This window comes from Propionivibrio limicola (assembly GCF_009469695.1).
GTDB classification, from domain to species: domain Bacteria; phylum Pseudomonadota; class Gammaproteobacteria; order Burkholderiales; family Rhodocyclaceae; genus Propionivibrio; species Propionivibrio limicola.
This window is the reverse complement of record NZ_SSSR01000006.1, coordinates 1-115343: the sequence shown is the minus strand read 5'-3', so window position 1 is coordinate 115343 and position 115343 is coordinate 1. Positions and strand designations below refer to the sequence as shown.

Here is a 115343-nt window from a genome sequence, read left to right as displayed (position 1 = left end):
TCACCTACAGCATTTCCGGCGGTGCCGACGCGGCGAAGTTTGCCATCAACGCAACCACCGGAGCCCTGTCTTTCATCTCCGCGCCAGACTACGAAACGCCCGCCGATGCTGATGCCAACAACAGCTACACTGTTCAAGTCACGGCATCCGACGGCAACGGTGGCACCGGCGTGCAAACGATCACGGTCAACGTCACCGATGTATCCGAAGGAGGAGGGGGTTCCTCGACGCCCAATCCGGCCCCCGTCACCGGCACCGTCGATGGCGTGAGCGTTTCTCAGCAGACCGTAACCACCCCTGGCACAGGGACGGTTCAACAGGTGGTCACGGTCCCAACTATCACTGAAACCCGCACGGAAGATCTGAGTACGCCGCATGATGAGCTGGCGGACATTCCGATCGGCCCGACTGGCACGGCGGACGCCCTTGAGGCCGCTCTTCCGGTCGGTGCCGGACTGCAAGCCACGATCGCCAGCTCGCCGCTGGCCCCCACCCAAGTACAAACCGAACTGGCGGCCAGCCTCGCGCAGTACGAGGCCAGCGAACAGGCGGCGCTCACCCAGCTCGGCGATTTTCTTGATGCCCTGCCTGAAGACACCACCGTCATCACCGGCACATTGGCCCCGACCTACAGCGGCGACAGCAGCATACCGCCGACCATCGTCATCACGGGAGATGCGGGCGCGTCCGGCCATGCCAACGCGCTCGTCATCGACGTATCTCAACTTCCGGCAGGCACCATCCTGCAACTGGACGATATCGACTTTGCCATCATCGTCGGCAGCGCCACGCTCCGTGGGGGCGAAGGGCAGAATTATGTCGTGGGGGGCGAGGGAACGCAGAACATCCTGCTCGGCGCCGACGACGATATTCTCTACGGCGGCGCGGGCGATGACATCATCGGCAGTGCAAGCGGCGATGATTATCTGGATGGCGGTGACGGCAATGACTTCGTCTATGGCGGCATCGGCAACGATACGGTCATCGGCGGCACGGAGGACGATATCCTGCTCGGCGGGCGCAGCGACGAGGGGGAATGGCAGTTCTTCCTCAAGGACGGTCAGATTGTGGCGCAGCACACTACCGTTCAGGTCAATGCGCAAGCCTGGGAAACTGTTGCGCCCGATGCACTGAACACCACCCTCGCCGACTTGGGCTTTGCCAACGCCAGCGCGGATCGGCTTGAGAACCTGGTCTTGCTGTATGACGCCGCTTTTGGCCGTGCGCCCGATCTGGCGGGGCTCAGCTATTGGGCCACAGGCGAGCTAAGCATTGATGAGATCGCCCATGCTTTCATGGGTTCGGCGGAATGGCAGCAAACGATCGGCACACTCGATGACCGCAGCTATGTCGAGCAACTTTACCTGAATGTGCTTGACCGTGCGGGCGAAGATGCCGGGGTCGATTACTGGCTGGCCCAACTTGATGGCAGCGCCAACACTGCCCTGACGCGCGAGGATCTCTTCAAAGCCTTCGCTTCGAGTGAAGAGCATCGGTCGGCCGTACAAACGGGCAATGGCTTCGTCCTCGGCACGCAAATCAACGCCAGCGAACAGAACTGGATCATCAACAGCGGCGATGACATCCTCGACGGAGGAGCGGGCGACGACCTCATCTACGGCGGCGATGGCATTGACACCATCCGCTATGACGGGAACGTGTCCGACTATCAGTTCCGGCTGGGCAGCGATGGTCTCATCCGGGTGGTCGATACGGCCAGCGGCGATATCGATGTCATTTCCGGTGTCGAATACGGCGCGTTTGCCGATGGCACGGTAGATATCACTTTCACGCAAGCCGACACGGCAGTACTGGAAGACGTGGCGCTGCTCTACCACGTCGTATTGGGCAGGGCTGCAGACACGGAGGGGTTAGCCTACTGGACAGGCGGCAATCTCGATTTGACCGGGATGGCTTCCAGCTTTGTGGCATCCGCCGAATTTGCCGCGACGTATGGCACGCAAAACGATGCCGATTTTGTCACGATGCTGTACCAAAACGTGCTGGAACGCGCACCGGATGCGGCGGGCCAAACCTATTGGGAGGATTACCTGACAACCCACTCGCACGCTGAACTGGTGGCCTGCTGGGTAGAAGCGCCGGAGGTGATCAGCCTCTACTTCGGCAATGCAAACGATGGGTTGTGGTTGGCGTAGGTTCCAGCAGCCTGTCGGAATTGACCACGCCCGACAGGCTGCCAGCAGACTTAGACGGTCTCCCCGGCTTGCCCGGTCTTTGCTTGATCGAAGACCGTTTTTTCGATAAGCAGTACTTTTTCCGCAATGAGTCCGGCGACGCCTTTGGTTTCCACATTCAAACGCAGCAAAGGCTCGGTGTTGGAGCCGCGCAGATTGAAGCGCCAGTCACCGAATTCCATCGACAGGCCATCGATGCGTTCAACGCCAAGCAGAGCGTCCGGCCCCGCGCCTTCGCGAAAGGCGGCCTCTACACCGGCGATGGCGCTGGCCACGTTGGCTACCCGGTAGTTGATTTCACCGCTGCAGGGATACGCCGCCATCCGTTCGGCGACCAGGCGCGACAAGGGTTGCTGTGACACGGAAAGTAGCTCCGCCACCAGCAACCACGGAATCATGCCGCTGTCGCAATAGGCGAAATCGCGGAAGTAGTGGTGGGCGCTCATTTCGCCGCCGTAAATGGCGTCTTCCTGACGCATGCGCTCCTTGATGAAGGCATGGCCGGTTTTGCTCTGGATCGGCCGCCCGCCCGCCCTGGTCACCACATCGACGGTGTTCCAGGTCAGGCGCGGGTCGTGGATGATCTTGGCGCCGGGCTGCTTTTTCAGGAAGGCTTCGGCGAGCAGGCCGACGATGTAATAGCCTTCGATGAATTCGCCGTTTTCGTCGAACAGGAAGCAACGGTCGAAATCGCCGTCCCAGGCGATTCCCATGTCGGCGCCGTGCTGTTTGACCGCATCGGCGGTGTCGGCGCGACATTCGGGCAACAAGGGATTGGGGATGCCGTTCGGAAAGGTGCCATCCGGCTCGTTGTGCACCTTGATGAATTCCACCGGCACCTGCGCTGCCTTGAAACGCGCTTCCAGCGCGTCGACGACGTGGCCCGCCGCGCCGTTGCCGGCATTGACGACCAGTTTGAGCGGCCGTATCGCCTGCGCATCGATGTAGCCGAGCAGGTGATCGATATAGGCCTCCAGAATGTTTTGCCGCTTGAGCGTGCCGCGCCGGGCGACCGGCGAAAAGGCATTTTGCTCGGCCAGACGCTTGATCTCGTTCAGGCCGGAATCGCCGCTGATCGGCTGCGCGCCGCGCTTGACGAGTTTCATGCCGTTGTAGTCGAGCGGATTATGGCTGGCAGTGACTTCGATGCCGCCATCGACGTCGAGGTGGAAGGCGGCAAAGTAGATTTCCTCGGTGCCGGCCAGGCCGATATCGATGACGTCCGCTCCGGCGTCCATCAAGCCATTCGCCAAGGCGAGCTTGAGCGGCTCGGACGTCAGGCGGACATCGCCGCCGACAGCGACACACGTGGGTTTGAGGAATTCGCCATAGGCGCGGCCGATGCGGTAGGCAATATCTTCGTTGAGCTCCTCGCCCAACTTGCCGCGAATGTCATAGGCCTTGAAACAGGTCAGCGTTTTGGTCATGGATGGTCTTTAACAACAGGAAGCTCTTGGCTATGCCAAAGGCGGGCACTTGAAATGCGCCCGCCCACTCTCTCCGGCCCTTATTTTGTCCGCCCGTACTGATCGTCGAAACGCACGATGTCGTCCTCTCCCAGATAGGAACCCGACTGCACTTCGATCAATTCGAGAGGCACCTTGCCCGGATTTTCCAGGCGATGGGTCTCGCCCAGGGGAATGTAGGTCGATTGGTTCTCGGCGAGCAGGATTTCCTTGCTGCCGTTGGTGACCTTGGCCGTCCCCTTGACCACGATCCAGTGTTCAGCCCGGTGATAGTGCATCTGCAGACTGAGCGTGGCGCCCGGATTGACGATGATGCGCTTGACCTGGAAACGGTCGCCGGCGTCGATGCCTTCATAACTCCCCCACGGCCGGAACACCCGCCGATGGAACATCGTTTCGCCCCGGCCGTCCCGGTTCAGGCGTTCGACGATCTTCTTGACGTCTTGCGCATGGTCCTTGGTGGTGACGAGCGTCGCATCAGCGGTTTCGACAATGACGAGGTTTTCCACGCCAATCGCGGCCACCATGTGGCTTTCGGCCCGGATATAGCAGTTGCGGACATTTTCGGTCAGCACATCGCCGACCAGATTGTTGCCGGATTCGTCGCGTTCCACGACTTCGGCAAGCGCCGACCACGAACCGATATCGTTCCAGCCAAGATCGACCGCCTCGATCACCGCCGCGCGCGCGGTGTGCTCCATGACCGCGTAATCAATCGATTCCGAAGGACAGGCGGCAAATGAAGCTTCTTCCAGCCGCAAGAAATCGAGATCCTCTTTCGCATTCTCTACCGCCAGACGGGCTTGTTCGAGCATGGTCGGCTGCACCTTGCCCAGTTCCTCAAGATAAACCGAGGCTTTGAACAGGAACATGCCGCTGTTCCAGTAGTAGCTTCCGTCCGCCAGAAAATCGGCGGCCTTGGCCGCGTTCGGCTTTTCCACGAACGCGTCAACAACGTAGCTGCCCTGCTCCAGCGCTACCCCGCGGCGAATGTAGCCGTAGCCGGTATGCGCCGATGTCGGCTTGATGCCGAAGGTGACCAGGTAGTCTTTTTCCGCGACGCGCGCCGCACGCTCGACGAGCGCACGGAAGTACGTTTCGTTCAGGATGACATGATCCGACGGCAGGATCAGCAACAGCGCCTCCGGATCGGTCTTTGCCGCAATCAGCGCCGCAACCGCGACCGCTGGCGCCGTATTGCGCCCCACCGGTTCAAGCACGATGTTCGACGGCTTGAGCTTCAAGGCCCGCATCTGTTCGGCGACCAGGAAACGTTGCTCGGCATTGCTGATGACGATCGGCGCCGCCAGATCTTCCACGCCGTTCACTCGTTTGGCCGTCTGCTGCAGCAACGAATACTCGCCGGTCAGGGCAAGAAACTGTTTTGGATAAGCCGCGCGGGAAAGCGGCCACATGCGGGTACCACTGCCACCCGAAAGAATTACTGGAATCAGCATGTTCTTTGTTTCAAATGATGAATGTCTATCTTGAATGGCGGCAGAGCACCATGCTTGTGTAAGTCCGGAACGCAGCCATCAGGCAAAACAGGCATCTGCATTGAATCTGGCTGGGAAGGGGGAAGGACTCTACCGCGAACCGCCATTTATATCAAGGAAACATAAAGATCAGAAAACCATAACGGCATGATTTTAATTAACTTTTACTTGCACATGGGCGCATAGAAGATCCCCTTGCGCATCCTTTGCCGAAAGCTGGGGTACGCCATCCAGCGGCCAATCGATGCCGATCAGCGGATCATTCCAGACGATGCAACGCTCGTACTCCGGCGCATAGTAATCGGTCGTCTTGTAGAGAAACTCGGCCATTTCGCTCAGCACCAGAAAGCCATGCGCGAAGCCCGGCGGCACCCAGAGCTGGCGCCTGTTGTCCGCCGACAACACCTCGCCCACCCACTTGCCGAATGTCGGCGACCCCTTGCGGATGTCGACGGCCACGTCGAACACTTCGCCCACAATCGCACGGACAAGCTTCCCCTGCGCTTTGGGAGGAAGCTGGTAGTGCAGGCCGCGCAGGACGTTTTTCGCGCTGCGGGAATGGTTGTCCTGCACGAATTCGACAGCGAGGCCGGTCGCCTCCTGGAATACCTTCTGGTTGTAGCTCTCGTAGAAGAAGCCGCGTTCGTCGCCGAACACTTTGGGCTCGATGAGCAGGACGTCGGGGATGGCCAGTGGGGTGACTTTCATGCGAAAACCTTGTCCTTGAGCAAGCCGAGAAGATATTGGCCGTAGCCGGATTTGACGAGAAGCTGCGCCATTTTTTCCAGATGCGCGTCGTCGACCCAGCCGTTGCGCCAGGCGATTTCCTCGGGGCAGGCGACCTTGAGTCCTTGCCGCTTCTCGATGGTGTTGATGAACTGGCTCGCTTCGAGCATCGATTCATGCGTCCCGGTGTCGAGCCAAGCGTAGCCGCGCCCCATGGTTTGCACGCTGAGCCGGCCTTGCTCGAGGTAAAGCCGGTTCAGGTCGGTGATTTCCAGTTCGCCGCGCGCCGACGGTTTGATGGTTTTCGCCAGTTCGACGACCTGCCGGTCGTAGAAATAGAGGCCGGTTACGGCGTAGCGCGACTTTGGCACCTGCGGCTTTTCTTCGAGGCTGATGGCCCGCCAGTGGTCGTCGAATTCGACGACGCCGTAACGCTCCGGATCATTGACGGCGTAGGCAAAGACGGTCGCTCCGTCTTCCTTGAGATGGGCCTCCTGCACCAGCTGCGCAAAATCGTGGCCGTAGAAAATGTTGTCGCCGAGCACCAGGGCACTGGGCGAATCGCCGATGAATTGCTCGCCGATCAGGAACGCCTGCGCGAGGCCGTCCGGCGATGGCTGCACGGCGTAGCTGAGGTTGATGCCCCACTGGCTGCCGTCGCCGAGCAGCTGCTCGAAGCGCGGTGTGTCCTGCGGCGTCGAGATGATCAGGATGTCGCGAATCCCGGCCAGCATCAGCGTGCTCAGCGGGTAGTAGATCATCGGCTTGTCGAAAATCGGCAGCAGTTGCTTCGAAACGACCTGTGTCGCCGGATAAAGCCGGGTGCCGGAGCCGCCGGCGAGGATGATGCCTTTGCGTTGATTGATTGACATGACGAACCTCAAAGTTCCCTGACACGATAATAGCTGGCGAAGCGCGGTACGCCGTAGTGCGTCAGCTCACGATAGCGATAGGTAACGAGCGCGCCGAGCGGCGGCGGGTCGCGGCGTTCGGCGTCGGAGAGGCCGGTACCGAGCGTGAATTCGACGCCTTCGGGCGTGCGCACGCGCAGGCCGCCGAGCAGGCCCCGGTATTTTCCCTTGCCCGGCAGGTGGGCGATGACGGTCGCTTCGGCGTCCTGCCACAGTTTCAGCTTGAGCAGGGCATCGTGGCGACCGGTGAGGTAGGGCGCGTCGGCGCGATGCAGCATCAGGCCTTCGCCGCCCGCTTGCACGATTTCGGCCAGCTTGTTTTCCAGCGCTTTGCGACTGGCGACTTCGAACTGGTCGACAACTTGCAGCCACGGTACGTCGGCCTCAACGACGAGTTGGCGCATCGCCTGCGCCCGTTCGCGGAAGGTGCCGGACGCGTGCGGAAGTTCGAACAGCATGTAGCGCACCTGCCGCCATTCGGCGTCGTCGGGCACTTGCCGGCGCACGGTGGCGGAGAGGCGGTCGAACTGGCCGCGCCCGATCCACAGCTCGCCGTCGAGCGGCCGCGGCGGGAATTTTTCGACGAACCACGCGGGCGCGGCGATGGGGTTGCCGTTGCGCGTGCGCAAGGATTGGCCGTCCCAGAAGGCGCGCACGCCGTCGAGTTTTTCGCTGACGAGGTAAAGAGAGACGTCGGTGATGGCTTGGGCGGTTTCGGCCAGGAGCAAGGGCGGGGGTTCGGCAGCGAGCGCGGGGAAGGCGGGTAGGGCGAGGAAGGCGAGGGTCAGGGCGGTGAGCACATGATCGCGCAGAGAATCTGCGCTCCTACGGGGGGCGGTGGTTTTTTGGGGGGGGGCGGATTCGTCGGGTGATTGGCTATCGCGCAGAGGATTTGCGCTCCTACGGCGGACGCCAAGGTTTTGTAGGAGCCCGGCTTTGCCGGGCGATTGCCGCCTGTCCGTATTCATCGGTCAAAAATTTCCGCCAGCATGCGCTCGACGCCTTGCCGCCAGTCGGGCAGGCGCAAGCCGAAGGCCGACTGGAGTTTTTGCGTGTCGAGGCGCGAATTGAGCGGCCGCTTCGCCGGTGTCGGGTACGCCGTGGTCGGGATGGCTTCGATGGCCGGCGGGCTGACTTTGATCGGTTGCCCGCATTGGCGTGCGTAGTCGATCACGAAGCGGGCGTAGGCATGCCAGCTCGTTTCGCCCCCCGCCACCAGGTGATAAACGCCGGCCAGTTCCGGTTTCACCTGGGCGATACGGATGGCATGGGCCGTCACGTCGGCGAGCAATTCGGCGCCGGTCGGCGCGCCGATCTGGTCGTCGATGACCTTGAGCTGATCGCGTTCGGCGGCCAGGCGCAGCATGGTCTTGGCGAAGTTGGCACCGCGCGCGGCATAAACCCAGCTGGTGCGGAAGATGAGGTGTTTCTCGCAACGCGCCACGGCCTGCTCGCCTTCGAGCTTGGTGCGGCCATAGACGCTGAGCGGGCCGGTCGCATCGTTCTCGCGCCAGGGCGTTTCGCCGCTGCCGTCGAACACGTAGTCGGTCGAATAATGGACGAGCCAGGCACCGAGTTTCTGCGCTTCATCGGCCAGCACGCCGGGCGCCAGCGCGTTGATGGTGCGCGCCAGCTCCGGCTCCGATTCGGCCTTGTCGACGGCCGTGTAGGCGGCGGCATTGACGATCACGTCCGGCACGACGCGGCGTACGGTTTCCGCCAGTTCGTCCAGCCGGGAAAGATCGCCGCACAAGCCGCCCGAGCAAGCCCGGTCCAGCGCGATGACTTCGCCGAGCGGCGCCAGGCTGCGCTGCAATTCCCAGCCGACCTGGCCGTTCTTGCCGAGCAACAGGATTTTCAACGCGCTCTCCCAGCGTAGTTCTTGTCCAGCCATTCGCGGTAAGCGCCGGACTGAACGTTCGCCACCCAGTCCTGATGATCAAGGTACCACTGCACCGTCTTGCGGATGCCGGTCTCGAACGTTTCGGCCGGTTTCCAGCCGAGTTCGCGTTCGATCTTGCTGGCGTCGATGGCGTAGCGGCGGTCATGACCGGGCCGGTCGGTGACGTAGGTGATTTGCTCCCGGTAAGTGCCGCCGGACGCACGCGGCCGCAGCTCGTCGAGCAGGTCGCAGACGGCATGCACGATGGCGAGATTCGGCTTTTCGTTCCAGCCGCCGACGTTGTACGTTTCGCCCACCTGGCCGGCCTGAAGGACGCACCGAATGGCCGAACAGTGGTCGGTCACGTAAAGCCAGTCGCGGATTTGCTGGCCGTCGCCATAGATCGGCAGCGGTTTGCCGGCCAGCGCGTTCACGATCATCAGCGGAATCAGTTTTTCCGGGAAATGATAGGGGCCGTAGTTGTTGGAACAGTTGGTGGTCAGCACCGGCAGACCGTAGGTGTGGTGGTAGGCGCGCACGAGGTGGTCGGAGGCAGCCTTCGACGCCGAATACGGGCTGTTCGGCTCGTAGCGGTTGGTTTCCTTGAAGGCTGGATCGTCCGCCTTGAGCGAGCCATACACTTCGTCGGTCGATACGTGCAGGAAACGGAACGTTGCTTTCTCGGCTTCATTCAGCGAGGTGAAATGGCCACGCACGCTTTCGAGCAGGTTGAAGGTGCCGACGATGTTGGTCTGGATGAACTCGCCGGGGCCGTGGATCGAGCGGTCGACGTGGCTCTCGGCGGCGAAGTTGATGACGGCACGCGGCCGGTGCTTTTGCAGCAGCGTGTCGATCAGCGCCTTGTCGCCGATGTCGCCCTGCACGAAGGCGTAGCGCGGATCGCCTTGCAGCTCGGCAAGGTTTTCCAGATTGCCGGCGTAGGTCAGCTTGTCGAGATTCAGCACCGGTTCGTCATTCACACGCAACCAATCGAGTACGAAATTGCTGCCGATAAAGCCGGCGCCACCTGTCACTAAAATCATTTTCTCTCCTTTTTCCGTTGATCGCGACCACATCGTTCCGGCATGCCGGCTTCTTTTATAATGAGGCCTTCCTGTCAGCGCCCAATTCTACCTGCCGATGCGCCTCCTGTTGGTCAAAACCTCGTCGCTGGGCGACGTCATCCACAACCTGCCGGTCGTCAGCGATCTGCGCTCGGTTTTCCCCGATGCCCGCATCGACTGGTGTGTCGAGGAGTCGTTCGCCGACATTCCGCGTCTGCATCCGGCCGTCGGCGACATCATCCCGGTCGCCATCCGCCGCTGGCGCAAGGCGCTGTTCAAGCGCTCGACCTGGCAGGAAATCGGCGCGCTGAAAAGGCGCCTCGGCGAAACAAAGTACGACGCGATTCTCGACACGCAAGGACTGATCAAGAGCGCGCTGCTCACCGGCTGCGCCTCCGGCCGCCGCTACGGCTACGCCGCCGAAGTGGCGCGCGAGCCGCTGGCGGCGCAATTCTATGACAGGACGTTCGTCATCCCGTCCAACGCCCATGCCGTCGAACGCAACCGCTGGCTGAGCGCGGCGGCGTTCGACTACCCGGTCGATCTGCCGCTCGATTACGGCATTCAGGCGCCGGCGGTCGATCTGCCGTGGCTGACCGGCGACAAACACGCCGTCCTGCTCACCGCGACCAGCCGCGACGACAAGCTGTGGGACGAAGCGCACTGGATCACCGTCGCCCGCGCCCTCATCGAACGCGGATTGACGCCGGTGCTGCCATCCGGCAACGCGCGCGAGCGCGAACGCGTCGAGCGCATCGTCGCTGCGGCGCCCGGCGCCCTCGCGGCGCCGCCGATGCGCCTCCATGAACTGGCGGGGCTGATCGGCCGCGCCGCGCTGGCCATCGGCGTCGATACGGGACTCGTGCATCTGGCCACCGCTCTGAACGTGCCGACCATCGCCCTCTACATCACGACCGACCCGGCACTGACCGGCGTGCATGGCGTCCGCGCCCTCCACAACCTCGGCGGCCCCGGGCACGCACCGACGCCGGCCGACGTTCTGGCCCTCGCTGAACGGGAACTCAGAGAACGTCATGCCTGAAAGACTTTCACCACCAAGACACCAAGGGCACGAAGTTTCACCAAGAACATCAATGCTCTTGCTTGGTGCCTCTTGGTGTTCTTGGTGTCTTGGTGGTTCGTTTTTTTAACCGGCTTTCCATCCAATGGCACGCATCTTCTACAGCACCCTCTTCTATCTGGCGCAACCGCTCGTCTGGCTGCGCCTGCTGTGGCGGGCGCGCAAGCAGCCGGAATATCTGCAGCATCTTGGCGAACGTTATGGCTTCTACGCGCAATCGGCGCCCGAGCGACTGCTCTGGCTGCACGCCGTGTCGGTCGGCGAGACGCGCGCGGCGGAGCCGCTGATCAAGGCGCTGCTCGACGCCTTTCCCGATCATTCGCTGCTGCTCACGCACATGACGCCGACCGGCCGCGCCACTGGCGGCGAGTTGATCGCCAAATACGGTCCGCGCCTCATGCAGGCTTACCTGCCCTACGACTTGCCGGATGCCTGCGGACGCTTTCTGCGCCACTTCCGCCCCCGCCTCGGCCTGCTCATGGAAACCGAAATCTGGCCGAACCTGATTGCGACGGCCCGCACGCACGGCACCCCCGTCGCCCTCATCAACGCCCGGCTTTCGGCGCGTTCGCAGCGCGGCTACCAGCGCTTTGCCGCACTCATCCGGCCGGCACTCGCGCAACTCTCGGGCATTGCCGCGCAAACGACGGCCGACGCCGAACGACTGACGGCCATCGGCGCCCGCCACGTTCGCGTGAGCGGCAACCTGAAGTTCGACGTCAGGCCGGCCCCGGACAAGCTGGAACTGGGGCACGGCTGGCGGCAGGCACTCGGCGATCGCCCCGTCTGGCTCGCGGCCAGCACGCGCGAGGGCGAGGAAGAGCTGATTCTCGACGCATTCGCCAGACTCAACCGGCCGGACATTCTGCTCCTGCTCGTGCCGCGTCATCCGCAACGCTTCAACGAAGTTGCCGCACTGGTAGAAGCGAAAAAGCTGCCGCTCTGCCGCCGCAGCGCCGGCGCACTGCCCGACGCCACGACGCGCGTCTGGCTCGGCGACAGCATGGGCGAAATGCCGGCTTATTTCTCGGTGGCGGATATCGCGCTGATCGGCGGCACCCTGCTGCCGTTCGGCGGACAGAATCTGATCGAGGCAGCGGCCTGCGGCTGCCCGGTGCTGGCCGGGCCGCACACCTTCAATTTCGCGCAGGCGACGGAAGATTCGATTGCCATCGGCGCCGCCAAACGCATCGCCGATGCCGACGACGCGGCACGGGAAGCCGCTCGTCTACTCGATCAACGGACGGAATTGGCGGCGATGCGCGACGCGGCGGCCGCATTCAGCCGCGCACATCGCGGCGCCACCGACAAGACGGTCGCGCTCGTCAGGGAATTGCTGGCGGCTCGAACTGCGGATTGATCTGCTCGAGGTCGGCTTCGCTGAGCGTGCCGACGGCGGCTTTCAGCTTGAGCTGCGCGAGCAGCGTATCGAAACGCGCTTTCGCCAGGTCGCGCTTCGTCACATAGACCTGTTGCTCGGCGTTCAGCACGTCGATGTTGATGCGCACGCCGACTTCGTAGCCGAGCTTGTTCGATTCGAGCGCGCTCGTGCTCGACACCAGCGCCGCATCGAGCGCCCGCACCTGCGCCAGGCCATTGACCACGCCGAGATACGACTGGCGCGCATTGAGCGCCGCCGTGCGGCGGGCGCTTTCGAGCGATGATTCGGCGGCCGTGCGGTTGGCCACCGCCTCGCGCGTCTTCGAATTTACGTAGCCGCCCTGAAAGATCGGGATCGTGACCTGCAAGCCGATGTTCTTGGCATCCGTCTCGATCGGCGTGTTGCTGGAAAAGGCGTTGTTGTTGCCATAGTTGGCGACCGCGTCGAGCGTCGGGTAATGACCAGCCCGCGCCTTGTCCACTTCCTTGGCTGCGATTTCGGCCGCCGCCTGCTGCACCTGCACGGTAAAGCTGTCCTTCTCGGCGGCATCGACCCAGGCGTCCATGCTCGCCGGCTGCGGCGGATTGAGCCGCGCGTCGGCGCGCAGCCGGTTCAGCTCGCCAGCTTCCTTGCCGACGATGACCCGCAACGCATAGCGCTTCACTTCCAGATCGTTCTCGCCGGCCAGTTCCTGCGCGCTCGCCAGGTCGTAGCGCGACTGCGCTTCATGGGTGTCGGTAATCGTCGCCGTACCGACCTCGAAATTCTTCTTCGCCTGTTCGAGTTGCTGGGCGATGGCCTGCTTGTTGGCGCGCACCGCCCTCAGGTTTTCCTGCGCGTAGAGCACGTCGAAATAGGCTTGCGCGACACGCAAAATCAGGTCTTGAGAGGCCTGCGCAAAGTTGGCCTCGGCCTGCGCCACCTGCAGTTTGGCTTGCCCGTACTGGACGACGTTCTGCCAGCGGAACAGCGGCTGCGTCAGGTTGACGTTCCAGGCGTTGGAGTTGAAATCGCGCGAATAGCTGCGCACATTGGCCGGGCTGTAGGTGTTCTCGTTCCAGACCGTGTTGGCTGTCGCCCCGAGGGTCGGCAGCAGGCCGGACAGCCCTTGCGGCAGCTTCTCGCGCCCGGCCTCGGCGGTGGCACGCGCCGCGGCGTACTGGGCATCATGTGTCAACGCATCGCGATAGACCTGCAGAAGATCGGCCGCAAAAACCGGCACCGCCGCGAACAGCGCCCCCAGCATCAGGGACAAACGTGGTGCTGGGAGATTGATGCGCATGATGCCTTCCTCGTGAAATAAATGTCGGGTGGTCGGGACACCCGAAGCAATCAGAAAACGAACTTGTCGCGCTGCCTGGCGTTGATCAGCGGCGCGACGGACGTTTCCAGCACGTTCACCGTGGTGAACGCGTCTTCGTCGGTGCGCGTGATCAGCTGCATGTGCATGGCCGGCGCCTCGCCGACCACGGCGACCAGCCGGCCGCCGACTTTGAGGCTGCGCAGAATCGTCTCGGGCACGAAGGGCAGCGAGGCGGAAATCACGATCACGTCGTACGGCGCATAGAGGCTCCAGCCTTGCGCGGCGTCACCGAGATCGACGCTGACATTGGCCACACCGGCCCGCGCCAGGTTCTGACGCGCCATGTCGACCAGCGCCGGTTCGATATCGACGGTATAAACGAACTCGGCCTTCGCGGCGAGCAGCGCCGCCATGTAGCCGCCGCCGGCGCCGATTTCGAGCACCGTGTCGGTGTTCTTGACCGCCACTTCCTGCAGCATGCGCGCTTCGACGCGCGGCTCCAGCATGGTCTGGCTGGGATCGCCCTTGGCCAGCAGCGGAAGCTCGACGTCGGTAAACGCCAGATCCTTGTACTCGGTCGGCACGAAGTCCTCGCGCTTGACGACCGACAGCAGCTTCAACACCTCAGGGTCGAGCACCTCCCACGGGCGAATCTGCTGCTGAATCATGTTGAAGCGTGCTTTTTCAATATCCATCGTCACCGCTGACGTCGCTGACATAACCATCCCCATGACCGGTTGATTGGACAAAGCCAATCGTTGCAAAAATGACAGCTTGCAATTATACCCCTTGGCGCTCCGAGTCAGGCACGCCGATCCCCGGTGTTTCCTCGCCCGCGGCCAGTCCGCGCACGAGCAGCTCGAAATGGGTCTGCAGGTAATTCTCGGGGACAAATTCCGGCCCGCAGAAACGCAAGGACGACTGCCAGATCACCAGCATCAACAGCGGGGCGATGATCACGTCGATGGCCGTCTCGACGTCGAGCGACCGGAACTCGCCGCGCTCGATGCCGCGCGCCAGGACCCGGCGCACCAGGCTGCGACCGCGCACGATCACGTTGTCGTGATAATACTGGGCAACCTCCGGGAAATTATGCGCCTCGGCGACGATCAGCTTCGGCACGCCGGCCAGCCGGGTGGCCCCAACCTGCTCCCACCAGCCGAACAGCAGGCGGCGCAACAGATCGACCGATGAGCCGGAGAAATCGGCCAGCATCTCTTCCGCCGCCGCCAGCACCGGCACGATGCCCTCCTCGACCACGGCCCGGAACAGCGCTTCCTTGTTCTCGAAATAGAGGTAGAGCGTGCCCTTGGAAACGCCGGCCTGCGCCGCCACGTCTTCGAGCCGCGTCGCGGCGTAGCCCTTCTCGACGAAATGCTCAAGCGCCGCGGCCGTCAATTCGGCCGGACGCGCCTCCTTGCGGCGACGGCGCGCTGGGCGTTCGCCTGTTGAAGAATATGAAGAGTCCGTCGGAACCATGGACAAAGACCTACCTCGCAATTACTGACCAAAAAGTCACTAACTATAGAACTCCAGCGCCGGAGCGGTCAATTTAAACCTTTCGCCAGCATTGTTCATGGCTTTCCATTGAGGAAGATTCTTTTATAATTGATTCGGATACGCGGTGCTCCGCAGCGGCAAAAGAATAACCGACACATACCGCCGCCACCTGGCGAATGCTCCACACCGCGCCCGATTAACCATGGCTGGAAATCGATCCAGCCTCTGAAAAACGGCAAACCCGTTGAAAAACGGCGACGCAAAGTTTCCGGCCTAACGCCCCCAGGGTTATGGCAGCGGGACTGCCAGAAAAAGAGGTTGAGGGTGAACAACACCGCTATTCGCAAGACAGATACGCGCTTGCCAACTCCGCTTGGTCGAGAAACGCTCCGCGACCGTGGGATATCTCGCTCGCATGCAGGCGAAGCAGCATGAGCGACATGCACAATGTCCCGGCCACCTTGCTGCTCGTCGACGACGAACCCGGCATCTTGTCGTCGCTGAACCGGCTCCTGCGGCCGGCCGGCTATACGATCTTCACCGCGCGCAATGGCCGCGAGGCGCTGGCGATTCTCGAACAGAATCCGGTCGACCTCGTCCTTTCCGATATGCGCATGCCGGAAATGGATGGCGCCAAATTCCTCGAACAGGTCCGCACCAACTGGCCGGGCACCGTACGCTTGCTGCTCACAGGCTATGCCGATATCGCGTCGACGATCGACGCCATCAATCGCGGCGAAATCTATCGTTACATCGCCAAACCCTGGGATGACAACGACCTCAAGCTGATCGTGCGCGACGCGCTCGAGTCCTCCCGCCTGCGCCGCGAAAATGCCCGGCTGCTCGCGCTGACCCAGGCGCAAAACGACGAATTGCGCGACTTCAACAGCCAACTGGAGGAAAAAGTCCGACAGCGGACAGCCGAAATCGAGCAGATCAACAGCTTCCTCAATCTGGCCAATGAACGGCTCAAGCAAAATTTCCTGCTCTCGATCAAGGTATTTTCCGGATTACTGGAACTGCGCGGCAGCCACATCGCGGGACACTCGCGACGCATCGCCGAACAGGCCCGCCAGCTGGCCCAGCACATGCAGCTTGACCCGAAAACGGCGCAGGACGTTTTCTGCGCCGGCCTCCTACACGACATCGGCAAGATCGGTTTCCCGGACGGCATGCTCCAGAAACCGCCCTCGCGCCTCACCGGTGAGGAGTACGCGCATTACCGCCGGCATACGGTCACCGGCGAAATGGCGTTGATGCCGCTCGAAGAACTGAAGGAGGTCGGGCACATCGTGCGCTCGCATCACGAGCGCTTCGACGGCCAGGGCTTCCCCGATACGCTTGAGGGCGAGGCCATTCCGCTCGGGGCGCGGATTCTGGCCGTCATCAACGACTACGACGGCCTGCTGCACGGCGCCCTGGCCGACAAGCGGATTCCCCCCGAGCAAGCCCGGACGATGCTGCTCAACGCGCGCGGCAAGCGCTACGACCCGGCCATCGTCGATGCCTTCATCGACATGTTGAGCGTAGAAGTCAAGGAAGTCGTTCCAGAGAAAATCATCCCCTACCTCGACCTGCAGATCGGCATGGTGCTCGCGCGCGATCTGGAAAACCGCGAGGGCATGCTGCTGCTGGCCGCCGGCCGGGCGCTCGACGTGAACCTGATCCGTCACATTCAGACTTACATGCGGCGCGAGCAACACCCGCCCGCCGTTTATATCCGCACCGACAAACAGACGGCAACGAACACCGAAAGCCGCACGGCCACACCGTCGGACGACGAACAGAAAGGAAGCTCGCCATGTCCCGCCTAATGATTGTCGATGACGACCCGCTGATCCTGAACGCGCTGCGCCGCCTCTTTTCGCGCACGCCATGCACGATTTCGGGCGACGAACGCACCGTTCACGTCGACACCTTCGACACGCCCGAGGCGGCCTTGAACAAGGCGAAACACGTGGCCTACGACCTCGTACTCTCCGATTACCGGATGCCGACGATGAACGGCGTCGATTTCCTGAAGGCGATCCGCGACATCCAGCCGGAGGCGGCACGCCTCATCCTGTCCGGCTATGCCGACCTCAACGGCCTGATCGGCGCGATCAACGAGGCCGGCATCGTCCGCTTCATCTCCAAGCCGTGGAACGATTACGAGCTGATCTCGAGCATCGGCCAGGTACTCACCCTGCGTGAGTTGAGCCTGGAAAACCTGCGCCTGGCCGATCTCGCCCGACTCGCGCAAGGCCAGGTCACGCCCGAGGAAATCGAACGCAAGCGGCTGGAAGCCGAGGAACCCGGCATCACCCGCGTCATCTGGGGCACGGACGGCTCGGTGCTGCTCGACGAATCGCTGCTCGACGACGAAACGAATACGTCGTGCGGCCGCACGCCAACGGACACCCGCGCTTCATGACTGCGACGAAAAAAGCCCCGCCGGATCAGAACACACCACCCGAGGCTGACGATGATCCCGGCGCCCTGCCCTGCCCGGAGGCATACCGGAATCTCGAGAATATTTCGTTGCACGAGCACTACCAGCAACGCATCGCCGATCTGCTCAACCACGACCAGCAAACCGGCCTGCCGAACCGCACGGCTTTCCTGCAGGCGCTCAACAACACGCTGCAACAAAGGCAGACGAACAATCTGGAGATTTCGGTGCTGCATGTGAGCATCGACAACTTCATTGCCCTGCACAACACCGTCGGCTCACCGCGTACCAATGAGCTGGTCACGCTCGTCGCCACACGCATCCACGAGGCCTTGCGCCATAGCGACCGGCTGGCGCGGGTGGGCGAGAACCGGTTCGCCATCCTGCTCGATACGACGACCACGGAGGCCGACAATCCGGCGCGCGAGGTCGCCGAACGCATCCTGAACAGCATCCGCCGGCCGGTCGATGAACCGGAACGGCCGGTGCGGCTGACCGCCTCGATCGGCATCGGATCGCAACCCGCCCAGTCGGGTGACGCGGAGCAATTCCTCACTCTGGCCGTGCTGGCGACCGAGGAGGCCAAGGCGCGGGGCGGCAACCAGATCGTCTGCCTCGACGCGTCCGCCGCCCAGCAACTCAACACGCGGCATGCCTTGCTCGCCGAGCTGGAGATCGCCATCAAGCGCGGCGATTTGCGGGCCCATTACCAACCGCAGGTCTGCCTGCTCACCGGCCAGATGTGCGGCACGGAAGCGCTGGTCCGCTGGCAACACCCCGAACGCGGCCTGATCCCGCCGGGCGAATTCATCCCCCTGGCCGAAAACAATCATCTGATCATCGACATCGGCGAATGGATGCTCGAGGAAGTCTGCCGCCAGATGCGGGAATGGCGGCAAGCCGGACTGCCACCGCTCAAGACCTCGATCAACCTCGGCGCCCGACACTTCCTGATGCCCCACCTGACCGAAAAGATCGGCCGCACCCTGGAACGGTACGAAATCCCGCCGCACCAGCTCGAAATCGAAATCACCGAGGGCGCCATGATGCAGGATGTGCTGGCGGCCATCCAATGCACGTCCAGGCTCAAGCAACTCGGCGTGCGCCTCGCGCTTGACGACTTCGGCACCGGCTATTCCTCGCTCGCCTATCTCTCGCGCTTCCCGATCGACACGGTCAAGATCGATCAGTCCTTCGTGCGCGACATCACGACCAATCCGGCCAACGCGGCCATCGCCGAGGCGATCATCGCCATGTCGCACAAGCTCGGCAAGACGGTGCTCGCCGAGGGGGTAGAGAGCGAAGAGCAGATGCGCTTCCTGCAGCGCGAGGAATGCGACACGGTGCAGGGCTACTGGCTGGGACGGCCACTGCCGGCCGACAGCATTCCGCCACTTCTGCAAGGCGGCACCGCGCTGCCGCCGGACGGGCAGCACGCCCTCCACGGCCGCCTGGCCGTCCTCTTCGTCGATGACGAGCCGCACATCCTGTCATCGTTGCGCCGCACCTTGCGCCGGGAAGGCTACGCCATCCTGACCGCGACGACGGCCACCGAGGCCATGTCGCTGCTGGCCCGACACCGGGTGCATGTCGTCATTTCCGATCAGCGCATGCCGGAAATGAGCGGCACCGAATTCCTCGCCCGCGTGAAAAGTCTCTATCCCGAGACGGTGCGCATGATCCTTTCCGGCTATGCCGATGTCTCGGCCGTGACCGACGCCATCAACAAGGGCGCCGCCTATCGGTTCCTGCTCAAGCCTTGGGAAGATCACGTACTGAAAGAAGAACTCAAACTCGCCTTGCGCTACTGGCGCGAACAATTTGGACGGGGAAAATCCAATGACTGAGACGCCAACTCCGCAGCAGGCCGCGACGATGGCAAGCCACACGCAGCTCCCCATCGATGCCCGTGTGCTGCTCGTCGACGACGACCCGATTCTGTGCATGCAGATCAAGCGGCTGGCGGAGCGCTTCGTCGGCGAAATCCGCATCGCCACCGACGGTCTGGAAGGACTCGCCGTCTGGCGCGACTGGCAACCCGACGTCGTCGTCGCCGACATCTTCATGCCGGGCATGAACGGCCTCGAGATGAGCGCCGCCATCAAGGCCGAGGATTCCAACGCGCAGATCATCGTCATCACCTCGAGCCAGGAAGCGGAAAGCCTGCGCCAGGCGCTCGTCCTCGGCGTCGAGCGTTACATCAACAAGCCGATCGACATCCATCTGCTCGTCGACGCCATCGCCAAGTGCCTGCGCGACCGCCAGCACATCGAGGAACTGCGCCTGTCCCGGCAGGTCGCCGCCTTGAGTCACGCACTGCAAGAACAGCTCTTGGAGAAGACACGCACGGAGGAAGCCTTGCGGCAGGAGAAGGCCGAACACCTCAAACTCATTAACCGGCTTGAGGAAGCCCACAACCAGCTGCTGCAATCGGAAAAAATGGCGTCGATCGGCCAACTCGCGGCCGGCATCGCGCACGATATCAACAACCCGGTCGGCTTCGTCAATTCCAACCTCGGCGCTCTGCAGGACTATGTACGCGGCCTCCTGCGCCTGACGGCGACCTACGAGCGGCACGAACGCGAACTTTCTCCAGCCGGCCAGGCGGAGCTCAGGCAAGTCCGCGAGGACATCGATCTCGACTTCCTGCGCGCCGACATCGGCAATCTGCTCGACGAATCGCTCGGCGGCCTGCAGCGCGTCAAACGCATCGTGCAGGATCTCAAGGATTTCTCGCACGTCGGCGACACCGAAATGCAGTGGGCCGACATCACCTGCGGGCTGGAAAGCACGCTCAACGTCGTCTGGAACGAACTCAAGTACAAGGCCGAAGTCATCAAGGATTACGCCGCGCTGCCGGCGATCGAATGCATCCCCTCGCAACTCAACCAGGTCTTCATGAACCTGCTCGTCAACGCGGCGCAAGCGATTCCCGAGCGCGGCACGATCACCATTCGCACCCGTGCCAATGACGAACAGATCAGCATCGAAATCGCCGATACCGGCGCCGGTATCCCGCCCGACATCATGAACCGGATTTTCGACCCCTTCTTCACCACCAAGCCGGTCGGCACCGGCACCGGCCTCGGCCTCTCGATCACGCACGGCATCGTCCGCAAGCACAACGGCCGCATCACCGTCGACAGCGCACCGGGCCAAGGCAGCCGTTTCCGCATCGAGCTGCCGGTGCGCCAGCCGGTCGGGGCGAGCACGACACGAGAAACGACGAGATAAAATTACGCCGGCCGTCGCCCACGTGCCAGATGCTGCATGACGAGCGGGTGCTGAAGGAAGGCCAGCCAATTGGCATCCAGCGTGGTCAGCAAACCGGAAGCCCGTGCAACGTTGCCTTGCGCCCCGGCCTGCTCGATTTCGAGGGCCACGGCATACAACCCGGAGGCGCAAAGGTTGGAGGCCGCCCCCTTGATGAAATGCGCGGCCTGCCGGACCGGCGCCCCTTGGCCCGACGTCAGCGCCTGCTTGAGCTGGTCGATATTGGCCGGCATATTGGCGATGAACATGTCGAGGATGGATTCGACGAGCTCGCCGTCGCCCATCATCAATTCCCGGAAGGCCTCGTAACGGAAAATCTGCTCGAGACTGGCCGCATCCGCCTCTCGTCCCTCCTGCGCCTCCGCCTCGGCGGGTGGCAGCGCCGCGGCCGTCGCGGCCGTCGCTTCGACGCAAAGCCAGCGCTCAAGACAAGCCGCCAACGCGTCGACCACGATCGGCTTCGTCAGATAGTCGTCCATGCCGGCATCGAGGCATTTCTCGCGGTCGCCATTGAGCGCGTTGGCCGTCATGGCGATGATCGGCACCTTGACGCCCCGCTCGCGCAGGCGCTGCGTCGCCTCGTAGCCATCGAGTTTTGGCATCTGGCAGTCCATCAGGATCAGGTCGAACGGCGTGCTGGCCGCCGCTTCGACCGCCTCCAGCGCTTCCAGACCATCGCGTGCCTTGGCCAGATTGGCGTAACCGAGCTTGGCGAGGATGCCGCGAATGACGAGCATGTTGACCGAGTTGTCCTCGACGATGAGCAGGCGCGAATTCTTCTTTTCGGCCAGCAAGGCGGCGCTCCGCCCCTCCGCCCCCTCGTTCTCTCCGGCCGACGCTTTTTCGCCGCCGGCGGCGCCCCGGTTCAATTTCTCCAGGCAGGCCATCAGCGCTGACGCGGTCACCGGCTTGTGCAACAAATCGTCGAACCCACCGAACCCCGCGGCGGCAAACTCGCCCGCCGTGCCGCGAAATCCGGCCGGAACGCAGACGATGCACGGGAGAGCCACGTCGCCTGTTCCTTGCCCCCCCGCTTCGACACTCTGCAAGCGCCGGGCGAGGCTCACGCCATCCATGTGCGGCATATCGCGGTCGACAAAGAGGGCGCGGTAGCCACGCCCCTGCTCGTACCCGGCCGCGCGCGCGGCAGCGAAAGCGGCCAGCGCGGCATCCCCCGAAGTCGCCGCATCCACCTCCATGCCCAGCGCCCGCAAGCGGGCGTCGAGTCCAGCGCAGGCCACGGCGTTGTCATCGACCACCAGCATGCGCGCCCCTTGGAGCGCCGGCAGACCGGCGTTCGCCTCGCTTTTGCCAAGGGCCGCATCGAGCGGCAGGCGCACGCGAAAAGTCGTGCCGCGCCCTTCCTCGCTGTCGACGGCGATGTCGCCGCCCATCAGGTCGACGAGCTGGCGCGTGATCGCCAGACCAAGACCGGTGCCGCCGTACTTGCGCGTCGTCGACGAATCGGCCTGCTCGAAGGGAGCGAAGACCTTGTCGAGATTTTCGCGCGCGATGCCGATGCCGGTGTCGCTGACTTCGAACTGCACCAGCCTTCGCCCGTCCGGCCCGGCCAAGCTGCCCGCGCTGGCAACGCGCAACGAGACCGTCCCCGCCGGCGTGAATTTGAGCGCGTTGCCGATCAGGTTGGTGAGAATCTGCTTGATCCGGCCGGGGTCGCCGCGCAGGCGCACCGGCACGTCGGGGTCGAGGCAGCAGGCGAATTCGAGCCCCTTCTCGTCGGCGCGCAGCCCATTGAGGCCGGCCATGTCGTCGACCAGCCCCGGCAGGCTGAAGTCGATTTTTTCGAGCACCAGCTTGTGCGCCTCGATCTTCGAGAAGTCGAGGATGTCGTTGATGATCGCCAGCAGCGATTCGGAACTGGAACGGATGACCTCCAGGTAGCGCTTCTGTTCGGCGTTGAGCGGCGTGTCGGCGAGCAGCGCGGTCATGCCCATGACGCCGTTCATCGGCGTGCGGATTTCGTGCGACATCATGGCCAGGAAGGAAGCCTTGGCGCGGTTGGCCGCCTCGGCCCGTTCGCGCGCGGCGATCAGGTCCTTCTCGGCCAGAATGCGCTCGGTCATGTCGTTGAAGCCGAACACGCGGCCGATGATCCGCTCGTCGAGATACTGCGGCAGCGACTTGCACTGGAAGACACGGCCATCGGCCAGATGCAGCAGGTCTTCCGTCTCCTTGCTCTCGACGATTTCGCGCAGCCGCTGCTGAAACAGTTCCGATTCGGCGATCAGGCCGGAGACGTGCGCCAGGATCGCGTCGTCGTCGCGTTTCAGCAGCAGGTCCTCGGGCACCGCCCACATTGAGCTGAACAGCCGGTTCATGCTGGCGATATGACCCTGCCAGTCGATCACCAGAATGCCGTTGCCGGTCGATTCGAGCGTCGCCCGCAACTGCGAGGTGGTATGCGCCAGATCGCCTTCGATGCTGGAGGCTTCCTCGACCTCGCGCGCCTGCACCATCAGCCAGCGCGGTGGCGATCCGGTCGCGTCTTCGTCCTCGAGCACGCGCACCGATTTGATCGCCGCCCGCATGTTGCCGTCGGAACACAGGTACAAGCCCTCCTGCGCCTCGATGTTCGACGGCTGGCCGCTGCGCACTTCTTCCCAGTAGAAGACGTCCTGCAGCGCGCATTCGACGTCGAGAATCGACTTGCCGAGCAGCTCCGCCTCGGCGTAGCCAAGCAGCTGCAGGGCCACCCGATTGGCGAAAACGATGTTCAGCGTATCCGCCTCGACGAGCAGGATCATCTGCTCGGCGTGGTCGATCAGCCGTCGCTCGATGCCGGCGATCATGGCTGCCCCGCTTCCTTGCTCGGCGCACTCGCATCGAAGTAGTAGCTGACCTGCTTGCGCGGATTCAGGTAGGCGTAGATTTCACGCGGCAACTGCGCCGGCCGGAGCGCCTTGACGATATTGACGTCCACTTCGTTGCCCATGTCGACGAGGATCGCCTCCTCCTTGGGAATTTCCGCATCGTAGGCCACCACCATCGGCTTCATCGGCTTGGCGGTATTGACCGTCGCCACCATGCCGATGACGCCGTTCGACAACTGGACGATCGTTCCCGGCGGATAGACGCCGAGACAGCGCACCAGCACCTGCAGCAGCTTCGGGTCGAACCTGGTGCGCAGGCGGGCGAACATCATCGACAACGCTTCGTGCGGCGTCAGCGCCTTGGCCAGATCGACCGGGTTGCACAGGTTGTCGTAATAGTTGGCGATGGCGACGATGCGTGCCAGCAGGTTGATGGCTTCGCCCTTGAGCTTTTGCGGATAGCCGCTGCCGTCGAACATTTCGTGGTGCTGCAGGATGATCGCCTGCGTCGCCGGCGCAAAACCGAGCCGCTTGCCGAGTTCGACGCCGTACTGGCAATGCATCTCATAGAGTTTCTGCTCGGCCGTCGTCCACGGCTCGTGCTTCATCAGGATCTTGTCCGGGATTTCGGTCCGCCCGACATCATGGAACAGCGCGCCCATGCCGAGCAGCTGGACGACCTCCGTTGGCAACTTGATGTCGCGCGCCACCATCAGCGAGAGCATGGTGACGTTCAGCGAGTGGAAATACATTTCCTCGCCGCCGATCTTGTCGCCCATCACGTGAATGGCCAGTTCGGGCGCCGACAGGATCGAATCGGCAATCTGGCCGATCAGCGCCGTCGCCTGCGCAACCGTTTCCTCGGGCCGCGCCAGCAGGTTCTTCTCGACGTTGTGGATCGTCCGTGCCGTATCGACGAAGGCGTGCTCGATACGCTCGGCCGCCGCGCGCTGCTGCTTGATCTTCTCGATCAGCGCCCGCTTGGCGGCGAGCGCCGGGTGCTCCTTGAGCACCGGCACTTCTTCGGGCGCACTTTCCGGCACCGCCTCCGGCACGACCGACGGCGCAAGCGGCAACGGCTGCAGATCGCTGCGCGCCGGGTCGTAGCGGATTTTCTTCACGCCCAGGCTGCGGATGATGCGGATCTGCTCCTCGTCCTTGATCTTGAAGTTGTTGAAGGCGAACGGATGCTCGAACCACTTCAGGTCAAGATGGACGTACAAGCCGACCCGTAGCTGGTCGGCCGTCACACAGACGCTATCGGATTCCGCCATGCCCTCACTCTCCCGTCGCGGATTGTTTTTATGGGCAGCATCGTAGTTTCTTTTTGACGCCGCGGCCACTGCGGGGGGAAACAAAACCGAGATAAACCTTCATCACCAAGTCACCAAGGGCACCAAGTTTCACCAAGAAAAACCTTGCAAGAGGTTTGCCTTTCTTGGTGCACCTTTGTGTTCTTGGTGACTTGGTGGTTCGCCTTTAGCGGCAAAGGCTAGTGCTGCAAAATCTTGGCCAAGAACTGGTGCGCACGCTCGGAGCGGGGGCTATCGAAGAAGGCTTCCTTGCTGTCGTCCTCGACGATGCGGCCGTGATCCATGAACACGACGCGGTGCGCGACACGCTTGGCAAAGCCCATTTCGTGCGTCACGCACATCATGGTCATGCCTTCCTGCGCCAGTTCGGTCATCACGTCGAGTACCTCGTTGATCATCTCCGGATCGAGCGCCGAGGTCGGCTCGTCGAACAGCATGCAGATCGGATCCATGGCCAGCGCCCGGGCGATGGCCACGCGCTGCTGCTGGCCGCCGGAAAGCTGGCCCGGGAATTTGTGCGCGTGCGCCTTGAGGCCGACGCGGTCGAGCAATTGCAGCCCCTTGACCTCGGCTTCGGCGAGATCGCGGCCGAGCACCTTGGTTTGGGCGATGCTCAGGTTCTTGGCGATCGACATGTGCGGGAACAGCTCGAAATTCTGGAAGACCATGCCGACGTGCGAACGCAGCTTGGAAAGATTGGTTTTCGGGTCGCCGACGGCCACGCCATTGACCGTAATCCCGCCGCTCTGGAACGGCTCCAGCCCATTGACGCACTTGATCAGTGTCGATTTGCCGGACCCGGACGGCCCGCAGACGACAACCACTTCGCCCTTGTTGACGTGCGTCGTGCAGTCGGTCAGCACCTGAAAGGCGCCGTAATGCTTATTGACGTTATTGATTGAAATCATTGGAAATCTCCTGAGGACACATCAGGCCGTTTTCAGTCTTTTCTGATAGAAACGCACCAGCTGCGAGGCGGAAAAACAGAGGACGAAATAGACGGCACCGGCAAAAAGCAGCATCTCGACGAGGCGCCCGTCACGGTCGCCGACCTTGGAGGCGGTGCCGAAGAAATCGGCGAGCGCCGAGACGTAAACCAGCGAGGTGTCCTGAAACAGGATGATCCCCTGCGTGAGCAGCAGCGGCACCATGTTGCGGAACGCCTGCGGCAGCACGACGAGGCGCATCGATTGCCAATAGTTCATGCCGAGCGCACTGGCGGCGGCCATCTGGCCTTTCGACACCGACTGGATGCCGGCACGGATGATTTCCGAGTAGTACGCCGCCTCGAACAGCGCAAAGCCGGCAATCGCCGAACCGAGGCGCATGTCGGTGCCGCGCGGCACGCCGAGCAGTTGTTCGAGCAGATGCGGCACGATCAGGAAGAACCACAGCAGCACCATGACCAGCGGGATGGCGCGGAAGGTATTCACGTAGCCGGCGGCAAACCACGAAAGCGGCTTGATCGAGGAGAGCCGCATCATCGCCAGCAGCGTGCCCCAGACGATGCCGATCACTACCGCCGCGACCATGATCTCCAGCGAAACGAGCATCCCCTTGGCGAGGAAGGGCAAGGCACCGGGAATCGAAGACCAGTCAAATTCGTACATGTCATTTGCCTCCGATGAAGCCGGGCACGCGCACACGCGCTTCCACCCGGCGCATGAGCACCATCACCGTAACGTTGATTACTACGTAGGCCAGCGTCACGGCGATGAAGGATTCGTAAGGCTGCGCCGTGTAATCGACGAGCTGCCGCCCCTGCGCCGCCAGTTCGAGCAGACCGATCGTCGAACAGACGGCGGAGTTCTTGAAGATGTTGAGGAATTCCGAGGTGAGCGGCGGCACGACGAGGCGGAAGGCCATCGGCAGCAGCACGTAGCGGTAGGTTTGCGGCAGCGTGAAGCCGATCGCCAGACCGGCGTTCTTCTGACCGCGCGGCAGCGACTCGATGCCGGAGCGCACCTGCTCGGCGACACGGGCGCTGGTGAACAGGCCAAGGCAGAGCATCGACGAGAGGAATTGCTGCACGAACGGATTGCTCTGCTTGAAGGCGTTGCCAAGCTCGGTCGGCAACAGCTCGGGCAGAACGAAATACCAGAGGAAAAGCTGCACGAGCAGCGGGATGTTGCGGAACACTTCAACGTAAGCGGCGGCAATTCCGGACAGCAGCTTGTTCGGCACCGTGCGCAGCACGCCGACCAGCGCGCCGAGCAACAGCGCGATGAGCCACGCCGTCAGAGATAATCCGATGGTCGTCTTGAAACCATAGACCATCCAGTCGAAATACGTGCCGCTACCGGTCGCCGACGGCTGCAGAAAAACTTCCCAGTTCCAGTTGTAGGCCATGTCCTGCTCCACACCACCGGATCTTGCACAACAAGGCTCAGTGGCTTTTCAGATCGGATAAAACGCTTTCGACGCAGAGCGCGCAGAGGTACAGAGGACGCAGAGAGAAGAGGTTTTACCTTCTCAAGCTTTTACGGTTTTCTCTGCGAACTCTGTGCTCTCTGTGCCCTCTGCGTTGAAGGCGGTTCGGTTTTGTATCAGTCAAACGCCTTGTCGTTCGGCGACTTGAACAGGGCGCGCATTTCGTCGGAGAGCGGCATGTTGAGGTTGAGCCCCTTCGGCGGAATCGGGTTCATGAACCACTTGTTGTAGATCTTCTCCGCCTCGCCGGAGGTCATCAGGCCGGCAATCGCCTTGTCGACAACCTTCTTGAAGCCCGCGTCGTCCTTGCGCAGCATGCAGCCGTAAGCTTCCATCGACTGCGCCTTGCCGACCACGCTCCAGTCGGCCGGGCGCTTGGCCTTGGCCGTTTCGCCGTAAAGCAGCGCGTCGTCCATCATGAACGCCACGGCGCGACCGGTTTCGAGCGTCAGGAACGATTCGCCGTGATCCTTGGCCGAAATCACGCTCATGCCCATCTTCTTGTCTTCGTTCATCTTGCGCAGCAGGCGCTCGGACGTCGTGCCGGCCGTCGTTACCACGTTCTTGCCGGCGAGATCGGGGAAGTCATTGATGCCGGAATTCTTCTTCGCCATCAGCTTGGTGCCGATGACGAAGATGGTGTTGGAGAAGCCGACCTGCTTCTGGCGCTCGGTGTTGTTGGTCGTCGAACCGCATTCGATGTCGACGCTGCCGTTCTGGATCAGCGGAATGCGATTGGCGGAGGTCACCGGCATCATTTTCACGTCGAGCTTGGACAGATTCAGCTCGGCTTTCACCGCATCGACCACCTTGAGCATGATTTCCTGCGAGTAGCCGATGACCTGCTGCTTGTCGTCGTAATACGAGAACGGAATCGAGGATTCCCGGTGGCCGAGGGTGATGGCGCCGATTTCCTTGATCTTCTTGAGCGTTGCCGATTCCTGGGCAAAGGCCGGGGCGGAAAGGAGCGTCGAAGCAACCAACGCTGCCAAAGCAATACGGTTCGAATGCATGATCATCATCTCCTTGATGGCTGTCGAAATTCGGAAAAGGAACGGCACCCGATCAGGCGCACCGTTGCACAATCAAGCATTTAGCAGGACATGTGCCAGCACCTCGACACACGACTAACCGTATGATTTTCCGTATGTTTTTTCACCAGCTGCACGAAACAATGGCGCGCCGTCGCTTCATGCTGGTGCATCAACGGCCGCTCCGCACGACGAAGCAGCGCATGGCGACCTGCTAGAGTGAAGTTGGCGATTTTGCTCACCAGCGACGATGGGAAAGGAAACGCCATGACGATCTCCGCCGAGCAGACCATCCTGCGCATCGAGATGCTGGCCCGCCGCGATCCCGGCGGGCGCGGCCTCGCTGCGGCGGCGACGACGCGCGACCTGCTGGCGGCGGCGCGCGAACTGGCCGCCGGCAACCGGGTGATCCTCGTTACCGGCTTCTACATCATCGCCAGCGGCGGCGAAAACGACGGCGTTTCCGGCACGCTGGCCGTGGCCGACGCGCTGCGCCGGCTCGGCAAGGAGGTGGTGCTCGTCACCGACGAGCACAGCCTGCCGCTGCTGCACGCCGGCATGGCCGTGTTCGGCACGGCGTTCCGGATCGTCGCGCTGAGCCGCAATCAGAAGGACGCCGACCGCGCGATCGACGCCCTGCTCACCTCTTTCCGGCCCACCCATGTCGTCGCCATCGAGCGCCCGGGCAGCGCCGTCGACGGTCACCGCTACTCGATGCGCGGCGAACGGCTCGACGCTTTCGTCCCCGCCGCCGACCGCTTGTTGGTTCCGCCCACTCCGCGCGACTTCACGACCATCGCCATCGGCGACGGCGGCAACGAACTGGGGTTGGGCAGTCTGCGCGAAGCGCTGATGGACAAGGTCACGCATGGCGAACTGATCTTTTGCGCGACGCCCGCCGATTATGTGATTCCGGCCGGGATTTCGAACTGGGGCGCCTTCGCCCTCACCGCCGCGCTGGCGCTGTCGAGCGGCCAACTGCTGCTCCGCCCTCCCGCACACGAACGCGCCGTACTCGAAGCCTTGAGCGCCGCCGGCGCCATCGACGGCTGCACGAAAGAGCACACTTTTTCCGTCGACGGCCTTGCCTGGCCGGACTACGCGGAGACGCTGAGCGCCATCTACGAGGAAACCCGGCGCGCCCTCACCTTGCAACGCCGCAGTGGCACCTAAGCGCGATACAGGCCGCGCAGGAGAGCAATCTCCTCGGCGTAGCCGGGCAGTTCGTTCGGCGTTTCGAGCAGGAACGGCAGGTGGCGCAGGGCCGGGTGGTTGATGATGCGGGTAATCGCTTCCAGCCCGAGATGGCCGTGACCGATGCGCGCGTGGCGATCCTTGCCGGCGCCGCACGGATTCATGCTGTCGTTGAGATGGATGGCGCGCAGGCGGTCGAGGCCGACCACCCGGTCGAACTGTTCGAGCACACCGTCGAGATCGTTGACGAGGTCGTAACCGGCATCATGCACGTGGCAGGTGTCGAGGCAGACGCCCATCTTTTCCTGCAACACGACGCCATCGAGGATGCGGCGAACTTCCTCGAACGTGCGCCCGACTTCGCTGCCCTTGCCGGCCATCGTTTCGAGCAAGACGGTTGTGGTCAGTTCCGGCGTCAGCACCGTGTTCAGCTGTTCGACGATCATCCCGATGCCGGCCTCTACCCCCTGCCCGACATGGCTGCCGGGGTGAAAGTTGTAGAGGTTGCCCGGCAGCCGTTCCATGCGCGCCAGATCGTCCTGCATCGTTTCCAGCGCGAAATTGCGCGTCTTCGCGTCGGCCGAACACGGGTTGAGCGTGTAAGGGGCGTGCGCCAGCAACTTGCCGAAGCCGTTCGTTCGAGCCAGCGCAAGGAATTCCTCAAGGTCGGCCGGATCGATGTCCTTCGCCTTGCCGCCGCGCGGATTGCGCGTGAAGAACTGGAAGGTGTTGGCGCCGATCGACAGCGCGTCGCGGCCCATGCCCATGAAGCCTCTGGACGTTGAAAGATGGCAGCCGATGTGCAGCATCAGGCTACCCCCGCGCTGTGCGCCTGCCTGTCTGCCCAATAGCTGCTGCGCACCATTGGGGCACAGGCGGCGCCGGTGAAGCCCATCTTTTTCGCTTCGTCTTCATACATCTTGAACGTGTCGGGATGGACGTAGCGCGTCACCGGCAGATGGTGGACAGAGGGAGCGAGGTATTGGCCGATGGTGAGCATTTCGACGCCGTGAGCGCGCAGGTCGCGCATCACTTCGAGAATCTCGTCGTCGGTCTCGCCGAGGCCGACCATCAGCCCGGACTTGGTCGGAATCTGCGGGTAGCGCGCCTTGAACTGCTTGAGGAATTCCAGCGAGTGTATGTAGTCAGCGCCCGGGCGGGCCTCCTTGTACAGGCGCGGCACGGTTTCGAGGTTGTGGTTGAGCACGTCCGGCAGCGCGCGGCCGAGCACGTCGATGGCCACCTCCATGCGCCCGCGGAAGTCGGGCACCAGCGTTTCGATGGTCGTTGCCGGGGATTGATCGCGCACGGCGGCGATGACGTCGGCGAAGTGGCCGGCGCCGCCGTCGCGCAGGTCGTCGCGGTCGACGCTGGTGATGACGACGTAGCGTAGTTTCAGGTTGGCGACGCTGTCGGCCAGATGGGCGGGTTCGTCGGCATCGGGCGGCAGCGGTTTGCCGTGGCCGACGTCGCAGAACGGGCAGCGGCGCGTGCAGATGTCGCCGAGGATCATGAAGGTGGCGGTGCCGCGCCCGAAGCATTCGCCGATGTTTGGGCAGGCGGCTTCTTCGCAGACGGTGTGCAGTTTCTGCGCGCGCAGCATTTTCTTGATCTCGCCGAAGCGGCCGGCGTCGTTGCCGGCCTTGACGCGAATCCACGCCGGCTTCTTCAACGGCGCATCGAGCGGAACGATCTTGATCGGGATGCGCGCCGTCTTCAGCTCGCCCCTCTCCTTGACGCCGGGGATTTTGGAGGTCGGTTTGTGCGTCGGTTCGGTCATGGGCGTTCCAGTTGCTTTAGTTGTATTGCGAGGTGGCGGATCAGTTCGTCGGCGGCTTGCGCCGGGGCCAGGGCGACGCCTAGGTCGCGCGTCTGCGTGACCGGCATGCCCGCGTAACCGCAGGGGTTGATCGCCGAAAACGGCGCAAGTTCCATAGCGACGTTGAGGGAAAGGCCGTGGTAACTACAACCGCGCCGGATGCGCAGGCCGAGCGCGGCGATCTTGGCCGGGTAATGCACGTTGCCGCCCTGCCGAACGTAGACGCCCGGCGCGTCGTCCAGCCGCAGGGCCGTGACGCCGTGCGCCGCCAAGAGATCGATGATCGCCTGCTCCATGCGGCTGACCAGTTCGCGCACCTTGAGGCCGCGCCGGTTGAGGTCGAGCAGCAGGTAAATGACGACCTGGCCGGGGCCGTGGTAAGTGATCTGCCCGCCGCGGTCGATCTTAACCAGCGGGATGCCGTTGTCTGCCAGCAGATGCTCCGGCTTGCCGGCCTGACCGAGCGTATAGACGGGCGGGTGTTCACAGACCCAGAGTTCGTCGGGCGTGCTATCGGTGCGGGCGGCGGTGAAATCGATCATCGCCCGCCAGGTCGGCTCGTAGTCGACGCGGCCAAGGTTTCTGACAATCAGTGCCGGATAACGCGTGCTCGCCTCTGCGTCCCGCATGCAGCCAACCATCAGACCGAAAAAAGCGAACCACCAAGACACAAAGGGCACCAAGGAATCACCAAGAAAATGCTTCGTTTCTCTTGGTGCAACTTCGTGTTCTTGGTGACTTGGTGGTGAAAATTCATCTGCGCAACCGAACCGTCAAAGAACTACTTTGACCATCGGGTGCCCGCTCAGTTCGATGTAGAGGGCGTCGAGTTGCAGCTTGGAGGTGGCGTTGACCGTGCAGGTAAGGCTGATGTACTTGCCGGTGCTGGAGGCGCGCATTTCCATCGTCGCGCCGTCGAAATCGGGTGCATGGCGCAGGATGACTTCGAGCACGGTCTGCGCCAGCGCGTCGTGGGATTCCCCCATAATCTTGAGCGGAAAGACACAGGGGAATTCGAGCAGGGTTTCTTTTTCAGACATGGCGGATCATCCACATTTCATGAGCAGGCTGTAACAGGCGAACATCTGGCGCGCCATCGGGCCGGGCTGGCCGTCGCCGACCGGTTCGCCGTCAAGGTGCGTGACCGAAAGCACGCCCTTGCTCGACGAGGTGACCCAGACTTCATCGGCGCTGCGCAGTTCGGCTTCGCTGACTGGACGGATTTCATGCGGCACGCCGTACTGCGCGGCCAGTTCAATGACCACATCGTAGGTGATGCCGGCCAGCACGTAACGCCCCTGCGGCGGCGCCAGCACGACGCCGTTCTTGACGACAAACACGCTCGACGCGGTGCCTTCGGTGACGAAGCCGTCGCGCAGCAGGATCGTTTCGGCGCATCCGGCCTCCGTCGCCTGCTGGCGCAGCAGGATGTTCGGCAAGAGCGTGATGGCCTTGAGGTCGCAGCGCCCCCAGCGGATATCGTCGGCCGTGATGGCGGCAATTCCCGTCTGACGCAGCTTGGGCGACGGGCTGGCGAGCGGCGTGGCGAAGGCGAAGACGGTCGGCTTCACCTCCTGCGGGAAGGCCGGATCGCGCTTCACGTCGGCGCCGCGCGTGATCTGGATGTACAGCGACTGGTCGGGAAATTCCGCCTCGCGGATCAGGTGGCCGAGGATGCCGCGCCATTCTTCCGGCGTGCAGGGATTGGGCAGGCGCAGCCCGTCGAGCGTCGCCTGCAGGCGGCGCATGTGCTCCTCGTAACGGAACGGGCGGCGGGCATAGACGGGGATCACCTCGTAGCCGCCGTCGCCAAACAGAAAGCCGCGATCAAGCGGCGAAATGCGGGCTTCGGACAGCGGCAGGTAATCGCCGTTGAGGTAGCAGAGTGTCGAATTCATTGGAAAAGCTGACAGTAACGCCATCCCCACAAAGGCCGGGATGGCGGCATCAGGCAAAAATCAGTTGAACCACAGGCGGATGGTGTCGATCAGGCGAGTGAAGAAGCCGCCCAGCGGCACTTCTTCAAGTGCGATCACCGGAAAGTCGCCGTAGGGCTTGCCGTCGAAGGTCACCTTCAGCGTGCCGAGCGTCTGACCGGCCTTGATCGGCGCGATCAAGCGCGGCTGGGCGACAAACTCGCTCTTCAGGCGGTCGTTGAAGCCCTTCGGTACGGCGGCGACGAAATCGTGGGTGAAACCGGCCTTGACCGTGGACAACTCGCCTTTCCAGACACGCAGGTTGGCAACCGGCTGGTCCTTGGCGTAGAGCTTCACCGCGTCGTAGAACTGGTAGCCGTAGTTGAGCAGCTTCAGCGATTCCTGCGCACGCACGGCGTCGGAGGCGGTGCCGAGCACGACCGACAACAGGCGACGGCCGTTGCGATTGGCCGAGGAGATCAGGCAGTAGCCGGCCGCGTCGGTGTGGCCGGTCTTGACGCCGTCGACGGTCGGATCGATGAACAGCAGGCGGTTGCGGTTCGGCTGCGTGATGTTGTTGTAGCGGAACTCCTTGAGCGAGTAGTACCTGGCGTACTCGGCCGGAAAGTCGCGGATCAGCGCGTCGGCCAGCGTGGCGAGATCGCGCGCCGTCGTGTAGTGCTGCGGGTCGGGCATGCCGGTCGCGTTGCGGAAGCTGGTCGACTTCATGCCGAGGCGCTGCGCCTCGCGGTTCATCATCTGCGCGAAATTGTCCTCGCTGCCGGCGATGACTTCGGCCAGTGCGACGCAGGCGTCGTTGCCGGACTGCACGATCATGCCCTTGATCAGGTCATCCACCACGACCTGCGTGTTGACCTGGATGAACATGCGCGAGCCGCCGGTTTTCCAGGCGCGCTCGGAAACCGGGATCGCCTGATCGATCTTGATCGTCCCCTGCTTGAGCGCGGCGAACGTCAGGTAGGCGGTCATCAGCTTGGTCAGCGACGCCGGTTCGAGACGGTCGTTTTCGGCCTGTGCGGCGAGCGTCTGGCCGGAACCGGATTCGATCAGCAGCCAGGATTTGGCGGCCAGCGTCGGCGGAGTGGGCATTTGCTGGGCCAGCGCCAGCAGCGGGAAAACGAGAAGCGCGAGGAAAAACGAGCGAAGCGTACGCATGGGGAACCGTGTTTCTGGATGAGGGAAGGAAGGTCAAGATTATAACAAGCAGCCGGAACGGCCCTCCTGGAAAGCATTGGATGATTTTGTAACCGGATTTTTCGGATCAAACCCATGCCACGCAAGCCGCCTATTACCAAAGCCGCCATGAGTCCAATTTCGAAACTTTGGATGAAACCCATCGGCCACCGGATAAGTTTGATTTGATATCAACAAAAGTTAGCAATATTATATATTTTCGATAACTTCGATAAGAAAGACATGGATATGGACCCAGTACGGAACCCTTATGCTCCCGGGGCTGGCTCCCCGCCTCCCGAACTCGCTGGTCGCGATGCGTTCCGCCGGATAGTCCATATCGCACTTCAAAGAATACGCATAGGCAACCCGGCGAAGAGCGTTCTCATGGTCGGTTTGCGAGGCGTCGGCAAGACCGTCCTGCTCGAGCAAATCCGGATCGACACAGAAGCTGACGGGATGCAAACCATTCGCATGGAAGCCCCGGAGGGAAGATCACTGCCGGCGCTTTTAGCCCCCCAACTGAGAGTGGCACTACTCAGATTGAGCCGCATTGAGGCAGCAAAAGACTTCGCCCGGAAAGGGCTTAGCGCTCTGGCCGGTTTTGCCAAAGCTTTGCGCGTTTCCTATCAGGATATCGAAGTCGGGATAGATTACGAGCCGGAACCTGGGCTGGCAGACAATGGAGATCTCGAAACTGATTTGGCCATGCTCCTCGAACAGGTTGGACTTGCCGCAAAAGGAGCAGGAACCGCCGTCGTAATGTTTATCGACGAACTCCAGTACATCAAAGAGGCTGAGTTTGCCGCCTTGATTTCCGCACTACACCGTTGTTCTCAGCGGCGACTTCCGATCATCCTTGTCGGCGCGGGCTTGCCCCAATTACGAGAGCGGGCCGGTAGCGCAAAATCGTATGCAGAGCGACTGTTTGACTATCCCGAGGTTGGCCCATTGAGCGATATCGATGCCCGAAGGGCATTGGAGTCACCAGCTGAGCACTTGGGAGTGAGGTTTGAGGACAAAGCTGTTTTGGCAATCGTCAGCCATACACGGGGCTATCCTTACTTCCTGCAGGAATGGGGAAAGCATGCCTGGGATGTGGCAGACACGAGCCCCATCACATTCGCCGACGTTGAAACAGCAAGCCAATTAGCGATCGCAGCCCTCGACGAGAGTTTCTTCAGGGTTCGCTTTGACCGCATGACGCCGCTGGAGCGCCGATACCTGCGTGCAATGGCTGAACTTGGGCCTGGCCCTCATCGCTCCGGTGATATTGCCGCCATTTTGGGGCGGGAGGTTTCGGCGCTTGCCCCGACCCGTGGCAAGTTAATCAGCAAGGGAATGATATGGAGCCCATCGCATGGAGATACGGCATTCACTGTTCCCCTCTTCGATGAGTTCATGAAGAGAATCATGCCAGGAAGCGCTTGGCGAACAGAGTAACGCCGCCCCATCTACGAACAGAACGAGGAGCGGATAACGGGTGACGATTCTCCTCGCCACCCGTTGAACGAGTAGATCGTCAGAGCGCCGCGATCTTGGCGCGCATCGCCTCGGTGCCGGCCACGATCTTGTCGAGGATGGCGTCGAGCGCCCAGAACCGTTCGCGCACGTCGAAGGTGATCGTGCGGCTCTTGATCGAGGCGAAGGTGCCGAGGCGCTGGTGGTACATCTTGGCCAGCACCGGGTAGCCGAAGGCTTCGGCGAGCGCGGCCAGCACCAGAAAGTTCGCCACCTCGTCGGCCAGTGCCGGGTGCTGCGCGCCCGAGGTGTAGAGCCACTTGTAGAGATCGGGGTGGAAGTTGGTGAACACGCCGTTGAAGCCGCGCGAGCCGGCCTGCATCGCATCCCAGGCAATCGCCGCGTTGGCGTTGAGGATGGCGAACGGAGTACCGGCGGTCATGGCGACGCGCCGTTTGACCGTTTCGAGGTCGCAGGAAACGTCCTTCAACAGCACGAAGCGACCGCTGTCGATGCAGAAGCGCAGTTCGTCGTCGCTCAGCAGGCGACGGTAGGGCGCCGGACATTCGTAGAGGCCGAGCGGCAGATCTTGCGGCAGGCGGTCGAGCAGCCACTGCAGGTTGCCGCGGAACGTTTCCGTGCCGCGGTTTTTCGGGTCGAGGTGATTGGTGACCAGCACGACGCCGTCGGCGCCGCTGTCGGCGGCTACCGTCAGTTCCTCAAGCTGGCTGTATGGATCGTCGCTGATGTGGCCGGAAACGACGACCGGCACGCGGCCGGCCGCCTGTTTGACGACGAATTGGCCGAGCGCGGCGCGTTCCGCGATCGACAGGAACTGCATCTCGCTCGACTGGCAGACGGCGAAAAGGGCGTCCGAACCATTCGCGATGTACCACTCGATCAGCCGCTCCAGCCCGGCATAGTCGATCGCGCCCGCTTCCGTGAACGGGGTGATCATCACCGGGACGATGCCTTCGATTTTCTTTTGAATCATTTCCGACTTCTCCTCAAGAGGGTGACACACGCGATTGCGCAACTTGCGCGACGGGCTAAATCGATGCAGCTCGGGCGATTCTAGGAGGAATACGCGCCGGCTTCAACCCATCGCGAATCGCCGCCACAGACGCCGCTTGCACGACGTTCTGGATACCCATAACGGGTCGCTGAAACCGGTAGACACCGGCGTATCGTCTGGTATAAGTTGTCACCTGCTGAGCACGTTTTAGTCATCGCTCCGGTGATTCTTCCGGCATTTGCTCCAACGTTTGTTTTTTCTGCAAGGTGCGGCATGAGCAAGGTATTGGTGATCGGCAGCATCAATATGGATCTGGTCGTTGAAACCAGCCAATTTCCGGCCCCGGGCGAGACCATCCTGGGCCGACAGTTCCGCACTTTTCCCGGCGGCAAGGGGGCCAATCAGGCCGTCGCCGCGAGCCGCCTCGGCGCGCAGGTCACCCTGATCGGCTGTGTCGGCAACGACGCCTTCGGCCGGGAACTCGTCGCGCACCTGGGGCGCGAAGGCATCGACACCCGCCATGTCCGCATCGATGAACGCGCCTCGACCGGCGTCGCCGCGATCACGGTCTGTCAGGCCGAAAATTCGATTGTCGTTGCACCGGGCGCCAACCATGCGCTCGCGCCCGATGATCTCCATGCGGCGCACGCGGCATTCGCCGCCGCCGATGTGGTGCTCTGTCAGCTGGAAATTCCGCTCGCCACGGTGGAAGCCGCCGCGGCGCTGGCAGCCGATCACGGCACGCCGTTCCTGCTCAATCCGGCACCGGCCGTTCCATTATCGGAGAGCCTGCTCGACCGCGTGACGCTGCTGACGCCGAACGAGCACGAACTCGGCATCGTGCTTGGCAAGCCCGACGACGACTGGATCGGACTGCTGCGCCGTCATCCGCAGCGCATCCTGATGACCCGCGGCGCCGAAGGTGCCTGGTTCGCCGATTCCAGCGGCCAAGTGCGCCATCAGGCGGCGTTTGCCGTCGAGGCCATCGATACGACGGGCGCCGGCGACACCTTCAACGGTGCGCTGGCGGCCTTCTGGGGAATGGATCTGCCGGATCTCGCCCGGCACGCCTGCGCCGCCGGCGCCTTGTCGGTGACGAAAGCGGGCGCACAGAGCGGCATGCCGACCAAAGCAGAACTGGAAGAGTTTCTGAACAAAAAGAACCGCAGCTGAACATTTAGAACAAGGCGGACAGCCACCAACACCATTACATTCGCTGTCGCCACAGGGGAACACCGCTTCTGGCTTGGTTCAAGGGGTCGCCGAGTCAGGCGGAAAGAGGAATCGCTGGAACTTCACGCTAGAGATTCCACATCGGGGGGCGCACCTTGGCCTTCGTTTTTCTGCAACGCATGGTAAGGAGAAGCACATGAGTCAAAAAACATTCAAGCATGTCCTGCAAAGTGCCGGCCTCAAGACACTGGCCGTTGTCGCCGCGCTGGGCCTCGGCTTTGGCGCGCCGCAAACCATGGCGCAGACCAAGCAGGTGATCCGCATTTCCACCGCCGCCGTGCCGGACGACTGGCACGCCAAGATGTGGACCGTGTTCAAGGACACGCTGGAAAAATCGGCGCCGGGCGAGTTCGATGTGCAGATCCACCTGAATGCCGCGCTGTTCAAGCAAGGCACCGAACCGGCCGCGATGGCGCGCGGCAACCTGGAAATGGCGCCGATCTCGGCGCAGGATATTTCCAAGATCGTGCCGGAATTCTCGATCTTCACCGCCGGCTACATCATTCGCGATCCGGATCACCAGCAGAAGGTATTCAACGGCCCGATCGGTGCGGAAGTCTTCAAGCCGGTGATCCAGAAAATGGAAGTGACGCCGCTCGCCACCGCCTACCTCGGCACCCGCCAGGTCATGCTGCGCGAAGACAAAAATGTGAAGACGCCGGCTGACCTCAAGGGCGTCAAACTGCGCATGCCGGCCAGCAAGGAATGGCTGTTCCTCGGCGAAGCGCTCGGTGCAACGCCGACGCCCTTGGCCTTCGGCGAAGTCTATCTGGCGCTCAAGACCGGCACCATCGACGGGCAGGACAATCCGCTGCCAAGCACGCGTGCGGCGAAGTTCTACGAGGTCAGCAAGACCGTGGTGATGACCGACCACCTCGTCGATGCGATCTTCCTGTCGATGGCCAGCAAGACGTTCAATGCCATGACCCCGGCCCAGCAGCAGAAGGTGAAGGCCGCCGCGCAGGCCGCTGCCAAGTACAACAACGAAAACCGCATCAAGGACGAGGCGGCGATCGTCGACGAGTTCAAGGCCAAGGGCATGAAGATCGTCAAGCCGGATGTCGACGCTTTCCGCAAGGCGGTTCAGGACAAATACCTGAATTCCGACTACGCCAAGATCTGGCCGAAGGGCTTGCTTGAGCGCATCAATGCCGTGAAATAAGTGTTTTTGGGGTTTCTCCGTCCAGGAGAAACCCCTCCGACGTACCTGCCGGGAAGCTGGCATGGTTTTCCGGAAGTCTGCAGGGGGATTTATGTTCAAGCAATTAAAAAGAATTGCCGAATTCATCGGCACAGCCAGTTATGGCATCCTGTTTCTGACCTTCATCTTTCAGGTGATCCTGCGCTTCGTCTTCAACAAGCCGCTGACCTGGAGCGATGAACTGATCGTGATCCTGTACGTGTTCAGCATGTTCTGGGCGGGCGCCTTCCTGCTCAAGGAGAAGGACCACGTGATGCTCGACCTGATTTACGAGCACCTGCCGCCGCAGGGCAAGCGGGTTTTCTCCGTCGCCTATTCCCTCGCGATCGGTGGGCTTTTTCTCTGGGCCGTACCGGCCTCATACAGCTACGTCAGTTTCATGATGCGGGAGAAAACGCCCGTGCTCGATGTGCCCTTCGGTCTGGTATTCGCCCCGTTTATCCTCTTCCTGCTGGCGATCGGGCTGCTTTACCTGCGCAAGCTGATCGTCCTGTTCGGGCCGACCTGGCAAACTGAAGTCGGTGTGCCAACCCATGATGAACACAACGCGGAGTCCGTCGAATGAGCAACGCACTTATCCTCATGCTGGCCGTCATGGGCGGCACCATGTTGCTGCGCGCCCCTATTTCCTTCGGCATGCTGGCCGGCGGCGTGGCGTATCTGATCGCCAAGGGCCAAGATGTCGGCCTGATGGCCGAGCAGGTGCTCAATGGCCTGTATAACAGCTACGTGCTGCTGGCCGTGCCTTTGTTCATTCTGGCGGCCAGCATCATGAATGCCGGCGCCATCAGCGAGCGGCTGTTTGCCATGGCTATCGCACTGGTCGGGCATTTCCGTGGCGGCCTCGCCTACGTCAATGTGATTGTCAGCGTCATCTTCTCCGGCATGAGCGGCAGTGCCATCGCCGATGCGGCCGGCCCCGGCCTCGTCTCGATGCGCATGATGACCGACAAAAAACGCTTCACGCCGGAATTCGCCGGCGCGCTGACGGCGTGTTCATCGACGATCGGGCCGATCATCCCGCCGTCGATTCCGATGGTCATTTACGCGCTGGTGTCGGGTTCCTCGGTCGGCGCGCTGTTCCTCGGCGGTGTCGTTCCCGGCTTCCTGATGGCGTTTTCGCTGATGGTTGGTATCTATATCCTTGGTCGTATCCACGATTTTCCGCGCGAGGAGCGCACGCATTTCAGGGATATGCCGAAGGTGGTGTTGCAAGGCTTCCTGCCGCTGACGCTACCGATCGTGCTGCTCGGGGGTATCTACTCCGGTGTGTTCACGCCGACCGAAGCTGCCGCCGTTGCCGCCATGCACGCCATCCTGTTGACGATCTATTACCGCAGCCTGACTTGGCAGCGGATGTGGCATGTCCTGCAGGAATCGTTGCGGCAGAGCGCCTCGGTGACGCTGATCGTCGCCAGCGCCTTCATCATGAACTACGCCATCGCTTCGGAGCAGATTCCCGATCTCGTCGCCCAGTGGTTCACCCAGCATGAATTCACCAAGCTCCAGTTCCTGCTGCTGGCCAACTTGGTTTTCCTCGTTCTCGGTTGTTTCCTCGATACCTCGACCATGTTGCTGGTGCTGGTGCCGCTGCTGATTCCATCGGCCAAGATCATGGGCGTCGACCTGGTGCATTTTGGCGTTGTCGTCGTGGTCAACATGATGATCGGCCTCGTCACCCCGCCCTTCGGCATGTTGCTGTTCGTGATCAACGCGCTCACCGGAACGTCCCTGAAAGGCATGATTCGGCAGAGTCTGCCCTTCATGGCGCTGCTGCTGATTTCGTTGTTGCTGATGACGCTCTTCCCGCAGATCGTCTTGTGGCTGCCGCAATCCATGGGCTACGCAACCCAGTAAAATTCCCGTCTTTTGCCTTGTGCCGCAGGGACTCCCCTGCGGCACGCCTGATCGACGCCCACCGGTATCCATGAGCAAACCAACCCGCCTGACCATTGACGACATCGCCCGCCTGGCCGGGGTTTCACGCACCACGGCGAGCATGGTGCTCAACGGCCGGGCCGAGCAATACCGCATCTCGGCGGCGACACAGGAACGCGTGCTCGCCACCGCGCGCGATAACAATTTCCAGCCATCGCACTCGGCGCGCGCTCTGCGCTCCGGCTGCAGCAACACCCTTGGCCTCGTCGTTCCGGAACTGACCAACTTTGCTCATGCCAGTCTGGCGCAGGCGATGGAACCGCTCTGCCATCAGGCCGGTTACCAGTTACTGGTCGTGACGAGCAACGACGAACCCGAACAGGAAGCGGCCGGCATCGAACACTTGATCGCCCGGCAGGTCGACGGCCTGATGGTCGTGCCCTGTTCGCCCGAACCTGAGGCCTACATCAAATGGCGGTCGCGCCTGCCGCTGATCCTCGTCGACCGGCGGTTGGACGGAACGCCCTTGCCCTATGTGGTAACCGATGCCGAAAGTGCCGTCACCTCCTTGCTGCTCGACGCCTTGAATAGCGGCGCCTCGGAAGCGTATTACTTTGGCGGCCAGCCCTACCTGTCGCCGAGCATCGACCGCCTCAACGGATTCCGCGCCGCGCTCACGCAGGCCGGGTTGCCGGAACAACCCGGTTGGGTGCGCGCCCGCGACTACCGGCGCAGCAGCGGCTACGCCCTGATGCAGGAGTGTTTCCGTGATCTCGGGCGTTATCCGCAGGTGCTATTCACCGGCTCGATCACCCTGCTCGAAGGCGCTCTGGCCTTCATCAGCGAACACCGGCATTTCGATGTCGCCCCCAAGCGCGTCCTGACCTTCGACGACCACTACCTGCTCGACTGCCTGCCGCTCAAGATCGACGCCATCGGGCAGGATAGCGCGGCGCTGGCCAGCGCCAGCCTGGCCGGGCTGTTGGGCCTGCTGCAGGGCCGTGCAGCCGCTTCGTGCACGGTTCCCGCCGTTCTTCATTGGCGCAGCCGGCAGAATACGAGGGGCGGGGACTGAATCGGTGCCCTGAAGCTCGGGCCTCTCTGTTTTTCCCCACGCCGAAGCGACGAAATGACGAAAGCCCGCCGCTTTTGTCGGCGCATCAACGTAGTGACACACGTCACGTGCGGTTAGCCGCCCTTCGGGCCCGTTGAGCTCTGCGCCAGCGCCGTGCCGAGATCGGCAATCAAATCGTCCGGATCTTCAATACCCACGCTGAGCCGGATCAGTCCGTCGCGAATTCCGTATTTGGCCCGGACTTCCGCCGGAACGACGCTGTGCGTGGTGGTCGCCGGATGGCAGGCGAGGCTGTCGACATCGCCGAGCGAAACGGCCTGCGTAAACAGCGCCAGATGGTCGAGGACGGCCGCGGCCGCCTGCCGTCCGCCGCTCGCCATTTCAAAGGCAACGACCCCGCCATAGCCGCCCTGCATTTGCTTCTTCGCCAACGCGTGCTGGGGATGGGACGGCAGTCCTGGGTAATGGGTTTCTGCTACGGCGGCATGGTTCGCCAGAAAATCGGCTACCCGTGCCGCCCCCTCGCAATGGGCGGCCATGCGTAACGGCAGGGTTTTGATGCCGCGCAGAAACAGGAAGGCGTCCTGGGGCGACAGGTTTCCGCCAAGCTGCCCCAGTCCGAGTTTGCGGATTCGCTCGATGTGCTGTTCCGGCCCGGAAACGATGCCGCCGGTGGCGTCGCCATGCCCGCCCAGGTATTTGGTCATTGAGTGCATCACCAGATCGACGCCATGGTCGAGCGGTCGCGTCAGACACGGCGTGCAGAACGTGTTATCCGCCACCGTCGTAATCCCCTGGGCCTTGGCTATCGCGGCGATTTCGGCCAAATCGTGCAGTTGCAGCGTCGGGTTGGTCAGCGTTTCGACCCAGATCAGCCGTGTCGCCGGCGTCAGGCTTGCGGCCAAGCCGCGCTCCGAGGCGTCGATGACCTCGATGCCGAAGCGCGCGCCGAGCGAACGGAAGACACTTTCGGTGCCGCCGTACAGCGGTCCGAGAAACGCGATCGCGTCGCCCGGTTCAAGCAGCGCCAGCATGATAGCGGAAGTTGCGGCGGTGCCGCTGCTGAAAGCGACGGCCGTCGCCGCGCCTTCCAGATCGGCCATCTTGGCTTCGAGCGCGGTGACGGTCGGGTTGGCAAAACGGCTGTAGCGATAGCCTTTCACCTCGCCGGCAAAGAGCGCCGCGCCGTTGTCGAGCGTGCCATACCCGAAGGCCGTGGTCTGGTTGATCGGCGTCGCAATCGCGCCATTGACCGGGTCGGGCTGTTGTCCGGCATGGACGGCGCGGGTTCGAAGATGATGCATCTGTATGTCGCTCCTGATGAAAGGGGCTTGCGCTCTGCGCAAGCTATCCGCGCGGCACGGCACGGCCTAGCCGGCGGCATATCCTTGCGCCGCGGCTTGTTCACGCTCGACGCGTTCGGTGACATCGCGCGCGACCGCCACCGAGCCCTGTACGGTGCCCGTCGTGTCCGTCACCAGCGTAAAGCTCATTTCGACATAGAGCTTTTTGCCGGACGGGTGCTCCGCGCGCGTCAGCGTCGGATGTCCATGCAGACGGGTGGCGCCGTTCGCCACGGCGGCGTCGAAACCGCGCCAATGGGCGGCGCGCAAGCGCTCGGGAATGATCAGGTCGAGACTTTTCCCGATGGCTTCGGCGGCCGGATAGCCGAACATGCTGGCCGCCGCGCGGTTCCAGCGCCGGATGATGCCGCCTCGGTCGGCATAAATGATGGCCTCGGCCGTTTGCTCGATAATCGATTCGGCGAGCCGAGGCAGTTCTTCGTGGCTATGTTCCATATCTTTTAGTTGAACTGCTCGGCATTGAGAAACAGCACATTGTTTTCAAGGTGGATGTGCTGCATCAGGTCTTCCCGCAGCTGCCTCAGGCCCGCGTAAAGCGCCCGCCACGTATTGCACGCATCGGCCGGCGCGGTGATGTCGTCGGTCAGGCTTTCCAGTCGCGCCAGCGCCTCGCCGTGCTGGTCATGCTCGAAACGCATTACCGCGATCGGCGATTTGGCCAGGCGGTCATGTCCATCCAGCAACATCGGGAAGAGCACCTGTTCTTCCTTCATCATGTGGCTGAGCAGTTCCTGGAACATCGCCTCGAGATGATCCGCCAGGCCGGTCGGACAATCCGGGCGCTCGCCGTGCACCTGTTCGACACGTCTGGCAAGGCGAATCAGTTCGGGAATCTCTTCGCGATGACGCTCGTGAAAACGACGCAGGATGTATTCGATCAGCTCCGACGCCGGCGCCGTGCGCCAATCGCGATCGGATGAATCGACGGTTTGCAGCGGCTGCAGTGCATCCAGCAAGACTTGCGGATTGACCCCGCGCTTTTCGGCGGCTTCGCGCAGGCTCTTGTGACCGCCGCAGCAGAAATCGAGCTTGTGCTGGTGAAAAATCCGGGTCGCGCCCGGCAAGGCGCAGGCAAGTTGTCCGATTAGTTGTTCAAGCAGGTTCATGGCGTATTCCTCTGAGTGGTCAAGTAATGACCGACATATCGCAATCCCCGTGCCAGCTTCTAATCCAATGATTGGAAAAGATTTTATTTTTTCGCGGTTGTTTTTACCCTATCATGAACGGGTTGATAATACCGTCACCAAGGTGATTATTACCGTGATAGAAACCTCACTCTTCGGGGATCTCGTGGTCGAATTGCCGCAGGCCGTTCGGCTGCAGCGTCTGGTTGGCGCCGTGCGCGCGCATTTCGGCTGTGGCGCCGTCGGTTTGTTGAAGGCCGACGGCGACAGCCTGCGACCGATCGCCGTGGATGGCCTGGCGCACGAAACGCTTGGCCGGCGTTTCTTGCTGGCACAGCATCCGCGCTTGTCGGCGATTCTGGCCAGTCGCGAACCTGTCCGTTTTCCGCCCGGCAGCCCGTTGCCCGATCCGTACGACGGATTGCTCGACCAGCATCTCGGCGAACCCTTGCCGGTGCATGATTGCATGGGAATCAGCCTGTTTCTGAACGGCAGTCTCTGGGGAGCGCTGACGCTGGATGCGCTGAGCGGTGACGTTTTTGGCAAATCTGCGCGTGACGAACTGGTGCAGATGACCCTCGTTGCCGAGATGGTCATTCGCTTCATTTGGCTCGAGGAGGAAAACCGCCGTCTGCGGGCCGGGCGCATCGTCCAGGACGCGTCTTTGCCGGTTTCGGGAGGGGATGACGAAATCGAGATCATTGGGCAAAGCCCGCAGTTGCTGGTGCTGTTGCATGAACTCGATATCGTGGCCGCATCGGAACTGCCCGTTCTGCTGCTCGGAGAAACCGGCGTTGGCAAGGAATTGTTTGCCCGTCATTTGCATCGGGCGTCGAAACGTGCAAGCGGACCGCTGGTGCAGGTCAACTGCGCGGCGCTCCCCGAATCGTTGGCCGAAAGCGAGCTCTTCGGGCACATCAAAGGCGCTTTCTCCGGCGCGCTCGGCGAACGCGCCGGCCGGATCGAGGCCGCCGAGGGCGGAACGCTGTTTCTGGACGAGGTCGGGGAATTGCCGCCTCCCGTTCAGGCGAAGCTGCTGCGCACGCTGCAGAACGGTGAAATCCAGCGTCTGGGGGCTGATCAGCCGCACCAGGTCGATGTCAGGATCGTGGCGGCGACCAACCGTCAGCTGCAAGACCGCGTCCGTGAAGGGCATTTCCGCGCCGATCTTTACCATCGGCTTTCCGTCTATCCGGTACAGATTCCCCCCTTGCGCGAACGCGGCAACGATGTGCTGCTGCTGGCCGGCCGCCTTCTCGAAATCAATCGCACCCGGCTTGGCGTGCGTGGTTTGCGCCTTTCTCCGCGCGCCGAAACGGCGCTATGCACCTACCCTTGGCCCGGGAATGTCCGCGAGCTTGAGCATGTCATCAGCCGCGCGGCATTGCGCGCGATCAGTCGCGGCGCCGATCGTTCGGGGATCGTGACGCTGGAGCCGGAACTTCTGGCTCTTGATTTGCCGGATAGCGAATTGCTGTCGCCAGCCCTTTCCGCTTCGCTCGACGCAATGCCGGCGGCCGTCAATGTACCGCTCAAGACGGCCGTCGATGCCTATCAGCGCCAACTGATCCGACAAGCCTTGGCCGACTGCGACGGCAATTGGGCGCGTGCGGCGCGTGACCTTGGCCTGGATGCGAGCAATTTGCACAAACTTTCGCGCCGTCTGGGGCTGAAAGCCTGAAGAAAACACGTTGTTATTCCATTTGCGGATTATTCGTGACTCGCCTACGGCATCACCATGACGGCGCGGAGAGCGCCAGTTGCTCCTTCAGTACTTCGCCCAGGCGCACCATCTGCTGCACCGTGCTCTGGAAATGCGCCGAATAGTAGTTGCCCGCCTCTCGCGTCCGGCTGGCGACGGTCTTGAAATTGCCGATGGATACATGGAAATCCTTGGCGCAGATCGGGTAGTCGAGCGATTCGGCCAGCGAGGCGGTTGATAGATAGTCGGAAACAATCACCGCCTTTTCCGGTTCATGCGGCCAGCTTTCGTACAGCCAGACGTAGAGTTCCGGGTGGAAGTTGGTCATCACGCCGCTGTAACCATGCGCGCCGGCCTGCAAGGAGGCGAGCAGCGTCTGGCCGTTGGCGTTGGCGATGTGCAGCCGGCTACCCTTGGTCAGCGCCAGCCGGCGTTTGATCGTCGCGATCTGGCAGCAGGTGTCCTTGATGAAGGTGTAGCGGTCGCTTTGCGCGCACCAATTCACGATCTCATCGGAAAGCAGGCGCTTGTAGGGGTGCGGACATTCGTAGATGCCCAGCCCGACCTTGTCGGTGACGGCGGCGGTGATTTTCTGCAGGTTGGCGAGCGCGACCTCATCGCTTTCGCCGGGCATGGCGAGGCGGTTGCTGATCAGGATGACGCTATCGACGCCGGTTTCGGCGATCTTGCCGAGCTGGTCGATCTGCTGCGACAGTCCGCAGGCGGTGTGCCCCGAGGCGACGACCGGTACGCGGCCATCGACGTAATCGAGCACGAAGCGGGTGAGCTGTAACGATTCAGCTTCGGACAAAAAAAACATCTCGCTCGACTGGCAGTTGGCGAACAGGCCATGCACGCCGGCCTTGATGTACCAGTCGATCAGCTTTTTTAGCGAATCCCAGTCGATCTCGCGGTTCTCGTCGAACGGGGTCAGCATCACCGGCCAGACGCCGCAGTAGTTGTCGTTTCCGTTCATGATCGGCCTTTACAGGAGATTGACCGCGTTGCCGGCGACGCAGACCTTGATGTGCTGCGTGATCGCCTGGGCGACAAAGGCACGCAGCACGTCCGGCAACTTGTCCGCATCGACGTAGGCAATCGTGATGTGGTTGCTCTGGTGGCCGGCCATCAGTTCGTCGCGGCCGACGCCGTCGAGCGTGCAGTTGAGCAGCGGCCATTCGTAGGTGGTGGCGCGGCGGCGGCGTTCGAACTCGGCGGCCGGCAGTTCGACGGCCGTGCCGGTGCCGATGTGCATGAAGACCTGCGTGCCTTCGTAATGGGCGCGCGCCCAGAGCAGGCGGCCGGCCTTGCCCTGGCCGTGAATCGAGGAGCCGCCTTTCGGGAAGTACATCGCCGGCTGGCGATAACCGGTGGCGCCGGCGATGCCGCCCTTGAGGTGCTCGAACGGCACCGAGCCGGAAATCTCGAAGTCCCAGTAGAAGGTGCCCTCAAATTCGCTGCCCCAGCGGATGTCGTGCAGCGTCGTTTCCGACGGCAGGCCGAGCGAGTCGAGCAGGCGGAAGAGCATCGTCTGCGGGATGGCCGTGCCCATGTCGACCTCGTTGATACAGGGAATCGGCTTGCCGGCGCGGATGATCTTGCCGTCCTCGTCGGGGATCGGGAAGCGCGCGGTCGAGCCGATGGCGCCCTCGGCGAAGTCGGAGGCGGCGCACGACTGCGCCAGCCCTTGCTGATACTGCACGCCGACCGAAGTGAGGCCGAAGCGCTGCGTGAAGCGGGCCATGGCGATCATCATCGCGCACTGCTCGAGCACCTGGTCGCGTGTCAGCTCGGTCGCCGGGTCGCTGCCAAACTGGAACTTCATGCCTTTGGCTTCATACCAGGCCAGGCACTCCTCGCGCAACGACTGCGGCACCTTGGCCATTTCGACCAGCAGCGCCGATTGCGACAGACTTTCCATCGGCATACCGATGTCGACGAGCGCCTTCTGCGGAAAGACGCCGTTGATCATGCCCATGCAGAAGCTGTCGAACAGGCCGATGATCTCCTTGTTGCGCAGCACGAACTCGCCGACCTGCTGGCCGATGGCCCAAGCCGGCGTGACGGACGCTGGATGCGAAGCGAGGACCGGGTGCAGATACGAGGTGTCATGCTTGATCTGGCCGGTCTTCAGCCACGACTCCAGCCCGTTGTAGAAGAACTCGTCGTCGAACTCGCTCGACCACAGGCGCGAGTACGCCTTGCCCAGGCTGGTCAGCGTACCGGCCATGCACAGCATGCCGACGAGCCCCGGCCAGGTGCCGTCGAAGTTGGCCAAGAGCAGCACTGGGCCACGATGTTTGGCGAGGCTCGGCGCCAGATGGTGCGAATACTGCCAGGCGGTGAGCAGGACGATCACCGGCGCATCGGGATCGATGCTGGCGATCAGGTCGCTGCCTTCGCGCTGGCTGCTGATGAAGCCGTGGCCCTTGTCGCCTTTGTACAGATGCGCCCGTCGCGCCCGCACGCCGAAACGATCGCTCAGCACGTGATCGAGCTTGGCTTCGAATTTGTGCTGCACCGGCCAGCATTCGACGTTGGCCGACTCGCGCAGGTCGGCGTTGGTGACCAGCAGCACCTCGTTGGCGCCGGCTTTGATCAGTGGCTTCGATTCGGGAAGATTCAGTGTCAGCATCGGGGAGTCCTCGTCGGTTGAAATGCGCGGCGCGAGTAGTTGATCAACGGAAAAAAGCGAACCACCAAGTCACCAAGAACACCAAGAGGCACCAAGAAAGGCATGAATCCTTCGAGGTTTTTCTTGGTGCCTCTTGGTGTCTTTGTGTCATGGTGGTGAAAAATCATCGTCGCCTCATTCCTCATGACCGGGCTACGGGCGCCACGCCTGCATCGCGGAACGGCAGTGTTCCATGTCTTCGTAAAGCTGCAGATAGACGGCGTATTTCGCGTCGTGAAAAGCTTTCGTCTCCGGCCGCGCCTTGACGCCGCCGCCGGGGCGCACCATCGCGGCCGCCGCCTCGGGCAGCGCGGCGAAAGCGCCACAGGCCACGGCGCCGAGCAGCGCCGCGCCGAGCGTCACCGCGTCCTCCTCGCTGACGAGCTGGATTTCGCAGCCCGTCGCGTCGGCGTTCTCGCGCAGCCAGTAGGGATTCTTGGTGCCGCCGCCGCACATCACGATGCGCTCGATGCGGTGGCCGGCGGCGTTCATGCTCTCGACGATGTGCCGCGTGCCGTAGGCGAGCGCCTGCAGCGTGGCGAGATAGAGGCGCGCCAGCGCGTCCTTGCCCTGTTCCAGCGTCAGGCCGACGACCATGCCGCGCGCATGCGGATTGGCGCGCGGCGAGCGGTTGCCATGGTGGTCGGAAAGCACGTGCAGGTCGCGCGTCGGCCACTTCTCGCGCTGTTCAAGATCGGCCAGCCAGTCGTTGAGTACGGCGTAGACATTGCGGCCTTCGGCCTTGGCCGAATTCTCCAGCAGCGGCCAGGCGTCGCTCTGGCGCAAGGTCCAGTCGAGCAAGGCGCCGGCGGCGCTCTGCCCACCCTCGTTCAGCCAGTAGCCGGGCAGCATGGCACCGAAATACGGCCCCCAGACGCCCGGCACCATCACCGGTTCGCGGCTGACGGCCATGTGGCAGTTGGAGGTCCCGCCGATGATGGCGAGGCTGCCTTCCGGCGCCGTGCCGACCAGCGCCAAACCTCCGGCATGGGCGTCGATGATGCCTGTTGCGACGACGATGCCGGGGGGCAGACCTGTTTCAGCCGCGGCACGGGGACTCAGCCTCCCGGCGGCGGAGCCGAGGGGAAGGATGCGGGGGGGAATCTTGCCGGCGAGGTCGGCAAGACCGACCGCCGCCAGCAGTTTTTCGCTGAAGCGCTGCTCGTGGGCGAGGTAGTTCCACTTGCAGGTCAGCGTGCATACGCTGGCCACGTCGGCACCGGCAAGACGCCAGGCGAGATAATCGGCGAGATCGAAGAGGCGCCACGTCGCGGCATAGCGCTCGGGAAAATGCTGCTTGAGCCAGAGCACCTTGGGCAGTTCCATTTCGATGCCGACTTCGCCGCCAACGTAGGCCAGCGCCTCGTCGTGGGTGGCGTTGATCGCCGCCGTCTGCTCGGCGGCGCGGTGGTCCATCCACATGATGATGTCGCGCTCGGCGTTGCCGTCTTCGGCCACGGAAACGGCTTTTCCGTCAAAGCCGACGGCGACCAGCGAGCACGTGGCATCGACGCCAATCGAGGCGACACATGCTGGATCGACCCCGGCGCCGGCCACCGCTTCCCGCACGGCCGCGCACGCCTGCGCCCAGATGTCGGTGGAGGACTGCTCGACGACCAGCGGGCGCGGGTGAAACTGCTGGATCGGCCGGACGGCAAAGGCAAGCCGCTGACCGTTGGCATCGTAGACTCCGGCCCGGACGCTCGCCGAACCGACATCAATCCCGACAAAGACCTGACCGCCCATAGGCCCTCCGCTATCGTGCAAAAATTCGTGCTAAATCGTATTAGCAATATAACCAAGGCGGTTCGTCATTACAAGAGGCCGCCATTCAGGCGGCCGGGACAGCGAAGATGAGTGTCGCAGCGCTACTTGTCAGACCACACGGCCAGTTCGATGCCGCTCGGCTCCCTGAAATGGAAACGCCGGCCGCCGGGGAAGGCGAAGGTGTCGCGGGTGATCGTGCCACCGGCGGCGAGAATTTTTTCCCGCATCGCCGCGAGGTCGTCGGTGTAGATCACCACCAGCGGCTGTCCCGGCCGGCTCGCCGGATCGGCGGCCAGCCCGGAGCCAACGCCGCTGTCGGCCGTGTCGGCGTAGCTGTCGCCCCAGTTCTTGTAGCTCCAGCCAAAAACGCTGGAAAAGAAAGTTTGCGATTGCGTCAGCGCATCAGCGTCAGACACGGGAAATTCGATGTAGTCGATGTGGTTCGGGGTGTGCGGGCGAGTCATTGACTTCTCCTTGTCATAAAACAAGGAATTATCGCAAAGCCGCCGCCACGTCGCGACAACTATTCTTCTGGAGTCTCAGTTCGTCCGTGCTCCATTTACTCCTGTCGCCCGCCCTGCCATCCGGCGAACTCCAGCGGGCGCAAGCCGAAGCGAATCGCATTGCCGGGGGTGAGGGCGCGGAATTCGTCGATGACCAGCGCGATGAAGCGCGGGCGGTCGGCATCGGCGACGCGCACTGGGGTGTGCGCGGCGACGGTGGCTTCGCTCACTGGCAAGCCGCCGCGCACGAGGGCGCGGACGGTTTCGGCCAGTTCGTTGCGGTGGCGCAGGCGGAAGATGTCGGGCAGCACCATTTCGCGCTGCACGGCGACGTATTGCTGGCACGAGCGCTCGTAGGCGGCGAGATAAACGTCGCGCAGCAGTTCGACGCGGTTTAGTTCGTACACGCCGATCAGCGCATCGACGTAGGCCTGCTGCGGCACATCGATGAACGCCAGCGGACAGAGGTTATGGCGAATCAGCGGAATGTTGGCAGCGAGCCGCGAGACGCGCTTGTTCACGTCCTCGAACGGCTGCAGATAGGGCAGATGCACCATCAGGAAGAAGCTCTGCTCGAACGGGTCGTCGATTTCGGCAGCCATTTGCAGGACGATCCCGAACAGCTCCTCGATGCTCTGCGGCACGGCGAGCGGCAGGTAGACGCTGTTGCCGATGCCGACGGGCCGGATGCGCAGGCGGCCAACACAAAGCGGGTCGGCCATCAGGCCATCGGCCAGCAGCGCATGCAGGGCGATGATCGTTTCCGGGCAAACGCCGGCGCTCTGGCCGTCATGCACGAGATATTCGATGGCGGCCTTGTGGTTGAGGATCATCTGGGTTTCGAGCGCATCCTTGTCGTCGGCGGCCTGGCCGTGGGCGATGAGGTGCTCGGTATCGAGCCAGCTGTAGGTGTTGCCTTCGAGCTTCGACGAGGCCCAGGAGAGGTCGATCAGCAAACGGTTGAGGATGTCGCGGGCGAAGGTGCCCGCCGGCATCTGCTCGGCAGGCGAGCGGCCCATGCTGTGCAATTGAGCGCGCAGGGATTCCGGCAGATAAAAGGTGTGATTGGGCTGGTATTGCTCCAGAAAGCCGGTCTCGTAGGAAACCGGCGTGCGTTTCTGACGCGGCTGGCTGACGTAACGGCGAATTTCCTCGCCCTCGGGCGACACAGGAACGTAAGCGGTACTCCCTCCGTACGAAACGACCGGCATGCGCAGCGAGCGTTGTGGCGCGACACCGGACGTTTGTGGCGCACTTACCTTTTCCGGCGCAATAACTGGCGCAAATTGCGCCTCCATATTGGCGCGCAAAAGACGATAACGGGTCGCGCGCCCTTCGCCAAAACTCTCGATGCGCTTTTCGGCGACCAATGCCGCCAGCCGGCGTTGCAGTGTCCGCCGGGAGAGAGCGCCATCCGCCAGCGCCTGCAACATTTCCACGCTTGCACCATCCGGATGGTGCGCGATCAGCGAGAGAACCTGGTCAAATTCCTGAGTAGCGATTTTTTTTGGCACGTTACACGCATCGAGAAAGGAACCAGCAGATTATTGCGCCACTTTAACTGGCGCGCAACAATCATGAATTCCTACTCGAAGCGCAACGCCACGATCGGATCGAGCCGCGCTGCCCGCCGCGCCGGCATGTAGCCGAAGACGATGCCGATCAGCCCGGAGAAGACGAAGGCCAGCAGGTTGATGCCCGGATTGAACAGGAAGGGCATATTCATCAGCGCGGTAAGGCCGAGACAGACGAACAGCGCGAGCACGATGCCAACCAGCCCGCCGAGCGCCGAGAGCGCCACCGCTTCGATCAGGAACTGCAGCAGCACTTCGTGTTCGAGGGCGCCGATGGCGAGACGGATGCCGATCTCACGCGTCCGCTCGGTGACCGAGACGAGCATGATGTTCATGATGCCGATGCCGCCGACGAGCAGACTCACCGCCGCCACGGCGCCGAGCAGCGCGGTCATGGTGCGGATCGTGCCGGAAAGCGTTTCGGCGATCTGCTTGGTGTCCATGACGTTAAAGTCGTCGTCAGCGTTCTCGGAAAGCTTGCGCCGCTCGCGCATCAGCTTGCGGACCTGCTCCATCACCGGGTCGGCAACGACGCCGTCGCGCAGCGAGAGCATCAACGTGGACACGTCGGTCGCGTTGCCGGTCAACCGCCGCTGCGCGGTACGGATCGGCATCAGCACCACATCGTCCTGATCCTGCCCCATCGCGCCCTGCCCCTTGCCTTGCAGCACGCCGATGATCTCGCAGGTGAAGTTCTTGACGCGGATTTCGTCGCCGATCGGCGAGCCGCGCGGAAACAGCTGCTTTTTGACCGTCGCACCGATGATGCACACGGCCTTGCCGGCGGCTTCCTCGTCCTCCTCGAACTGTCGCCCGGAAGCGATCTGCCAGTTGCCGGCGACGAAATAGGCGTTGCTCGTGCCACTGACCTGCGATTGCCAGTTCTGGTTGCCGGCCACCAATGTCACCGAACTGCCAACGACCGGGGCGACCGCCTTGAGCGCCGGTATTTGTGCCTTGATCGCTTCCACGTCCGCGAGTTTGAAGTTCGCCGCCCCGGCACTGTCGCGGCCCGGGCCAAGCCGTTGACCGGGGCGCAGGATCAGCAGGTTGCTGCCAAGGCTGGATATCTGGTCGGAGACCATGCGCGTCGCGCCATTGCCGAGCGTGACCATGGTGATCACCGCCGCGACGCCGATGACCACGCCGAGCACGGTCAGAAACGAGCGCATCAGGTTGCGGCGGATCGCGCGCAGGGCGAGCAACAGGGCGTTGAGGAGCATCTGGGTCATGTGCGCTCCTTGGACTCGTCGCTGGCCACCAGTCCATCGACGAACTTCACCACCCGGTCGGCGTAATGCGCCATTTCCGGCTCGTGCGTGACCATGATCACGGTGATGCCCTGCTCGCGGTTGAGCGAGACGAGCAGGTCCATGATCTCGTGCCCGCGCTGGCTGTCGAGGTTGCCGGTCGGCTCGTCGGCGAGCAGCACGAGCGGCCGGGTGACGATGGCGCGGGCGATGGCGACGCGCTGTTGCTGGCCGCCGGAGAGTTCGGCCGGCGTGTGGCGCTCCCAGCCGGTCAGGCCGACCTGCGCCAGCGCCTCGCATGCGGCGGCATGTCTTTGTGTCGTTTCTGCGCCGCGGTAGAGCAGCGGCAGTTCGACGTTCTCCTGCGCCGAAGTGCGTGAGAGCAGGTTGAAGCCCTGGAAGACGAAACCGAGATAGTGCCGGCGTAGGAGCGCACGCTGGTTGCGGCTCAGCGTTTCGACGGCGATGTCCTTGAAGCGGAACGCGCCGCTGGTCGGCCCGTCGAGGCAACCGAGGATGTTGAGCGCCGTCGACTTGCCGGAGCCGCTCGGTCCCATGATGGCGACGAACTGGCCTTGCGGAATATCGAGGTCGACGCCCTTCAGCGCCTGGAAGGCCGCCGCACCCTGCCCATAAGTCTTGGTGATGCCGCGCAGGGAAATCAGGGCGCCATCATTCACTTGGCTTTTTCCTGATAGTCGACGATCACCGCCATGCCGGCCTTCAACGCGCCGCCGGTGATCTCGGTCTGCCGCCCGTTGCTGGCGCCGGTCTGCACCGGAACCGGCACCGGCTGGCCGTCGCGCAGCACCCAGATCTGCTTGTTGTCCGCTTGCGCTTTCGGCGCCTGCTTCTTTGGCATCGGCGGACGCGGCATCAGGCGAGAGATGATGCCACCCTGCGGCCCGGCCTCGGGGCCGTTCGGCGGCGAAAAGCGCAGCGCGGCGTTCGGCACGAGCAGCACGTCGTCGCGCTTGGCGGTGATGATGCGCGCCGTTGCCGTCATGCCGGGACGCAGCGCCAGATCGTCGTTGGTGACGGTGAGCACCGTCTTGTAGGTGACCACGTTGTCGGTCGTCGTCGAGCCGAGGCCGACGCGCTGGATCGTCGCCGGAAAACTGCGTCCCGGCCAGGCCGAGACGGCGAAGCTGGCCGGCTGGCCGAGTTGCACGTTGCTGACGTCGGCCTCGTCGACCTTGACCTGCAGTTCCATCTTGGTCAGGTCTTCGGCAATCGTAAACAGCACCGGCGTCGTCATCTGCGCGGCCACCGTCTGCCCCGGTTCGACCTTGCGCGTCAGCACGACACCGTTGATCGGCGAGCGGATGACGGCCTTCTCGATGTTGGTCTGGTCGGTCTGCAACGTCGCCTTGGCCTGCGAGACCGAGGCGCGCGCACTGGCGAGATTGGCCACGGCACGGCGCCAGACGGCTTCGGCGCTGTCCAGCTCAGTCTTCGACGGCACCTTGCCGCCCGACAGCTCGGCGACGTGCCGCAACCGGTCGAGGTTGGCGCGCGCTTCGCCGAGCGTCGCCTCGGTCTGCGCCACGGTGGCTGCGGCGGCGTCGAGCGCAGCCTGCGACTTGGCGACGGCATCGCGCAGCTTGGCCGTGTCGAGGCGGGCGACGATCTGCCCCTTCGTCACCTTGTCGTTTTCGTTGGCGAGCACGGCTTCGAGCGTGCCGGACAGTTCGCTGCCGACATCGACCGAGCGCGTCGGCGCCAGCGTGCCGCTCGCCGAAATGCTGACGACGAGGTTGCCGGTGGCCGCCTCTTCGGTCAGATATTGGCCAGCCTGCCCTTTGCCGCCGCCGGAAAACGCCACGGCAAGCAGCACGACGAGGCTGGTCGCACCGGCCATCGCCCAAAAGCGCTTCGAGCGGCCGAGGAAACGGGAAGACGTGCCGGCCTTGAGAAAATCGGGGAGGGCGTTGTTAGCGTTGTCAGAATTAATGTTTCGGGATTCGGGCGCGGTCATGATTTATTCGTGTCCGTGAGTGCGGAAGTAGCTTGCCAGCCGCCGCCGAGCGCCTTGTAGAGCTGGACGACGGCGCTCAGCACGTCGGCTTCGGCGCTGGCCAGATTGTCCTGGGCGGTAAGCAGGGTGCGTTCGGTTTCGAGCACGTTCTGGAAGTCGGCGGCGCCGGCCTGATACTGGATGCGCGCCAATTCGGCGGCGTTGGCGGCGGCCGTGGCGGCCTTGCGGCGGGCATCGACGCGTTCGCGGCCGTTGGCGTAGGCGGTCATCGCATTTTCGACATCTTCAAGCGCCGTCAGCAGGCTCGATTCGTAGGCGACCAGCGCCTGTTCCTGCACCGCGCTCTGCACGGCGATGCGGCTGCTGATGCGGCCGCCGTCGAACAACGTGCCGGCCAGGCTGGCGGCCAGCGAACGCACCAGCGTATCGCTGCCGCCCAAGGCTGACGCGCTGAAGGCCTGCCAGCCGAACGAGCCACCGAGCGTCAGGCTCGGGTAGCGCTCGGCCTCGCTTTCGGCGGTGCGGGCGATTTCGGCTTTCAGCGTGAATTCGGCGGCGCGCACGTCGGGTCGCTGGCGCAGCGTGTCGGCCGGAATGCCGACGGCGATTTCGCCCGGCGGCACGGGCAGCGGCCGTGCTTCCCGCAGCGTTTCGCGCAGGCTGCCCGGCGCGCGGCCGGTGAGGATGGCGAGCCGGTACTCGGCGGCGGCGCGCGCGGTTTCCAGGCTGGGAATCGTGGCGCGCGTCTGTTCGAGATTGGTGCGCGCCTGTTCGACGTCGAGGCGCGTCACGAGGCCAGCCAGTTCGCGCCATTCGGCGATCTGCAGCGTTTCGGCCTGACTGGCGACGTTGGCACGGACAATCGCCAACCGCTGCTGGCTGGCGCGCAGGGTCACGTATTCGAGCGCCACCTCCGCCGCGAGCGAGGCGTAGGTCGATTGCAGCGTAGCTTCGGCCGACGCGGCATCGGCGCTCGCCGCATCGGCCGCGTCGCGCAGGCCGCCGAAAATCGACGGTTCCCAGCTGGCGTCAAAGCCAGCGGCGTAGAGCGTCTGCGATTTGCCGGAACCACCGCTGTCAGAACCGACGCGCGAGCGCGTCGCCCCGGCCGAAGCGCCAAGACTCGGCCACAGGTTGGCGGTCGCCAGATCGCGCGCCGCACGCGCTTGCCGCAATTTGGCGCGGGCGGTACGCCCATCCGGCGCCGCGTCCATGGCGACGACGATCAGCGCGTCGAGATCGGCATCGTTGAACTGCCGCCACCAGACGGCGAGGTTTTCAGAGGGGGCGCCAGCCCGGAGGCGGGAATCGTGTGACCTCCAGCCGCCCGGAACACTGACCGTCGCGGCCGACTGGACATCCGCCAGGCACTGTTCGAGCGAGGCGCAACCACCCAGCAGCGCAAGACTGGATGTGAAAAACAGGTTCCGGCGTAGGTGACGATCCACAGGCAACTCGAATGAAAAGACGGCAACGGACAAACCAGCATTATCGGCCGGCCTACCCCAAGGCATGACGCCAGACAGGAAACGCCGCAGGTAAATTCGCGTTAATCAACAAACCGCACTCAACGCCGAGTCCGCAGGGAAAGGTGGAAAACGCAGAGAAAACACAACATAAAATGTGCCCTCTCTGCGTCAGAAGCGGTTTTCGCGTTTTCCGTCAGCCCTTCGGCGGCGGCATGTCGCCCTTGGCGTCGCCGCGCCTTGGCCGCTGGTCATCACGATCGCCACGGCGACCACGGCGGTCGTCTCGATCATGGCGACCACCCTTGCGCTCCATGCGGTCAAAACCGGCCTTGAGGAACTGGCGCGCCTTCTCCTTCTGCTCGGGATTGAGCGAGTCATAGACGGCGAGCCAGCGGTCGCGCACCGTGTCGCGCAGCTTCTGTCCTTCGGCGCGGAAATCATCCGCGCGCTTGGCCAGCGCGCGCAGGTCGGCATTCGGTTTGTCGATCAACGCCTTCATCTCTTCATGGTGCTTGCGGAAGCGTTCGCGCATGCCGTCATGCGTTTCCTTGGCGAAGGATTCAGCCGCTTTCCAGAGCGTTTCCTGGCGGGCATCAAGCTTCAGGTCGTCGTGCAAACGCTGCATGCCTTTGCCGCCGAGGAACATTTGATGATGTCCCGGGCGATCGAAGCCGGGGCCGACCGCTTCGCCACCCGATCCGCCGCGTGGTCCGGCAAAACTGTTGGCGGCCAGCCCGAGCGACATGGCGAGGGCGGCGACGAGAAGGCGGGGGGAAAAACGTTGTTTCATGACAGGACTCCTTTTGTCGGGTTGATCGTTCAGCGGGCGTCCGGCTATCGGCCCGACCGCCGTTTGCTGACGGAGCCATTTTCTGCCCGCCCCCGTTGCAAACGATTTCGCCACCCGGCCACTTCGTTGCAATTTGTTTCATCGCTCCGCCGGGTGAAATAGCCGGACATACAATGGCGTTCGTCCCGATTGCCTCACGGTTTGCCCCATGAAAAAGATCCTGCTCGTCGATGACGACCCCGAACTGCGCCAGTTGCTCGCCACCTACCTCGCGCGGCACGGCTACGACACGCTGCTGCTGCCCGACACGCGCCAGCTCGACGCTTTTCTCGAACGCTATCAGCCGCACCTGATCGTGCTCGACCTGATGATGCCCGGCGAGGATGGTCTCGCCGCCTGCCGGCGCCTGCGCGGGCGCGGCGAGACGCTGCCGATCATCATGCTGACGGCGCGCGACGAGCCGGTCGACCGGGTGATCGGGCTGGAAATGGGCGCCGACGATTACGTCGGCAAGCCGTTCGACCCGCGCGAACTGGTCGCCCGCATCGAAGCCGTCCTGCGGCGCGGCGCCCAGCCCGCCGCCGCGCCGGTGGCGAACGGCGGCGTTTTCCGCTTCGGCGACTGGTCGTTCGACCGCGCAACGCGAAAACTTGCCCGCCAAAGCAATAACGGCGAAGAAAGTGTCGCCCTGACGAGCGGCGAATTCGCCCTGCTCAACGCACTGGTCAGCAACGCCGGCCGGCCGATGAAGCGCGAACGCCTGCTCGAACTGACGCGCGGCGAGGACAGCGAATCGTTCGACCGCGCCATCGACGTGCAAATCCACCGCCTGCGTCGCCTGATCGAAGCCGACCCGTCGCAACCGCGCTACCTGCAAACGGTATGGGGCGTCGGCTATGTGTTCGTGCCGGACAATGACGCCGCCGGAGCGACCGGCGAATGAAGCGAATAAAGCTTCTCTTCGACTCGCTGGCCGTTCGCACCGTACTGCTCGTCATCGCCGTCGTCGTGGTCGCCGAAATCGCCACCTTCTCGCTGGTGATGCAGAACGAACGCGTCACGCACAAGGATCAGACGGCCCGCTATATCGCCGGTCAGGTGCGCCTCCTACAGAGCGTGTTACCCGGACTCAATGACGCAGCACGCGAACGCCTCGAATCTCCCGTTCCCGGCGAACAGTGGCTACCGTTAAGACCGGACAGCCGCGGCGTGCCGCCGCGCGCACCAGAATTCGGTTTCGCGCGCGATCTGGCCAACGAACTGGAACGGATGCTCGGCGAGAAAATCGAGCTGCGGCATGCCGGACGAGGCAAACACGGCGGACTCTGGATCGGCTTTGTCGCCGCCGGCGAGCGCTGGTGGCTGGTCTTGCCGCCGCCGCGCTTCAAGCCGAAAGGCTTGCCGCCCGATCTGTGGGGAAATCTCGGCGTGGCGTTGGCCGCTCTCGTGCTCATGGCCGGCGTATTCGTCTGGGGGATCGTCGGCCCGCTGCGACGCTTGGGCGACGCCGTCGCCGCCACCGGAAAAGGCCGAGCGCGCACGGTCACGCCGGAAGGCCCGAAAGAGGTTCGACAACTCGCCGAACAACACAACACCATGCTCGACCAGTTGGCGCAGTCGGACGCCGAACGGCGCGAAATGCTGGCCGGCCTCACCCACGACCTGCGCGCCCCGCTCGCCCGCCTGCGCGTGCGCCTGGCCCTGCTCGAGAACGACGCGGAGCGCGGCGGGCTGGAACGCGACGCCGACGACATGGAACGCATCGTCAGCCAGTGCCTCGGCTTCCTGCGCAGCGAGGAGGAAGACAAAAACAAACAGCGCTCCACCGAACCGCTCATCCTCGCCGAAGCGGTCAGCAACGAAGTGGCACGCCAGCGCGAATTGGGGCGACCGGTCGAAATGACCGTCAGCGGCGAGGTGGCGGCGTGCCAGGTCGCCATCGACCACGGCAGCCTGCAACGCCTGCTCGACAACCTGATCGACAACGCCCTGCAATACGGCGCACCGCCGATCGAGGTTTCACTCGGGCGCGACGGCCAACCCGGTTTCGTCGTCCTCAAGGTGCGCGACCACGGCGCCGGCATCGCCCCGGAACAGCGCGAACGGGCACTCGAAGCGTTCATCCAGCTCGAACCGGCACGGGCAACGCGCGGCAGCTGCGGCCTCGGACTGGCCATCGTGCACCGCATCGTCGACGCCTGCGGCGGCGAAATGACACTCGCCGACGCACCGAGCGGCGGACTGGAAGTGGCGATGCGCTTGCCGGTCGCCGTAGACGGCAAGCGCTAACCGCTTGCAACACAGAGAGCGCAGTGCCGAAAAATCAGGCGGCGCTCGCCGGCCCACTGCCAAGCTGCTAAATTGCACCCTTTGCGACTGAAGCCGACTTTATGCAACCCGAACCCCTGCTGCCGGAGCGCTGCCGTGACGACTGAATCATGGGTGTCCGTGGACCAGATCGCCGAGCATCTGGGCGTCACGCGCGATTCGATCTACCGCTGGATCGACCGCAAGAACCTGCCCGCGCATCGCGTCGGGCGGCTTTGGAAGTTCAAGATCAGCGAAGTCGATGACTGGGTGCGCGCCGGTGGCGCAGATGAGCACAAGGACCGGAGCTGAGGGGAATCGTGGCCTACAACGAAGAAGAAACTCGCTTTCACCTCATCGATCCGGTGCTGCGCCGCAAGGGTTACGACGACCCGCAGCGCATCCGGCTGGAAACCCCTGCCCCGGTCGAGCCGACCGGGCCGAAGGGCCGCCGCAGCAAGCGCGGCGGGCGCACCGATTACCTGCTCTGCGTGCAGGTGGGCGACATGCCCAAACCGCTGCCGGTCGCCGTACTCGAAGCCAAGCGCGAAAGTGAAGATCCGCTCAAGGGCATGGAGCAGGCCAAGGGCTACGCGGACTGCAAGCGCTTTGACGTGCAATACGTCTTCGCCAGCAACGGCCATCTTTATGGTGACTACGACAAGCCCAGCGGCATCCAGACCGGGCCGCATCCGCTGGAAGACTTCCCGCCACATCCCGACCTGTGCGTGCGCTACGCAACGGACAAGGGCATCGATCTGGCCTCGCCCGATGCCGCCCTGCTGTTCCAGCCTGACAGCCCGGCGTGGTCAGCCTCGCGCTACTATCAGGACGCCGCCATCCGCGCCGCCTTCGAAAAGATCATCCGCGAACGGCAGGCGGGCCACGCTCCCAAGGTGTTGCTCACGCTCGCCACCGGCGCGGGAAAAACCATCATCGCCACCAACCTGCTCTGGCGCATGGCGCAGGCGGGGCTGTTGCCCAAGCCCGCGCTCTTCCTGTGCGACCGCGACGAGCTGCGCGAACAGGCCTACAACAAACTCAAGGCCGCGTTCGGCGGCAACGCCCGCATCGTGGAGACTGAGCGAGGCCAAAATGCGGCGGCCAATGCCCGCATCCATATCGCCACCTACCAAACGCTGGGCATTGATGAAAACGGCGATGGCAGCTTCCTCACCGACCATTACGGCGAAGACGCCTTTTCAGTCATCATCATCGACGAATGCCACCGCTCGGCCTGGGGCAAGTGGTCGCAGGTCCTCACGCGCAACCCCAACGCCATCCATATCGGCTTGACCGCCACCCCGCGCAAGCTCGAATCGCCAAAGCGCGAAAAGAAAGCGAAGGACATCGAAGCGGCCATCGCGGCAGACGACGCCATCACCGCGCACAACGTCGAGTACTTCGGCGAACCGGTGTACGAATACACGCTGGCGCAGGCGCAGGAAGACGGCTATCTCGCCGCCTGCGAAATCCTCAAGCGCAAGGCCGACATCGATTCGCGCACCTTCACCCGCGAAGAAATCCTCAAGGCGGGCGTCAGGGACATCAAAACCGGTAAGCCACTCACTGAAGAAGATCTGATCAAAGCCGAATACACCGGCAAGGATTTCGACGACGAACTGTTCATCGACCTGCGCACGCCCAAAATGTGCGAAGACCTGTTCAAGCTCCTGTGCGAAAACGGCGGGCCGGAGCAGAAGGTCATCATCTTCTGCACCCGCGACCTGCACGCCGACCGCGTGACGATGCAGATGAACAACCTCTACGCCCAATGGTGCAAGCAAAAAGGCCAGCCGCGCAAGGACGACTACGCCTTCAAATGCACCGCTGCTGGCGGCGCGGAGAAGATCGAGATCATGCGCGGCAGTGGCGAGCGCGCCTTCATCGCCTGTACAGTCGATTTGCTGGAAGCCGGCGTGGACATCGAGCGCCTGAATGCCGTGGTGTTTTTCCGCTACCTGCAATCGGCGATCAAGTTCTACCAGATGGTCGGGCGCGGCACGCGCATCCACGAAGAAACGCAGAAGTACAAGTTCTGGCTCTACGACTACACCGGCGTCACCGATCTGTTTGGCACCGACTTCATCACCAATCCGCCGCGTCCCGGCGGCGGCGGTGGAAAGGGTGGCGGCAGTGGTGGCGATGAAGATGGTGACGACGATGGCCCCGCCGTGCCGGTCATCGGTGGGCAGTCGGTTATCGTCAACGCGCAGGGCCGCTTCATTCTTGGCAACCGGGGCGGCGTCGCCACGCCGATCCCGGTGGATGAATACCGGCGCGAAGTCATCACCCGCGTGCTCGCCGAGGCGCACAACCTCGATGATTTCCGGGGGTTGTGGGTCGAGGCGAAGAAGCGCCGCCAGTTGATCGACCATCTGCTCGGCGACCACTACGTCCCGGATTTGGTACGCAACGCCGAGCAGATGGACGAGTTCGATCTGTTCGATGTGTTCGGAAAATACGGCTACAACGCCCGCGCACTGAAACGCCCGCAGCGCGGAGCGGAATACGTGAGCGGCAACGCCGCGTGGTTCGCGGGTATGGACGCCAAATCGGCCATCGTCCTCAAGGGCTTCGGTTCGCAGTTCGCCCAGGGCGGCACCGAGGCGCTGGAAAGCAATTCGTTGTGGGCCGTGCCGGAAATCGCGCAGGCGGGGGGGCTGGAGGCGCTGCGCATGTTGGGCAAGCCGTCGCAGGTAATGCAGGACGCGAAGATGAGGTTGTTTGGGGTATGAACTACACGCCACTCAAGGACGTTTTGGAAAGCTGGGATGCGGGTGCATGGGGTGAGCCAGCCGATCCATCAACTGGTGTTTCTGTGCTGCGCTCCACGAATTTCAGAAGCGGAGGTGAGTTGTCGTTTGAAAACCAAGCAATCCTTTCCATAGATGAGCGTACCTACCAGAAGAAGAAGCTCTATCTTGGCGACCTCTTGCTGGAGCGATCTGGTGGAGGACCGCTTCAGCCGGTTGGTCGAGTCGCGGGTTTTTGGGAAACGGATGAAAGAAAGAAGTTCATTTGTGGCAACTTCATCTCTCGCTTGGTCCCAAAGCGTTCAGTCGTTGATCCGCTTTATTTGATGTACTCGCTAAGTTTCTGGCATGTGCGGGGCGACACAGAAAAGTATCAAACAGCGACCACTGGGATTCGCAATTTGCAAATGAAGCAGTATTTGGAACACGAACTTCATGTTCCAAATATCGAGGAACAGCACCTCATCGCCGCCCGCCTGAAAGCTCAACTGGCCGAAGTGGAAACCGCGCGGCAGGCGGCGCAGGTGCAGGTGCGGGATGCTGATTTGCTTTGCACAGCGCTGATTGATGCTGCCTTCGCGGAATGTAACCAATGGCAGCCCATCGGTGCTGTGGCCAAGGTGCAATCTGGCTATGCCTTCAAGAGTGAGGATTTCACCTCTTCCGGCATCCGCTTGTTGCGAAATACCAACATTCTTCCCGGCAAGGTGTATTGGGATGATGTCGTTTGTATCGATGAGCGCGAGTCTTGGCGCTACCCAAGTTATGCCCTCGAAGCAGGTGACATCCTTATCAGTCTGGATCGTCCGCTGATTTCGAGCGGCATTAAGGTTGCACGCGTGAGAGCGAACGATTTGCCTGCGCTTCTGTTGCAACGAGTAGGCCGGTTCCTGCTGAAACCGGGATTGATTGATCCCGATTTCCTTTACGCCTTTCTGCAATCCTCGTACTTCATTCAGGCTATCTCAGGGCACGACCAGAGTCTCGGTGTGCCGCACATCTCGCCGGGCCAAGTGGAAGCAGTGATGCTGCCATTGCTGTTGCTTGATGAGCAGCGCAACATCGCATCCCGCCTGAAAACCCAACTCGCCGAAGCCGCCGCCATCGCCCAAGCCGCCGCCGCGCAACTCGCCGAGATCGAACGCCTGCCGCAGAAGCTGCTGGCGCAGGCCTTCACCCCTCAAGGAGAAACAGAATGACCCGGAAGAAAATCAGCCAAGCGCATCAGGCGACCTTCGACGATATCCGCCAGGTCGATGCGAATGGCAACGAGTTCTGGCGAGCACGCCAGTTGGCCAAGGTGTTGGAGTATTCCGAATACCGGCACTTCATGCCCGTCATTGAGCGCGCGAAAACGGCTTGTCAGACCAGTGGCCAGGAATTTGTCGACCATTTCGAGGATGTCCTCGAAATGGTCGAAATCGGCTCCGGCGCGCGACGTGAAGTGGAAGACGTACGGTTGTCCCGCTACGCCTGCTACCTGATCGTGCAGAACGGCGACCCGTCCAAACCGGTGATCGCCAACGGTCAGACCTACTTTGCCCTTCAGACGCGTCGGCAGGAGTTGGCCGATGAAGCGAAGTTTGCACAACTCACCGAGGACGACAAGCGTCTGGCCATTCGCAACGAGCTGGCCGAACACAACAAGCATCTGGCTGCCGCCGCCAAGGATAGCGGGGTGGAATCGCCTGTGGACTATGCCATCTTTCAGGATCATGGCTATAAGGGCCTGTATGGCGGATTGGGTGCCAAGGATATTCATGCTCGGAAGGCGCTGAAGAAGAGCCAGAAAATTCTGGATCACATGGGGAGCGCCGAACTGGCGGCCAACCTGTTTCGCGCTACCCAGACCGAGGAGAAGCTGCGTCGCGAGGGCGTACAAGGCAAAACGCAGGCCAATCGCACGCACTACGCGGTCGGCCAGAAAGTACGCCAGACCATTGCCGAATTGGGCGGCACCATGCCCGAGAATCTGCCGGTGCCCGAGAACAGCATTCAGCAGGTCTCGTCGGCGAAGAAAAAGCAGTTGAAGAGGCCGGAAGAATGACCACTCCACATCGTCTATTTGTCTCGTCAGTGGTGAGACAAAAAAAGTGCCACCACTGATGTCACAAATTCACTTGGTCGCCTGAACCATGGCCCGACAGAAAATAGCCGAAAAAGCCCCCAAGGCCATCGCCTCCACCCAGTCGCTCTCCAGCTTCGTCAAGAGCATCTGCGATGTGATGCGCCGCTCCAACTGCGCCAGCGCCTTGCAATACGTGCCGGAACTGACCTGGATTCTGTTCCTGCGCATCCTCGACGCGCAGGAAGCGCGCGAGGCGGAACAGGCCGAGGCGCTGGGCGCGGAGTTTTCGCCCGCGTTGTGCAGCCCTTACCGCTGGCAGGACTGGGCGGCGCCTTGGTCGGACAAGGCCGGTCATCCGCAAACCACGGACGGCAAGATGCAGGGCTGGAAGCGGCAGGAATTATTCGCCGCCGGTGACGGCCGGCTGTTCGACTTCATCAACAAAGAATTGCTGCCGCACCTGCACGCGCTGGACGTTGATCCGCGCACGAATCTGCCGAACCCGGCGGCCAGCCCCAAGCAGCGCATCATCGGCCGCATCATGACGGCAGTGGAGCGCGTGCGCGTGGATGACGAAGCCAATCTGCGCGACATCCTCGACCGCGTGCATGAGATCAGCATCGATCACATCGACGACACGCATTTCTTCACGCTGTCGCAGGTGTATGAAGACCTGCTGCTGAAGATGGGCGAGAAGAATTCCGACGGCGGCCAGTTCTTCACGCCGCGCGAGGTGATCCGGGCGATGGTGCATACCGTCGATCCCGCGCTGGGCCAGACAGTCTATGACCCGTGCTGCGGCACCGGCGGCTTTCTGGCCGTGGCCTACGAGCATATGGCGCGCAAGCTGGGCAAGGCGGCGGCGAGCACGGACATTGAAGCGCTCAAGCACGACACTTTCTTCGGGCGCGAGAAGGAGAATCTGGTGTTCCCGATCGCGCTGGCCAATCTGGTGCTGCACGGCATCGACCAGCCGAACCTGTGGCACGGCAACTCGCTGACGCGCCGCGCGACCTACGCCGAATTGTTCCGGCATGCGCCGGCGCAGTTCGACGTGATCCTGACCAACCCGCCCTTTGGCGGCAAGGAAGGCAAGGATGCGCAGAAGAATTTCGCCTTCGAGACCGGCGCCACGCAGGTGCTGTTCGTGCAGGACATTCTGGCCGAACTCGCGCCGGGCGGCACCTGCGCCATCGTGCTGGACGAGGGCTTGCTGTTCCGCACCAACGAAAGCGCCTTCGTCGAGACCAAGCGGAAACTCACCGACGAGTGCGATCTGTGGGCCATCGTCAGCCTTCCCGGCGGGGTGTTTTCGACGGCGGGCGCGGGCGTGAAGACCAATCTTCTGTTCTTCACCAAGGGCAAGAAGACCGAGCGCATCTGGTACTACGACCTGTCGTGGGTGAAGGTGGGCAAGAAGACGCCGCTGACGCTGGCGCACTTCGGTTTCGGGAAAGACGGCGAGACGCTCAGCGATGACGCCTTGCCCGCCATCCTCGCCGCCGATTGGCAGGCCGACGAGGCGAACGCAGGCAAGCCGTTCCCCAGCTACGCCCGCATGTTGAAAAACCACGGCAAACCCGAGGGAGAAAGCCGTTATTCATGGGCGGTGGATTTCACAGACCGTCGAGCCAAGGCGCGCGAAGAAATGCAGCCGCTGCTGGACAAGGCCGCAGACATCAAAGCGGCCGTGGTCGATCGGAAGGAAGACCTCAAGCAGCTGAAGAAGGACAAGGCGGCCGAAGAGAAGATCGAGGCGCTGGAAGCGGACATCCGCGAACAGGAAAAAGCGGCACGCGATCTGGAAGCCGAGGCTGCCGCCATCGATGCCGCCGTTTTCGACCTGAAAGCCGTTAATCCAAACGCGGTGACGGTCGTGGACGAGCGCACGCCCGGCGAAATCATCGAGAGCATCGAGGCGCAGGGCCGCATCGTTGCAGAAGCTCTGGCGCGCTTGAATGCACTGATGGCCGCGCCTGAGATACCTGAGTGATACAAGCTCAAGCAGCGGTACCATAGGCGCACAATCAGGGGATTAGGGAGAGCCCGCCATGAGCCACAAACACCTGCATCTGCTCGAAGCGATTTACCGTGACCCGCCGAGTGCCAACATCCACTGGCGCGAGGTCGAGTCGCTGCTGTCGCATCTCGGCGCCACGGTCGAACCGGCGCACGGCGCCCGTTTCCGCGTCGTGCTGAACAGGATCGAGTTCTATCTGCACCAACCGCACAACAACGCCACCTGCCAGCGCCAGGAAATCAAGCAGTTGCGCGAAGCCCTCGCCCGTGCCGGTGTCACGTTATCGGCCTACGAAGCGAGCCAGAAGGCCGATTGATTCTGAAATCGCCGTTTTAAGCGCTTTCGACGCAGAGTGCGCAGAGATACAGAGAACGCAGAGAAAACCAAAAAGATGGATGCCAAAAATCGTTTTCCCTACCCATTGAGGGAAAAACGGTTTTCTCTCTGTGTTCTCTGCGGCTCTGCGATCTCTGCGTTGAAGGCGGTTAGCCAAGATCAAGCGACTGCCGTGCGAACCGGTGATGCAGCCAGACGGCCAGCATGGCGCCAGCCGCCAGACCGGTCATGCCCAGGGCCATCGTCAGTGTCGAGCCCCAGAGCAGCGGCGCGAGCAGGCCGGCGATGAGGGCGTTCGATCCCGACTGGAAGAACATCTGGCAGGAGGCCGCCAGCCCGCGCTGGTCAGGGAACGGCTCAAGCGCCATCAGCGTCAGGCTGGGCGCGACGAGCGACATGCCGAAGGTGTAGATCGGAATCGGCAGGATGCTCCACGGCAACCCGGCCGGCAGCCAGAAGCTGACTGCCACGTTGGTCAGCGCAGCAACGCCGAGGATCGCGAAGCCGCGCCAGATCGTCCGCTCGGGCGACAATTTGCCGGCCAGCCGGCCCGACACCCACGACCCCAGCATCATCCCCAGCATGCCCGGGCCGAACAGCCAGAGAAACCCGGTCTCGGCCACGCCAAGGTGGTGCATCAGGAATTCCGGTGCCGACATCACGTAGAGGAAGAAACCGGAAAAATTGAAGGTCAGCCCGGCGCAGGCGAGCAGAAAAACCGGCGAGGTCAGCACCTTCCAGTAGGCGCGGCCGAGATAGCCGGGATGCAACGACTGGCGCTTTTCCCGCGGCAGCGTTTCCGGCAACAAGCGCCAGCTTGTCACGAGCAGGATGAGCGTCGCCACGGTCAGGAACACGAACACCGAGCGCCAGCCGAACCACGCCTGCAGACGCCCGCCGATCACCGGCGCAATCGCCGGCGCGAAGGCGAACATCATCGTGATGTGCGACATCAGGCGTTGCGCGCCCGGCCCCTCGAACAAATCGCGCACGATGGCCCGGCTGACGACGATCCCGGCGCCCGCGCAAATGCCCTGCACGGCGCGCAGAATCCATATGTGCTCGATGGCGGTGGCGAAAATGCACCCGAACGAGGCGAGCGCGAAAAGCAGCTGGGAAACGAGGATGACGAGGCGGCGCCCGACGGCATCGGAAATGGCGCCATGCCAGAGCGCCATGAAGGAGAACGGCACCAGATAAGCCGTCAGCGTTTGCTGTACCTGCAGCGGCGTGGCGCCAAGCGATTGCCCGATGTCCTGGAAGGACGGCAGATAGGTATCAATGGCGAACGGCCCGATCGCGCCGAGGGCGGCCAACAGGACGGCAATGCCGCGCGGCGGTTCGGTACCTGAGGAAGTGTGCTGCATGGGGTTTCCTGACTGATTCATTCCTGACTGAAGCGGCGGTACTGGATCGCTTCGGCGACGTGCGGCGCCAGAATGGCGTCACTACCGGCGAGATCGGCAATGCTGCGCGCGACCTTGAGCACGCGATGGTAGGCGCGGGCCGACAGGTGAAGGCGCGTGACGGCGCTTTTGAGCAGCGCGGCGCCCGTCTCGTCGGGCTGGCAATGGGTGTCGATTTCCCGCGTTTCCAGACGGGCGTTGGTCTTCTGCTGGCGCCGCATTTGCCGCTCGCGCGCCTGCATCACGCGAGCCCGCACCGTCGCCGAGGATTCGCCATCCGGCGCCTGTTGCAAAGCTTCGGCCGGCAGCGCCGGCACTTCAATCTGCAGATCGATACGGTCAAGCAGCGGGCCGGAGAGCTTGCCACGATAGCGGCTGACCTGATCCGGCGTGCACCGGCAGCGCCCTTTCGGATCGCCGTGATGCCCGCACGGACATGGATTCATCGCCGCGATGAGCTGGAATTGCGCCGGAAACTCGGCCTGCCGGGCGGCACGCGAAATGTGGACGCGGCCGCTTTCCATCGGCTCACGCAACGCTTCGAGAACGCGCCGGTCGAATTCCGGCAGCTCATCGAGGAAAAGCACGCCGCGATGGGCCAGCGAGATTTCGCCTGGACGCGGCACGCCACCGCCGCCAACGAGCGCCGCCGAGGAGGCGGTATGGTGCGGCGAGCGGTACGGATGGCGGCCAAAATGCGCTGGCTGGAACGCCCCGGCCAACGAAAGTACGGCCGCCGATTCGAGCGCCGCTTCCTGCGTCATCGGCGGCAACAGCCCCGGCAAACGGCTGGCGAGCATCGACTTGCCGGTGCCCGGCGGCCCGGCCATCAGCAGCGAGTGACCGCCAGCGGCGGCGATTTCCAGCGCGCGCTTGGCCTGCGCCTGCCCGCGCACGTCGCGCAAATCGGGATAGCCGGCACCGTCATCGTCACAGTCCGCGTCCGCTTCGCACGCATTGAGGGCGCCCTGACCACACAAATGAGCACAGACTTCGAGCAGCGTATGCGCCGCGAGAACCCGCCCGTCCCGCGCCAGCGCCGCTTCCTCGGCGCTCACCGCCGGCAGGATGAAACGGCGGCCGCACTGACCGGCGGCCAGCACCATGGCCAGTGCGCCGCGAATCGGGCGCACATGCCCCGACAGCGACAGCTCGCCGGCAAATTCATATTCGTTGAGCGCTTCGGCAGGAATCTGCCCCGACGCGGCCAAAATCCCGAGCGCAATCGGCAGATCGAAACGCCCCGATTCTTTCGGCAAATCGGCCGGCGCCAGATTGATGGTGATGCGTTTGGCAGGAAACTCGAAGCCCGAATTCTGCAACGCCGCCCGCACCCGGTCGCGCGCTTCCTTGACCTCGGTGTCGGGAAGCCCGACCAGCGTCACGCCGGGCAAGCCACCCGCGACATGCACTTCGACCGCGACTTCCGGGGCGGAGAGTCCGTCCAGGCCACGGCTGTGAACGATGGCGAGCGGCATAACGGGGGTTTCGACAGCGAAGGGCGTTTATGCCGCGTCGCCGCTGTCACCCGGATTTTCCAGGCGGGCGACGCGTTCTTCGAGCGCTTTCAGTTTTTCGCGCGTACGCTGCAGCACTTGCGCCTGAATGTCGAATTCTTCGCGGCTGACCAGATCGAGCTTGCCGAACAACCCCGACAGCAAGGCGCGAGCATTTTTTTCGATGTCGGCGGCCGGGCTGGCGGCAACCAGCGCGCTCAGCCGGCTGCTGAATTCCTCTAGGATTTTGGGATCGAGCATGGCGTTTTTCCTGTGGCGGGAGAGGCTTTGAGTTTAGCACAGCGGACTAGGCCAGCCGCCGGCACCGCTTTGGTGCAAACCCTTCAATCATCGCGCCAGCAACGTGCCAAGGTTTTGGCAGGATCGAAACAAATCGTTTTAATTCTTTGTTTTATTTGCATAATTAAATCTGGCACGACTCATGCTAAATGTCTCTCGCAAGGCATTGCCTTCGTCACCATTCACTAAATCGAGGAGTCAACTCTATGAAGAAAGCCCTGATCGCCACCGCTCTGGTCACCGCCTTCGCCGCACCGGCCTTTGCACAAACGGCTGCTCCGGCTGCTGCCGAAGAAGCCAGCCCGCACACGCTGACGACCAACGTCGGCCTGTTCTCCAGCTACCGTTTCCGCGGCATCGACCAGACCAACGGCAAGCCAGCCCTGCAAGGCGGTTTCGACTATGCGCACTCCAGCGGCTTCTATGCCGGCAACTGGAACTCGAACGTCAGCTCCGGCGCCGGCTTCCCGGACGGCAACCTGGAAATGGACTTCTACGCCGGTTACAAGACCAGCTTTGGTGACTTCGGCCTCGACGTCGGCGGCATCCTCTACTACTACCCAGGTTCGGAAGCCAAGGCGCTCAGCGCCAAGGCCGACTCCGGCTCCGTCAACAACAAGGAACTCTATGTCGCCGGTTCGTGGAAATTCCTGACCCTCAAGTACTCGTACAGCGTGGACGACTACTTCTCGCTGCGTAGTTCCACCGGCAAGGAAACCGATGGCACCGGCTACCTCGAGCTGAACGCCAACTACGATCTGGGCAACGGCTGGGGCGTCAACGGCCACGTCGGCCAGCTGAACCTGAAGAACATCGACAACGGTGATTACACCGACTGGAAGATTGGCGTCACCAAGGATCTGAGTGGCTGGGTCGTCGGTCTCGCTTATGTCGACACCAATGCCGAAGGCAGCTGCAGCAAGGGTGAGTTCTACTGCTTCTACAATACGTTGAATGATGATGGTGTGGTCAGCGGCTCCACGAAAGACGCCGGCCGCGGCATCGCCGTTCTTTCCGTCAGCCGCACGTTCTGATTTTTTGCAACCGGGGAGGGCAACCTCCCCAGAATGGGAGCCCATCATGAAAATGGTTACCGCCGTCATCAAGCCGTTCAAGCTTGACGAAGTGCGTGAAGCGTTGTCCGCCATTGGCGTCAAAGGCATCACGGTTACCGAGGTCAAAGGTTTTGGCCGCCAGAAAGGCCACACCGAGCTGTATCGCGGCGCCGAGTACGTGGTCGATTTTCTGCCCAAGGTCAAGGTAGAGGCCGCCGTAACGGATGCCGTGCTCGATCAGGTTGTCGAAGCGATCGAGAAATCGGCCGGCACGGGCAAAATCGGCGACGGCAAGATCTTCGTCTCCGACCTCGAACAAGTCATCCGCATCCGCACCGGCGAAACCGGTGAGGACGCCATGTAATCAGGAGACAACCATGAAGAAACTGTTTGCTGCTCTTGCTCTCGTCGGTGCGATGCTGGTCAGCGCTCCGACCTGGGCCGAAGAAAAGCCGGTCGACGCCACCATCGCCACGGCCATTGCCGAAGCCCCCGCTGCCACGGCAGCGGCAGCTCCAGCAGCGGCCACCGCGACACCGGCCACCGCCGAGCAGGCGCCGGCCCCCGTTGCCGACAAGGCCGACAACGCTTGGATCATGATCAGCGCCGCGCTCGTCATCCTGATGTCGATTCCGGGCCTGGCCCTCTTCTATGGCGGCCTCGTCCGCACCAAGAACATGCTCTCGGTGCTGATCCAGGTGTTCGTCACGTTCTCGTTGATCAGCGTTCTCTGGGTTGTTTACGGATACTCGCTGGCCTTCACCGAGAGCGGCGCCTTCTTCGGTACGCTCGACAAGCTGTTCCTGAACGGTGTCACGGTTGAGTCGGTCGCCGCCACCTTCAGCAAGGGCGTGGTCATCTCCGAACTCGCTTACGTCATCTTCCAGGGCGCCTTCGCGGCGATCACCTGCGGGCTGATCGTCGGCGCCTTCGCCGAGCGCGCCAAGTTCGCCGCCATCCTCGCCTTCATGGTCATCTGGTTCACCTTCTCCTACATCCCGATGGCTCACATGGTGTGGTACTGGGCGGGTCCGGATGCCTACGTCGACGCCGCGGCCGCTGAAGCGGCTGGCAAGACCGCCGGCTTCCTGTTCCAGAAAGGCGCACTCGACTTCGCTGGCGGCACCGTTGTGCATATCAACGCCGCTGTCGCCGGTCTCGTCGGCGCCATCATGATCGGCAAGCGGATCGGCTTCGGCCGCGAGTCGATGGCTCCGCACAGCCTGACCTTCACCATGATCGGCGCCTCGCTGCTGTGGTTCGGCTGGTTCGGTTTCAACGCCGGCTCGGCGCTCGAAGCCAACGGCGGTTCCGCCCTGGCCATGGTCAACACCTGGGTCGCCACCGCTTGCGCAACGCTCTCCTGGATGTTCGCCGAATGGATGCTCAAGGGTAAGCCCTCGATGCTCGGTGCCGCTTCCGGCGCTGTGGCCGGCCTCGTGGCGATCACCCCGGCCGCCGGTTTCGTCGGCATCAAGGGCGCCATCATCATCGGCCTCCTCGCCGGCGTCGTCTGCCTGTGGGGTGTCAATGGCCTGAAGCGCATGCTCGGTGTCGATGACTCGCTCGACGTGTTCGGCGTGCATGGCGTCGGCGGTATCCTCGGTGCCATCCTGACCGGTGTCTTCTGCGATCCGTCGCTCGGTGGTACGGGTGTCTACGACTACGTGGCCAACGCCGTCGGCGAATACAACATGACGGCACAAGTCATCAGCCAGCTGTGGGGCGTCGGTGTGGCCGTCGTCTGGTCTGCCATCGTCTCGGTAGTGGCCTTCAAACTGGTCGACATGTTCATCGGTCTGCGCGTGCCGCAAGACCAGGAACGCGAAGGTCTGGACCTCACCTCGCACGGCGAACAGGCCTACCACAACTAAGCATTCTGTTTCTCCTCGGAAGTTCTTTGGGCGCCCTTGCGGCGCCCTTTTTTTGTTTTGCGGTGGCATGCCAAACTTGCCGACCTGAGGGCCGATTTTGCCGGCGGCAACGCCACGCCATGGGCAACTCATTGATCTTGCTGCATTTTGGCGTATGGCACAGGCTTTGCGACAACAGTGCTCCGCACGGACAACAAGGAGCACCCCATGAAAATCGAAGACGCCGCCGTTTGCCTTCAGGCCGAGCACGAATTGCGCAGCGAGTGTGAAACGACGTCGCAGCTCTCCGCTTCGCTACCGAGCTTCCGCTCGCTGTTCAATCAACTCGCCGAATCCGGCGACACGCCGACGGCCATCGACAGCGCCCTGCCGACGGCTGGATCGTTGCAGGCCCGCTTGCAGCTCTTTATCCAGAAACTGACGGCCAACCTGTTCGAAATGCTCTATGCAACGCAAGGCAACGCCGGCCAGAACGGCCTGAGCGATCTGCTGCAAAACTGCGGCAATCTGCAGACAGGCCAGGCAACTCGGGCCGCGCTGCCATTCACGCCCGCGCGGACGATCGAAATCGAATGGACGAAAACGGTCAGCGAACGCATCGAGGAGCACGAGCGCACCACGTTCGCCGCCGCAGGACAGGTGCACACCGCCGACGGCCGCCAGCTCGATTTTTCGCTCGAACTCGGCATGTGCCGCGACTATTCCTGCACGCGGACGAGTACGACGAGCGAGCGAATCGAGTTGCGCGACCCGCTGGTCATCAACTTCGACGGTAACGCCGCCGAACTGTCGGGCAAGCGTTTCGCCTTCGACCTGGATTACGACAGCACATCTGAATCGCTCGCCGGCCTCGCCGCCGGTAGCGGCTATCTGTGCATCGACGCGAACGGCGATGGCTGCATCAACGACGGCAGCGAGCTGTTCGGCACGCGTTCCGGCAACGGCTTTGCCGATCTCGCCAAGCTCGACAGCGACGGTAACTACTGGCTCGACGAGGCCGACGCGGCGTTCGACGCGCTGCGCGTCTGGCAATTCAATGGCGAAAGCGCTGATACATCGGGCACGCTCGCCAGCCTGCGCGACCAGGGCATCGGCGCGCTCTACCTCGGCGAGACGGCGACGCCGTTCACGCTCAAGGACGACGACAACCGCACGCTCGCCCAGATCCGCCGCAGCGGCATCTATCTCAACGAAGACGGCCGCGCCGGCAGCCTGCAGCAGATCGATCTGGCCGTGTGAGAGCACCGCGCGGCGCCGCGAAAATCGCTACACTCGGAACAGTGACGAAAGCGCTTTTGACAACGGGGGCCAACGAGATGCAAACACAAACGGTCAGTCTGATCGGCGCGCCGACCGACATCGGCGCCGGCACGCCGGGCGCCCGCATGGGGCCGGAAGCGCTGCGCGTGGCCGGGATTGCCGACGCCATCGCCCGCTTCGGCTTCGCGGTGCACGACATCGGCAACGTCAGCGGCCCGCCCAATCCTGGCCAGCCGCCTGTCGACGGTTTCCGCCATCTGCCCGAGGTGATCGCCTGGAACCGCGCGGTGCATGACGCCATCCATGGCGAGCTGGCCGCGGACCGTCTGCCGATTCTGCTCGGCGGCGACCATTCGCTGGCGGTCGGCTCGATCAGCGCCGTCGCCCGCCACTGCCGCGCGCGGCAGAAGAAGCTGCGCGTGCTGTGGTTCGACGCGCACGCCGACTTCAACACCGCCGCGCTGACGCCTTCCGGCAACCTGCACGGCATGCCGGTCGCCAGCCTGTGCGGCTTCGGCCCGCCCGGACTCGTCGACCTGGCCGGCTTCGTGCCTGCCATGCGCGCCAGGGACATCCGCCAGATCGGCATCCGCAGCGTCGATGCCGGCGAGAAGCGCCTCGTGCACGACGCCGGCATCGAGGTGTTCGACATGCGCTTCATCGACGAAATGGGCATGCGCCATACGATGGATCTGGCGCTCGCGCTGATCGGTCCGGACACGCATCTGCACGTCAGCCTCGACGTCGACTTTCTCGACCCCGACATCGCGCCGGGCGTCGGCACCACGGTACGCGGCGGCCCGACCTACCGCGAAGCGCAGCTGTGCATGGAGATGATCGCCGACAGCGGGCGGCTGGCCTCGCTCGATGTCGTCGAGCTCAACCCGGCCCTCGACTTACGGAACCGCACCGCCGAACTGGCCGTCGATCTGATCGAAAGCCTGTTCGGCAAGAGCACGCTGATGCGCACCTGAGGAAGCGGCGTATCATGCCGTTCGCACTCTTCGCCGCTCCCCATTTTTCATGCCGCATCTCTTCGTCGACATTTCCTCGCACGGCCTCGGCCATCTGGCGCAGACTGCGCCAGTCCTCAATGCGCTCGCCGAACGCCTGCCCGGGCTTCGCCTGACCCTCCGCAGCGGCCTTGCGCCGGAAATGCTGCGCGCCCGTATCCGCCCCGCTTTCGAACACATTCCGGGACGCAGCGATTTCGGCTTCGTCATGATCGACGCCACGCGTATCGACCGCGAAGCCACGGCGGTGGCCTACCGGGAGTGGCACGCCGACTGGCCGCGGCGCGTCGCCGAAGACGCCGCCTTGTTGAAGCAGCTCGCCCCCGATCTCGTCCTCACCGACGTCGCCTATCTGCCGCTCGCCGCCGCGGCCGTCGCCGGCATCCCGAGCCTCGCCATGAGTTCGCTCAACTGGGCCGATCTCTTTGAGCACACGTTCGATCACGAACCCTGGGCGGCCAGGATTCACGGCGAGATACTGGCCGCCTACCGCAGCGCCTGCTGCTTCCTGCGCCTGACGCCGGCCATGCCGATGCCGGGCCTGCCGCGCACGCGCACCATCGCGCCGGTGGCTTCGCTCGGACAGGATCGGCTCGCCGAACTCGATGCCCGGCTACCCGGCCCGGCCGGTGAAAAACGGGTGCTCGTCGCCTTCGGCGGCTTCGACAAGCCGCTCGCCGCCGAGCGCTGGCCGCACCATCCCGGTGTGCGCTGGCTGGTGCCGGCACACTGGGACATCCGCCGCCCGGATTTTTCCGCCTTCGCACCGCTCGGCCTGCCCTTCACCGACCTGTTGCGCAGCGTCGATGCCGTGCTCACCAAGCCGGGTTATGGCACGTTCACCGAGGCAGCCTGCAACGGCACGCCGGTCGTTTTCCTGCGCCGCGACGACTGGCCGGAACAGGACTGCCTGATCGACTGGCTCGCCGCGCATGGACGCGGCCTGGAAACCACGGAAGCCGACCTGCTCTCAGGGATGACGCTCGCCGGATTGCGAACGCTGTGGGAAGAAACGCCGCCCCCGCCGCCGCTTCCATCCGGCGCGGAGGAAGCGGCCGCCCTCATCGCCGAACATCTATCCGCGCCGGTATCGCCTGTGGAATTGGTAGAATCGTGCGCTACCAGCCACCGCTCCGACGCATCACTACCGTCCCCATGTCCGACCCGAACGCACTGACTGCCGACCAGACGACCACCGCCGGAGCTAACGCCTCGGTCGATCACGGCCTGCTCTGGCTCGACGGCGATCTTCGCGTTGTCGGGCATAACGCCACCTACCAGCAATTGATGGAACTCGACGGCGAGCTGGAAACGTTCATCGGCCGCCCGTTCCAGGAACTGTTGCGGTCGTTGCAGCAGCGCGGTGAATTCGTCGACGGCGAGGTCGAGCGCTACCTGAGCGATCACCTGCCGATCCTGCGCAACCGCGAGTCGTTCAAGGTCGAACGGGTGCGGCCGAACGGCGTCGCCCTGTCGATCTCGGCCGTGCCACTCCCCGGCGGCGGCTATGTGTATGTCTATCACGATGTCAGCGAGACCCGCCGCCTGCGCGAATTGCAGCGGCGCAGCGCCAAGGCATCGGTCATCGCCATGGCCAATCTCGCCGAACACCGCGATGCCGACACCGGCATCCACGTGCTGCGCGTCGCCCGGCTCGTCGGCCAGACAGCGCGCAAGCTGATGATGCTCGGTAAATTCAGGGCGGTGATCGACGAGGAATTCATCGAACGGGCCGCCACCGCCAGCATCCTGCACGACATCGGCAAAATCACCACGCCCGACCATATCCTGCTCAAGACGGGAGAACTCTCGGCCACCGAGCGGCAGACGATTCAGGAGCACACGACCATCGGCGCCCGCCTCATCCGGCAGGCCAAGCTGACCATGGGCGACAACCCCTATCTCGACATGGGCGCCGAGATTGCCCTCACGCACCACGAATGGTTCGACGGCGGCGGCTATCCGCACAGCCTCGCCGGTGCGGAAATTTCGCTCGCCGGCCGCATCTGCACGGTGGCCGACGTGTTCGACGCGCTGACCTCGCACCGCCCCTACAAAACACCCTGGACGGCCCAGCAGGCCCTCCACCGGATCCAGGAAAAGAGCGGCTCGCAGTTCGACCCCGCGGTCGTTGCCGCCTTCGTCGAGGTCATCAAGGAGCGCGAAACCGCCTGCCTGTTCCCGTGGGACGACGCGATGAGCGTCGGCAATCCGCGCATCGACGAACAACACCGCATCCTCATCGACACGGTGAACCAGCTGGCCGGCGTCGGCAGCCTGCACAACCACTACGCGGTGGCGATGATCATCGACGAACTCCTCGTCTATGCGGCCTTCCACTTCGATTTCGAAGAGAAGCTGATGTCATCCGCCGACTTCCCCCACTTCGACGAGCACCAGCGCATGCACCAGGAGTTCGTCAGATGGGTCGAAGACTTCCGCGACGACTTCATCGCCTACGGGAAGAAAGCGCTGGGCGAACCGGTGCTGGCGTTTCTCAAGGACTGGCTCAAGCAGCACATTTTCGAGGAAGACCAGCGCTACCGCCCCTTCGTCGAAAAGCTGGCGATCTGAGGAAGCCCTTTTATTCGTCACACCGGCGAAAGCCGGTGTCCAGTTCGTTGATTCTTCTGGATTCCGGCGTTCGCCGGAATGACGCTTGTTGACTTAAGCACCTCCCTCAGAGGGGAAATCCGAAACGCTTGAGCAGAACGCTGGTTTCGTAGAGCGGCAACCCCATCACGCCCGTGTAGCTGCCGGTCAGATGCTTGACGAACAGGCCGGCGCGCCCCTGGATGCCGTAGGCGCCGGCCTTGTCCATCGGCTCGCCGCTGGCGACGTAACGGCGGATCTCGTCGTCCGTCAGTTCGCCGAAACAGACTTCGCTGACCGAGATCACCGATTCGAGCCGCCCTTCGAAGGCGACGGCGACGGTGGTCAGCACACGATGTGTGCGACCGGAAAGCCGGCGCAGGATGAACCGCGCGTCCTCGGCATCAACCGGCTTGCCGATGATCTCTCCGTTGAATTCGAGCGTCGTGTCGGCGGCCAGCACCGGCTGCGGCCGGAGCCTGCGCCAGCCGGCAATCTTCGCTCCGTGCACCGCCTTGGCGCGGGCGACGCGGTCGACGTATATGACGGGAGCCTCGTCCGCATGGGGCGTCTCGTCGACTTCGCTATCCTCGCGCGCCCCGCCGCGGAAGGCGAGGGTGTCGAACTGGATGCCCATCTGCGTCAGCAGCTCGCGCCGGCGCGGACTGCGCGAGGCGAGGTAGAGGCGTGGATTGCGTGTATCGATCGGCATTTTGTTCCTCCTCTCCGGCTAGCCTTCCCGGTGATACGGGTGGTTCTTGACGACGCTGACGGCGCGGTAAAGCTGCTCGCACAGCACGAGCCGCGCCATGGCGTGCGGCAGCGTCAGGCTGGAGAGGCGGATCATGTCGCTGGCGCGCCGCTTCAGCTCCTCGTCGATGCCGTCGGCACCGCCGATGATGAAGGCGGTGTCGCCGCCCTCCTGCATCCAGTTTTCCAGCCGCTGCGCCAGTTTCAGCGTCGTCAGATCGGCGCCGCGCTCGTCGAGCACGACGATCCGGGCGAATCCTTGCAGCGCCTGGTCGAGCCGCCCCTTTTCGGCGGCCAGCAATTGCTCGCGCGTCTTCGAGCCGCGCGGCTCCGGCTTGATCTCGACGACCGAAAGCGGCAGCTCGCGCGGCATGCGCTTGAGGTATTCGGCGCAGCCGTCGGCGACCCAGCCGGGCAGCTTGTGCCCGACGGCAAGGATGGCCAGCCTCACGCTCGCACCCTCTTACGCGTGGGCCGCGGCCGCCTTGCGGACGCGCTCCGGCCCCTTGCCACCCCACAGCTCTTCGATGTTGTAGTAGCTGCGGATGGCCGGCTGCATGACATGCACGACGATGTCGCCGAGGTCGACCAGCACCCATTCGCCGGTGTCCTCGCCTTCGCTCGAGATGACTTCGCCGCCCGCCTCGCGCACCTTGTCCTGCACGTTGCGCGCCAGCGACTTGACCTGGCGATTGGAGTCGCCGCAGGCGACGACGATGCGCTCGAAGAGCGAAGTGAGGCGGGTCGTGTCGATGACTTCGATGTCGCGGCCCTTGATGTCCTCAAGCGCGTCGACGACGATTTTTTCCAGTTGCGATACGTTCATTACGTTTTCAGTTTCCCAAGTAAAAATGGTGATTGCGAATGTAATCCACGAGGCTGTCGGGGAGCAGATAACGCGGACTCAAACCCTTCGACAACAGCTCGCGGATGCGGGTTGCCGAAATGTCGAGCGGCGTCATGGCGAAGGTCACGATGCGCCCGGCCGGCGCACCGGTGAGATCGGCCGGATCGGTGCTGCCGCGCTCGCGGTAGAGCGCCGCCAGCGCCGGCGGCAGACTGGCCGCGTCGATCGAATAGCCGGGACGATGGGCGACGCCGATGTGCGCCAGTTCGAGCAGGCGTTCCCAACGGTGCCAATTCGTCATCCCGGCAAAGGCATCGGCGCCGGCCAGCAACACCAGCGGACGCGCAGTACCGCAATGCTCCGGCTGGCGCAGCCGTTCGAGCGTCGGCACGGTGTAACTGGGCTGCGCCGCTTCGACCTCGGCGGCGTCGAGTTCAAAACGCGGATTCCCGGCTATGGCCAGCCGCACCATCGCCAATCGCTGCGCCGCACTGACCCGCGGCGATTCACGCAAGGCCGGCCGGCCGGCCGGAATCCAGCGCACGGCGGCCAGGCCGAGCGCATCCGCCGCCTCTTCGGCCAGACGCAGGTGACCATAATGCACCGGGTCGAAGGTGCCGCCAAAAACGCCAAGCGGCTGGTTTTGCACCGCGTCAGACATTCTCGTCGATGATGACAAACACGTCGCGGTAGCTGACGTAGAAACTGGCGTACAGCGTCGGCAACAAGACACCGATGACGAAGAACGTCATCGCCGCCGAAAACAGCTCGCCACCGCCCGCCGGTTTGAGCAAGCCGAGCACGAACCCCGGCACGAGCGCGCCGACGACGATGACTGCCACGGTATAGACGAAGAAGGCGCGCCAGTTGCGCAGGCAGGCGATGAAACTGAAAAACAGCGACTTGACGACCGGCAAGCCATGCCAGGCCACCAGCACCGGCGCAAACCAGTTGGCCATCATGATCGGCAGCAGCAAAAAAAGCGCCAGCTGGCCGGCCGCCATCACGCTGCCGCTGGCCATTGCCTCCTCGCCCGGCGGCTGCCCAAGAACAACGAGCTGGAACAGGACGCCGCCATCGATCAGTGTCGTCACGCCGAGCACAACGATGCTGAAAACGCAGTACACCCCGCCGAGCTGGATCAGCGCCTGCAGATGGGCATGGAAACCGGAAAAAAGCACCGGTTGCGGCGCCTCGACGCCCTGATCGACCGCCCGGCAGGCGTTCATCAGACTGACCGAAAAGGCCGGAATCAGGATGAAGCCGAGCAGCTGCCCGATGAACGGAACGGCGTTGATCAACGCCATCGCCAGCCAGTAGCCGAGCACGAGGACCGACAACTGGAACGGCTTGCGGCGGAAGATGGCAAAGCCGTCGGTCAGCCAGCGCCAGCCGCGGCTGGCGGGAAGGGTCAAAGCTTGCATGAGGTCACGACACGAAAATCAGAGGGCAACGAAAATATCCCGATAGGCGGCATACACCGACCCGGCAATGACCGGGATGAGTACCAGAAAGCCGAGCAGCACGGGCAGCGCGGCGAAGAACATCAGGACGGCAAGCATCAGCCCATAGACGATGAACGGCAGCAGATTCTTCAGACAGGCGTTGAAGCTGGCTTTCGCCGCGTCCACCGGCGGCATGCGGTTGAACAACACCAGCGCCGGAGCGAACCACAGGGCCATGAGCACCGGCACCGAGAGCAGCAGCGATACCAGCATCGTCAGCATCATGCCGCCCATGGCCACGCCGAAACCGGCCGGCCGGCCCATCATCATGCCGCCGGCCAGACTGCCGCCGCCCAGCAGCAGGCCAATCAGGAGAATGACCAGCATGGCCGCCATATAGAGAACACCGAGCGTGACGAGGCTGCCGGTCTGCTGCTTGAAGCCGACGAACAGGTCGGCGATCTCCGGCATTTCTCCCGACTCCAGCCTGCGGCTGGTTTGCAGCAAGCCGGCCAGCAAAACCGGCGTCAAGAGGTGCGCCGCCAGCGACCCGACAAACGGCACGATCTGCAAGCCGAAAAAGATGACGAGCAGCACGACGGTCATCGCAATCCACATCCCCGGATTGGTGGCGAACAGCCCCCAACCCTGGCGCAGCCATTCAAAGGCGCTGCCGGCTTCGACCACACGGCTCTCGCCGTTGAAAGCCGGGGCCTGAATCGGAAATGGGTCCATGGCGTCGTCCCTAGAGGCGGCCGCAAGGCCGGCAAGTCAATCGGAGAGGTTCAGGAAGAAAGGAGGAAACCGGAAAAACAACGGGAGCGCAGGCAGCAAATCCGCACCGGCTCCCGATCCCGGACCGTCCCGGTGAACACCGCGCGGACGGCACATGAGCAGGGCGTCAGAAGGTGCCGATCACCCACATCGGGATGCTCAGCCCCGACGTGCCCGGTCCGTCAAGGATGGTGAAGCTGCCGTCGCCCCTCTGGTCGACGAGTTCATAGGGCACACCGTTCTTCGGAATAATCCGGATCTTGTACAGACGGCCATTCACCCGGTATTCCTCGATCGTATCGGTGTCCTGGCGCTTGATCGTCACTTCGGGCTCGACCGACTCGTCGATCACCTCCACGACTGGCGGACGAGCATCCGGCACGGCTGGCGGAGCGGCCGGCGTCTGAACCTGGGCCGAAACCGGTGCGGCGGCACAGGCCAGCAGGAAGACGAAGGGGAGAAAGCGGCGCATGGCAAATAATCCGTTTGGCAATGAGGCGGGGAAACCGAAGGGCGTTGATTGTATTACAAATTGAGCAACATCTCCCGCTCGCACGGCAACGGGGCAAAGCCGCGCGTCTCGTAATGCTTGAAGATGGCCTCGACCACATCGGCCGGTTCATCGATCAACTGGATCAGATCCATGTCTTCGGGCGAAATCATGCCCTCATCAACCAGCCGGTCGCGCAGCCAGTCAACCATTCCCTGCCAGAACGGTGAATGCACGAGGATGATCGGAATCTTCTGGCTCTTGCCAGTCTGCACCAGCGTCAACGCCTCCATCAACTCGTCGAGCGTGCCGAAGCCGCCCGGCATCACCACATAAGCATTGGCAAAGCGCACAAACATGTACTTGCGGGCAAAAAAGTGGCGGAAGGTCTGCGAAATATCCTGGAACCTGTTCGACGTCTGCTCGTGTGGCAGCTGGATGTTGAGCCCGACGCTCGGCGACTTGCCGTGGTAGGCGCCCTTGTTGGCGGCTTCCATGATCCCCGGACCGCCGCCGGAGATGACCGAAAAACCGGCATCCGACAGCAGGCGAGCGATTTCCTCGGTCAGTTTGTAATACGGTGACTCAGGCGGCGTGCGGGCGCTGCCGAAGATCGACACGGCTGGACGAATCGAGGACAGGCGCTGCGTCGCCTCGACGAACTCTGACATAATGCCGAAGACCCGCCAGGCCTCCTGCGAGGCTGTGAACTTGGCTGCCGCGTGATCGGCCAATTCGGGAATTTTGTCTTTTTCGGTCATCTTCTTCTCAATTCTCTTTCACTATGCCTACCTTGCTGCTGGTCGACGCGTCGTCCTACCTTTACCGCGCTTTTCATGCCATGCCCGATCTGCGCAACACGCAGGGCGAACCGACCGGCGCCATCTACGGCGTGCTGAACATGCTACGTCGGCTCGAAGGCGACTACAAGGCGCACGACGTAGCTTACAGGGCGTGCGTCTTCGACGCCAAGGGCAAAACCTTCCGCGACGACTGGTACCCGGAGTACAAGGCGCACCGGCCGCCGATGCCGGACGATCTCGCCCGCCAGATCGAGCCGATCCACGCCTGCATCGAGGCCGCCGGCTGGCCGATCCTGATGGTCGACGGCGTCGAAGCCGACGACGTGATCGGCACCCTGGCGAAACAGGCCGCCGCGCAGGGCATCGACGTCGTCGTCTCGACCGGCGACAAGGATCTGGCGCAACTCGTCGATGCCCATATCACGCTGGTCAACACGATGAGCAACGAGGTGCTCGACGAAGCCGGCGTGTTCGCCAAGTTCGGCGTGCCGCCGGAGCGCATCGTCGACTACCTGAGTCTGATCGGCGACACCGTCGACAACGTGCCCGGCGTCGCCAAGGTCGGGCCGAAGACGGCGGTCAAATGGCTGGCGCAATATGGCTCGCTCGACGGCGTCATCGCCGCCGCGGCCGACATCGGCGGCGTCGTCGGCCAGAATTTGCGGCAGGCGCTCGACTTCCTGCCGCTCGGGCGGCGGCTCGTTACCGTATGCTGCGACGTCGAACTGCCGAAACCACTCGCCGACCTCACGCCACGCCCACAGGACCGCGAAAAGCTGGCCGAACTGTTCGCCCGCTACGAGATGAAATCATGGCTCAAGGAAGTGCAAACGACCCCGGCCAGTGAAACGCCGGCAACACCCACGGCGGCAGCACCTCCGACCAACCTGCTGGCCGACGGCTCGCATCGCGCCGGCTACGCGACGATCCTCGACTGGACGACATTCGACACTTGGCTGAAGAAAATCGAAGCCGCGCCGCTCACCGCGCTCGACACCGAAACGACGAGCCTCGACCCGTTCGCCGCGCGCATCGTCGGCATTTCGTTCGCCGTCACCCCCGGCGAAGCCGCCTACCTGCCGCTCGCCCACGACTACGCCGGCGCACCGGCCCAACTGCCGCGCGACGAAGCGCTGGCCCGCCTGAAACCCTGGCTGGAAGCGGCCACGCACGCCAAGATCGGCCAGAACCTCAAGTACGACCAGCACGTCTTCGCCAACCACGGCATCGCGCTGGCCGGCGTCGCACACGACACGCTGCTGCAGTCCTACGTGCTCGAAGCGGGAAAATCCGGTGTGCGCGGTCACGACCTCGGCCAGCTCGCGTTGCGCCACCTCGGGCTGGAAACCATCGCTTACGAGGACCTGTGCGGCAAGGGCGCCAGCCAGATCGGTTTCAATCAGGTCGCCGTCGAACAGGCCGCCGAATACGGCGCCGAGGACGCCGACCTGTGCCTGCGTCTCAACGAGCGGCTGCTGCCGCAACTCGACGCCAATCCAGGCCAGTTGCACGTCTATCGCGACATCGAAATCCCGGTACGCGACGTTCTGTTTCATATGGAACGCATCGGCGTTCTGATCGACAGTGACCGGCTCGCCCGGCAAAGCCACGAACTCGGCAGCCGCCTGCTGGAACTGGAAAAGCAGGCCTACGAAATCGCCGGCCAACCGTTCAACGTCAATTCGCCGAAGCAGCTCGCCGACATCCTGTTCAACAAGCTCGGCCTGCCGGTGAAGAAGAAAACGCCGTCCGGCACGCCGTCGACCGACGAGGAAGTGCTCTCCGAACTGGCGCTCGACTACCCGCTGCCCAAGGTGCTGCTCGAATCGCGGCAGCTCGCCAAGCTCAAGGGCACCTACACCGACAAGCTGCCGAAGATGGTCAACGCGCAGACCGGGCGCGTGCATACCAGCTACGCGCAGGCCGTTGCCGTCACCGGCCGGCTGGCGTCGAGCGATCCCAACCTGCAGAACATTCCGGTGCGCACCGCCGAAGGGCGGCGCATCCGCTCGGCCTTCATCGCTCCGCCGGGCGCCAGCATCGTCTCGGCCGACTACTCGCAGATCGAACTGCGCATCATGGCCCACCTCTCGGAAGACGCGCGCCTGCTCGACGCCTTCGCCCACGGCGAGGACGTGCACCGCGCCACCGCGGCCGAAATTTTCGGCGTCACGCCGCTCGAAGTCGGCCCCGACCAGCGGCGCGTCGCCAAGGTCATCAACTTCGGCCTGATCTACGGCATGAGCGCCTTCGGCCTCGCCCGCCAGCTCGACCTCGAACGCTCGGCCGCGCAGAGCTACATCGAGCGCTATTTCACCCGCTACCCCGGCGTCGCCAAATACATGGAAAGCACGCGCAACACGGCCAAGATGCATGGCTACGTCGAGACCGTCTTCGGCCGCCGCCTCTGGCTGCCGGAAATCACCGCCGCGCAAGTCGGCCGCCGCCAAGGCGCCGAACGCGCCGCCATCAACGCGCCGATGCAAGGCACCGCCGCCGATCTGATCAAGCTGGCGATGATCGCCGTACACGACTGGATCAAGCGCGAAAAGCTCAAAACTCGCCTCGTCATGCAGGTCCACGACGAACTGATCCTCGAAGTACCCGACGACGAACTCGTGCGCGTACGCGTCGAATTGCCGCCGCTGATGACGCAAGTCGCTCAGTTGCGCGTACCGCTCGCCGTCGAAGTCGGCGTCGGCGCCAACTGGGACGAAGCGCACTAAGGCGCCACGCCACGGCGCCTTCAGACCTGAGGAACTACAGCGCCACCTGCGATCCCAGTTCAACCACGCGGTTCGACGGAATCTTGAAGAAGTTGGCGAAGCTGTTGGCGTTGCGGTACATGGTGGCGAAAAGCAGCACACGCCAGTAGGCCATCTCCTTGCCGCGCTGGACCAGCAAGGTATCGCGGCCGAGGAAGAAGGACGTGGCCATCATGTCGAACTCCAGCCCGAAATGGGCACACAGTTCGAGTGCATGCGGCAGGTCCGGTTCGTCGCGGAAACCGTACTGGACGGTGATCTGCCAGAAATTCTCGTCGAGCGGGTGCACTTCGACGCGATCGATCTCCGGCACGTAAGGCACATCGAAGAACTGGATCGTCACGATCACCATGCGCTCGTGCAGCACCTTGTAGTGCTTGAGGCTGTGCAACATCGTACGCGGCACGCCTTCCGGCCGGCTGGTCAGAAAGACAGCGGTACCGGGAACGCGCGTCGCACCGCCCAACGCCAGACTCGCGATGAATTCGTTCAGGCTGATCGCACTGCCGCCGAGTTTCTCGCTCAGCAATTCCCGGCCGCGTTTCCAGGTCGTCAGCACGCCCAGGACAAACAGGCCGAAAACGAGCGGGAACCAGCCGCCATCAGCAATCTTCAGAGAGTTGGCGGCAAAGAACGCCACATCGACGAGCGCAAAAGGCACGACGCAGGCCAGCGCCCGCCAGCGGTTCCAGCGCCACTGTTGGCGGATGACGACAAAAGCCAGCAGGTTGGTGATCAGCATGGTGCCGGTCACCGCAATGCCGTACGCCGCCGCCAGATTGCTCGACGACTTGAAGCCGAGCACCAGGGCGATCACCGAACCGAGCAACAGCCAGTTGATGGCCGGCAGGTAAATCTGCCCCATCTCCCGCTCCGACGTGTGCAGGATGCGCAAACGCGGCGTGTAGCCAAGCTGGATCGCCTGCTGGGTCAGCGAAAAGGCTCCCGAGATGACAGCCTGAGAGGCGATGACGGTTGCCATCGTCGACAGCAGCAGCAACGGTATCAGCGCCCAGCCCGGCGCCATGCGGTAGAAGGGATTTTCAACGGCGGCCGGGTTGCTGAGCAGCAACGCGCCCTGCCCGAAATAATTGATCAGCAACGCCGGCAAGACGACGGAGTACCACGCGAGCTGGATCGGCCGCCGCCCGAAGTGTCCCATGTCGGCATACAGCGCCTCGCCGCCGGTCAGCACCAGCACGACCGCGCCGAGCGTGAAAAAACCGAGCAGCGGGTTATTTATGAAGAAAGCGATGCCCCACGCCGGATTGAGCGCCCGCACGACGCCGGGCGCCGCCACGATGTTGGTCAGTCCAAGCACGGTGAGCGTCGCGAACCAGAGCAGCATGACCGGTCCGAACAGCTTGCCGACGCTGGCCGTGCCGTGCCGCTGGATGAGGAACAGGCCGGTCAGCACAACAAGCGCCAGCGGGATGACGAGTTGCTCGAAGGCCGGCGTGATGATCGCCAGCCCCTCAACGGCGGAGAGCACCGAAATCGCCGGCGTCACCACGCCGTCGCCATAGAACAGCGCCGCGCCGGCCAGGCCGAGCATGAGAACGATACGGCGTTGCGGTCCGTCCCGCTCATCGCGCAAGGCCAAGGCCATCAGCGCCATGATGCCGCCCTCGCCCCGGTTGTCGGCACGCATGATGAAAGAGACGTACTTGCCGGTGACGACCAGCATCAGGGCCCAGAACACGACGGAGAGGATGCCGAGCACGTTGTCCGGCGTGATCGGCACCGGATGGTGCGGACTGCCGAACGTTTCCTTGAGCGCATAGAGCGGACTCGTCCCGATGTCGCCATAGACGACGCCGAGCGCCGCCAGCGCCAGACCACCGGCGCCGGTCTTGCCGGCGATGGAAGATGATGTGGAATGACTCATGAAAGGTTCCCTTGGTTTTTGAATTGGCGATCGAACGCGTTGTTGCTCAGCTCGGTCGGCTTCACGGCTGGAAGCGATAACCAACGCCCGTTTCGGTAAGCAAGTATTTGGGCTGCGCCGGATCGTCCTCGAGCTTCTGGCGCAGGTGGCCGACATAGACACGCAGATAGTGCGGACTCTCGACGTTGTTGCCCCCCCACACCTCGCGCAGCAAGTGGCGCTGCGTCAGCACCTTGCCGGGGTGGGCGATGAGCAGGCAAAGCAGGTGATATTCGATCGGCGTCAGATGCACCGTTTCCGCACGCCGCGTCACGACGCGCCGCGACAGGTCGACGCGCACGTCGCCGAAGGCGACCACCGGCGAGGCCGCCTCGCCGCGATGCGGACGGCGCAGCAGGGCGCGCGCCCGCGCCAGCAGCTCACCGACCCCGAATGGCTTGGTCAGGTAATCGTCGGCGCCGGCGTCGAGCGCCCAGATCTTGTCGTTCTCGTGCGAACGCGCCGACAGCACGAGGATCGGCGCATCCGACCAGTGGCGGAAATCGCGGATGAAATCAACGCCATTGCCGTCCGGCAGGCCCAGATCGAGCATGACCAGATCGGGAATACATTCGCCGGCGGCGACCAGCCCCTTGCCCGACGTCTCGGCCTCGAAGACGCGGCAGCCCTCATCTTCCAGCGCCGTGCGCACGAAACGGCGGATCTGTTTCTCGTCCTCGACGATGAGCACGATTGGCGCGGCTTCACTCATGTTTCGCTCCCCGGTTGCGGCACGGCCACCTCTTCTTCGATCACCGGCGGCGTACCGAGCGGCAGGAAGAAGGTGAGACATCCACCGCCTTGCGGCAGGTTGCTGGCAGCAATGGCTCCCGCGTGCGCCTCGATGATCGCGCGGCAAATGGCCAGCCCGAGACCGACGCCCGGCGTCGTCGACTCGGCAGCACCGCGCACGAACATTTCGAAGAGCGGCGCCCCATCGCGCACCGGAAAGCCGGGACCGCCGTCGATGACATCGACTCGCGCCCGCCCCTCCTCGACCTGCACGCGAATCTCGATCCCGGCGCCCGGCGGCGAGTATTTGGCCGCGTTCTCGAGCAGGTTGCAAAAGACGCGCTCGATCAGCACCGAATCGAATTCGATCAGCGGCAAGCCGGGCGCCAGCGTCACTTTGACCGGATGCTCGGCGAGCGCCCGGCCGAGCAGCTTGATGCTCGACCCGATCACTTCCTCGATCGGCTGCCACTCCTTGCGCAGCGTGACTTCGCCGGCATGCAGGCGCGCCATGTCGAGCAGATTGCCGACAAGGCTGCACAGCTGTTCCGACTGCTCGCGGATGGCCTCGGCCGTCTCCCGCGCTGCGCTAGATAGCGGCGGCTTGCTCACCGTCAGCGAATCGGCGAGCCCGACCAGCGCCGTCAACGGCGTGCGCAGATCGTGTGAGACCGCCGAGAGAATCGAACTGCGCAACCGCTCCGCAACCATCTGCACCTGCGTGCGCTGGGCGACCTCGACGTAATGCAGGCGCTCGATGGCAATCGCCACCAGTGAGGCCATCGCCTCCAGACGCTGCCGCTGGTCGAGCAGCGCTTCCGTAGCCAGCGTGCTGTCCGCCGGGGCCACGGCAATCACCCCGCGCACGCGCATCGGCGCTTTCAACGGCAGATAAAGCACGGCATAACCGGCGGCCAGCGGCTGGCAGTCGACCGGCCGGCCCTGCTCGAAGGCGATCGTCGCCAGACGCGGCTCGACGCCGACCGACGCCCCGGCCGTTTGCATCCGCCCCGCGCTGTCCGCGAACAGCAGCGCGGCACGTGCATCGAGAACGTTAGCCAGGAAATGGGATGTGCTGTCGACGACCTGCTCGATCGTCAACGCCCCGGTCAAGTCGCGCGCCATTTCGTAGAGCGCCTGCGCCCGCGCGGCTTCGGTCGCCGATTCGTCGGCCTTCTGGCGCAACCCGGCCGTCAGCCGGCCGGTGATGATGGCCACCGCCAGCATGACGGCGAAGGTCACCAGATACTGGCCGTCATTGACCACAAAGGAGAAGCGCGGCGGCACGAAAAAGAAGTCGAACAGCCCGACGCTGAGAAACGCCGCCAGCAGCGCCGCCCGCAAGCCGAGCGTGACGGCGACCAGCAACACCGTGAGCAGGAACAGCATCACGATGTTGGCCAGATCGAGCACATCGCGTAGCGGCGTGGCAACGAGCGCCATCGCGGCACACGCCAGAATGGTCAGCAGATAGCGCTGCCAGCCGGCCAGTCCGGGCCGACCGCTAGCGGGGATGGTTGCAATGGTCCGCATATCGAGCCTCCACGCAACCGCATAAGCGATGCGCGTTCATCAAGAAGGCGGCCATTGTCCGGCGGCGAAAATAAAAAAAGTGTAAATATCCGCGGCCCGGCACCCGCGCTTTCACGCCGACGCGGACCGCTTTTCCGGTTCGTCCCGAATCAGACGCGGAAACGAGTGACCTGCGCCTGCAAACCTTGCGCAATCTGCTCAAGATGTACCGCCGTATCGGCCGTGTGGCGGATCGTCGCCGTGGTTTCCTCGACCATCTGGGCAATCTGTTCGACACGCTGGGCAATCGACGTGCTGGCGCTGCCCTGTTCGTGCGTCGCGTCAGCCACTTCGCGCACGCGCGCTAGCGTCCGCTCGGCACCGTGCTCGATCGCGTGCAACGACTCCGTCGCCGAACGGGCCAGCTGAACGCCGCCTTCGACTTCCGGCAATGCCTCGTTCATCGCCTCGACGGCCCCCGTTGTATCGCCCTGGATGCCGGCGATCATCTGCTCGATCTCGGTCGTCGCCAGCGACGTGCGCTCGGCCAGTTTGCGCACCTCGTCGGCCACCACGGCAAAACCACGCCCCTGCTCGCCGGCCCGCGCCGCTTCGATCGCCGCATTCAAGGCCAGCAGATTGGTCTGCCCGGCAATGTCCTTGATGACGCTGGCGACCGACGAAATCTGGGCCGCCCGCCCTTCGAGGGCACGAATGCGTTCCGAGGCGCCGGACACCGTCGCCGAAATCCGCTGGATCGCCGCCGTCGCCTGCTCGACGCGTTCGCTGCCTTCGCTGGCGAGCGCCATCGCTTCGCGCGAGTCACTCTCCGTCTCGCGCGCGCTGTCAGAAATGTGGGTCGAGCTGACCGTCAATTCCTCGATCGCCGCCGCCATCGCCGAAGTGGCATCGGATTGCTCGCTGGCCGCCCGCGATACTTCGGTCGACGCATGGTTGATCTGTTCGGCGTTATCGACCAGCTGATTGGCGCTGCTGTTGATTTCGCGCACCAGTTCGCGCAGCGAGGCGACCATCGCATCGAGCGCATGCAGCAGGCTGCCGCGCGGCGCCGCACCAACGGACGCGGTGAGATCGCCGCCGGCGACGCGCTGCATGACGGCCACCGCCTCGGTCGGCTCTCCGCCGAGCTGGCGCAGGATGCCGGACCCGATCCGCCAGCCGAAGAAGCTGAGCAACAGGACGAGCAGCAGGGAAACGCCACCGAGCAGCAGCGCCGCCTGCCGGTATTGCGTATCGACGTCATCGATATAGATGCCGGTCCCGAGCACCCAGCCCCACGGTTTGAACAACGCGGTGTAGGCCAGCTTCGGCTCCGGCGTTTGCTGACCGGCGCGGGGGAACCAGTAATCGAGAAAACCGCCGCCATTGACCGCCGTCGACACAATGGCCTGGATGAGCAATTTGCCGTTGGCATCCTTCATGTCGGCCTTGTTCTGTCCTTCGAACTCGACTTTCGGCGGCAACAACACATAGACGTGGTTGGTATCGAGCACAAAGTAGTAGTCGTTGCTGCCGTAGCGCAGGTTGCGCAGGCTTTCGCGGGCGGCGTTTTTCGCCTCCTCCTCGGACAATTTCCCTTCTTGCGCCAGCTTCTGGTGATGCTCAAGCACACCCATGCCGATCTCGATGATATTTTTTGTCTTGTCGCGCCGATCCTCCATCATGCTGTCTTTCAACTGCAGCAAGGCAATGAAGCACAAGACGAGCAGGCCCACCAGCGTCAGCCCGACCAGCAACTGCATGCGTGTCGATACACGCAACGAGTTCAACCCACCCATATTTCCCCCTTTTGACGTTTTAGCGGCGAAAGAAGCGCGAAGCGCGCTCCCGCCAACCGGAAAGATTAGACGCCGAAGCGGAAAACGAAGCAACCGCCCCGCCATCCTGCGGGGCACTGATCAATTGATGGCGGGAAGAAAATCAGACAGGAGTGCCGGAATCCGGCTTGTCGGCGCGAAACAGATGCAGGTGCACCACCTTCCCGTGCGCGGCTTTTTCGCGTGCTTCGGGTTGAACTTTGGCGCCGGGGCGGAAATAACCGGTAGCATGCTTTTTACGCAAGACCGCGAGTCGCTCGACGACATTCAAGTCGGCCGGGATTTTCAGCGGCCTGACAGTTTTGCTCATGTATCCGGTCCTGCTTTCTTCGATTCTTTTGTGGCAACAAAGCCCCCGAGCGCTGGCGACGAACGAGCCAACACGGTGCCGCTTCGTCCAAGGCACGCATGCAAAAACAATCGGGATTTTTAATTCGGGGCGCCTGCTTTATGGCGCCAATCAACAGCCGTAAGGCTGGAGCGGGAGACGAGTCTCGAACTCGCGACCTCAACCTTGGCAAGGTTGCGCTCTACCAACTGAGCTACTCCCGCAGGGTCACAATCAGCTTGACCTGCTTTTTTTTGGCTCCCCGACCTGGGCTCGAACCAGGGACCTACGGATTAACAGTCCGGCGCTCTACCAACTGAGCTATCGGGGAATCGTCCAATCACTTCAGGCAGCACCGCCTGAAAGGAGCGCGATTATAGCCTTGTCTGGAAAAAATGTGCACTCCGATCACACATTTTTTTCTTCAAAAAAAACGCATCGCCGAAATCAGGGGATGCACATCCATCACGCGACGATCAGTGGTTGCAAATCTTCTCGGGCTGTGTGTTGAAGCCGGAACCGCTGACGCTCTCGACAAATTTGCCCTTGGCGGCAAGAAAATCAATCAGTTGCTCTGCCGTCATATCCTGCGCGCTGCAGGTATGAAAGCGCGCCTCCGCGCCAAACCGCGCCTCGACGGCTGTTTTCAGACTTTCGCGGGAGAAACCGCCGCCCTGTTCCAGCATGAAATGCATGACGTCGTGACCGTGGATCGATTCGCTCATGAGGGTCTCCTGTTTAGTAAGTTGATTGCAATGGCCGAAATTCTATAGCTCAATCACCAGATCGCCCTTGGCCACGGAACTGCAGGCCAGCACGTAGCCGGCTTCGATCTCTTCCGGCGTCAGCGGCAATGCGCTGCCCGAGTCAACCTCGCCCGCGGCGACCTTGCATTTGCAGGAGCCGCACACGCCGGTGCGGCAGGCACCGATGATCGGCAACCCCTCGCGTTCGAGCACATCGAGCAGCAGTTCTCCTTCGGCGATTTCGGCTGTCTTGCCGAAGGCCGGAACGTTGAGACTGAAGCGTTCGGCGCTGACCGGCACGCCAACTGACACGTCAGCCGCAACGGGCGCGAAGTTTTCACGATGGATGGCGGATTCCGGAACACCGGCCGCGCACAGCCAATCGCTGACCGAGTCCATGTAATGCTCCTGCCCGCACAGATACGCCCGGATACCGGCCCCTTCCGGCAGCAGGCTTTGCACCCGCCCGGCGTCGAGCCGGCCATGATGGCAGGACATCCTTCCCTGCGGCTGGGTCAGGAACAGATGCAGTTTCAGGTTGGCATGGGCTTCAGCCATTGCCCGCAATTCTTGGCGAAAGATGAAATCGTCCTCGCTGCGTGCGCTGTGAAAGAAGTGAATTTCGGTATCGGCGCGGTTTTCCAGCAGCCAGCGCGTCATCGACATCATCGGCGTGATGCCGCAACCGGACGAAAACAACGCCACGCTGCCCGCCACGTCATCGGGGCGGAGGGCGAAATCGCCGGCCGGGGCCAGCGCCGGCAGTTCCACGCCCGGCTGCACGTTGTCGAGCAGCCAGTTGGAGACCCGTCCGCCGGCGACGCGCTTGACGGTGATCGACAGCGTTTCCGGCCGCGTCGGACTTGACGAGATCGAGTAGGCGCGCCAGAGCGTCTTGCCGTCGATGGCTGCGCCGACCGAAACGAACTGGCCGGGCAGGAAATCGAAAAATTGCGCCGACGGCGCGGCCAGTTCGAACGTCGCCGTATCGTGCGTTTCCTCGGTGCGGGAAATGCAGGTCAGCGGCGTTTCGCCTTGCCAGAAAAGGTGGTGTTCTGCGATTGCGTTCATGGTGAAAAACTCGAAAGGAAGCGCTTTCGACGCAGAGATCGCAGAGGGGCGGAGAACGCAGAGAAAAACCAGGTTTCACCCAGTGGGCGATAACACTTTCCTGAATTTTTCTCTCTTCTTTTTCCCCGGTTTTCTCTGCGAACTCTGTGTGCTCTGCGCACTCTGCGTTGAAAGCGGTTACGAGGTTTATGCTTTGGAAACCGCTCAGGCGGCCAGCATTTCCTTGAGGTCGTCTTCGACGTTCGAGATCAGGCGCAGGCCGAACTGCTGGTTGAGCACGCCGACGAGGTTCGGCGTGAGGAAGCCGGGCGCGGTCGGGCCGACGCGGATGTCCTTGATGCCGAGCGACAGCAGCGTGAGCAGGACAACGATAGCCTTCTGCTCGAACCACGACAGCACCAGCGACAGCGGCAGCTCGTTCACACCGCACTCGAACGCATCGGCCAGCGCCAGCGCCAACTGGATCGCCGAGTAGGCATCGTTGCACTGACCGATGTCGAGGAAGCGCGGGATGCCGTTGATCTCGCCGAATTCGAGGGTGTTGAAGCGGAACTTGCCGCAGGCGAGCGTCAGCACCAGCGCATCCTGCGGCACCGCCTTGGCCAGATCGGTAAAGTAGGTACGCTCGGATTTGTCGCCGTCGCAACCGCCGATCAGGAAGAAGTGCTTGATGTTGCCGGCCTTCACCTGTTCGATGACCGCCGGCGCGGCACCCATCAGCGCGTTGCGCGCAAAACCGGTGGTGGTGTAAACCGGCGCGGCGTCTTCGGTGAAGCCCGGTTGCTCCAGTGCAGCATCGATCGCGGCGGAGAAGTCGTTGTCGTCGATGTGCGTGACACCGGGCCAGCCGACGATGCTGCGCGTGAAGATGCGCGCGCCGTACTGGCCGACGTTCGGGTCGATGATGCAGTTCGAGGTCATCACGATGCTGCCCGGGAAGGCGGCGAATTCCTTCTGCTGGTTCTGCCAGGCGGTGCCGTAGTTGCCGACCAGATGCGGGTACTTCTTGAACGCCGGGTAGGCGTGCGCCGGCAGCATTTCGCCGTGCGTGAAGACGTTGATGCCCTTGCCTTCGCTCTGTTGCAGGATCAGTTCGAGGTCGTGCAGGTCGTGGCCGGAAACCAGGATCGCCTTGCCCTTGACCGGCACCGTGTTCACGCGCGTCGGTTCCGGGTGGCCGAAGGTTTCGGTCTCGCCCTTGTCGAGCATTGCCATGATGCGGTAGTTGAGCTTGCCGATGTCCATCGCGCACTGGAACAGCGCCCCCATGTCGGTCGGCTGCGTGCCGAGGAAGGCCATGAATTCGTGATACTTGCCAGCGACTTCCGCATCGGTCTGGCCGAGCACGCGAGCGTGTTCCATGTAGGCGGCCGCGCCCTTCAGGCCGTACAGGCAAAGCAGGCGCAGGCCGATCACATCCTCGCCGACTTCCTTCTTCTGACGGTTCAGCGCGAATTGCAGCGCATCGCTGAGCATGACGGTCTTGGCATCGGGCAGCTTGTAGTGTGCCGCGGGCGGCAGCGCTTCCGGCGTCACGCCCTGCGCCGCGCAAGCCGCCTCGTAGCGGCGGCGCAGATCGTTGCGATAGGCTTCGGCACGACGGCTGAAGTCGATGATGCGGTCGGCGTCGAAGTTGACGTTGGTCAGCGTCGAAAAGAAGGCTTGCGGCGCATAGTTGTCGATTTCCGCATCGACGATGCCGAGCTTGCGCGCTGCCACCGCGTAGGTGGAAACGGCCTGTAGCAGATGCACGAGCATGTCCTGCAGATCGGAAACTTCGCCGGTCTTGCCGCACATGCCGCGCGCGTAGCTGCAGCCGGCGTCGCCTTGGGGGGTACGGATGGTGTGTTCGCATTGCACGCAAAACATGGACAGCTCCTTTGATCGAATTGGGGATGAAATCGACAAGAGCTATTGCGAGAAGCGTGCCAACGCGGCAACACCTTGTTTTTACTGCATATTGTCTGCACGAGCAGTGCAAAGCGGGTCTTAATGACGCAAGGCGAATCGCGTCATTAAGACTCTGACAAGTCATAATGACTCAGCCGTACCCCGCCTGCACGGGGCCGGGCTATTTTCTGGCGTGCTGGCGGGCAACGTACATTCCGCTGCCGGCGATGATCAGGATTCCCAACAGCGTGCCCGGGTCGGGTATTTCACCGAACGCCACGCTACCGAACAGAACGGCCCACACCAGATGCGTATAGGTGAACGGCGCCGCGACGGCGGGACCCATGCGTTGGAAGGCCTCGATCAACAGGTAATGCCCGACCCCGGTGGAAATGCCGAGGCAAACCATGAGCAGCGCGTGATTCAGGCTCGGCATCGTCCAGCCAGGTTGCCAGGCAAAACTAGTGACAACGACACCGACCAGACCGGTAATGAAATGGGTGGTTAATGGATGCTCGGCGCCTTTGAATTTGCGCGTCAGGATCTGGTAGAAGCTGTAGCAAACCGCCGAAAAGAAGGGAAAGAGCACCGCCCAATTGAGCGCCGCACCACCGGGACGAACGATGACGAGCACGCCGATGAAGCCGAACAGCACGGCCATCCAGCCACGGAAATCGACCTTTTCGCCGAGCAGCGGCGAAGACAGCGCCGTCACCAGCAGCGGCGCCAGGAAATTGATGGCGGTGGCGTCGGCCAGCGGGATATAGCGCAAGCCGTTCATGAACAGGAAGGTAACGACGACGAGCAGCAAGGCGCGCACGATCTGCAGAAATGGCCGACTCGTTTTCAACAGCTGCCAGCGCATGCGCGGGCCGAACACGGCCAGCATGAACGTCGCGTGCGTCAGGTAACGCACCCAGAGCAGTTCCGGCACCGGGTAATAACGGGCGAGATACTTGGACAGCGCGTCGTAGATGGCGAAGAACAGCATGGTCACCAGCACGAGTGCGATACCTTGCTTTTTCTCCGAACCCAGCCAGCCGGAACCGGAGGCACGAAGGTCTTGGGCGATTTGATTATTCATTTTTCGTGAAGTTGGCAGGAAGTCAGTCAGTTCAAGATATCAACATATCCGGGCGATGGCCATCAGCCGCTCATCCCCGGCCGCTCATTTCCAGCCTTTTTGCCAGCCGTTGCAGATTGGCCCGATCGAGCCCCAGACGCTTGGCGGCCTGCGTCCAGTTGTTCTCACAGGCATCGAGCGCCGCCCGGATCAGCTGGCGCTGGTAGGCGTCCACCGCCTCGCGCATGCCGGTTTCCGGCAGAGCTGGCACGACAGGCGGCGACGCCGACTCGACCTCGGCGCCACCTGTCGCGCCAGACAAACCGAGATCGCCCGGCCGGACGACGACCTTCTCCGGATCGCGTTGCGCCGCTTTCAGGCCGGCGCGCAGCAGCAGATGTTCCAGTTCGCGCACGTTGCCCGGCCAGTCGTAGGCGGCCAGCGCCGCCAGCGACAACGGGTGCAGGTCGATGCGCTCGATGCCGAGCTTGTGCCGCGCCGCATCGAGAAAATAACCGGCGAGCACGGCCAGGTCTTCGCGATGCTCGCGCAATGGCGGTACCGCAATCGGGTAGACATGCAAGCGGTGGTAGAGGTCGCTGCGGAAACGCCCGGCCTCGACCTCGTGCAGCAGGTCGCGATTGGTGGCGGCAATGAGGCGCACATCGACGCGAATGATCGCGTCGGCGCCGACGCGCTGGATCTCGCCCTGCTGCAGGGCGCGTAGCAGTTTCGCCTGCAGGCTCAGCGGCAGTTCACCGATTTCGTCGAGGAACAGCGTGCCGCCATGCGCCAGTTCGAACTTGCCGGCGCGATCCGACGTGGCGCCGGTGAACGCGCCTTTCTTGTGGCCAAAGAGTTCGCTTTCGGCCACCGATTCCGGCAGCGCCGCGCAGTTGATCTGCACCAGCGCCTGCTCGCTGCGTGGCGACAGGGCATGCACGGTGCGCGCCACGAGTTCCTTGCCGGTGCCGGTCTCGCCGGTAATCAGCACGGCCAGGTCGGTGGCGGCGACCATGGCGATTTCCTGACGCAGGCGGCTCATCGCGCGGCTGTTGCCGATCAGGTTGCCTTCGCGCCGCAACGCCTCCTGCATCAGGTCGCGAGCAATCGCCCGCTGCCGTTCGCTGGCCTGCTCAAGCGCACGGATCAGCGCGACGTTGCGCAGCGTCGCGGCGGCCAGCGCAGCAAACGCGGCAACGGTCGAATCGGGCAATCGGTCGAAGGCATGGGCGTCGAGCGCATCGAGCGTCAGCACGCCGACCAGCTCGCGGTCGACGTGCAGGCTGGCGCCGAGGCAGGCATGCACCGGCATTTCGTGTTCGGCGTCGTCGGCGAGCAGACCGTCGAACGGATCGGGCAATTCGCTGCCGGCCGGGAAGCGCACCGGGTTCACCGAAGCGAGAATCGCTGCCAGACGCGGGTGCGCCGCGGGGTCGAACCGCCGCCCCATCAGGTCCGGCGCCAGTCCGTGGCTGGCCATCGGCACTAGCACGCCGTCCTGCAGGTGCATGAGCGTCACGGCGTCGCAAGGCAACACCGAACCGATCGCATTGACCAGCCGCTGGAACTGGATTTCGCCGGGCATGGTGTTGGAAAGATCGACGGCGATCTGCCACAGGGCGCGGTCGATGGCTTGCTGGAAACGCATGGTATTGGGCGGCTGACAGGTGAAGCGCAGAGTATATATAGAAGCAAGCAGGTGCATTACGCGCGTCGCACACCGCCAAACCGGTGGCTGCTGCACACCACAAACCAGGCTAACCAGCACACCCCGCGCTCAGCAAGTACGCGCAGAACCCAAGAAACGGTTTCCTGTTACGAAGGACCGCTCCCGGCCGCCTTTTTCTCGGCGGGAAGGCTCAACTTCTCCGCCTCCGCCACCCAGCCGCCGCCCATGGCCTTGTACAGGTTGATCGCGGCCTGAAGTCGCGTCTGTTGCGTCTGGGTATATTGCAACTGGGCATTGAACAGGCTGCGCTCGGCATCGAGGACTTCGATATAGCTGGTGTAACCATTGTCGTAGCGCAGCCGCGCGGTGTCAGAGTATTGCTGCAGCGCTTCGACCTGAAGGCGCTGCGTGGCCAATTGGGCGCGGGTTCTATCCTGGTCGATCAGCGCATCATTCACCTCGCGGAAGGCGTTCTGGATCGCCTTCTGGTAGGAAAGCAATGCCTGCTGCTGCTGCGCCTCGGCAACCTGAACCTGGCCGGCAAGCAGCCCGCCGGTGAAAATCGGCAGGTTTATCGCCGCGCCATACTGCCAGACCTTCGCCGGACCGCTAAAGAGATCGGAAAGATTGCTGCTGGCCGAACCCAACAAACCGGTCAGCGAAATGGTCGGGTAATAAGCCGCCTTGGCAGCACCGATCTGCGCGTTGGCGGAGATCAGGAGCTGTTCAGCTTCCAGAATGTCCGGGCGACGCTCCAGGAGACTTGAGGGCAAGCCTTCCGGGGTGGCCGGCGGCATCAATTCATCAATCGTTTTTCCACGGGCAATCGGCCCCGGATTACGACCGAGCAAGACGCTCAGTGCGTTTTCCTGCTGCACGATCGATTTTTCGAGCGACGGGATGGTCGCCAGCGCCTCTTCATACTGCGACTTGTTCTGGCTCAGTTCGAGCAGCGAAATCACGCCACCCGCATAGCGATCCTGAAACAGTTTGTACGAACCTTCCCGGGCCTTCGCCGTACTGACCGCGATCTCCAGTTGCCGGTCGAGGTCGCGCAAATTGATATACGCACTGGCCACGTTGGCGACCAGCGAAAGAATGACGCCCTGTCTTCCTTGCTCGCTGGCAACGAGCTGGGCGCGCGCCGCTTCGCTCTGGCGGCGGATCTTGCCCCACAGGTCAATTTCCCAACTGGCTCCGAGAAACGCGTCATACGTGTTGTAGACGTCCTGCACGCTCGTGCCGGGTAGGGTGTTTTTTTGTTTTGCGGCATCGTAGCCCGCACCGATTTGCGGGAATAAGGCGGAACGGGTAATGCCGTAGCGACCCGCATACTCATCGATGCGTGCGATGGCGATTAACAGATCCTTGTTCTCACGCAGTGCCGTAGCCACCAATTCGTTGAGCACCGGATCATCAAACTGCTCCCACCATGGAGTATTGGCCAAGTCCTTTGCGCCCTCGTCGGTGAGTCGCCAAGCCTGGGGCGTATCGACCGCCGGTCGGTAATAGTCAGGCCCGATCATGCAGCCGCCCGTCAGCAGCGCCAGCAACGTGATGGATGTCGAGGCAATCTTACGCATGATCGTCGCCTCCTTCCTTGACCGGGGCAGCGTGGGGTGGCGCCTCCCCTTCCCCTTTGCGGCCGAGTTTCTCGACCACATAGAAAGTGACCGGCACGATGAAAATGGCGATGAACGACGCGGCCAGCATGCCGCCGATCACCGTGCTGCCCATCACCTGCCGCGAAATCGAGCCGGCGCCCTGAGCGATGGCCAGCGGCACGCAGCCGAGGATGAAGGCGAACGAGGTCATCAGGATCGGCCGCAAACGCAGACGGGCGCCTTCGAGCGTCGCTTCGATCAGCGTGCGCTCGCCTTTTTCAGACTCCATCTTGGCGAACTCGACGATCAGGATGGCGTTCTTGGCGGCCAGGCCGATGAGCATGACGAGACCGATCTGGGCATAGACGTTGTTTTCCTGGCCCCGCATGAGCAGCGCTGCAAAGGCACCAGCGACCGCAATCGGCGTGCCGAGCAGCACCGAGAACGGCAGCGACCAGCTTTCATACTGCGCGGCGAGGATCAGGAACACACAAAGCAGCGAGAAGGCGAAGATCACCATCGGCGAGATGCCCTGCTGCGCTTTCTGTTCCTGATACGACATGCCCATGTAGTCGTACCCCATTTCCTTGGGCATCGTCTCGGCGAACACTTCCTCGAGCGCGCGCATGACCTGCGCTGAACTCACGCCCGGCGCGCCGGAAGCGTTGATCTGGGCGCTGCGGTAGAGGTTGTAGCGCATGGTGAATTCCGGTCCGGAAATACGACGGATCGTTGTCAGCGCCGAGAGCGGAACTGATTCGCCCTTGGCATTGCGCACATAAAACTGTCCGACGTTCTCGATATTCGTCCGGTAGTCTCCCTCCGCCTGGATGTAGACCTGCCATTGGCGGCCGAAACGGTTGAAGTAGTTGATGAAGCCGCTGCCGAGGAAGCTCTGGAGTGTCTTGTAGACGTCCGAGATATTCACCCCTTGCTTGAGCACCTGATCGCGGTCGACGTCGATGAAGATCTGCGGCACGGTTGGACGGAAAGTTGTCGAAACGCCCGCCAATTCGGGCCGCTTTCTGGCCGCTTCGACAAACTTGGCCGTATTTTCTGCGAGGTACTCGATGTCCTTGCCGGCCCGATCCTCAAGGATGAACGTTGCACCGCCCGACGTGCCGACGCCGGGAATCGCCGGCGGCGGGAACGAGAAGCCGATGGCGCCGGGCAGGCTGCCCAGCTTCTTGGACAGCGCCGCCTTGATCGCCTCGTACTTTTCCTCCGGCGCCTGGCGTGCCGACCATTCTTTCAGCGTCACGAAGAAGAAGGCGCTGTAGGTATTGGTCACCGAACTCAGCATGTTGTAGCCGACGACGGTCGTCGCGTATTCGACGCCCGGCGTAGACAGAATGAGTTCTTCGGCCTGTTTGGCAATTTCACTGGTGCGCTGCAGCGAAGAGGCGTCGGGCAGCTGGACAGCGGCGAAGACGTAGCCCTGATCCTCGTCGGGCAGGAAGCCGGTGGCGACGGATTTACCGAACAACCCGGCGACGGCAGCGACGGCGATCAGGAAGATCATGCTGAGAACGCTCTTCCTGATGGCGAAACGGCAGACGCCGACGTAGCCATTCGTCACCTTGCCGAAGCCGCGATTGAACCAGTCGTAGAACCTCTGCACCGGGCCGTTGCTCTTGGTTTTCGGCTTGAGCAGCATGGCGCACAGGGCCGGACTCAGCGTCAGTGCGTTGAACGCCGAGATGATCACCGAGATGGCGATAGTGACAGCGAACTGCTGGTAAAGCTGACCGGTAATTCCGGGGATGAAGGCGGTCGGCACGAACACGGCGGCCAGGATGACGGCAATGGCGATGACCGGGCCGGTCACCTCTTCCATGGCCTTGAACGTCGCTTCCTTCGGCGACAAACCGTGCTCGATGTGATGCTCGACGGCTTCGACGACGACGATCGCGTCGTCAACGACGAGGCCGATCGCCAGCACCAGCCCGAACAGCGAGAGCGTGTTGATCGAGAAGCCGAACATCGGGAAGAGCATGAAAGTGCCGACCAGCGACACCGGAACCGCAAGTAGCGGGATCAGCGTGGCACGCCAGCCCTGCAGGAAGAGGAAGACGACGAGAATGACGAGCACCAAGGCTTCGATCAGCGTGTGCTTGATTTCATTGATGCCTTCGGTAATCGACAGCGTGGTGTCCAGCGCCACGACGTAGTCGAGATCGGGCGGGAAACCTTCCTTGATCTTCTCCATGACCGCCCGGGCGCCGGCCGCCGCTTCGATCGCGTTGGCACCCGGCATCTGGTAGAGGGCGATGACGGCCGCCGGCTTGCCGTTCAGCCGGCCCAACTGGCTGTAGGTCTGGGCGCCGAGTTCGATGCGTGCCACATCCTTGACCCGGACGATCGATCCGTCGGTATTGGCACGCAGGACGACCTCGCCAAATTCTTCCGGACTTTGCAGCCGCCCTTGGGCACGGACGGCGTAGGTGAATTCCTGCCCGGCCGGCACCGGTTCGGCCCCGACCGTACCGGCCGGATTGACCGTGTTCTGGGCACTAATCGCGTTGGTGATTTCGGGAATCGTGATATTGAGCTTGGCCAGTTGATCCGGGCTGACCCACAGGCGCATGGCGTACTGCCCGGCACCGAACACGGTGACGCTGGCGATGCCCTTGACCCGCGTCATCTGATCGTTGATGTTGATGTACGCGTAGTTGGCGAGAAAGACGTTGTCGTAGGTTCCGTTCGGCGAGGTCAGCGCGAACATGATCAACGGCGAGGCCGTCGACTTGGCCACCGTGACACCGTAGTTGCGCACGTCGGCCGGCAGCTGCGACTCGGCTTGTCCCTGGCGCATCTGCGTCAGCAACTGGTCGGTGTTGGAGTCGGTGGCGACGTCGAAGTTGACCGTCAGCGTCGACTGGCCGTTATTGGCGTTGACCGAGTACATGTAGTTCATGTTGTCGACGCCGGACATCTGCTGTTCGATCGGCGTCGCGACGGACTGCTCGACGGTCAGGGCATCGGCACCGGTGTAGGTGCTGTTGACCTTGATTTCCGGCGGAACGATGTTGGGAAACTGCGCGGTCGGCAGGCCGGACATGGCGACCAGTCCGATGATGGTCATCAGGATGGAGATGACCATCGCCACGATCGGGCGATTGATAAAAAACTTGGACATGGCGGCTTACCCCTTCGCTGGCGCAGGCGATTCCGACGCAGCCGGCCCGAATGGTTTGGGAGTGACGATAGCGCCGGCGCGCACCTTTTGCGTTCCCTCAACCACGATTTTCTCGCCCGGCTTGAGCCCTTCCTTGATGATCCAATCCGAACCGATCCGCTCACCCGGCTTGACCTGCCGCAGATCAACCTTGTTGCCTTCGCCAACCACGGCGATCAGATACTGGCCCTGAATTTCGGTAACGGCACGCTGGGGCACGAGCAACGCGCCCTTGTCCACTTCAAGCGTCGCCCTGATCTTGGCAAACTGCCCGGGACGCAAACGGCCGTCGGGGTTGGCAAACAGCGCCCCCACCTTGAAGGTGCCGGTCGTCGGGTCAACCTGTCGGTCCATCAGGCCGAACTTCCCCGGCTTGGGGTAGGTACTGCCATCGACGAGAATCAGCTCAAGCGGGAGATCCTTGCGCGTGCCCGCCTGTTCTCCCTGATTGAATTGCAGGTACTCGCGCTCGCTGATGTTGATGTACACCTTGATCGGATCGACCGACGATACGGTCGTCAATTCGGTTTGCGCGGTGGGACTCAGCAGGTCACCAATTTGCGCCTTGGCGATCCCGGCAATACCGTTGATCGGGGAAACAATTCGGGTGAACTCCAGATTGAGCCTGGCCGTATCCAGCGCTGCCGTGGCTTGGTCAAGGAGCGCGCGTGCCGATAATTCTGAGCCGATGGCATCGTCCAGGTCCTTGCGGCTAACGGCATTCTTTTCAGCCAGCGGCCTGATGCGCGCCAGGTTGGCCGCGGCGGTCGCGTGATTGGCCAGCTGCTGGCTGCGCGCCGCCTTGGCCTGATCGACAGCCGCCTGGAACGTACGCGGGTCGATTTCGAAGAGAACCTGCCCCTTCTTGACGACATCGCCTTCGCGGTAGTTCTGCTTGATGAGATAGCCAGTGACCTGAGGCCGGATCGTCGCATTGATGTCACCGTCGATCGAGCCGACCCACTCGCGATAAATCGGCACGTCCCTCCCTTCCACGCTAAGAACTTCGACCAGCGGCGGAGTGGGCGCGGGCGGTGCGGCTTTCTCGCAGCCAGCAAAAAGGGCCACGACCAAACAAGAAAAGCCGATGGAAATTCTCTTAAGAGAAAGAGCACTCGGAGAACGACTCAATCCACGCAGCTTCATGGCCCCTCCCACTATGAATATAGCGTTCGATGCGAAGTCGATATTGACGATCGTTCTATAAGAAAAGCAGAAGGGTTAGGTCAGCGCAATCTTTTTGTCAACTTTGACGAAAGTGTCAGCACTGGCCTGCCCATCGGAAAAACTGGAAAACCCGACACTGTCTGACCATACTGTAGTTCATCCGAGTCGGCCAATTCGTTGCAATTCAATGCCTAACAGGAGATTCTGTCCATGAAAAACAGACATGCAAAGACGCTGCCCGTGGATAACGCCAACAACAAAGGCACGGAAAGCAAGCCGAAGCTCAAGGCCAAGCAGTACGAAAAACTCCTGCTCGAACTGCAGGCCGAGCTTTGCGCCGTTCAGGACTGGGTGGTCGCCACCGGCCAGCGCATCATCATCCTGTTCGAGGGCCGCGATGCCGCCGGCAAGGGCGGTACCATCAAGGCAATCACTGAACGGGTCAGCCCGCGCGTGTTCAAGATCGTCGCCCTGCCGGCACCTTCCGACCGCGAAAAGACGCAGATATACATTCAGCGCTATATGGCGCATTTTCCCGCCGCCGGAGAAGTGGTGATCTTCGACCGCAGCTGGTACAACCGCGCCGGCGTCGAACGGGTCATGGGATTCTGCAACGAAAAGCTGACTCACCGCTTTCTGGAGTTATGTCCGTTTTTCGAGAAACTGATCATCGAGAACGGAATCATCCTGCTCAAATACTGGCTGGAAGTCAGTGACGGGGAGCAGGAGCGCCGCTTCCGGGCGCGCATCGACGATCCGGTACGGCAATGGAAGCTCTCGCCCATGGACCTCCCCTCGCGCGAACGCTGGTACGACTACTCGCGCGCACGCGACGAGATGCTGGAGGCCACCGACACAGACTGGTCGCCCTGGAACATCGTCGATAGCAACGACAAGAAGCGGGCCCGCCTCAATCTGATCTCGCATCTGCTGAAGCAGCTTCCCTACGAGAAGCAGCCGCGCAAGAAGGTCAAGCTTCCCAACCGGATCACAAAGCACGCCTACGACGATGCCGCGCCCATGGTCCATCGGCGTTGGATCCCGATGAAATACTGAAGAATTGACCGCCGGGCCTGCCGCCTGCCGCTTGATCGCATGCGGTGGGCGGATTGCGTTTCCCGAAAAATCCGTGTATTCCATGCAAATTCCAATGCTCCCGGAGTTTGCATGTACCCATCGATCATCACGGAAACGGACGCTGCCGTCGGCATCATCACGCTCAACCGCACCGAGCGGCACAACGCCCTCGACGAGCGGCTGATTGGTGAATTGACCACCGCCCTGCTCGAAATGGAGGCGGACCCGGCGATCCAGGTAATTGTTCTCTCGGCGGCGGGAAAGAGCTTCTGTGTCGGTGCCGATATCGGCTGGTTAAGGAAGGCCGCCAGCCATTCGTTCGAGGAAAATCTGCGCGACGCCCGCTATTTCGCCCACTTGCTGGCCACCCTGAACGAACTCTCGAAGCCGACCATCGCCCGTATTCAAGGTCCGGCTTATGGTGCCGGCATCGGCCTGATCGCCGCCTGCGATATTGCCCTGGCAACCTACGATGCGGAGTTCGCCTTTACCGAGGTGAGACACGGCGTCGTGCCGTCCGTGATCAGCCCCTATATCCTCGCCGCCATCGGCCCCCGCTATGGCCGCCGCTACATGCTTTCGGCCGAACGCTTCTCGGCGGCCGAAGGGTATCGCATCGGGCTATTGCACGAGATCGTGCCGGATGAAGAACAACTCGACGACGCCATCGGCGAAATCATCGACAGCCTGCTCAGGAACAGCCAAGGCGCTCAGTCCGAATGCAAGGCACTGATCCACTCTGTCGCTGCTCGCCCCATCGACGAATCGGTGATTGAACGTACGGCACAGCATGGCGCGAACCTGCTCCTCTACGGCGAAGGCGATAAGGACATCGGCACCATCGCTGACGACTAGATCCGCAACGTTTCCGAAATAATTGAACAACGAGAACTCTTCGAAAATTGACTTGTCCGATGGGCGGTGTCTTATCGAGTTCCTGCAATGACCCAATCTGCCGCTACCGCCAAAGAAACCCCCAATGTTGCGTCGCCTTGTGTTCGCCTCTGTGGCCTGGATGCCGAAACGGGCTTATGTCGCGGATGCTTCCGTACCCTCGACGAAATCACCGGCTGGTGGAAAGGCTCGGACGAAGACCGGCTAGCGATACTCGCCGCCGTTGAACGGCGCCTTCAGACAGCAAGGTAGAATCCGTTCCTTCGCCAATCACGGAGAAGGAGAACCGCGAATACCATGACAACCGACGCCGAAGAAAACCCGATCATCTGCCTCAACTATTGTGTCTACGACGAGGAAACGGGCTATTGCCTGACATGTGGCCGGCCACCGATCCCGGTAACGCCGTGGATTCCAAACATCCCGGTCACGCCACCGGCAACGCCCGCCGAGGACGAAACGCACTAAACGGGCAGTTCGCCTGACGCCGTGCTTTCCGGCGTATTTCCCGACAAGCCTTCATGACTTGGCCGCGCCTTCGCTTGACGCACACCGGCGGATCTTTTGTTCAATCCTCACCAATGGCTATCCGACCGCCAATCGCTGCTCGACGAGCCGCACCCAATAGCTGACGCCATAAGGCAAAACATCGTCATTGAAGTCGTAGTACGGATTGTGCAGGGAGCAGCTGCCCGTCCCGGCGCCGTTGCCGAGCCAGACGTAACAACCGGGTTTTTCGCGCAGCATGTAGGCGAAATCTTCAGCGCCCATCGAGGGCAGCTCGTGACGCCTGACCCGCGTTTCGCCGACGACGGATTTTGCGGCGCGCAGACAAAAATCGGTTTCCGTCGGATTGTTGATCGTCGGCGGATAGCGGTGATCGAAAACCGCCTTGATCTGGGCGCCGAAGGCGCTGGCGACGCCAGCGCACAGACGTTCGATCGAACGTTCCACGGCCTCCTGCACCTCGGGCCGGAAACTGCGGATCGTGCCACGCATGACCGCCTCGTCGGGAATGATGTTGACCGCATCGCCGCCGTGAATCTGCGTGACACTGACGACAGCCGCGTCGCACGGATGGATGTTGCGCGCAACCACGCTCTGCAAGGTCGTTACGAGATGGCTGGCGACAAGCATCGTATCAACGCCGAGATTCGGCATCGCCGCATGGCAGCCATGGCCGTTCACCGCTATTTCCAGCGCGCACGTTCCGGCCATCACCGGGCCGGCCATGACGGCCATTTCACCGACCGGAATCCCCGGCCAGTTGTGCAGGCCGAACACCGCGTCCATCGGAAACTTCTGGAACAGGCCGTCGCCGATCATCACATTCGCCCCGCCCTCCGCCTCCTCGGCGGGCTGGAAAATGAAATACACGGTGCCTTCGAAATTCAGCGAATCGCGATGCTCGGCGAGATAGCGCGCCGCCCCCAACAGCATCGTCGTGTGACCGTCATGGCCGCACGCATGCATGCGTCCGTGATGCGCCGAGCGATACATGAAATCGTTCTTTTCATGCATGGGCAGCGCGTCCATGTCGGCGCGCAGGCCGATAGCGCGGCGACTGTTTCCCTTGCGCAGGACGCCGACCACGCCGGTGGTGGCCAGGCCGCGGTGCACTTCCAGTCCGTAGGCCGCCAGTTCGCGCGCCACGACGTCGGACGTCCGGACTTCATGATAGGCAGTTTCCGGGTGCGCATGGATGTCGTGCCGGATGGCAACAAGATCGCGCAGGAAAGGGATATCCAATAACTTCATTGCATCATCCGAATGTTTGGACAAGCGTTTAGTTTATGCCACCCCGGCTTGCCCGTGTTCCTGAGCATCCGTTATTCTGCACACCATGCGCATCGTGATCATCAGCGGCCTTTCCGGCTCCGGGAAATCCATTGCCCTCAACATTCTTGAGGACTCCGGCTACTACTGCGTCGACAACCTTCCTTCGCAGTTGCTGCAGCCCCTCATCGACCATCTCGGCGATCAGGGCTACGACAAGGTCGCCGTCGCCATCGATATCCGCGGCGGCGACAGCATCGAGCGCCTGCCGCAACAGCTGTCTGCCCTGCGCGCCCACGGCATCGACCTGCAATTCCTCTTTCTCGACGCCAAGACCGACACGCTGCTCAAACGCTATTCCGAAACGCGCCGTCGCCACCCGCTCGCCAACGAGCAGCGCACGCTAACCGAAGCCATCGCCGACGAACGCCTGCGCCTCGAGGAGCTGGCCGAGCTCGGCCACCATATCGACACGAGCGATCTCAAGCCGAATGCCCTGCGCGAGTGGATTCGCCAGTTCATCACCCCCGACGGCCGCCACGGCCTCACCCTCCTGTTCGAATCGTTCGGCTTCAAACACGGCGTTCCGCTCGACGCCGAACTGGTCTTTGACGTGCGTTGCCTGCCGAACCCGTTTTACGACGCCGCTTTGCGCCCCCTCACCGGTCGCGACCAGCCGGTCATCGACTTCCTCGAAGCCGAACCGGAAGTCCTGCGCATGCGTGACGATATCGCCCGCTTCATCGCCACCTGGCTGCCCTGCTATGTGCGCGACAACCGCAGCTATCTGACCGTCGGCATCGGTTGCACCGGCGGTCAGCATCGCTCGGTCTATTTCGCCGAATGGCTGGCCCGGCAGTTCCAGACTCAGGCACGCGTCCTGGTGCGGCACCGCGAACTTGCGCCGACGCAGACCGGCAATCAAACCGGCAATTCCTGATGCACTGGCTGTCGCTGCTCAAACCCGGCGACTGGCTGCTCGCTGTGCTTGGATTGGCGCTGTGCATCCTTTCTTTCCCGCTGGCCTGGCACGGCGGCAGCGCCGAGAAAGTCGTCGTCAAAAAATCCGGCGAAGTCTTCGCCGAACTCGATCTTTCCCGCGACAAGACGATCGAAGTGCCCGGCCCGCTGGGCATGACGAAAATTGCCGTGGAAAAGCGCCGGGTGCGCGTCGTTTCCGATCCCGGACCACATCAATACTGCGTCCGCCAAGGGTGGCTGGAACAGCCGGGAGAGATCGCCATTTGCGCCCCGAATCAGGTCAGCCTCCAGATTACGGGCGGCAAGGAATCGTATGACTCGCTCAGTTATTAGACTGGTCACGACGGCCGAAGACCATCGCATCGCCCAGCTCGCCGCCGCCGCCATCGGGCTGGCGGTGATCGATGCGGCGATTCCGTTGCCCCTGCCCGGCGTAAAACCGGGGTTGTCGAACATCGTCACTCTGATCGTGCTCGCCCGTTACGGCTGGAATACAGCAGCCTGGGTGTGCGGGCTGCGTGTCGTGGCCGGCGGCATCCTGCTCGGCCAGTTTCTCTCGCCAGGGTTTTTCATGAGCCTGACCGGTGCCGTCTTCAGCCTGTTCGCGCTGGCCTTGGCCATCCGCCTGCCGTACCGTTTGTTCGGGCCGGTCAGCTGGAGCATTCTGGCGGCTTTCGCCCACATCGGCGGCCAGCTGCTGCTCGCTCGCCTGTGGCTGATTCCGCATAACGGCCTGTTTTATCTGGTTCCCATTTTCGCCGTCGCCGCGCTCACCTTCGGTATCATCAACGGGCTGATCGCCGCCCGTCTTCTGTCCACGCTGCCGCGCATCGACCCGGGGGTGCAAAATGTCTAAAACGATCTGTCTCGCCTTTACCGGCGCCTCCGGCCTGCCCTACGGCATCCGCCTGCTCGAATGCCTGCTCCAGGCCGGTTGCCGGGTACAGCTGCTCTATTCGCAAGTCGCCCAGGTTGTCGCCCGCCAGGAGATGGGGCTGGAGCTGCCGTCGCGCCCTGCCGAAACGCTGGCTTTTTTCCAACAGCGCTTTTCAAACCTTCCCGGCACGCTCGAAGTTTACGGTCGCGAAGAATGGTTTGCGCCGGTGGCCAGCGGCTCCAATCCGCCGGAAGCGATGGTCGTCTGCCCGTGCACGATGGGAACGCTGGCCTCGATTGCCCAAGGCTTGGCCAGCAATCTGATCGAACGCGCCGCCGACGTCGCCATGAAAGAAGGGCGCAAGCTGATTCTCGTGCCGCGCGAAACGCCGCTCTCGGCGATCCATCTGGAAAACATGCTGCGCCTGTCACGCGCCGGCGCCATCATCCTGCCGCCCAACCCGGGCTTTTACCACCATCCGCAAACGGTGCAGGATCTCGTCGATTTCGTCGTCGCCCGCCTGCTCGACCAGTTGGCCGTTCCGCATCAACTGATGCAGCGCTGGGGCCAACAGGAAGGGAAAGAATGAGCTGGTTCGGCTTTCTGCGCAGCCGAACTTCCGGCAGGAAGATCGCCTCCGAAACGGCGACCATTCCCCTCTTCCCGGTTAACGGCCTGCTTTTCCCGGAGGGACGGCTGGCGCTCAAGATCTCAGAGCCGCGCTACCTCGACATGGCAGCGCGCTGCCTCAAGGACGAAACACCGTTCGGCGTTTGCCTGATTGCCAGCGGCAAAGAGAGCGGAGAACCAGCCACACCGCACACCGTCGGCACCCTCGCCCATATTGAGGCGGCCGACGTACCCCAACTCGGCAGCATGACGTTGAAGGTAAGGGGGGGACGGCGTTTCCGCATCGTTTCGCAAACGCTGGAACAGGATGGACTCATGACGGGCCACATCGAATTGCTGGCCGAGAAGGCAATCCACGACATTCCGGCCGGCCTGAAGGATCTGATTCCGCTGCTCAAGAAGATCGTCGCCGATCTCGGGCCGGAAAAAATGCCGGAGCCGCACGACTTTTCCGATCCGAACTGGGTCGGCTATCGCTTGACCGAAATTCTCCCGGTACAACTGCTCGCCAAGCAGAAACTGCTCGAACTCGACGATCCGGTGTCGCGACTGGAAATCCTCCACACCTATCTGGCCCAGCGCGAGGTGATTCGCTAACGCCGAACAGTCGTCACAGCGTATCCCAGGCGAATTTGACGATCAGCGCGCAAACGACGAACAGAAACAACTTGCGGACGAAGCCGCTGCCATGCCGCAGCGCCAGGCTCGTGCCGATGAACGAGCCACAGATATTCGCCGTCGCCATGATCGCCGCCAGCAGGGGAAGGTAATAGCCGTTCGGCACGAAATAGCCAATGGCCGCGACGTTAGTTGCCACATTCACCACCTTGGCCGCTGCCGAGGCGTGCAGGAAATCGAAGCCGAAAAAGCGGATGAACAGGAAGATCAGGAAACTGCCGGTTCCCGGCCCAAAAAATCCATCGTAAAACCCGATCACGCCGCCCACCGCCAGCGCATAGAAAAACTCGCGACGCCCGGCATGCTGCGGCCGGTGGATGGCGCCGAAATCCTTGCGCCAAAACGTGTAGGCCGCCGCCCCGACGAGCAGGACGAGGATCATCGGCCGCAACATGTCGCGCGGCAGCCAGGCCACCGCGATCGCCCCGAGATACGAACAGCCGAACGCCGCGACGGCGGCCGGCAACGTCGTTCCCCACGGCATGCGCACACGGCGGGCGAATCTGACCGCCGCGTTCGCCGTGCCGACGACGCTGGCAATCTTGTTGGTGCCGAACAGGGTGGCCGGCATTTCCTTCGGCAACACCGAGAAAATCGCCGGAATCTGGATCAGGCCGCCCCCGCCCACCACGGAATCGACGAAGCCGGCAAAAAGGGACGCCACGGTCAGGAGGGCTAGCTGGGTCAGTTCGATGGTCACGGTGCGACGTTAAACGGGCTTCCGATGCAGAATCTAGCGAACCAGCGCAAAGCCTTGCCGTTGCTAGGTTTTAAAAATCAATAACTTCGACATGGGCACACATTTGGGCACACCAATTTGAAGTGACCCCGAATAATGCCATCCTTGCCCAACCTCTGCCCAGCGAAACAGGAACCATACCGTCGATCTTTTCTTTGACGTCGCCCAAATCTGCTTTCTACGCTTCGTAGTATTGGCTCCGCTGGCAGGCACAGGAAAACAGCCCATTTGCTGCTGATTCTCTCGCCCAATCAAATACCGGCCAAACCCTTGCCGTGCAAGGCGGTTAAAGCGCCTTTTGATTTCTTTTGAAAAGGGGATTTTTTCTGCGCGTGAGATACCGAGCGGTTTACATTTCTGGGGATTCCAGACTTTTTCGGGTCCCTACCCCCTGCCTAAAACTACAGGTTATTGCGAGCGAACGGAACCAGTCGGTAACTGCTTTCTGTCGTCTAGCCTTTTGACGGCCCCTACCCATTCGGCAATCCCACGCCATGAAGGCATCGCCGCCGTTCCCGTGTGTGTCCTTATGACTCAGCAGGAACTACAGCCACAAAAAAGCCGGATCGTCTCCGGCTTGTTGATCGTCAGTTCGTCGTGAATCCAGAACATCGGTGTAGCAGGTCAAGCACAGGCCGATAACCCTTTGACGCCGATACCAGCCCACCGGGACAGGCGACGCTGCAAACGCTCCCATGCAGGTTCAGGCATTGGCTACAGAAGCGCCGGTCGTCGTCATCGTGCTGAATGTCGTTTGAGGCTTCCGACAATGGCGAGATGATCGCGGCCTTGTGTTCTTGCGTACTGGCTCCGACATTGATTATTTCCGGGGTTACACGGGTTACAGAGGGCACAGCCAGTATTGGCAAGGGTTCCAGCGTAACCCCTGCCGGGTTACACGGGGTTACAGGGGTTACAAAGTCGCGCCGCCTTCCGGGTGTTGTAACCCGTGTAACCTGTGGTTTTTCTTCGGGGTTACAGCGCAAAGCCTTGCCGTTACAGGCCGTAACCCGTGTAACCTCTGTAACCCCGTTTTTTAACGATGCCAGCAAAGAATCAAGCGCCATGCTCACCCCCCGCCAGCTTGTCGGGTTTGATTGCATACAGCTTTGCCACCCGTCCGCCGATTCGGAATGATCGCGCCCGCTTGCCGTCCGCCCCCGGTTTTGGCAATGCGCCAAGCTCCTGCAGCACGTCGAGCGCCCGGTTGAAGTCAAAGCCCTTCAAGGCTTCACGCATTCCGTCGGCAGTGAAGAGATACTCACGGCCTTGGGCATCGTCACGCCACCAGCCCGCCCGATCACGAATTTGAATCTCTACGGTCGCGTCAGCATCGGAAAAGCGCCCGTCGCCGTGTCGCTCAACGAAGCCTGATACCTTCTCGGCAATCTGGCGCTTCTCGTCGTTGCCTTTGCCGCGCATAGATCGCCACAGGTTGAAGCCTTCCGCCGCCGCATGGATCGCCGCGCCTTCTTCCCAGCCGGTTAGCCCGTATTCGGTCGCCAATTCGCCAGCCAGACCGATCAGTGCGAACCGGCCCGCCGCCCGTTTATCCTGCCCTTCGATTCCATCCGTTGCGAACAGCGGTAGATTCTTGAACTCTTCCAGCAAGTGGCAAAAGTTGCGGTCGTCGTTGGTCAGTTTTTCAAGAAAGGATCGCCCAACAACTCCATGTTGCCGCGCCGACGCCTGCTTGATCGCGTCAGAGAATGCCGCCGCCGTTGGTGAATCATGCAGGGTGTCCCACGCGCCGAAAGCTCCTGTCACGGGAATGTCGAGAAGGCGCACCGCTTGCCCTGCCTTTGCCCGGTGTCCGCCTTCGGCCATCGTTGTGGCTATCGTCCGTTCGCCACTGGACAACAAGAAACAGCGCCAGCTCACCACGCCCCGCGCCGATCCTGTCCGGCTGGCTCGCTGCTTGCCGCGTCCGTTGCCGATCATGTAGACGATTTCGCCCACTTGCTTGGGGTTGTCAACGGCGATTCAAAACTGATACAGATTTTTGTTGGGCAGCGATTCAAAACTGACACACCCCGGACACTTCATTTGCGCTGATCGCGTTGCCGAGAGGGAGGGGCGAAGGCCCGACCGGAAGGCGGCGCGATCAGCGC

General features: G+C 62.7%; 104 protein-coding genes, 2 tRNA genes and 1 riboswitch (1 of these 107 running past the window's edge). Of the genes, 40 read left to right on the top strand and 66 right to left on the bottom strand.

Features of this window, described 5'->3' with window-relative positions:
* A protein-coding gene (locus GH659_RS07030; RefSeq protein ID WP_153110542.1) for a DUF4347 domain-containing protein crosses the window boundary here: on the top strand, positions 1–2156 show its 3' portion. The gene continues 6724 nt to the left of window position 1, outside the view; only the last 2156 of its 8880 coding nucleotides appear in the window; the start codon falls outside the window, past its left edge; it ends in the stop codon at positions 2154–2156.
* A gap of 50 nt (positions 2157–2206) precedes the next feature.
* On the opposite strand, the gene cpsG is transcribed toward GH659_RS07030, so the two are convergent.
* The 7 genes from cpsG to rfbB form a co-directional block, all read right to left on the bottom strand.
* The gene (gene cpsG, locus GH659_RS07025) at positions 2207–3622 is read right to left on the bottom strand and encodes a phosphomannomutase CpsG (protein ID WP_153110540.1); all 1416 of its coding nucleotides are present in this window, start codon (positions 3620–3622) and stop codon (positions 2207–2209) included.
* An 80-nt stretch (positions 3623–3702) separates the two neighbouring features.
* Entirely contained in the window at positions 3703–5118 is a 1416-nt protein-coding gene (locus GH659_RS07020) for a mannose-1-phosphate guanylyltransferase/mannose-6-phosphate isomerase (protein WP_153110539.1), read from the bottom strand.
* A gap of 192 nt (positions 5119–5310) precedes the next feature.
* Positions 5311–5865: a dTDP-4-dehydrorhamnose 3,5-epimerase gene (rfbC, locus tag GH659_RS07015; protein WP_153110537.1), complete on the bottom strand. Its 555-nt coding sequence runs from the start codon at positions 5863–5865 to the stop codon at positions 5311–5313.
* Positions 5862–6749 carry a glucose-1-phosphate thymidylyltransferase RfbA gene (gene rfbA, locus GH659_RS07010; protein WP_211364144.1) on the bottom strand — a complete coding sequence of 296 codons (888 nt, stop codon included), beginning with the start codon at positions 6747–6749 and terminating at the stop codon, positions 5862–5864. The genes rfbC and rfbA overlap by 4 nt, the downstream gene beginning before the upstream one ends.
* 14 nt (positions 6750–6763) lie before the next feature.
* Positions 6764–7594, bottom strand: coding sequence for a DNA ligase (locus tag GH659_RS07005; protein WP_246167762.1), 831 nt, complete (start codon positions 7592–7594; stop codon positions 6764–6766).
* 164 nt (positions 7595–7758) lie between these two features.
* Positions 7759–8655 carry a dTDP-4-dehydrorhamnose reductase gene (rfbD, locus tag GH659_RS07000; protein ID WP_153110585.1) on the bottom strand — a complete coding sequence of 299 codons (897 nt, stop codon included), beginning with the start codon at positions 8653–8655 and terminating at the stop codon, positions 7759–7761.
* Positions 8652–9719, bottom strand: coding sequence for a dTDP-glucose 4,6-dehydratase (rfbB, locus tag GH659_RS06995; RefSeq protein ID WP_153110531.1), 1068 nt, complete (start codon positions 9717–9719; stop codon positions 8652–8654). The genes rfbD and rfbB overlap by 4 nt, the downstream gene beginning before the upstream one ends.
* A gap of 97 nt (positions 9720–9816) precedes the next feature.
* Here rfbB and waaC point away from each other — a divergent pair, with 97 nt between their 5' ends.
* Together waaC and waaA are read left to right on the top strand one after the other, a co-directional pair.
* Positions 9817–10782: a lipopolysaccharide heptosyltransferase I gene (gene waaC / locus GH659_RS06990; protein WP_153110529.1), complete on the top strand. Its 966-nt coding sequence runs from the start codon at positions 9817–9819 to the stop codon at positions 10780–10782.
* Between the two features lie 124 nt (positions 10783–10906).
* Complete coding sequence (gene waaA, locus GH659_RS06985; RefSeq protein ID WP_153110527.1) at positions 10907–12181, top strand: lipid IV(A) 3-deoxy-D-manno-octulosonic acid transferase; 1275 nt, start codon at positions 10907–10909, stop codon at positions 12179–12181.
* On the opposite strand, the gene GH659_RS06980 is transcribed toward waaA, so the two are convergent.
* The 3 genes from GH659_RS06980 to GH659_RS06970 form a co-directional block, all read right to left on the bottom strand.
* Positions 12147–13484, bottom strand: coding sequence for a TolC family outer membrane protein (locus GH659_RS06980; RefSeq protein WP_153110525.1), 1338 nt, complete (start codon positions 13482–13484; stop codon positions 12147–12149). The two genes, waaA and GH659_RS06980, sit on opposite strands and share 35 nt — an antisense overlap.
* 50 nt (positions 13485–13534) lie before the next feature.
* The gene (locus GH659_RS06975; protein WP_153110583.1) at positions 13535–14200 is read right to left on the bottom strand and encodes a protein-L-isoaspartate O-methyltransferase family protein; all 666 of its coding nucleotides are present in this window, start codon (positions 14198–14200) and stop codon (positions 13535–13537) included.
* An 85-nt stretch (positions 14201–14285) separates the two neighbouring features.
* Positions 14286–14984 carry a TetR/AcrR family transcriptional regulator gene (locus GH659_RS06970; protein ID WP_153110523.1) on the bottom strand — a complete coding sequence of 233 codons (699 nt, stop codon included), beginning with the start codon at positions 14982–14984 and terminating at the stop codon, positions 14286–14288.
* A gap of 245 nt (positions 14985–15229) precedes the next feature.
* A riboswitch (cyclic di-GMP riboswitch) is annotated at positions 15230–15315 on the top strand.
* A gap of 121 nt (positions 15316–15436) precedes the next feature.
* Between GH659_RS06970 and nosR the strand changes: the two genes are divergently transcribed.
* Genes nosR through GH659_RS06950 form a run of 4 tightly spaced genes read left to right on the top strand, consistent with a single transcriptional unit; the run spans position 15437 to position 20670 of the window.
* Positions 15437–16819, top strand: a complete 1383-nt coding sequence (gene nosR, locus GH659_RS06965; protein WP_153110521.1) for a response regulator c-di-GMP phosphodiesterase, NosR family — start codon at positions 15437–15439, stop codon at positions 16817–16819.
* Positions 16807–17418: a response regulator gene (locus tag GH659_RS06960; RefSeq protein WP_153110519.1), complete on the top strand. Its 612-nt coding sequence runs from the start codon at positions 16807–16809 to the stop codon at positions 17416–17418. Before nosR ends, GH659_RS06960 begins: the two co-directional genes overlap by 13 nt.
* Entirely contained in the window at positions 17415–19283 is a 1869-nt protein-coding gene (locus GH659_RS06955) for an EAL domain-containing protein (RefSeq protein WP_153110517.1), read from the top strand. Before GH659_RS06960 ends, GH659_RS06955 begins: the two co-directional genes overlap by 4 nt.
* Entirely contained in the window at positions 19276–20670 is a 1395-nt protein-coding gene (locus GH659_RS06950) for an ATP-binding protein (RefSeq protein WP_153110515.1), read from the top strand. Before GH659_RS06955 ends, GH659_RS06950 begins: the two co-directional genes overlap by 8 nt.
* Positions 20671–20672: 2 nt before the next feature.
* On the opposite strand, the gene GH659_RS06945 is transcribed toward GH659_RS06950, so the two are convergent.
* The 7 genes from GH659_RS06945 to GH659_RS06915 all read right to left on the bottom strand — a co-directional run bounded on the left by GH659_RS06945 (position 20673) and on the right by GH659_RS06915 (position 28583).
* Positions 20673–23519, bottom strand: a complete 2847-nt coding sequence (locus GH659_RS06945) for a hybrid sensor histidine kinase/response regulator (RefSeq protein WP_153110513.1) — start codon at positions 23517–23519, stop codon at positions 20673–20675.
* A complete protein-coding gene (locus GH659_RS06940; RefSeq protein WP_153110511.1) occupies positions 23516–24814 on the bottom strand; it encodes an HD-GYP domain-containing protein in 1299 nt (432 codons plus the stop codon). The genes GH659_RS06945 and GH659_RS06940 overlap by 4 nt, the downstream gene beginning before the upstream one ends.
* Before the next feature lie 218 nt (positions 24815–25032).
* Entirely contained in the window at positions 25033–25761 is a 729-nt protein-coding gene (locus GH659_RS06935) for an amino acid ABC transporter ATP-binding protein (RefSeq protein ID WP_153110508.1), read from the bottom strand.
* Between the two features lie 21 nt (positions 25762–25782).
* Positions 25783–26463 (bottom strand): glutamate/aspartate ABC transporter permease GltK, encoded by a 681-nt coding sequence (gene gltK / locus GH659_RS06930; protein ID WP_153110506.1) that lies wholly within the window; start codon positions 26461–26463, stop codon positions 25783–25785.
* 1 nt (position 26464) lies between these two features.
* Entirely contained in the window at positions 26465–27202 is a 738-nt protein-coding gene (locus GH659_RS06925; protein ID WP_153110504.1) for an amino acid ABC transporter permease, read from the bottom strand.
* Between the two features lie 197 nt (positions 27203–27399).
* Positions 27400–28296 carry a glutamate/aspartate ABC transporter substrate-binding protein gene (locus GH659_RS06920; RefSeq protein ID WP_211364142.1) on the bottom strand — a complete coding sequence of 299 codons (897 nt, stop codon included), beginning with the start codon at positions 28294–28296 and terminating at the stop codon, positions 27400–27402.
* Between the two features lie 80 nt (positions 28297–28376).
* Complete coding sequence (locus GH659_RS06915) at positions 28377–28583, bottom strand: hypothetical protein (protein ID WP_153110503.1); 207 nt, start codon at positions 28581–28583, stop codon at positions 28377–28379.
* Here GH659_RS06915 and GH659_RS06910 point away from each other — a divergent pair.
* The gene (locus GH659_RS06910) at positions 28582–29487 is read left to right on the top strand and encodes a glutamate cyclase domain-containing protein (protein WP_153110501.1); all 906 of its coding nucleotides are present in this window, start codon (positions 28582–28584) and stop codon (positions 29485–29487) included. The two genes, GH659_RS06915 and GH659_RS06910, sit on opposite strands and share 2 nt — an antisense overlap.
* Here the strand turns inward: GH659_RS06910 and GH659_RS06905 are convergent.
* The 6 genes from GH659_RS06905 to GH659_RS06880 form a co-directional block, all read right to left on the bottom strand.
* Positions 29484–30317: a deoxyribonuclease IV gene (locus GH659_RS06905; RefSeq protein ID WP_153110499.1), complete on the bottom strand. Its 834-nt coding sequence runs from the start codon at positions 30315–30317 to the stop codon at positions 29484–29486. The genes GH659_RS06910 and GH659_RS06905 overlap by 4 nt on opposite strands.
* Positions 30317–31288: a lipoyl synthase gene (gene lipA / locus GH659_RS06900; protein ID WP_153110497.1), complete on the bottom strand. Its 972-nt coding sequence runs from the start codon at positions 31286–31288 to the stop codon at positions 30317–30319. Before lipA ends, GH659_RS06905 begins: the two co-directional genes overlap by 1 nt.
* Positions 31285–31956 (bottom strand): lipoyl(octanoyl) transferase LipB, encoded by a 672-nt coding sequence (gene lipB, locus GH659_RS06895; RefSeq protein WP_153110495.1) that lies wholly within the window; start codon positions 31954–31956, stop codon positions 31285–31287. Before lipB ends, lipA begins: the two co-directional genes overlap by 4 nt.
* A 144-nt stretch (positions 31957–32100) precedes the next feature.
* The gene (locus tag GH659_RS06890) at positions 32101–32367 is read right to left on the bottom strand and encodes an HP0495 family protein (RefSeq protein WP_153110493.1); all 267 of its coding nucleotides are present in this window, start codon (positions 32365–32367) and stop codon (positions 32101–32103) included.
* A gap of 6 nt (positions 32368–32373) precedes the next feature.
* A complete protein-coding gene (locus GH659_RS06885; protein ID WP_153110491.1) occupies positions 32374–33225 on the bottom strand; it encodes a D-amino acid aminotransferase in 852 nt (283 codons plus the stop codon).
* A 60-nt stretch (positions 33226–33285) separates the two neighbouring features.
* Positions 33286–34419 carry a D-alanyl-D-alanine carboxypeptidase family protein gene (locus GH659_RS06880; protein WP_153110489.1) on the bottom strand — a complete coding sequence of 378 codons (1134 nt, stop codon included), beginning with the start codon at positions 34417–34419 and terminating at the stop codon, positions 33286–33288.
* Positions 34420–34680: 261 nt separating this feature from the next.
* Between GH659_RS06880 and GH659_RS06875 the strand changes: the two genes are divergently transcribed.
* On the top strand, positions 34681–35880 hold the full coding sequence (locus GH659_RS06875) for an AAA family ATPase (protein WP_343030094.1): 1200 nt from the start codon (positions 34681–34683) through the stop codon (positions 35878–35880).
* 79 nt (positions 35881–35959) lie between these two features.
* On the opposite strand, the gene GH659_RS06870 is transcribed toward GH659_RS06875, so the two are convergent.
* Positions 35960–36892 (bottom strand): dihydrodipicolinate synthase family protein, encoded by a 933-nt coding sequence (locus GH659_RS06870; protein WP_153110488.1) that lies wholly within the window; start codon positions 36890–36892, stop codon positions 35960–35962.
* Positions 36893–37186: 294 nt separating this feature from the next.
* On the opposite strand from GH659_RS06870, the gene rbsK reads away from it, so the two are divergent.
* From rbsK to GH659_RS06845, 5 genes are all read left to right on the top strand, one after another.
* On the top strand, positions 37187–38086 hold the full coding sequence (gene rbsK / locus GH659_RS06865; RefSeq protein WP_153110486.1) for a ribokinase: 900 nt from the start codon (positions 37187–37189) through the stop codon (positions 38084–38086).
* Positions 38087–38282: 196 nt separating this feature from the next.
* Positions 38283–39308 (top strand): sialic acid TRAP transporter substrate-binding protein SiaP, encoded by a 1026-nt coding sequence (locus GH659_RS06860; RefSeq protein ID WP_153110484.1) that lies wholly within the window; start codon positions 38283–38285, stop codon positions 39306–39308.
* Between the two features lie 91 nt (positions 39309–39399).
* Entirely contained in the window at positions 39400–39912 is a 513-nt protein-coding gene (locus GH659_RS06855; RefSeq protein WP_170285839.1) for a TRAP transporter small permease, read from the top strand.
* Entirely contained in the window at positions 39909–41204 is a 1296-nt protein-coding gene (locus tag GH659_RS06850; protein ID WP_153110480.1) for a TRAP transporter large permease, read from the top strand. The genes GH659_RS06855 and GH659_RS06850 overlap by 4 nt, the downstream gene beginning before the upstream one ends.
* Positions 41205–41274: 70 nt before the next feature.
* Complete coding sequence (locus GH659_RS06845) at positions 41275–42300, top strand: LacI family DNA-binding transcriptional regulator (RefSeq protein WP_153110478.1); 1026 nt, start codon at positions 41275–41277, stop codon at positions 42298–42300.
* Between the two features lie 113 nt (positions 42301–42413).
* Here GH659_RS06845 and GH659_RS06840 read toward each other — a convergent pair whose 3' ends face one another.
* The 3 genes from GH659_RS06840 to ytfE all read right to left on the bottom strand — a co-directional run bounded on the left by GH659_RS06840 (position 42414) and on the right by ytfE (position 44770).
* Positions 42414–43604, bottom strand: a complete 1191-nt coding sequence (locus GH659_RS06840) for a trans-sulfuration enzyme family protein (RefSeq protein ID WP_153110476.1) — start codon at positions 43602–43604, stop codon at positions 42414–42416.
* A gap of 66 nt (positions 43605–43670) precedes the next feature.
* Positions 43671–44099: a PAS domain-containing protein gene (locus tag GH659_RS06835; RefSeq protein WP_153110474.1), complete on the bottom strand. Its 429-nt coding sequence runs from the start codon at positions 44097–44099 to the stop codon at positions 43671–43673.
* Between the two features lie 5 nt (positions 44100–44104).
* Entirely contained in the window at positions 44105–44770 is a 666-nt protein-coding gene (gene ytfE, locus GH659_RS06830) for an iron-sulfur cluster repair protein YtfE (protein WP_153110472.1), read from the bottom strand.
* A gap of 154 nt (positions 44771–44924) precedes the next feature.
* On the opposite strand from ytfE, the gene norR (GH659_RS06825) reads away from it, so the two are divergent.
* Positions 44925–46469: a nitric oxide reductase transcriptional regulator NorR gene (gene norR / locus GH659_RS06825; RefSeq protein ID WP_153110470.1), complete on the top strand. Its 1545-nt coding sequence runs from the start codon at positions 44925–44927 to the stop codon at positions 46467–46469.
* A 52-nt stretch (positions 46470–46521) separates the two neighbouring features.
* Here norR (GH659_RS06825) and GH659_RS06820 read toward each other — a convergent pair whose 3' ends face one another.
* The 10 genes from GH659_RS06820 to GH659_RS06775 all read right to left on the bottom strand — a co-directional run bounded on the left by GH659_RS06820 (position 46522) and on the right by GH659_RS06775 (position 58495).
* The gene (locus GH659_RS06820; protein ID WP_153110468.1) at positions 46522–47466 is read right to left on the bottom strand and encodes a dihydrodipicolinate synthase family protein; all 945 of its coding nucleotides are present in this window, start codon (positions 47464–47466) and stop codon (positions 46522–46524) included.
* Positions 47467–47475: 9 nt separating this feature from the next.
* On the bottom strand, positions 47476–49125 hold the full coding sequence (locus GH659_RS06815; protein WP_153110466.1) for a signal transduction protein: 1650 nt from the start codon (positions 49123–49125) through the stop codon (positions 47476–47478).
* A gap of 192 nt (positions 49126–49317) precedes the next feature.
* Positions 49318–50910 carry an FGGY-family carbohydrate kinase gene (locus tag GH659_RS06810; protein WP_153110465.1) on the bottom strand — a complete coding sequence of 531 codons (1593 nt, stop codon included), beginning with the start codon at positions 50908–50910 and terminating at the stop codon, positions 49318–49320.
* 122 nt (positions 50911–51032) lie between these two features.
* Complete coding sequence (locus tag GH659_RS06805; protein ID WP_153110463.1) at positions 51033–51395, bottom strand: VOC family protein; 363 nt, start codon at positions 51393–51395, stop codon at positions 51033–51035.
* Positions 51396–51490: 95 nt separating this feature from the next.
* On the bottom strand, positions 51491–52948 hold the full coding sequence (locus GH659_RS06800; protein WP_246167760.1) for a Fic family protein: 1458 nt from the start codon (positions 52946–52948) through the stop codon (positions 51491–51493).
* A 71-nt stretch (positions 52949–53019) separates the two neighbouring features.
* On the bottom strand, positions 53020–54240 hold the full coding sequence (locus GH659_RS06795; RefSeq protein WP_246167758.1) for an ABC transporter permease: 1221 nt from the start codon (positions 54238–54240) through the stop codon (positions 53020–53022).
* A complete protein-coding gene (locus GH659_RS06790) occupies positions 54237–54938 on the bottom strand; it encodes an ABC transporter ATP-binding protein (RefSeq protein ID WP_211364141.1) in 702 nt (233 codons plus the stop codon). Before GH659_RS06790 ends, GH659_RS06795 begins: the two co-directional genes overlap by 4 nt.
* A complete protein-coding gene (locus GH659_RS06785; RefSeq protein ID WP_153110460.1) occupies positions 54935–56236 on the bottom strand; it encodes an efflux RND transporter periplasmic adaptor subunit in 1302 nt (433 codons plus the stop codon). The genes GH659_RS06790 and GH659_RS06785 overlap by 4 nt, the downstream gene beginning before the upstream one ends.
* The gene (locus tag GH659_RS06780; RefSeq protein ID WP_246167756.1) at positions 56233–57684 is read right to left on the bottom strand and encodes an efflux transporter outer membrane subunit; all 1452 of its coding nucleotides are present in this window, start codon (positions 57682–57684) and stop codon (positions 56233–56235) included. The genes GH659_RS06785 and GH659_RS06780 overlap by 4 nt, the downstream gene beginning before the upstream one ends.
* A gap of 214 nt (positions 57685–57898) precedes the next feature.
* The gene (locus GH659_RS06775) at positions 57899–58495 is read right to left on the bottom strand and encodes a Spy/CpxP family protein refolding chaperone (protein ID WP_153110455.1); all 597 of its coding nucleotides are present in this window, start codon (positions 58493–58495) and stop codon (positions 57899–57901) included.
* A 208-nt stretch (positions 58496–58703) separates the two neighbouring features.
* Here GH659_RS06775 and GH659_RS06770 point away from each other — a divergent pair, with 208 nt between their 5' ends.
* From GH659_RS06770 to GH659_RS06735, 8 genes are all read left to right on the top strand, one after another.
* The gene (locus GH659_RS06770) at positions 58704–59438 is read left to right on the top strand and encodes a response regulator (protein ID WP_153110453.1); all 735 of its coding nucleotides are present in this window, start codon (positions 58704–58706) and stop codon (positions 59436–59438) included.
* Positions 59435–60784 (top strand): ATP-binding protein, encoded by a 1350-nt coding sequence (locus tag GH659_RS06765; RefSeq protein ID WP_153110451.1) that lies wholly within the window; start codon positions 59435–59437, stop codon positions 60782–60784. The genes GH659_RS06770 and GH659_RS06765 overlap by 4 nt, the downstream gene beginning before the upstream one ends.
* A gap of 135 nt (positions 60785–60919) precedes the next feature.
* Positions 60920–61114 carry a helix-turn-helix domain-containing protein gene (locus GH659_RS06760; RefSeq protein ID WP_153110449.1) on the top strand — a complete coding sequence of 65 codons (195 nt, stop codon included), beginning with the start codon at positions 60920–60922 and terminating at the stop codon, positions 61112–61114.
* Positions 61115–61122: 8 nt separating this feature from the next.
* On the top strand, positions 61123–63540 hold the full coding sequence (locus GH659_RS06755) for a DEAD/DEAH box helicase family protein (RefSeq protein WP_153110447.1): 2418 nt from the start codon (positions 61123–61125) through the stop codon (positions 63538–63540).
* Positions 63537–64757 carry a restriction endonuclease subunit S gene (locus GH659_RS06750; RefSeq protein WP_153110445.1) on the top strand — a complete coding sequence of 407 codons (1221 nt, stop codon included), beginning with the start codon at positions 63537–63539 and terminating at the stop codon, positions 64755–64757. Before GH659_RS06755 ends, GH659_RS06750 begins: the two co-directional genes overlap by 4 nt.
* Positions 64754–65605: a DNA damage-inducible protein D gene (gene dinD, locus GH659_RS06745; RefSeq protein WP_153110443.1), complete on the top strand. Its 852-nt coding sequence runs from the start codon at positions 64754–64756 to the stop codon at positions 65603–65605. Before GH659_RS06750 ends, dinD begins: the two co-directional genes overlap by 4 nt.
* Positions 65606–65693: 88 nt before the next feature.
* Entirely contained in the window at positions 65694–67619 is a 1926-nt protein-coding gene (locus tag GH659_RS06740) for a class I SAM-dependent DNA methyltransferase (protein WP_153110441.1), read from the top strand.
* Positions 67620–67677: 58 nt separating this feature from the next.
* Positions 67678–67962, top strand: a complete 285-nt coding sequence (locus GH659_RS06735; protein WP_153110439.1) for a type II toxin-antitoxin system HicA family toxin — start codon at positions 67678–67680, stop codon at positions 67960–67962.
* Positions 67963–68131: 169 nt separating this feature from the next.
* On the opposite strand, the gene GH659_RS06730 is transcribed toward GH659_RS06735, so the two are convergent.
* The 3 genes from GH659_RS06730 to GH659_RS06720 are packed head-to-tail and all read right to left on the bottom strand — an operon-like array spanning position 68132 to position 71145.
* Positions 68132–69349, bottom strand: a complete 1218-nt coding sequence (locus GH659_RS06730) for a multidrug effflux MFS transporter (protein ID WP_153110437.1) — start codon at positions 69347–69349, stop codon at positions 68132–68134.
* 17 nt (positions 69350–69366) lie between these two features.
* Complete coding sequence (locus GH659_RS06725) at positions 69367–70866, bottom strand: YifB family Mg chelatase-like AAA ATPase (protein ID WP_153110435.1); 1500 nt, start codon at positions 70864–70866, stop codon at positions 69367–69369.
* Between the two features lie 27 nt (positions 70867–70893).
* Positions 70894–71145 (bottom strand): accessory factor UbiK family protein, encoded by a 252-nt coding sequence (locus GH659_RS06720; RefSeq protein WP_153110433.1) that lies wholly within the window; start codon positions 71143–71145, stop codon positions 70894–70896.
* A 245-nt stretch (positions 71146–71390) separates the two neighbouring features.
* On the opposite strand from GH659_RS06720, the gene GH659_RS06715 reads away from it, so the two are divergent.
* The 7 genes from GH659_RS06715 to GH659_RS06685 all read left to right on the top strand — a co-directional run bounded on the left by GH659_RS06715 (position 71391) and on the right by GH659_RS06685 (position 78960).
* A complete protein-coding gene (locus GH659_RS06715; protein WP_153110431.1) occupies positions 71391–72218 on the top strand; it encodes a TorF family putative porin in 828 nt (275 codons plus the stop codon).
* Positions 72219–72264: 46 nt separating this feature from the next.
* On the top strand, positions 72265–72603 hold the full coding sequence (gene glnK, locus GH659_RS06710) for a P-II family nitrogen regulator (protein ID WP_153110429.1): 339 nt from the start codon (positions 72265–72267) through the stop codon (positions 72601–72603).
* A 13-nt stretch (positions 72604–72616) separates the two neighbouring features.
* Positions 72617–74113 carry an ammonium transporter gene (locus tag GH659_RS06705; RefSeq protein WP_153110427.1) on the top strand — a complete coding sequence of 499 codons (1497 nt, stop codon included), beginning with the start codon at positions 72617–72619 and terminating at the stop codon, positions 74111–74113.
* 207 nt (positions 74114–74320) lie between these two features.
* Positions 74321–75352 (top strand): hypothetical protein, encoded by a 1032-nt coding sequence (locus GH659_RS06700; RefSeq protein WP_153110425.1) that lies wholly within the window; start codon positions 74321–74323, stop codon positions 75350–75352.
* Positions 75353–75429: 77 nt separating this feature from the next.
* Positions 75430–76347 carry an arginase gene (gene rocF, locus GH659_RS06695; RefSeq protein WP_153110423.1) on the top strand — a complete coding sequence of 306 codons (918 nt, stop codon included), beginning with the start codon at positions 75430–75432 and terminating at the stop codon, positions 76345–76347.
* A gap of 49 nt (positions 76348–76396) precedes the next feature.
* Positions 76397–77563: a glycosyltransferase family protein gene (locus GH659_RS06690; protein WP_211364140.1), complete on the top strand. Its 1167-nt coding sequence runs from the start codon at positions 76397–76399 to the stop codon at positions 77561–77563.
* On the top strand, positions 77500–78960 hold the full coding sequence (locus GH659_RS06685; RefSeq protein WP_170285838.1) for a bacteriohemerythrin: 1461 nt from the start codon (positions 77500–77502) through the stop codon (positions 78958–78960). Before GH659_RS06690 ends, GH659_RS06685 begins: the two co-directional genes overlap by 64 nt.
* Before the next feature lie 106 nt (positions 78961–79066).
* On the opposite strand, the gene GH659_RS06680 is transcribed toward GH659_RS06685, so the two are convergent.
* From GH659_RS06680 to GH659_RS06645, 8 genes are all read right to left on the bottom strand, one after another.
* The gene (locus GH659_RS06680; RefSeq protein WP_153110419.1) at positions 79067–79690 is read right to left on the bottom strand and encodes a Maf family protein; all 624 of its coding nucleotides are present in this window, start codon (positions 79688–79690) and stop codon (positions 79067–79069) included.
* 18 nt (positions 79691–79708) lie between these two features.
* A complete protein-coding gene (gene rlmH, locus GH659_RS06675) occupies positions 79709–80179 on the bottom strand; it encodes a 23S rRNA (pseudouridine(1915)-N(3))-methyltransferase RlmH (protein WP_153110417.1) in 471 nt (156 codons plus the stop codon).
* Between the two features lie 12 nt (positions 80180–80191).
* Positions 80192–80554, bottom strand: a complete 363-nt coding sequence (gene rsfS / locus GH659_RS06670) for a ribosome silencing factor (protein WP_153110415.1) — start codon at positions 80552–80554, stop codon at positions 80192–80194.
* 7 nt (positions 80555–80561) lie between these two features.
* Positions 80562–81236: a nicotinate-nucleotide adenylyltransferase gene (nadD, locus tag GH659_RS06665; RefSeq protein ID WP_153110413.1), complete on the bottom strand. Its 675-nt coding sequence runs from the start codon at positions 81234–81236 to the stop codon at positions 80562–80564.
* Positions 81229–81999 (bottom strand): BPSS1780 family membrane protein, encoded by a 771-nt coding sequence (locus GH659_RS06660; RefSeq protein ID WP_153110411.1) that lies wholly within the window; start codon positions 81997–81999, stop codon positions 81229–81231. Before GH659_RS06660 ends, nadD begins: the two co-directional genes overlap by 8 nt.
* Before the next feature lie 18 nt (positions 82000–82017).
* Positions 82018–82755 carry a BPSS1780 family membrane protein gene (locus GH659_RS06655; RefSeq protein ID WP_153110409.1) on the bottom strand — a complete coding sequence of 246 codons (738 nt, stop codon included), beginning with the start codon at positions 82753–82755 and terminating at the stop codon, positions 82018–82020.
* Positions 82756–82921: 166 nt separating this feature from the next.
* On the bottom strand, positions 82922–83266 hold the full coding sequence (locus GH659_RS06650; protein ID WP_153110407.1) for a DUF2782 domain-containing protein: 345 nt from the start codon (positions 83264–83266) through the stop codon (positions 82922–82924).
* Between the two features lie 53 nt (positions 83267–83319).
* Positions 83320–84045 (bottom strand): LOG family protein, encoded by a 726-nt coding sequence (locus GH659_RS06645; RefSeq protein ID WP_153110405.1) that lies wholly within the window; start codon positions 84043–84045, stop codon positions 83320–83322.
* A gap of 23 nt (positions 84046–84068) precedes the next feature.
* Between GH659_RS06645 and polA the strand changes: the two genes are divergently transcribed.
* Positions 84069–86813, top strand: a complete 2745-nt coding sequence (polA, locus tag GH659_RS06640) for a DNA polymerase I (protein WP_153110402.1) — start codon at positions 84069–84071, stop codon at positions 86811–86813.
* 34 nt (positions 86814–86847) lie between these two features.
* Here polA and GH659_RS06635 read toward each other — a convergent pair whose 3' ends face one another.
* The 15 genes from GH659_RS06635 to GH659_RS06565 form a co-directional block, all read right to left on the bottom strand.
* Positions 86848–88740, bottom strand: coding sequence for a potassium transporter Kup (locus GH659_RS06635; protein ID WP_153110400.1), 1893 nt, complete (start codon positions 88738–88740; stop codon positions 86848–86850).
* A 61-nt stretch (positions 88741–88801) separates the two neighbouring features.
* The gene (gene kdpE, locus GH659_RS06630; protein ID WP_153110397.1) at positions 88802–89491 is read right to left on the bottom strand and encodes a two-component system response regulator KdpE; all 690 of its coding nucleotides are present in this window, start codon (positions 89489–89491) and stop codon (positions 88802–88804) included.
* On the bottom strand, positions 89488–91044 hold the full coding sequence (locus GH659_RS06625) for a DUF4118 domain-containing protein (RefSeq protein ID WP_153110395.1): 1557 nt from the start codon (positions 91042–91044) through the stop codon (positions 89488–89490). Before GH659_RS06625 ends, kdpE begins: the two co-directional genes overlap by 4 nt.
* 149 nt (positions 91045–91193) lie before the next feature.
* Complete coding sequence (locus GH659_RS06620) at positions 91194–92822, bottom strand: methyl-accepting chemotaxis protein (RefSeq protein ID WP_153110393.1); 1629 nt, start codon at positions 92820–92822, stop codon at positions 91194–91196.
* A gap of 142 nt (positions 92823–92964) precedes the next feature.
* Positions 92965–93171, bottom strand: a complete 207-nt coding sequence (locus GH659_RS06615; protein ID WP_153110391.1) for a hypothetical protein — start codon at positions 93169–93171, stop codon at positions 92965–92967.
* A gap of 166 nt (positions 93172–93337) precedes the next feature.
* Positions 93338–93413 (bottom strand) — tRNA-Gly (locus tag GH659_RS06610).
* A 31-nt stretch (positions 93414–93444) separates the two neighbouring features.
* Positions 93445–93520, bottom strand: a tRNA-Asn gene (locus GH659_RS06605).
* 145 nt (positions 93521–93665) lie between these two features.
* Positions 93666–93914, bottom strand: coding sequence for a YecH family metal-binding protein (locus GH659_RS06600; protein WP_153110389.1), 249 nt, complete (start codon positions 93912–93914; stop codon positions 93666–93668).
* A 42-nt stretch (positions 93915–93956) separates the two neighbouring features.
* Positions 93957–95006: an FAD-binding oxidoreductase gene (locus GH659_RS06595; RefSeq protein WP_153110387.1), complete on the bottom strand. Its 1050-nt coding sequence runs from the start codon at positions 95004–95006 to the stop codon at positions 93957–93959.
* 204 nt (positions 95007–95210) lie between these two features.
* Positions 95211–96875: a hydroxylamine reductase gene (gene hcp / locus GH659_RS06590; RefSeq protein ID WP_153110385.1), complete on the bottom strand. Its 1665-nt coding sequence runs from the start codon at positions 96873–96875 to the stop codon at positions 95211–95213.
* 202 nt (positions 96876–97077) lie between these two features.
* The gene (locus GH659_RS06585; RefSeq protein ID WP_153110383.1) at positions 97078–97980 is read right to left on the bottom strand and encodes a DMT family transporter; all 903 of its coding nucleotides are present in this window, start codon (positions 97978–97980) and stop codon (positions 97078–97080) included.
* Positions 97981–98050: 70 nt separating this feature from the next.
* Positions 98051–99610 (bottom strand): nitric oxide reductase transcriptional regulator NorR, encoded by a 1560-nt coding sequence (gene norR, locus GH659_RS06580; protein WP_153110382.1) that lies wholly within the window; start codon positions 99608–99610, stop codon positions 98051–98053.
* Between the two features lie 167 nt (positions 99611–99777).
* Positions 99778–101214 carry an efflux transporter outer membrane subunit gene (locus GH659_RS06575; RefSeq protein WP_153110380.1) on the bottom strand — a complete coding sequence of 479 codons (1437 nt, stop codon included), beginning with the start codon at positions 101212–101214 and terminating at the stop codon, positions 99778–99780.
* Positions 101207–104374: an efflux RND transporter permease subunit gene (locus tag GH659_RS06570; RefSeq protein ID WP_153110378.1), complete on the bottom strand. Its 3168-nt coding sequence runs from the start codon at positions 104372–104374 to the stop codon at positions 101207–101209. The genes GH659_RS06575 and GH659_RS06570 overlap by 8 nt, the downstream gene beginning before the upstream one ends.
* Before the next feature lie 6 nt (positions 104375–104380).
* Positions 104381–105559 (bottom strand): efflux RND transporter periplasmic adaptor subunit, encoded by a 1179-nt coding sequence (locus tag GH659_RS06565; protein ID WP_153110376.1) that lies wholly within the window; start codon positions 105557–105559, stop codon positions 104381–104383.
* Positions 105560–105790: 231 nt separating this feature from the next.
* Here GH659_RS06565 and ppk2 point away from each other — a divergent pair, with 231 nt between their 5' ends.
* The 4 genes from ppk2 to GH659_RS06545 all read left to right on the top strand — a co-directional run bounded on the left by ppk2 (position 105791) and on the right by GH659_RS06545 (position 108019).
* Positions 105791–106636 (top strand): polyphosphate kinase 2, encoded by an 846-nt coding sequence (ppk2, locus tag GH659_RS06560; RefSeq protein WP_153110374.1) that lies wholly within the window; start codon positions 105791–105793, stop codon positions 106634–106636.
* A 111-nt stretch (positions 106637–106747) separates the two neighbouring features.
* Positions 106748–107512 carry an enoyl-CoA hydratase-related protein gene (locus GH659_RS06555; protein ID WP_153110372.1) on the top strand — a complete coding sequence of 255 codons (765 nt, stop codon included), beginning with the start codon at positions 106748–106750 and terminating at the stop codon, positions 107510–107512.
* 87 nt (positions 107513–107599) lie between these two features.
* Positions 107600–107803: a DUF1289 domain-containing protein gene (locus tag GH659_RS06550; protein WP_153110369.1), complete on the top strand. Its 204-nt coding sequence runs from the start codon at positions 107600–107602 to the stop codon at positions 107801–107803.
* A 45-nt stretch (positions 107804–107848) separates the two neighbouring features.
* Entirely contained in the window at positions 107849–108019 is a 171-nt protein-coding gene (locus GH659_RS06545; protein ID WP_153110367.1) for a DUF1289 domain-containing protein, read from the top strand.
* Between the two features lie 117 nt (positions 108020–108136).
* Here the strand turns inward: GH659_RS06545 and GH659_RS06540 are convergent, their stop codons facing one another.
* Entirely contained in the window at positions 108137–109309 is a 1173-nt protein-coding gene (locus GH659_RS06540; RefSeq protein WP_153110365.1) for a M20 aminoacylase family protein, read from the bottom strand.
* An 85-nt stretch (positions 109310–109394) separates the two neighbouring features.
* On the opposite strand from GH659_RS06540, the gene rapZ reads away from it, so the two are divergent.
* Genes rapZ through GH659_RS06515 form a run of 5 tightly spaced genes read left to right on the top strand, consistent with a single transcriptional unit; the run spans position 109395 to position 112412 of the window.
* The gene (gene rapZ / locus GH659_RS06535; protein ID WP_153110363.1) at positions 109395–110267 is read left to right on the top strand and encodes an RNase adapter RapZ; all 873 of its coding nucleotides are present in this window, start codon (positions 109395–109397) and stop codon (positions 110265–110267) included.
* Positions 110267–110641, top strand: a complete 375-nt coding sequence (locus GH659_RS06530; RefSeq protein WP_153110360.1) for a NusG domain II-containing protein — start codon at positions 110267–110269, stop codon at positions 110639–110641. The genes rapZ and GH659_RS06530 overlap by 1 nt, the downstream gene beginning before the upstream one ends.
* Positions 110622–111164 carry a Gx transporter family protein gene (locus tag GH659_RS06525; protein WP_153110358.1) on the top strand — a complete coding sequence of 181 codons (543 nt, stop codon included), beginning with the start codon at positions 110622–110624 and terminating at the stop codon, positions 111162–111164. Before GH659_RS06530 ends, GH659_RS06525 begins: the two co-directional genes overlap by 20 nt.
* Positions 111157–111774, top strand: a complete 618-nt coding sequence (locus tag GH659_RS06520) for a flavin prenyltransferase UbiX (protein WP_153110356.1) — start codon at positions 111157–111159, stop codon at positions 111772–111774. Before GH659_RS06525 ends, GH659_RS06520 begins: the two co-directional genes overlap by 8 nt.
* Positions 111771–112412 carry an LON peptidase substrate-binding domain-containing protein gene (locus tag GH659_RS06515; RefSeq protein WP_153110354.1) on the top strand — a complete coding sequence of 214 codons (642 nt, stop codon included), beginning with the start codon at positions 111771–111773 and terminating at the stop codon, positions 112410–112412. Before GH659_RS06520 ends, GH659_RS06515 begins: the two co-directional genes overlap by 4 nt.
* A 13-nt stretch (positions 112413–112425) precedes the next feature.
* Here GH659_RS06515 and GH659_RS06510 read toward each other — a convergent pair whose 3' ends face one another.
* The gene (locus GH659_RS06510; RefSeq protein ID WP_425499982.1) at positions 112426–113193 is read right to left on the bottom strand and encodes a sulfite exporter TauE/SafE family protein; all 768 of its coding nucleotides are present in this window, start codon (positions 113191–113193) and stop codon (positions 112426–112428) included.
* Between the two features lie 1095 nt (positions 113194–114288).
* Positions 114289–115215: a DUF927 domain-containing protein gene (locus GH659_RS06505; protein ID WP_153110352.1), complete on the bottom strand. Its 927-nt coding sequence runs from the start codon at positions 115213–115215 to the stop codon at positions 114289–114291.
* Positions 115216–115343 lie beyond the last annotated feature (128 nt).

What these genes read in the sequence shown, in the direction of transcription:
- cpsG (WP_153110540.1), bottom strand. Translation starts at nt 3,622, where the DNA reads ATGACCAAAACGCTGACCTGTTTCAAGGCCTATGACATTCGCGGCAAG.
- GH659_RS07020 (WP_153110539.1), bottom strand. Translation starts at nt 5,118, where the DNA reads ATGCTGATTCCAGTAATTCTTTCGGGTGGCAGTGGTACCCGCATGTGG.
- rfbC (WP_153110537.1), bottom strand. Translation starts at nt 5,865, where the DNA reads ATGAAAGTCACCCCACTGGCCATCCCCGACGTCCTGCTCATCGAGCCC.
- rfbB (WP_153110531.1), bottom strand. Translation starts at nt 9,719, where the DNA reads ATGATTTTAGTGACAGGTGGCGCCGGCTTTATCGGCAGCAATTTCGTA.
- waaC (WP_153110529.1), top strand. Translation starts at nt 9,817, where the DNA reads ATGCGCCTCCTGTTGGTCAAAACCTCGTCGCTGGGCGACGTCATCCAC.
- waaA (WP_153110527.1), top strand. Translation starts at nt 10,907, where the DNA reads ATGGCACGCATCTTCTACAGCACCCTCTTCTATCTGGCGCAACCGCTC.
- GH659_RS06980 (WP_153110525.1), bottom strand. Translation starts at nt 13,484, where the DNA reads ATGCGCATCAATCTCCCAGCACCACGTTTGTCCCTGATGCTGGGGGCG.
- GH659_RS06975 (WP_153110583.1), bottom strand. Translation starts at nt 14,200, where the DNA reads ATGGATATTGAAAAAGCACGCTTCAACATGATTCAGCAGCAGATTCGC.
- GH659_RS06970 (WP_153110523.1), bottom strand. Translation starts at nt 14,984, where the DNA reads ATGGTTCCGACGGACTCTTCATATTCTTCAACAGGCGAACGCCCAGCG.
- nosR (WP_153110521.1), top strand. Translation starts at nt 15,437, where the DNA reads ATGAGCGACATGCACAATGTCCCGGCCACCTTGCTGCTCGTCGACGAC.
- GH659_RS06960 (WP_153110519.1), top strand. Translation starts at nt 16,807, where the DNA reads ATGTCCCGCCTAATGATTGTCGATGACGACCCGCTGATCCTGAACGCG.
- GH659_RS06955 (WP_153110517.1), top strand. Translation starts at nt 17,415, where the DNA reads ATGACTGCGACGAAAAAAGCCCCGCCGGATCAGAACACACCACCCGAG.
- GH659_RS06950 (WP_153110515.1), top strand. Translation starts at nt 19,276, where the DNA reads ATGACTGAGACGCCAACTCCGCAGCAGGCCGCGACGATGGCAAGCCAC.
- GH659_RS06945 (WP_153110513.1), bottom strand. Translation starts at nt 23,519, where the DNA reads ATGATCGCCGGCATCGAGCGACGGCTGATCGACCACGCCGAGCAGATG.
- GH659_RS06940 (WP_153110511.1), bottom strand. Translation starts at nt 24,814, where the DNA reads ATGGCGGAATCCGATAGCGTCTGTGTGACGGCCGACCAGCTACGGGTC.
- GH659_RS06935 (WP_153110508.1), bottom strand. Translation starts at nt 25,761, where the DNA reads ATGATTTCAATCAATAACGTCAATAAGCATTACGGCGCCTTTCAGGTG.
- gltK (WP_153110506.1), bottom strand. Translation starts at nt 26,463, where the DNA reads ATGTACGAATTTGACTGGTCTTCGATTCCCGGTGCCTTGCCCTTCCTC.
- GH659_RS06925 (WP_153110504.1), bottom strand. Translation starts at nt 27,202, where the DNA reads ATGGCCTACAACTGGAACTGGGAAGTTTTTCTGCAGCCGTCGGCGACC.
- GH659_RS06920 (WP_211364142.1), bottom strand. Translation starts at nt 28,296, where the DNA reads ATGCATTCGAACCGTATTGCTTTGGCAGCGTTGGTTGCTTCGACGCTC.
- GH659_RS06910 (WP_153110501.1), top strand. Translation starts at nt 28,582, where the DNA reads ATGACGATCTCCGCCGAGCAGACCATCCTGCGCATCGAGATGCTGGCC.
- GH659_RS06915 (WP_153110503.1), bottom strand. Translation starts at nt 28,583, where the DNA reads ATGGCGTTTCCTTTCCCATCGTCGCTGGTGAGCAAAATCGCCAACTTC.
- GH659_RS06905 (WP_153110499.1), bottom strand. Translation starts at nt 30,317, where the DNA reads ATGCTGCACATCGGCTGCCATCTTTCAACGTCCAGAGGCTTCATGGGC.
- lipA (WP_153110497.1), bottom strand. Translation starts at nt 31,288, where the DNA reads ATGACCGAACCGACGCACAAACCGACCTCCAAAATCCCCGGCGTCAAG.
- lipB (WP_153110495.1), bottom strand. Translation starts at nt 31,956, where the DNA reads ATGCGGGACGCAGAGGCGAGCACGCGTTATCCGGCACTGATTGTCAGA.
- GH659_RS06890 (WP_153110493.1), bottom strand. Translation starts at nt 32,367, where the DNA reads ATGTCTGAAAAAGAAACCCTGCTCGAATTCCCCTGTGTCTTTCCGCTC.
- GH659_RS06885 (WP_153110491.1), bottom strand. Translation starts at nt 33,225, where the DNA reads ATGAATTCGACACTCTGCTACCTCAACGGCGATTACCTGCCGCTGTCC.
- GH659_RS06880 (WP_153110489.1), bottom strand. Translation starts at nt 34,419, where the DNA reads ATGCGTACGCTTCGCTCGTTTTTCCTCGCGCTTCTCGTTTTCCCGCTG.
- GH659_RS06875 (WP_343030094.1), top strand. Translation starts at nt 34,681, where the DNA reads ATGGATATGGACCCAGTACGGAACCCTTATGCTCCCGGGGCTGGCTCC.
- GH659_RS06870 (WP_153110488.1), bottom strand. Translation starts at nt 36,892, where the DNA reads ATGATTCAAAAGAAAATCGAAGGCATCGTCCCGGTGATGATCACCCCG.
- rbsK (WP_153110486.1), top strand. Translation starts at nt 37,187, where the DNA reads ATGAGCAAGGTATTGGTGATCGGCAGCATCAATATGGATCTGGTCGTT.
- GH659_RS06860 (WP_153110484.1), top strand. Translation starts at nt 38,283, where the DNA reads ATGAGTCAAAAAACATTCAAGCATGTCCTGCAAAGTGCCGGCCTCAAG.
- GH659_RS06855 (WP_170285839.1), top strand. Translation starts at nt 39,400, where the DNA reads ATGTTCAAGCAATTAAAAAGAATTGCCGAATTCATCGGCACAGCCAGT.
- GH659_RS06850 (WP_153110480.1), top strand. Translation starts at nt 39,909, where the DNA reads ATGAGCAACGCACTTATCCTCATGCTGGCCGTCATGGGCGGCACCATG.
- GH659_RS06845 (WP_153110478.1), top strand. Translation starts at nt 41,275, where the DNA reads ATGAGCAAACCAACCCGCCTGACCATTGACGACATCGCCCGCCTGGCC.
- GH659_RS06840 (WP_153110476.1), bottom strand. Translation starts at nt 43,604, where the DNA reads ATGCATCATCTTCGAACCCGCGCCGTCCATGCCGGACAACAGCCCGAC.
- GH659_RS06835 (WP_153110474.1), bottom strand. Translation starts at nt 44,099, where the DNA reads ATGGAACATAGCCACGAAGAACTGCCTCGGCTCGCCGAATCGATTATC.
- ytfE (WP_153110472.1), bottom strand. Translation starts at nt 44,770, where the DNA reads ATGAACCTGCTTGAACAACTAATCGGACAACTTGCCTGCGCCTTGCCG.
- GH659_RS06820 (WP_153110468.1), bottom strand. Translation starts at nt 47,466, where the DNA reads ATGAACGGAAACGACAACTACTGCGGCGTCTGGCCGGTGATGCTGACC.
- GH659_RS06815 (WP_153110466.1), bottom strand. Translation starts at nt 49,125, where the DNA reads ATGCTGACACTGAATCTTCCCGAATCGAAGCCACTGATCAAAGCCGGC.
- GH659_RS06810 (WP_153110465.1), bottom strand. Translation starts at nt 50,910, where the DNA reads ATGGGCGGTCAGGTCTTTGTCGGGATTGATGTCGGTTCGGCGAGCGTC.
- GH659_RS06805 (WP_153110463.1), bottom strand. Translation starts at nt 51,395, where the DNA reads ATGACTCGCCCGCACACCCCGAACCACATCGACTACATCGAATTTCCC.
- GH659_RS06795 (WP_246167758.1), bottom strand. Translation starts at nt 54,240, where the DNA reads ATGACCCAGATGCTCCTCAACGCCCTGTTGCTCGCCCTGCGCGCGATC.
- GH659_RS06785 (WP_153110460.1), bottom strand. Translation starts at nt 56,236, where the DNA reads ATGACCGCGCCCGAATCCCGAAACATTAATTCTGACAACGCTAACAAC.
- GH659_RS06775 (WP_153110455.1), bottom strand. Translation starts at nt 58,495, where the DNA reads ATGAAACAACGTTTTTCCCCCCGCCTTCTCGTCGCCGCCCTCGCCATG.
- GH659_RS06770 (WP_153110453.1), top strand. Translation starts at nt 58,704, where the DNA reads ATGAAAAAGATCCTGCTCGTCGATGACGACCCCGAACTGCGCCAGTTG.
- GH659_RS06765 (WP_153110451.1), top strand. Translation starts at nt 59,435, where the DNA reads ATGAAGCGAATAAAGCTTCTCTTCGACTCGCTGGCCGTTCGCACCGTA.
- GH659_RS06750 (WP_153110445.1), top strand. Translation starts at nt 63,537, where the DNA reads ATGAACTACACGCCACTCAAGGACGTTTTGGAAAGCTGGGATGCGGGT.
- dinD (WP_153110443.1), top strand. Translation starts at nt 64,754, where the DNA reads ATGACCCGGAAGAAAATCAGCCAAGCGCATCAGGCGACCTTCGACGAT.
- GH659_RS06740 (WP_153110441.1), top strand. Translation starts at nt 65,694, where the DNA reads ATGGCCCGACAGAAAATAGCCGAAAAAGCCCCCAAGGCCATCGCCTCC.
- GH659_RS06735 (WP_153110439.1), top strand. Translation starts at nt 67,678, where the DNA reads ATGAGCCACAAACACCTGCATCTGCTCGAAGCGATTTACCGTGACCCG.
- GH659_RS06730 (WP_153110437.1), bottom strand. Translation starts at nt 69,349, where the DNA reads ATGCAGCACACTTCCTCAGGTACCGAACCGCCGCGCGGCATTGCCGTC.
- GH659_RS06725 (WP_153110435.1), bottom strand. Translation starts at nt 70,866, where the DNA reads ATGCCGCTCGCCATCGTTCACAGCCGTGGCCTGGACGGACTCTCCGCC.
- GH659_RS06720 (WP_153110433.1), bottom strand. Translation starts at nt 71,145, where the DNA reads ATGCTCGATCCCAAAATCCTAGAGGAATTCAGCAGCCGGCTGAGCGCG.
- GH659_RS06715 (WP_153110431.1), top strand. Translation starts at nt 71,391, where the DNA reads ATGAAGAAAGCCCTGATCGCCACCGCTCTGGTCACCGCCTTCGCCGCA.
- glnK (WP_153110429.1), top strand. Translation starts at nt 72,265, where the DNA reads ATGAAAATGGTTACCGCCGTCATCAAGCCGTTCAAGCTTGACGAAGTG.
- GH659_RS06705 (WP_153110427.1), top strand. Translation starts at nt 72,617, where the DNA reads ATGAAGAAACTGTTTGCTGCTCTTGCTCTCGTCGGTGCGATGCTGGTC.
- GH659_RS06700 (WP_153110425.1), top strand. Translation starts at nt 74,321, where the DNA reads ATGAAAATCGAAGACGCCGCCGTTTGCCTTCAGGCCGAGCACGAATTG.
- rocF (WP_153110423.1), top strand. Translation starts at nt 75,430, where the DNA reads ATGCAAACACAAACGGTCAGTCTGATCGGCGCGCCGACCGACATCGGC.
- GH659_RS06690 (WP_211364140.1), top strand. Translation starts at nt 76,397, where the DNA reads ATGCCGCATCTCTTCGTCGACATTTCCTCGCACGGCCTCGGCCATCTG.
- GH659_RS06680 (WP_153110419.1), bottom strand. Translation starts at nt 79,690, where the DNA reads ATGCCGATCGATACACGCAATCCACGCCTCTACCTCGCCTCGCGCAGT.
- rsfS (WP_153110415.1), bottom strand. Translation starts at nt 80,554, where the DNA reads ATGAACGTATCGCAACTGGAAAAAATCGTCGTCGACGCGCTTGAGGAC.
- nadD (WP_153110413.1), bottom strand. Translation starts at nt 81,236, where the DNA reads ATGTCTGACGCGGTGCAAAACCAGCCGCTTGGCGTTTTTGGCGGCACC.
- GH659_RS06660 (WP_153110411.1), bottom strand. Translation starts at nt 81,999, where the DNA reads ATGCAAGCTTTGACCCTTCCCGCCAGCCGCGGCTGGCGCTGGCTGACC.
- GH659_RS06655 (WP_153110409.1), bottom strand. Translation starts at nt 82,755, where the DNA reads ATGGACCCATTTCCGATTCAGGCCCCGGCTTTCAACGGCGAGAGCCGT.
- GH659_RS06650 (WP_153110407.1), bottom strand. Translation starts at nt 83,266, where the DNA reads ATGCGCCGCTTTCTCCCCTTCGTCTTCCTGCTGGCCTGTGCCGCCGCA.
- GH659_RS06645 (WP_153110405.1), bottom strand. Translation starts at nt 84,045, where the DNA reads ATGACCGAAAAAGACAAAATTCCCGAATTGGCCGATCACGCGGCAGCC.
- polA (WP_153110402.1), top strand. Translation starts at nt 84,069, where the DNA reads ATGCCTACCTTGCTGCTGGTCGACGCGTCGTCCTACCTTTACCGCGCT.
- GH659_RS06635 (WP_153110400.1), bottom strand. Translation starts at nt 88,740, where the DNA reads ATGAGTCATTCCACATCATCTTCCATCGCCGGCAAGACCGGCGCCGGT.
- kdpE (WP_153110397.1), bottom strand. Translation starts at nt 89,491, where the DNA reads ATGAGTGAAGCCGCGCCAATCGTGCTCATCGTCGAGGACGAGAAACAG.
- GH659_RS06625 (WP_153110395.1), bottom strand. Translation starts at nt 91,044, where the DNA reads ATGCGGACCATTGCAACCATCCCCGCTAGCGGTCGGCCCGGACTGGCC.
- GH659_RS06620 (WP_153110393.1), bottom strand. Translation starts at nt 92,822, where the DNA reads ATGGGTGGGTTGAACTCGTTGCGTGTATCGACACGCATGCAGTTGCTG.
- GH659_RS06615 (WP_153110391.1), bottom strand. Translation starts at nt 93,171, where the DNA reads ATGAGCAAAACTGTCAGGCCGCTGAAAATCCCGGCCGACTTGAATGTC.
- GH659_RS06600 (WP_153110389.1), bottom strand. Translation starts at nt 93,914, where the DNA reads ATGAGCGAATCGATCCACGGTCACGACGTCATGCATTTCATGCTGGAA.
- GH659_RS06595 (WP_153110387.1), bottom strand. Translation starts at nt 95,006, where the DNA reads ATGAACGCAATCGCAGAACACCACCTTTTCTGGCAAGGCGAAACGCCG.
- hcp (WP_153110385.1), bottom strand. Translation starts at nt 96,875, where the DNA reads ATGTTTTGCGTGCAATGCGAACACACCATCCGTACCCCCCAAGGCGAC.
- GH659_RS06585 (WP_153110383.1), bottom strand. Translation starts at nt 97,980, where the DNA reads ATGAATAATCAAATCGCCCAAGACCTTCGTGCCTCCGGTTCCGGCTGG.
- norR (WP_153110382.1), bottom strand. Translation starts at nt 99,610, where the DNA reads ATGCGTTTCCAGCAAGCCATCGACCGCGCCCTGTGGCAGATCGCCGTC.
- GH659_RS06575 (WP_153110380.1), bottom strand. Translation starts at nt 101,214, where the DNA reads ATGCGTAAGATTGCCTCGACATCCATCACGTTGCTGGCGCTGCTGACG.
- GH659_RS06570 (WP_153110378.1), bottom strand. Translation starts at nt 104,374, where the DNA reads ATGTCCAAGTTTTTTATCAATCGCCCGATCGTGGCGATGGTCATCTCC.
- GH659_RS06565 (WP_153110376.1), bottom strand. Translation starts at nt 105,559, where the DNA reads ATGAAGCTGCGTGGATTGAGTCGTTCTCCGAGTGCTCTTTCTCTTAAG.
- ppk2 (WP_153110374.1), top strand. Translation starts at nt 105,791, where the DNA reads ATGAAAAACAGACATGCAAAGACGCTGCCCGTGGATAACGCCAACAAC.
- GH659_RS06555 (WP_153110372.1), top strand. Translation starts at nt 106,748, where the DNA reads ATGTACCCATCGATCATCACGGAAACGGACGCTGCCGTCGGCATCATC.
- GH659_RS06550 (WP_153110369.1), top strand. Translation starts at nt 107,600, where the DNA reads ATGACCCAATCTGCCGCTACCGCCAAAGAAACCCCCAATGTTGCGTCG.
- GH659_RS06545 (WP_153110367.1), top strand. Translation starts at nt 107,849, where the DNA reads ATGACAACCGACGCCGAAGAAAACCCGATCATCTGCCTCAACTATTGT.
- GH659_RS06540 (WP_153110365.1), bottom strand. Translation starts at nt 109,309, where the DNA reads ATGAAGTTATTGGATATCCCTTTCCTGCGCGATCTTGTTGCCATCCGG.
- rapZ (WP_153110363.1), top strand. Translation starts at nt 109,395, where the DNA reads ATGCGCATCGTGATCATCAGCGGCCTTTCCGGCTCCGGGAAATCCATT.
- GH659_RS06530 (WP_153110360.1), top strand. Translation starts at nt 110,267, where the DNA reads ATGCACTGGCTGTCGCTGCTCAAACCCGGCGACTGGCTGCTCGCTGTG.
- GH659_RS06525 (WP_153110358.1), top strand. Translation starts at nt 110,622, where the DNA reads ATGACTCGCTCAGTTATTAGACTGGTCACGACGGCCGAAGACCATCGC.
- GH659_RS06520 (WP_153110356.1), top strand. Translation starts at nt 111,157, where the DNA reads ATGTCTAAAACGATCTGTCTCGCCTTTACCGGCGCCTCCGGCCTGCCC.
- GH659_RS06515 (WP_153110354.1), top strand. Translation starts at nt 111,771, where the DNA reads ATGAGCTGGTTCGGCTTTCTGCGCAGCCGAACTTCCGGCAGGAAGATC.